Here is a 107,198-nt window from a genome sequence, read left to right on the forward strand (position 1 = left end):
CCCCAACAACGTCCGATGATCCATCGGCTCGAACGGCAGACGCTGCCCTTCGGCCCGCAGAGCATTCTCCACGACCTCCACCGGCGTGCCCGCCCGTGCCACCAAGGTCAGCGCGCCCGGCTCGTACAGCGTGATGCCCGTCAGCCCGGCAGTCGTCAGCGGCTCGCCCGCGCCCGGCACGTGCCGCGTCCCCCCGCCCCGCAGCGACAGGGGCGCGTTCGCGCCGCGCACGATCTCGGCCAGCTCGGCTTCCGTGGTCGGGGTCAGCATGGCCAAACCTCCCCACAGGATGAGCAGTCAAAAGTTGCTAGGCGGTGCCGGTCAACCGTAGCAGCAGTGTTGCAACGGCCGCTCCCGTGCCCAAGAGCGCCGCGGAGATTACGAGCCAATGCGAACGGATCAATTGGTTCGTGCGCAGAATGTTCAACGTGTCGAGTTCGACCTCGCGGACGAGCTTCTCGTATTCCGACGCGTCCCGGTTCTTGTCGGCCATGAACAGTCCCGTCCTTCCACGCTCCTAAGATAGGCTGCCGGATACCCGATGTCACGGCAGACTGAAGAACAGCGTTACCGCCACCGATAGAAGGGGTCAGCATCGACCGGTCCGATCATCTGACCAATCGCCCCGCCGCGTCGCGCGTCCCGCGGTGCATCCAGCGTATGCACGGGGGGTGTACGGGGGGTGTACGGGGGGTGCATCCCCCCTGAGCCACCGAAAAGGTTTACGTGGTCCGATCGCCCGACCGATCACGCCCGCACGCTCCGCCGCGCTTCGGTCACGTCCAGGGGGAACACCTTCGCCGGGTTCAGCAGCCAGCGGGGGTCGAACACGTCCTTCACCCGCATCTGCGCCTCCAGGTCGACGGGATCGAACTGGTGGTGCATCAGGTCCCGCTTCTCGATCCCGACCCCGTGCTCGCCCGTCAGGCAGCCGCCCACTTCGACGCACAGGCGCAGGATGTCGGCCCCCATGGCCTCGCACTTCTCCAGGTCGCCGGGCTTGTTGGCGTCGAACAGGATCAGGGGGTGCATGTTGCCGTCGCCCGCGTGGAACACGTTGCCCACGTCAAGCCCGTATTCCTTCGACAACTCGCGTATCCCCTTCAGCACGCGGGGCAATTCGCTGACGGGGATCGTGCCGTCCAGGCACATGTAGTCGTTGATCTGCCCCATCGCGCCGAAGGCCGACTTGCGCCCCAGCCAGATGGCCGCCGATTCCTCCGCCGAGTTGGACCGCCGCACCTCCACCGGATCGTGTCGCCTGGCGATGGCCTCGATAGCGGTCAGCTGCTCGTCGATCTCCGCCTCGGATCCCTCGACCTCCACGATCAGCAGCGCCTCCACGTCGGGGTATCCGGCATGGGCGAAGTCCTCCGTCGCGCGGATCACGGGGCGGTCCATGAACTCGATCGCCACGGGCAGGATGCCCGCCTTGATGATGTCCGACACGCACTGCCCCGCCGTCTCGTTGTCGTCATAGGCGATCAGCACGGGCCGCGCCCCTTCGGGCTTGGGCAGGATGCGCAGCGTCGCCTCCGTGACGATGCCCAGCTGCCCCTCGGATCCGCACACGAGGCCCAGCAGATCCAGACCGGGCGCGTCCATGTGCGCGCCGCCGATCTCGACCACCGTGCCGTCCATCCGCACCAGGGTCACGCCCAACAGGTTGTTGGTCGTCACCCCGTATTTCAGGCAATGCGCCCCGCCCGAGTTCATGGCGATGTTGCCCGCGATGGCGCAGGCCAGCTGCGACGACGGGTCGGGGGCGTAGAACCAACCGTCGCCCTCGACCTCGCCGGTGACGGACAGGTTCGTCCGGCCCGTCTGCACCCGGATGATCCGGTCGACATGGGACACTTCCAGCGTCTCGGTCATGCGCGCCACGCCCAGGATCACCGCATCGCCCGTGGGCAGCGACCCGCCCGCCAGCGACGTCCCCGCACCCCGCGGGATCAGAGGGATCTCCAGGTCGTGGCAGATGCGCGCGACCGCCGAGACCTCCCGCGTGGACCGCGGCAGCACCGCGACCAGCGGCGGACAGCGATACGCCGTCAGCGCGTCGCATTCGTACGCCTTCAGCTCGGCGGGGGCGTCGATCACCGCGTCGGCGGGCAACGCTTCCCTCAACCGCCGCACCAGCGTATCCTTGCGGGCCAGACGGAACGGGTCGGCCTTCGGCATCTCCATGGCGGACGTCTCCCCTCGGTGGAATTGGTCAGATAAGTATACCAATTTCCCCGCCCGGCAAAGCCTTCCCCGAGGACAATTCGCCCCATGCTCCCCGACCTCCTCTCCAACTTCACCCCCCTCGATGCCTTAGCCATTGTATTCCTTACGTTTTCATGGTTCGGCGCGGGCTGGATCATCGAACACCCCCCCATGTCCAGGCCGTCCGTGTCGCATCTGATGATCCGCTATCGCCACGATTGGATGGCCCAGATGCAGCGGCGGGAGGTGCGGATCTTCGACGCCTCCATCCTGGCCTCGCTGCGCCAGGGGACGACCTTCATGGCGTCGGGCGCGATGCTCGCGGTGGGGGGCGTCCTGGCCTTGGCCGGCAACGCGGAACCCCTGATCGCCATCGTCCGCGGCATCGGCGCCCTGCCCCATCCGACGCTGTTCTGGCAGGCCAAGCTCGCCGTGGTCGCGGCCTTCCTCGTCCATGCGCTGTTCAAGTTCATATGGTCGATGCGGCTGTTCGGCTATTGCGCGGTGATGATGTCCGCAGTCCCGAACGACCCGGCCCATCCCGACGGCCCCCGCCGCGCCGAGCAGGCGGCGGAGATCAATCAGCGGGCCGCGACCAACTACAACAAGGGCCTGCGCTCGATCTACTTCGCCTTCGCGGCGCTGGCCTGGATCGCTGGCGCCGCGGCGCTTCTGGGCGCCACCGCGATCGTGCTGTGGACCGTGCTGTCGCGCGAGTTCGCGTCGGGCTCCCGCGACGTCCTGTCCCGGGATTGACGCCGTCCGCCCGGGGGGCCAGCACCGCGTGCATGGAATGGGTCAAGATCGTCCACCTGCTCTGCGTCTTCGGCTGGATGACGTCCGTCTTCGCCGTGCCCCGCGCCCTGATCTACTGGCGACGGGACTGGAACGCGACGGGCGTGGCCGCGTCGCCCCTGGGGGATCTGACGTTCCGCCTGTACCGCTTCTCGGCCGGGCTGGCGGTCATCGGGGTGGTCCTGGGCCTGTGGCTCGCGCACGATTGGGGCTGGCCCGCCTGGACGCATCTGAAGACGGCCCTCGTCGCCCTCCTGGCCGGTCACTACGCATGGACGGGCCGCCTGGTGGCGCAGGCCAGGCGCGGCACGTTCGAGCGGTCCGACCGCTGGCTCCGCGTGTTCAACGAGGCCAGCGTCGTGGTCTTCCTGGCGATCCTGTGGGCGGTCGTGGTCAAGCCGTTTTGACCGGCACGTGATTGGACAGGGACCGCCCGGTCGTGCGAGCACCATGGAATGCGTGCTGTGCTCACCTTCATCGTGCTCTCGACACCGCTGACCGCTCTCGCGGATGCCCCGGTCGTGGAAGGCGTCGACCTGCGGCGCGATGGCGAAACGTGGACGATCTCGGTCACGGTCAGTCACCCCGACACGGGCTGGGACCATTACGCCGACGGATGGGTCGTGCTGGCCCCCGACGGGTCGGAACTCGGGTACCGGACGCTGCATCATCCCCATGTGGAGGAGCAGCCGTTCACGCGGTCCCTGTCCGGCGTGACGATACCCGACGACGTGACGCAGGTGGTCGTCCACGCCGACGACAGCGTGCACGGACGGGGACCGGGCGTGACGGTGGACCTGCCGCGCTGAAGGGGGCTCAGACCCCGCGCTCGCCCCGCATCCGCGCCATGCCCTGCTGCACCAGCCCCGCCAGCAGCAGGTACAGGCTCGCCGCGCCGAACAGCAGCGCCAGGGGACGGGGCAGGCCGAACTCGCCCCAGGCGGCGGCGATGGCCAGGGCCAGCCAGATTCCGGTGACGGCGAGGGTCACGGGCCGCCACTGCACCGTGCGGACCGGATGCACGAAGCGCAGCGGCAAGAACATCGCCACCGAAAGCACGATGCTGACGGCCAGCGTGATCCAGGGGTTCGGCTCGACCACGAAGACCACCAGCGCGACCATGTTCCAGCAGCCGGGAAACCCCTCGAAGCTGGCATCGCCGGTCTTCATCTGGGTGTCGCAGAAGTACAGCGCGCTGGCGAAGGGCACCACGATCAGGATCCCCCACCCCGCCCAGCCCGGCACCAGCCCGGACACGTAGAGCGCGTAGATCGGGATGAACACGTAGGTCAGGTAGTCGATAATCAGGTCCAGCAGCACCCCGTCGAACCGGGCGGCATGGACCTCGACGTCGTAGCGCCGCGCCAGCGGACCGTCGACCCCGTCCACGACCAGCGCGACCAGCAGCCAGACGAACATCCAGGACCAGTTGGATTCCACCGCCGCCAGCAGGGCCAGCATGGCGAAGATGACCCCCGTCGCCGTGAACAGGTGGACCGACAGGGCACGGGTGCGGGCATAGACCGACGGCGGCATGCCACCCCCTCTGCCCGTTGGGTCGGCGGCTGTCGAGGGGGCAGGACGGCGCAAGGGACGGGCCCCGCGCCGCCCGGGCGCGTCAGTCGGCGGAGGCCCGGACCTCCGGCACGGGATACCCCATGCTGTCGCTCGCGTCGTAGCTCGCGTGGCAGTCGTGGCAGAAGTTCTGATTGACCTTCATCGCGCCCCCCGTCGGCTGCACGCCGGAATAGAACCAGTTGTCCGTATCCGGCGCGTCGTCGACCTTCGTCATGATCAGCAGGGGCGCGCGGCGGGCGGCCCCGTCCTTCACGCCGATCATCTCCTTGGCCAGGACCGATCCCACGGGCATCTCGAACGCGCCCTCCTCGAAGCGCAGGTACTGCTCCGCGGCGATCCCGTTCACGAAGGTGTTCAGGAACCGCTCCCCGTGGACGCCCGCCACGGCGGGGCGGGTGCTGGCCTGGGTCCAGTCGCGGTAGGCCATCGCGACGGCCTCGCCCTTCGACTGGTACCCTTCGAGCATGAAGTCGGACATGCAGTCGTAGAGCGCGTCGACCTGAGCGTCGGTCATGTCGTAGCGGTCGTCGGGCAGCGTGCAGGTGGCCTGCGACGCGGCGGGGCCGGCGAGGCACAGCCCGACCGCGACCGCCGCGGCGAAGGGGGTGGCGTTGTGGGTCATGGATCCTCCCTGGTCGATCCGTTCGGTTCCCGACCTCTAAGCACCCCGACCGATCACGCGCACGCCACGACTGCGTGAGTGGTTTCGTTGACTTGCGCACGATTCTGCGCCACCCGGCGGGTCTGCTTCCACCCCAAGGACGGAGTGACGGAGATGATCCCCGCGATCCTGCCCACCTACAACCGCGCGCCCCTGGCCTTCGTGTCCGGCGAAGGGGCCTGGCTGGTGGAACGCGACGGGCGACGCTTCCTCGACATGGGCGCCGGCATCGCCGTGAACGTGCTGGGCCACGCCCATCCTGCGCTGACCGCCGCGCTGACGGCCCAGGCGGGGCAGCTGTGGCACACGTCCAACCTGTACGAGATTCCGCAGCAGCAGGCGCTGGCCGAGCGGCTCGTCGCCGCGACCTTCGCGGACACCTGCTTCTTCACGAACAGCGGCACGGAGGCGTGCGAGCTGGCCGTCAAGATGGCCCGCAAGTATTGGACCGCGAAGGGCCAGCCGGACCGCCACGTGGTCCTGGCCTTCACGGGGTCGTTCCACGGGCGGTCGTCGGCGGGCATCGCCGCGGCCGGATCGAAGAAGATGGTCGACGGCTTCGGCCCGCTCCTGCCCGGCTTCCGGCACCTGCCCTTCGGCGACCACGACGCGTTGCGCGCCGCGATGGCCGAACCGGACGTGGCCGCCGTGATCCTGGAGCCGATACAGGGCGAAGGCGGGATCGTGCTCGTGCCGGACCAGTGCCTGAAGGGGCTGCGCGACCTGTGCGACGAGACGGGCGCCCTGATGATCCTGGACGAGGTGCAGTGCGGCATGGGCCGGACGGGTCGGCTGTTCGCGCACGAATGGGCCGGCGTCGCCCCCGACATCATGATGGTCGCCAAGGGCATCGGCGGCGGCTTCCCGCTGGGCGCGTTGCTGGCGACCGAGGACGCGGCGGGGGCGATGACCGCCGGCACGCATGGGTCCACCTATGGCGGCAACCCCCTGGCCTGCGCCGTCGGCAACGCGGTGATGGAGATCGTGGCCGACGATGCCTTCCTGGCCGACGTCCGGCGCAAGGCCGGCCTCCTGCGGCAGGGTCTGGAAGGGCTGGTGGCGTCCCACCCCGACGTGTTCGAACGCGTCCGGGGCAGCGGCCTGATGCTGGGCCTGCGCTGCCGGGTCCCGGTGCCGGACGTGGTCGCCGCCGCCCACGGTCAGGAGATGTGCATCGTCCCCGCCGCCGACGACACGGTCCGCCTGCTGCCGCCCCTCAACCTGACGGATGACGACATCCGCGAGGCGCTGGCCCGCCTGGACCGCGCGGCCGCCGCCCTGGCGGAACAGGCGGGCGCGGCATGAGCGACTTCCTTGACATCGCCAGCACCGATGCGGACGCGCTGCGGGACATGCTGGCACGGGCCAGCGCCATGAAGGCCGCGCGCGGCGATCGCCCGAAGGGCACGCCCGACGACGAGCAGCCGCTCGCCGGCCGCGTCGTGGCCCTGATCTTCGAGAAGCCCTCGACCCGGACCCGCATCAGCTTCGACGTGGGCGTCCGCCAGATGGGCGGCACGACGATGGTCCTGTCGGGCGCCGACATGCAGCTGGGCCACGGCGAGACGATCGCCGACACCGCCCGCGTGCTGTCGCGCTACGTCGATCTGATCATGATCCGCACCTTCGGCGCCGACATCGTGCAGGAGATGGCGCAGGCGGCCTCCGTGCCCGTGATCAACGGCCTGACGGACAGCTCGCATCCCTGCCAGATCATGGCCGACGTCATGACCTACGAGGAACATCGCGGCCCCATCGCGGGCAAGCGCGTGGCCTGGATGGGCGACGGCAACAACGTCGCGCAGTCGTTCCTGCAGGCGGCCGAACGGTTCGGGTTCGACTTCACCTTCAGCGGACCGGAACAACTGGATCCCGACCCGTCCCTGATGGGAGCGCTTCGGGCATCGGGCCGCGACATGCGGGTGGAGCGCGATCCGGCCAGGGCCGTGGCGGACGCGGACCTGGTCGTGACGGACACCTGGGTCAGCATGGGCGACGCGGAAAGCTCGCGCCAGCGACGCCACAACCTCCTGCGCCCGTACCAGGTGAACGCCGCGCTGATGGCCAATGCCCCCGAGGACGCCATCGTCATGCACTGCCTGCCCGCCCACCGGGGCGAGGAGATATCCGACGACGTCATGGACGGCCCCCGGTCCGTGATCTTCGACGAGGCGGAGAACCGGCTCCACGCGCAGAAGGCCATCATGCGGTGGTGCCTGGGTGTGTGACGCGGCCCTGCCCGCCGGGTCGAACCGGCGGGCGGCCCTGTTCATGGCCGTGTCCACCGCGTTCGTCGCGGCCACCATGCCCCTCGCCAAGGCGCTGGGCACGGACGTGCTGGGCCCGCCGCTGCCGGTGTTCATGGTCACCCTCGGGCGGTTCCTGTTCGCCTGGATCACGATCGCGACGGTCCTGGCCGCCATCCGCCCCCGCCTGGTGCGGCCCGACCTGCCGACCCACGTCATGCGCACCGCCTGCGGGTTCACGGGCGTCACGTTCATGTTCGCCGCCGCCGCCGCCATCCCGCTGGCGGACGCCACCGCGATCAGCTTCGTCAATCCCGTTCTGGCGATGATCCTCGCCATTCCCCTGCTGGGCGAGCGGGTCGGCCCATGGCGCTGGCTGGCAGCGGCGGTCGCGCTGACCGGCGCATTGGTGCTGACCCGTCCCGGCGGCGGGGTGCTGGCGACCGGCGCGCTGTTCGCGCTGGGGGCCGCCGTCGCCTATGCGTTCGAGGTCATCTTCATCAAGCGCCTTTCGGGGGCGGAGCCGCCCGTGCAGCTGCTGTTCGTCAACAACTCGATCGGCCTGTGCCTCGCGCTCGTCGCGGCGGGTCTGGTCTGGCAATCGCCCACGCCCGGGCAATGGACCGCGCTGGCGGCCCTGGGCGTCCTGATGGCCTGCGCGCAGTTCTGCTTCGTGAACGCCATGGCCCGGGCGGAGGCCAGCTTCGTGACGCCCTTCGTGTACCTGACGCTGGTCTTCGCGGGCCTCTACGACGCGGCCCTGTTCGGGGTGGTCCCCGACGCCGTCAGCCTGGGCGGTGCCGGCCTCGTGCTGGCCGGCGCGCTGCTGCTGGCCTGGCGGGAAGGTCGGGCCAAGGCGGTGCTGCGGAGCTGATCCGGCGCGGGGGCGTCAGGACTTCAGCCGGTACCCCGTCCGGAACATCCACCAGGCGAGCGCGCCGATCGCCAGCGTCGATCCCAGCACCACCGCGAAGCCCAGCCAGGGCGAGCTGTCGCTGACGCCCAGCACGGCATGGCGCAGCCCGTCGATCAGGTAGAAGACCGGGTTGACGTGACTGAGGAACCGCATCGCGGGCGGCAGCGTGTCGAGCGAATAGAACGTGCCCGACAGGAACGACAGCGGCACCACGATGAAGTTGGTGATGGCCGCGATCTGGTCGAACTTGTTGGCGAACACCCCCGCCACGATGCCCAGCGCGCCGAGGAACGCGCCGCCCATCACGACCCAGACGAAGGCCATCAGCGGGTTCTGCACGCCTAGGCCGATGAAGGGGAACATCACCAGCATGATGGCCGCCGCCACCACGATCCCCCGCACGATGCCCCCCGCCAGATAGCCCACGACCAACTCGCCCCCGGACAGCGGCGGCATCAGCGTGTCGACGATGTTGCCCTGCACCTTCGAGATGACGATGGACGACGATACGTTGGCGAAGCTGTTCTGGATCACGGTCATCATCAGGATGCCCGGCGCCAGGAAGTGCATGAAGCTGACCCCCATCACGTCGCCCCGCCGCGTTCCCACGGCCAGCGTGAAGATCAAGAGGAACAGGGCCGCCGTCACCAGGGGCGCCAGCAGCGTCTGGGTCCACACCGCCAGGAAGCGCTTGATCTCGCGCTCGGCCAGGGTCCACATCCCCAGCCAGTTGACCGCGCCGAAGCGTCGGACGCCCGGATCGGGACGATGGGGCTGTTGCGTCGCGGCGTCGGTCGGCATGGGGTCGGGGTCCTTCCTGCGGGTGGGGCGGTTGTATCGTCCGCCCGCACGCATACAATAGGGCGCCTGACGGATGAGGGGCGCGGCTCGCGCGCCCGCCCGGATCGGATTGCCTGCACGGAGGTGGGGATGGCCTGGACCGACGACCGCGTCGAGACGCTCAAGCGCATGTGGGGCGAAGGGGCCAGCGCGTCCCAGATCGCCAAGGAGTTGGGCGACGTCACCCGCAACGCCGTGATCGGCAAGGTCCACCGCCTGGGCCTGTCCAACCGCCCCACCCCGGAGGACGCCGCCGCCGCGCCGAAGGCCGCCGCCCCGGAGCCCGAGGCCGCGCCGGAGGTCCAGCAGGCGCCGATCGTCGACAAGGCGCCGCCGGTCATCGAGCCCATCCCGGAGGTGGCCACCCCGGCGGAGGCTGTCGCCCCCGCGCCGGACGAGGACGACGACGACGACGAGCCGCGGACCATGGCCGCCGTGCCCCACGGCGCGACCGTCACGCCCATCCGCAAGCCCCTGATGGCGGGCCAGCCCCTGCCGCCCCAGCCCAGCGCGAACGAGATCAGCCCCGAAGCGCTGGCCAAGGTCAACGCCGTCGAGAAGACCGCGAAAAAGCTTAGGTTGATGGAGTTGACCGAACGGACCTGCAAGTGGCCCATCGGCGATCCCGCGACGCCGAAGTTCTGGTTCTGCGGCCTGCCCGTCCAACAGGGCAAGCCCTATTGCGAGGCGCATGTCAGCGTGGCCTTCCAACCCATGTCGTCGCGGCGCGACCGCCGGCGCTAGGCGCATTAACGAAGGATAGACGATCGGCGTGGCATTGGCGGGTCCTGACAGGGAGACCGCCATGATCCACGATTCCCCCATGACCGCGCGCATGCGGCACATCGCGAACGTCGCGAAGCTGAAGTCGCTGAGCCTGCTGGACACCGAGGCGGAGGATTGCTTCGACGAGGTGGTGGCGGTCGCGTGCAGCTTGTTCGACGTGCCCACCGCGCTCGTCTCGCTGCTCGACATGGATCGACAATGGTTCAAGGCCCGGCAGGGTCTGGACGCGGCGGAAACGCCGCTCGACATCTCGTTCTGCCAGTTCGCGGTCAGGACCAGGGACGTGATGGTCGTGCTGGATGCCACGAAGGACGAGCGGTTCGTCGACAATCCGCTGGTGACGGGGGATCCCCATATCCGGTTCTATGCGGGCGCCCCCCTGACGGTGGGGGGCGGGTTCCGCATCGGCACGCTGTGCCTGATCGACCGGACCGCGCGCAGCGCGTTCCCGCTGGCGGACCGCAACCTCCTGCGCGGGTTGGGTATCATCGTCAGCGAACTGATCGAGGGCCGCGCCGCCCGGATGCAGCTGGACGCGGACTGAACGCCGCCCCTTCCCCTAGCCGGACCCGACGGCGTCGCCGCGGGGGGTCAGGCGAAGGAAGGTGAACAGGCCCAGGGGCGGCAGGGACCGGCGCTCCACCTCCCCGACATGGGGCGACCCGACCACGGTGCCGATGTCGAAATCCGCATGCCACCCCAGGCGATCCGCGAAGGGGGCCAGCAACCGCTCCACCCCGCCGATCACGCCGCCCGTGCCGGCGAAGTGGTTGACGACGACGATCTCGCCGTCGGGACGGCAGACGCGGGCCATCTCGGCCATGACGCGCTCCGGCTCCGGCACGACGGAGATCAGGTACATCGCCACGACCGTGTCGAAGCCGCCATCCGGGAAGTCGAGCGTGCGCGCGTCCATCCGATGCAGCCCGTCCACCGTCGCATCGAGGGTGGGGCCGACCTTCGCCCTCGCCAGGCGAAGCATGTCGTCGCTGAAGTCGATCCCGGTCACGTGGATGCCGGATGTATAATGGCGCAGGGCCAGCCCGGTCCCGACGCCCACCTCCAGCACGCGACCGCCCCTCTCGTTCGCGCGCGCCGTGGCGGCCAGACGACCGGGACGGGTCAGCGCGCCGAAGGTCCGGTCGTAGATGGGTGCCCACTGGCGATAGGTGCGCGAGATGGCGTCGGGATCCATGCGGCGCTCAGACCCCCCGACGCCGGCGCAGCACGTCGCGCGCGGCGCCCCAGGCCAGCAGACCCAGATAGACCACCGTCGCGCCGACGCAGAACAGCCACAGCCGGGTCAGCATCAGCCCGACCACCAGGGCCGCCGCCACGAGGACATAGACGGCGTTCGACCGGCTGATGCGCATGGACTTCAACGACATCGTCCGGAACGGGGCGATCATCAGGACGCCCACGAACACCGTCCACGCCGCGACCGCGATCGGCGCGTCGTGCAGGTCCAGGATGCCGGACAGGAACAGGAAGACCGGGAACAGGGCCAGCATCGCGCCCGCCGGCGCGGGGACGCCGACGAAGTGGGACTTCGTGTCCGCCGACGGGTCCTTGTCCATGACGTTGAACCGCGCCAGCCGCAGGCAGCAGCAGATGGCCAGCGCCAGCGCCGCCAGCCAGCCCAGGCCCGCCAGCCCGTCCAGGCCGAACCGATAGATCAGCAGCGCGGGTGCCACGCCGAAGCACACGAAGTCGGACAGCGAGTCCAGCTCGGCCCCGAAGGGGGACGCCGCGTTGAGCTTGCGCGCGACGAAGCCGTCCATCCCGTCGATCAGCGCCGCCAGCACCAGCAGGCCCGCCGCCAGGGTCAAGGACGCATCCAGGGAGAACCGGATGGAGGTCAGACCGGCCGAAAGGCCCAGGATCGTGACCATGTTGGGGATCAGCGAGATCAGCGGCAGGCGCGCGTCGCGGTCCGTCATGGTCCGTTCATTCCCGACGCGTCGGAACGGCGGTCGCGTCGCCCAGCACGGCCAACACCGTCTCGCCCGCGATGCAGCGCTGGCCGATATCCACCTTCGGCGCCGTTCCGTCGGGCAGATAGGTGTCGAGCCGCGATCCGAAGCGGATGATGCCGAACCGGTCGCCCCGCTCCAGCGCGGCGCCCTCCCGCGTCTCGCACAGGATGCGTCGGGCGACCAATCCGGCGATCTGCACGACGCCCAGCCGCGTGCCGTCCGCCGTGGTCAGGACGATGCCGTTGCGCTCGTTCTCGTCGGACGCCTTGTCCAGCTCGGCCGAAAGGAACTTGCCCGGTCGGTACGCGACCTTGGTCACCTCGCCCGGCACCGGTGCCCGGTTCACGTGGCAGTCGAAGACCGACATGAACACGCTGACCCGCATTCTGGGCTCGTCGCCCAGGCCCAGCTCCGCCGGGGGGACGGCGGGCTCGATCAGGCTGACCTCCCCGTCGGCGGGGCTGACGACCAAGCCGTCCGCCATGGGCACCGTACGGACGGGATCGCGGAAGAAGTAGTAGCACCAGACCGTCAGGATCAGCCCGCCCCAGAACAGCGGCGGCCAAAGGAAGCCCAGGATCACGGACACCGCGAAGAAGGCGCCGACGAACTTCGGGCCTTCCTTGTGCAGCGGCTTGATTACGGTGGATTTCAGATCGACGGCCATTGGGGGGCATCTATGGCAGTGCGTCGGCGCGGTCCAGCGGGTGACTGCCTCGCCCTCGCGCATGTCCCGTGCCCCGGACCCGATCCGGGGCCGCCCCCATCCCACGGAACCGTTCCGCACCCCGGTGCAGGACCGGCGCGCGTGGGCATGGAACGCAGCGCATGGTCAACACCGGCGCAACGTTCGCTGCCCCGTCTGCCCGTCCATACATACGGGGGGGCGAAGGCATGGTCCCGCCGTTCCGCCGGAGGCGGACCGAGATCGATGTCGGCGCCCCTGTGGGGCGACGGGACGGGACGATCCGGGGGATCGTCCCGAATGCCGCAGCGCGGGCCGCGCGAGCGGCCCGCCGGACGCACCCCCCGCACGGAACACCACCGCACGGCAAGACCGACGCAACGCGCGGTGCCCCATCTGCCCGCTCGTCTGTACGGGGGGTGCACGGGGGGTGTACGGGGGGTGCATGTGACAAATCTGCCGAAACGGGATGGCGACGATTCGAACGACCGACGCAACATCGTTGAAATCGCTGGATGAATTACCGCTACGGAAAATGCGACGGATTTCGCGGGCCCCGCCACCCCATGCTCCGCCCTAGAACCCCCCGGCGGCCAGATCGAACCGGCACCCGATGACACGAGAATGATCCCCAAGGTCCCGACACGCTCCGCCCCTTCCGCCTGAGGAGGCGACCCTCTATGTCCCGCGCATGTCCGCAAACCCGCCCGCCTTGCGCCCCGACCTGGCCCCGCGCCCCGTCCTGCCGTTCGACGCCCGTCCGGGCCAGCCGCGCATCGGAATGGTCAGCCTCGGCTGCCCGAAGGCACTGGTCGACAGCGAGCGGATCCTGACCCGACTGCGCGCCGAAGGGTATGCGATCAGCCCCGACTACGCGGGTGCGGACGCGGTGATCGTGAACACCTGCGGGTTCCTCGACAGCGCCAAGGCCGAAAGCCTGGACGCCATCGGCGAGGCCCTGCGGGAGAACGGACGCGTCATCGTCACCGGCTGCCTGGGGGCGGAGGCCGACTACGTCACCGGGGCGCATCCGACCGTGCTGGCGGTGACGGGACCGCATCAGTACGAGCAGGTGCTGGACGCGGTGCACGCCGCCGTGCCGCCCGCCCCGGACCCGTTCGTGGACCTTCTGCCGGCGTCGGGGATCAGCCTGACGCCCCGGCATTACAGCTACCTGAAGATCTCGGAGGGCTGCAATCACGCCTGCCGGTTCTGCATCATCCCCGACATGCGCGGCCGGCTCGTCAGCCGCCCGCACGCCGCGGTGCTTCGGGAAGCGGAGCGCCTGGTGGACGCGGGCGTGCGCGAGCTCCTGGTCATCAGCCAGGACACGTCGGCCTATGGCGTCGACCGCAAGGACCCGCGCGCGATCGTGCCCCTGGCCCGCGACCTGGGATCGCTGGGGGCCTGGGTGCGCCTGCACTACGTCTATCCCTATCCGTTCGTGCGCGACCTGGTCCCCTTGATGGCGGACGGGCTGGTGCTGCCGTATCTGGACGTCCCGTTCCAGCACGCCCACCCGGACACGCTGCGCCGCATGGCCCGGCCCGCGGCGGCCGAACGCACGCTGGACCGGATCGCCGAATGGCGTGCGATCCGTCCAGACATCACCATCCGATCCACCTTCATCGTCGGCTATCCGGGCGAAACGGAGGCCGAGTTCCAGACCCTGCTCGACTGGCTGGACGAGGCGCGGTTGGACCGCGTCGGCGCCTTCCAGTACGAGGACGTCGCCGGCGCGCGCGCCAACGCCCTGCCCGACCACGTCCCCCCGGAGGTGAAACAGGATCGGTTCGAGCGCTTCATGGCGAAGGCCCAGGCCATCAGCGCGGCGAAGCTCGCCGCGAAGGTCGGCACCCGCCTGCCCGTGATCGTGGATGCGGTCGATTCCGACGGCGCGACCTGCCGCACGCAGGCCGACGCGCCCGAGATCGACGGAAACCTGTTCGTAGACGATGGGTTCGAGGGCCTCTCGCCCGGCGACGTCGTGGACGTGACGGTGGACGAGGCATCGGAATACGACTTGTGGGGACGGTTGGACCTAAAGACGTGACTTGTGATCGCTTAGGCCTTATGTGCCCGACCATGACAGAGCAGAAGCCAATCTCTCAGCGGCCGTCCGCGGCCGTCCGCACCCCCGCCGAGTATTCGGGGACGGTGGATCATCGTGCTGCGACGATGGACGAGGTCATGGTCTATCTCCGCGAAACGCAGGCTGAAGTGCAGCCGGTACTGGATTACCTGCGAGACAAGTGATGAAAACGCTTTCCGTGGAGGCGGTGATCGCTCTCCACGATGCCGGCCTCAATCCCGGTGAGTTGCAGGGATTTGCCGGAGATAAGTCGCTGGCATCGGTTCTGGGGCGCGTGGACAATCTTATCGCGTATGGAATGATCGTGGATGGCTACGATTTGGCGGCGGCCTATGCCGCCGCCATTGCACAAGGACACTGCTTCAACGACGGCAACAAGCGGACCGCCTTCCGGGCGATGCATGCGATCCTGCGAATGAACGACGCGGTCACGCCGTCGGGCATCGCCTCCATAGGAGATCGCATCATCCTCATTGCACAGCGCAAGATCGACGAAACGGAGTTCGCCGCCTGGCTGCGGGAGCGGGCGGAACCAAACGGGACCGCCGGTGATTCCCCTTCCGACACGTCGAAGGAGGCAGGAATGGACCGTTCCCCGGAAGACCCGCATCTCGAAGAGGACCGTGCCCGCCTGGCCGAAGCCCAGCGCGCGGAGGCCGCGGCCCCGCATCGCGGCAGCACGCAAGGCACCGTCACGCGCGACCCCGCCCTCGTGGAGGGGTCCGAGACGCCGAAGGTGCGCGACGACCGCGGCACGATCCACGACCGCAACTCCGTGACCTCCGGCACGGAGGTCGAACCCGATCGCGGGGTCCATCCGCCGAAGGGCGAGTGACGCCGTCGCATCGTCGACCGAAGGCCCCCGCCTCGCGCGGGGGTCCGCGTCTTCCGCATTCGGCGTGCGGCGGGATACGGACGGAACTGCCGAAGGCCGTCTAGGCTATTTCAGACCCTACCGTTCCAGGATTTCGCCCAGATGGCGCGCGACCCAGCCCCGGGGGATCAGATGGCTAGCCGCGTGCACGTCCATCGTGACCAGCCCCGCCGCGCAGTCCCATTCGTGGCGGGTATGCGTGAGCCAGGACACGGCCTGCCAGTCGAACCGCCGCGCCTCCGACGGACCGCACCCCATCCGCTCCCGCCATAGGGCGACGGCATGGGTCTCGTCGTCTTCGGGACCACGGGGAAAGGCCAGGACGGCGTCGGTCGTGCCATGCACGTGGCTGACCCGCCCGGGCGGTGGACCGTCGCAATCGGTGTCGGGCGGAAAGGCCCCTGCGATCAACAGCAGGGCGTCGATGTCCGCCCCGCCGTCGCAGGCGAACCGCGCCGCCATCAGCGCCCCCCAACTATAGCCCGACACGATCAGCGTCCCGTCGGTCGGATAGGACGAGGCGACGTCGGCCAGCACGGACGCGGCGAAGACGGTGTCCGGACTGCCCGGGCGCCGAAACGACCACGTCCGGTTCAGCCCGTCGGGCGCGACGAACAGCGCCCCCGCCTCGCGGGCGGCCCCGCCCGTGCGGGAGGATCGAATCGGAACCTCCCCTTGCCGGGCCCAGCCATGGAAGTGCAGGTGGATCGGCAACGGGGTCACGCCGTTCCATCCATCAGGCGGCTGCACGTGATAGCTGCGACCGTCCAGGGCGCATGCGTCCAGACCGGTGCAGGCAGCTGCGGGACACGCGAACAGGATCAGTGCCGTGGTCAGGGATCGGATCACGACCCCTGACCTGCCCCCATCGCCCCGCCCGTGCAAGTCACGGATGCGTCACAGCTGCGCGGCGGTCTGGCGCACGATCTGGATCCGCTGGGCGTTGGGCGGGTGCGTTCCCAGGAAGCGGTCGCCGGGGTCCGGGATCCGGCTAAAGAACGCCGCCCCCCGCACGGGATCGTAGCCGGCCGCATCCGTGATGATCGTACCCAGCGCATCGGCCTCCAGTTCGTGATCCTTCGAGAACCGCCGGCCGCCGACCGAAGCGCCCACGCGCGACAGGTCGTTCACCACGCCCGCGTCGGCGCCGGCCACCGCACCGATGATGCCGCCGAGGATCGCGCCCGTCGCCGCGGATTGCTGCTGGCGGGCGATGTGGTTCTCGATGTGATGCGCGCTCTCGTGACCGATCACGAAGGCGATCTCGTCGGCGTTGCGCGCATCGGCGATCAGGGCGCGCGTAAAGGTCAGCACCGGCCGGCCGCCACGGGTCAGCGACTGGAACGCATTCGCGGGGGCGTTCGGGTTGGGATCGACCCGGATCAGGAAGTCGCAGTTCGAACGCGGCGCGCGTTGGCGGCAGATGGCCTCCGCCGCGGGCTCGACCCGGCTGACGGCAGCATTGAAGTTGGTCACCGCGGTCGCGCTGCTGACCCGGTCGATCACGGGGGCTCGCGGCGCGGAGGGCGCGGGGGCGGGGGCCGGCGAGGCGACGCACCCTGCGAGGGCGAGCGAGGTCAGGGCGGCCGCGATGATTGCGCGCATGTCGGAAGCTCCGTGCGATCCTAATTGGAGGGCAGGATAGTGCGGAGGGCCCCGATGTCAGCAACCAAAGTACCGGTCGCGCAGGCCGTCCTCTACAACGACACCTGCCCCGTCTGCCGCCGGGAGATCGATCATTACCGCGGGGTGGCCGAACGCCATGGCACGTCCATGCGGTTCGAGCCCCTGGACCGGGCGGAAGCATGGGGGCTGTCGCGGGACGACGCGGCGAAGCGGCTGCACGTGCGCACCGAGGACGGGATCCTGTCGGGCTACGACGCGTTCCTTGCGATCTGGCGCGGTTTGCCGGGATGGGGCCGGTTGGCGGGGCTCGGCGGGCTGCCGGGCTTGCGGACGGCCCTGTCCTGGGCCTACGACCGGGTGGCGGCGCCGATCCTCTACGGGCGCCACCGGCGCCGGATGCGGAGGGCGGCATGTTCACCATCGAGCACGAGTTCGACGCCACGATCATAACCTTGGTCGACGAAGGCGATCGCGGCGCCCCCTTGCTGGAGGACGTTCGCGTCAGCGCGTTCGAGGAATGCGTCACAGTCGCCCAGCCCGACCCCCGGACCGGCGAGATCGTCACCGTCACCCTTTCGAACGTGCAGCTGCGCGACCTTGCCGCGGCGCTGAACCTTCCGGAAGGGTCCTATCGGCGGACGTGAGGCGGAAGGCTTCAGGCCGCCAACCCCTTGGCCCCCATGTTCAGGTACTTCCGGCGCCGCTGCGCGCGGATGTCGTCGGCCGACAGGCCGTCCAGTCCCTCGACCATCTCGACCAGCGCCTTTCGGACGCCGTCGATCGCCGCCGCCGGGTCACGATGCGCGCCGCCGAGGGGTTCGGGGACGATGCGGTCGACGACGCCGAGGGCCTTGAGGTCCTGCGCCGTCAGCCGCAGCGCCTCGGCCGCCTCGCGCATCTTCTCGGCGTCCTTCCACAGGATCGACGCGCAGCCTTCGGGGCTGATGACCGAATAGATCGAATGCTCCAGCATGGCGACGCGGTCCGCCGTTGCGAAGGCGACAGCCCCGCCGGACCCCCCCTCGCCCGTCACGACGCTGACGATGGGCGCACCGAGCCGCAGGCACGCCTGCGTCGATCGGGCGATGGCTTCCGCCTGGCCCCGCTCCTCGGCGCCCTTGCCGGGATAGGCGCCGGGCGTGTCGACCAACGTCACGACAGTGAGCCCGAAGCGATCGGCCATCTGCATCAGCCGCACAGCCTTGCGGTAGCCCTCGGGCCGGGCCATGCCGAAGTTGCGTTCGATCCGGGTACGCGTGTCGCGCCCCTTCTCGTGTCCGATCACGACCACGGCGCGGTCGTTCAGACGGGCCAGCCCGCCGATCACCGCCTGATCGTCCGCGAAGTTGCGGTCGCCCGCGAGCGGCGTCCAGTCGGTAAACAGGGCGGTGACGTAATCCATGCAATGCGGTCGCTGCGCGTGGCGGGCGACCTGCGCCTTCTGCCACGGGGTCAGCGCGGCATAGAGCTTGCGCAACTGCTCGCGCGCCTTGGCATCTAGGGCCGCGGCTTCGTCCTCCACGTCGAGGTCGGGATCCGCGCGCGCCATGGCGCGCAGCTCCTCGGCCTTGCCCTCGATCTCGGACAGGGGCTTCTCGAAGTCGAGATACGTGGTCATCCGGGTCCCCGCTGGTTCGTCGCGGGACATATGGCCGTGGACGGAGGGCGGCGCAACGGTCGCGCCGCCGGGGTCCGGGTCAGGCCTGCAACTGGTCGGCCTGGTCGAACAGGGTGTCGCGCAGCCCACGCCGCTTGCGCAGGGCGGCGGCGTCGATGCCGCCGAACCGGGCATTGCGGTCGAGCGAGTTCGTGGCCTTCGTCATCATCTCGGACAGGGGCCTGCTCTGACGCTCCCAGGTCCGTCCCATGTCGAGCGAGATACGAAGCTCCCCCCCGTCGTCCAGGCGCACCGGTCGCGTGCCCAGGTCGTGCGACAGCCGCGCGGTCAGCCGCTTCAGGTCGTCGTCTGTCAGGTCGGGCGACAGCACCGCGATGGCGCCCCCGGGGGTCAGGCCCAGGATGTCGCGACGGGGCAGCCGGTCCTCCAGGCGGGCGCGCAGGACGCCGCGCACGGTATCGAGGGCGGCCTCCCCGTGAACGCGCGTGATCCACTTCGCATGCCGGATCTGCAGCAGGATCAGGCCGGTGCCTCGCGACTCCTCCGTATCGGAGGCCAGGTTGGCGGCCGCGCGCGAAAGGGCGTCCCAGTACAGCAGGCCCGATACGGGATGCGTGCTGGCCGAGGCGCGCAACTGGCGTTCGGTCCAGAGCGCCACGTCCTCGCGGTGCATCAGCGTCGCGAACACGGGCACGAGCACGAGATAGAGGACCGTGAGGATCGGGGTCACGTTCCACAGGAACCACACGGCGATGTCCGGGGGCAGCAGGATCGCCGTCGCGGCGCTGGTCGTGGTCAGGACGCCCAGGATGACGAAGGCTCGGGGCGTCGCGGCAGCCCGTTCGCTGACGAACCGCGCCCAGAGCAGGCCCAGCGCCGCTGTCTGCAGGACGACGGCAATCCCCGCCGACGCCCCGACCCCGCCGAGGGAGTAGCGCATCGCGATCGCGGGAACGACGCAAAGGATCGCGCCGCGCCATCCCAGGAAGGCGCTCGCCAGGATCACGGGCACGATGCGCAGGTCGATGACGATGCCCGTGGGCATGGCGAAGGTCAGGTTCATCTGAAGCACGGACACGAGGCCGAAGAACAGGCCCAGCACGATCTGGACCTGCCAGTCCGCCATGTTGGACCGACGCAGCCATCCATAGCTCGTCGGTAGCAGCGTCAGGATCGCGAGGGCGGATACGAGGTCCATCGCGTTTTGCATGTCGAACGGCATGGCAGCCCCCCAATTTCCAATCGGCGGGACCATGTCCGTGTACGCATGAACGTTGCGTTAATGCGCAGGCGCCTTCTCACCAAGTTGCAACGATCATTTCGGATCGCTGGACGATCCTCGCTGCCTGCCGGGCGGATGCGACGTCGGGCACGTAACCATTCCAGGTCGTCGCACCGGCCCCGTAGCCTTCGACGCCATCTTCGCTCGAAGCGCCACGTTCGATCCGGGGGCAAACAGCCGGCATCGCCTCGATCGGGCGGGGCGCGGAAGGACATCGGCGATCCCCTCGGGTGACGTAGCCGCTCGTTCGATCACTTGGGTCGCTCGTTTCTTGCCAAGCATGGAGCGTCCTGACTTCAGCGTCCTATCGCTTCAGCATCGCGCGCGTCCGGTCGTCCCGCAGCCCGCCATTCGCGCGATCCAGGACGGCCCCGCACCACCCCTCGCCCGCCGCCTCGAACAGGGTCATGGAGGACACGAACTTCAGATCGTCGGGCGTGCCGAGAATTGCGGTCAGTCCCCGATCCGCATGCGTCGCGACGAGATCGGCCCCTTCGCGCAGGCGCGGACCCAGAACGGAATGGGCGGCATAGAGGCGTGCTTCCTTCAGGTCGGCGATCGCGTATCGCGCCGCCATCGCGGAGCGCCCCAACCCGGCAAGCTGGGGAAACACGAACCACATCCAGTGGGTCCGCTTACGCCCCGCCCGCAGTTCCGCGACCACGTCGGACCAGACGGGCGCCTGCGCTTCGACGAAGCGGTCCAGACCGGCACTCATCGCAGGAGCGACGGCAGCCATGTCGACAACGCCGGCACGTAGCTGACGGCCATCAGGACCGCGATGTTGGTCGCCAGGAACGGCAGGATGGCCCGCACCACGGGCGCCAGGGGAAGCCGTGCGATGCCCGCGCACACGAACAGGCAGACCCCCACCGGCGGCGTCGTCAAGCCGATCATCAGGTTCAGGACCGCGAACGTGGCGAAATGGATCGGGTCCACCCCCACGGCGGTCGCCAATTGCAGCAGCGGCACGAACAGGATGATCAGCGCGGCGATCGTCTCCATGAACATGCCGACGAACAGCAGCAGCAGGTTGATCAGCAGGATCACGACGACCCGGCTGTCGGTCAGCGACAGCACGCCCGCGGCGATGGCCTGCGGGATGCGTTCGGACACCAGGATCCAGCCGAACACGTTGGCGAAGCCCACCAGCGCCAGGATCCCCGCCGACGAGACGGCGCTGTCGATCACGATGCTTGGGACCGCGCGCCAAGGCAACTCGCGGTACACGACCCCACCCACGAGCAGGGCATACACGCTGGCCACGATGGCCGTCTCAGTGGGCGTGGCGATGCCGGACAACAGGCCGTAGACGATCAGCCCCGTCATCGCCAGGGCCCAAGACGCCGATCCGAAGGACCGGGCCACCTCGCCCCAGCCCTGCCAGTCCTGGCGCGGAAAGCGCCGCCGCCGCGAGATGACATAGCACGTCACCATCATCGCCAGCCCCATCAGGATGCCCGGGATCGCGCCCGCCACGAACATCTGCCCGACCGAGATGCCCGCGAGCGACCCCACGATGATCATCGGCACCGACGGTGGGATGATCGGCCCCACCGTGGACGAGGCCGCCGTCACGGCGGCCGCGAAGCCCGCGGGATAGCCCGCCTTCTTCATCCCGGGGATCATCACGCCACCGATGGACGCGGCGTCCGCCACGGCGGTCCCGGTGATGCCGCCGAACAGCATGGACGCGGATATGTTGGTCAGCCCCAGCCCGCCGCGGATCCAGCCAACCAGCGCGTTGGCGAAGCGGATGATCCGCTGCGTGATGCCGCCCCGGTTCATCAGGTTCCCCGCGAGGATGAAGCCCGGGATCGACAGCAGCACGAACACGTCCATCCCCGCATACATCTTCTGCGGGATCACGACGGGGTTCAGCCCGGCCACGAGGATATAGGCCAGGGACGCCAATCCCAGCGTCGCCGCCACGGGCACGCCGATCACCAGGCCGCCGACGAACAGCGTCAGCAGGATGGCGACGTCGGTCATGCCGGACCGGTCCCGTCCGTCGCCGCGTCCAGGTCGGCCGGGGCCGCTTCCGGCCGGCCGTCTGCCCCGCCCGTCAGCATCGCCAGCACCCGCAGCGCCGCGAACAGGCCCAGAAGCGCGAGCATCAGGAAGATCGAGAAGTGGACGACGCTCATGGTCAGGCCCAGCGCGGGGGAGGTCTGGAAGCCCCCCACGGCGACGAACCGCCATGCCATCGGCAGCAGGTAGAGGCACAGCCCAGCGATCGCCGCCGCCGAAAGCAGCCGCAGGACGCGGGCGACGGGTTCGGGCAGCATCTCGGTGAACACGTCCACGTTGACCAGATCGCCCGTGCGCAGGGCCAGCCCCGCCCCGATCGCCGCCATATAGAGGAGGGCAAAGCGCGTCGCCTCCTCCGTCCAGACGGGCGAGCGCCCCAGCGTCCGGCCCGCCACCTGCGTCAGCACGGCGGCGATCAGGATCAGGAACGCCAATCCCGCGAGGGCACGGAACAGCGCGACGACCCAGCGGGTCAGGGTATCGACATGGCGCATCGGCATCCGTCCCGCTTGGACGGACGGCCCTGGGGCGAACCCGGGGCCGTCCGCGACGATCACTCGGTTTGGGCGGCGAACAGATCCTCGACGATCGGGCGCACCTCGTCGGCCACGTTGGACAGAACCGCGTCGCGGGCCGCCACCGCGAAGGCCGCGCCGTCGACGTCCACGAAGGTCATGCCCTGCCCTTCCAGATAGGCGCGATCCTCCGCCAGCGATTCCTGGAACAGACCGCGCTCGTATTCCTGCGCGATGGTCGCCGCCTCCTGCAGGGCGGCGCGGTCGTCCTCCGACAGCGACTGCCAGGTCTGCTCCGAGATCGCGAGGTAGATCCAGGACCGCACGTGCTCCGTCTGGTTCACGTGGCTCTGCACCTCGTCGAAGGACGCGGATCGGATCAGCGCGAGCGGGTTCTCCTGCGCGTCGATGGTGCCGTTCTGCAGCGAGGTGAACACCTCCGAAAAGGCCATCGGGGTCGGCTGGGCGCCCAGCGCGGACCACGTGTCGACGAACAGGGGCACGTTGGGCACGCGCATCCGCAGCCCGTCCAGCTCGTCCGGGCTGGCGATGGGCCGGTTGGACGTCAGGTTGCGCGGGCCCCGCGCGAAGTACGCCAGGGGCCGGACCTGCGCGCGTTCCACGATCTGCTCCTCGATCCGCTCGCCGATGTCGCCCGACGCGACCTCGTCCATCTGTTCCAGCGAACCGTACGCGTAGGGCACAGCCAGCAGCGCGGCCATCGGCGCCCAGTTCTGCAGGGATTCGCCGGTGATGGTCATGTCAACGGTGCCTAGCTGCATCCCGTTGATCAGGTCGATCTCCTTGCCCAGCGACTCGTTGGGGAAGACCTCCACGGCGATGCGGCCGTCGGTCAGGCGGGCCACCTCCTCGGCGAAGCGCACGGATGCCTGGTGCCAGGAATTGTCCTCGTTCGCCAGGTGACCCAGTTGCAGCGTCCGCTCCTGCGCGAACACGGGCATGGCCAGCGCGGCGGCGACCGCGGCGGCGGCGATGATCTTCGAAAACGTCATGATGGTCCTCCCGTTGCGCGACCCCTCTCGCACGACGATGACGTTAGGCAGACCCCGGGCGACGCGCAACGCCCCCGGGGGGAACCGCGGCCTGCGTTCCACGCTACTCCGCAATTGCGGCCAGCACCGCCTGCATCGGGTCGGCCGCCCAGTCCGCGTCGCCGATCAGCTCCGCCACCACCGTCCCGGCCCGGTCCAAAATCAGCGTGTGCGGCAGCCCCTTCACCCCGAGGGCGGCCGCCATCTCGCCCTGCGGGTCGCGGTGCAACGGCAGCGTGTCCACCCCCGTGTCCTCCCAGAACCGTTCCATCGCCTGGGGATGGTGTCGCCCGAAGGCCATCGTCACGACCTGCAGGTCCGCTCCGCCCATCTCGTCCTGCAACGTCTGGAGCGATGGCATCTCCTTGCGGCACGGTGCGCACCACGTGGCCCAGAAGTTCAGGACCACCACGGCACCGGCATAGTCCGACAGGTCCGCCGTCCCACCCTCGAACAGGGCGAACGCGGTGACCGGAGGTGGCGTCGGGTCGTCCCGGAACGTCAGCTTCGGCACCGCTTCCGCCGCGAGCGCGCGGGCCGCCGTCAGGTCCGCCGCCGCGGGGGTGGCGAGGCCCGGAACGGACAGGTAGAGGGCCAGCAACAGCGGGAGCATGCGCATGTCGAAGTCGTCCAACCAGATGTGGGGCGGCCGGTTCGCGGACGGACCGGACGCGTTGATGGAGGCGATCAACGCATCGATCGGGTTCGACCGCAGACTCGCCCGCCAGGATATAGAAGCCAGCCGGGCCCATGCCCAGATGCTGGGCGCCACCGGCATCGTCGACGGGGCCGATGCCGACGCGATCCGCGAGGGTCTGCTAACCGTCCTGGCGGAGATCGAGGGGGGCGGCTTCGCGTTCTCCACCGCGCTCGAGGACATCCACATGAACGTCGAGGCCCGGCTGACCGAGCTCATCGGGCCGGTCGCGGGCCGGCTGCACACGGCGCGGTCGCGCAACGACCAGGTGGCCACCGACTTCCGCCTGTGGGTCCGGGACGCGATCGACGACACGCTGGAGGCATTGGACGCGCTCCACGCGGCCCTGATCGATCAGGCCGATCGGCACCACGACTGGATCATGCCGGGCTTCACGCACCTGCAGACCGCGCAGCCCGTGACCTGGGGCCACCACATGCTGGCCTATGCCGAGATGGTGCATCGCGATCGCGGGCGGTTCCGCGACGCCCGCGCGCGCATGAACGAAAGCCCCCTGGGCGCCGCGGCCCTGGCCGGCACGTCGTTCCCGATCGACCGGGACATGACGGCCCGGGCGCTGGGCTTCGACCGTCCCTGCGCCAACTCGCTCGACGCCGTCAGCGACCGGGACTTCGCCCTCGAGTTCCTCGGGGCCGCCAGCATTGCGGCGATGCACCTGTCGCGCCTGGCGGAGGAGCTGGTGATCTGGTCGTCCGCGCAGTTCCGCTTCGTCGTGCTGTCGGATCGATGGACCACCGGGTCCAGCATCATGCCGCAGAAGAAGAACCCCGATGCGGCCGAGTTGCTGCGCGCCAAGCTGGGCCGCATCCTGGGCGCCAACGTGGCGCTTCTGACGGTAATGAAGGGGCTTCCCTTGACCTATTCGAAGGACATGCAGGAGGACAAGGAACAGGTGTTCGACGCGGCCGACCATTTGCTGCTCGCCCTGCGCGCCATGGCGGGAATGGTCGCCGACATGACGCCACGGCGCGACGCGCTCGAAGCCGCGGCCGCATCCGGCTTCTCGACCGCGACCGACCTCGCCGATTGGCTCGTCCGCGAACTGGGTCTGCCCTTCCGCGAGGCGCACCACGTTACCGGGGCGCTCGTCGCCCGCGCGGAGAAGGCGGGAGTCGACCTGCCCGACCTGACCCTGGCCGAGATGCAGCACGAGCATCCTGGCATCACGCAGGCCGTCTTCGGCGTGCTGGGGGTGCGCAATTCCGTCGCATCGCGCGACGTTTCGGGCGGCACCGCCCCGGGCCGGGTGCGCGAGCAGATCGAACGCTGGCGCGGGGGGGATCGCGCATGACCGTCCGTCCGTTCGCCGCCCTCGCCGTCACCTTCGCCCTTCTATTGCAGGGCTGCGGCGTCGACGGCCCCCCCGTCCCCCCATCCCAGGTCGAGCGGGAGCGCGACCGCGCGGGCGCGGACATCGCCATCACCGGCACGGCCTCGATCGGCATCGTGGGGGGAAGCTGACGGGGATCCCGTGTCCCGACCAGACCTTTGACGGTGCCTCCGATGCGCTAGCTGACCGTTCGACGGCCAAGCGCACGGGGACATCGTCCATGAAAGCCCTTCTCCTCGGGTCCATCGGAACCCTCGCCGACACGTCGGAGCTGCAGCGTTGGGCGTTCAACGCCGCCTTCCACGCCCACGGTCTGGACTGGGATTGGGACCGCGAAACCTATGCCGGGATGCTGACTACGTCCGGCGGTGCGGACAGGATCGCCCGGCATGCCGCGACGCTGGGCCACGACGTCGACGTGGCGGCCGTGCATGCGACGAAGTCCGATCTGTTCCAGTCCGCGCTTGCGGAGGGCAAGGCACGGATGCGTCCCGGTCTGGACCACATCCTGACGCGTGCGCGGCAGGACGGCATGGCGCTGGGACTGGTGACCACGACGGAGCCCGGCAACGTGGAGCATCTGCTACGGGGCCTCGACCTCGATGCGGACCTCTTCGACGTCGTCACGACGCGCGAGGACGTGGCGGCCCCGAAACCCGCGCCCGACTGCTACCGGCGCGCATTGGGCGCGCTGGGCCTGCGTCCCGACGAGGCGCTCGCGATCGAGGACAACGTCCCTGGCGTCCGCGCGGCGCAGTCTGCGGGCGTGCTGTGCCTGATCTGGCCCAACGAGAACACGGGCGGGCACGACTTCCCCCGCGCGGCCCGCGTCAGCGACGACATCACCCGCATGATATGGGCGGGCACCCTGGCGGCATGACATCGGGGCGCTGGCTTCGTCCCTACGTCGCGCTGCTCTGCGGTGCTCCTCGTTCTGGGGGACCGTTTCGGTGTCGCGCGCCGAACGGGGTGCGACGCAGTGGGCCTTCTCCCGATGAAATGAGGATCCTGTTACGGGTATCGGTCCGAAGGCGCGTTTCGGGAGGCACCGTGCGGTAGGGGCACCCCCCGCGCGCCCCCCGGTCGGACCGATCCGCGAATCGATTGGGTCGGACAAACCCCTGTCCGAAACCGACGATCGGCCGTCGGGTCTTCGGGACGCCGACGGCTTCGGGTGCAGCGACGGCACGGTCTGCCCCGCCCCTGCGCCGCCCGTGTTGCACGCGCGCCGGGCATCCGGCAGGACTGGCACGACGACAGGGGGCCGCCGCCCCCGTGGGAGACGTGCGACATGGACAAGGTTCCGATGACCCCCGGCGGCATGGCCGCCCTCCAGCGCGAGCTGAAGCAGCTCAAATCGGAGGAACGCCCCGCCATCATTCGCGCCATCGCGGAGGCGCGCGAGCACGGCGACCTGTCCGAGAACGCGGAATACCATTCCGCACGCGAGAAGCAGGGCTTCATCGAAGGGCGCATCAAGGAGCTGGAAGGCCTGATCTCGCTGGCGGAGGTGATCGACCCCGCGAAGATGACGGGCGACGAGATCAAGTTCGGGGCGACCGTGACCCTGGTGGACGAGGACACGGAGGAGGAGAAGGTCTATCAAATCGTGGGCGAGCCGGAGGCCGACATCGAGAACGGCAAGCTCAACCTCCGCTCGCCGCTCGCGCGTGCCCTCATCGGCAAGGAGGAGGGCGACTCGGTCGAGGTCCGAACCCCGGGCGGCACGCGATCCTATGAAGTGACGGGCGTAGCCTACCGGTGAGCGAAGGGGGTCCGTCCGACCCGGACGGCGGTCCGACCGGGTGGATCACGCGGGTCGAGGTCGTGGCCCTGATCCTGTCGCTGGCCTGGCTGGCCTTCGTCAACTTCGTGTTCCTCGCCATGGACACGGGCGAGATGCCGTTCGACACGCCTGACGGGTTCGTCGCCACGATCATCGGGATCTTCCTGCCCATCGGACTGATCTGGATCGGTGCGGCGACGATCCGCATGGTCCGCACCCTGCGGCAGGAAGGGCGCCGCCTGCAGGATTCGGTCGACGGCCTGCGCGGCACCTATGTCGATGCCCTGAAGGCCGTCCGCAACCCCGCGTCCGGGACCGGCGATCGCGACGCCACGACGAAGGTCCTGCTGGAGGAGGTGCAGCGCCGCCAGACCCTTCTGGACGTCCGGTTGGCAGGCCTGTCCCGCGCGCGCCTGCCCCGGCCGGCCGCGCCGGAACCCGCCCCCAAGCCCGTGCAGCCCGACCCCGTGCCGCCAGGCGGGATCGCGGTGGACGACTTCGTCCGCGCGGTCGACTTCCCGGAGAACGACCGCGACGACGAGGGCTTCCGCATCCTGCGCCGCGCGCTGGACCACCGCCCGACCGCGCAGGCGCTGGTGGCCGCGCAGGAGGTGTTCGCCATGCTGGCCGAGGACGGCCTCTACGTGGACGACCTGCGGGTGGACCCGGCGCGCGCCGCGGAATGGCGGGCCTTCCTCGCGGGCCGGCTGCGCGACGCATCCGCCCCCGGCGCGATGCGCGACGGCGCCGTGCAGGCCATGACGCTGGTGCGGATGCGCGAGGATCCGTCCTTCCGCGACGCGGCGCGGGCGTTCCTGCAGGCGTTCCGGGCCGCCGCCCGGGACGTCGAGCCGCGGGCCACCGACCCGCAGCTGGACGACTTGGCACGCACGCGCAGTGCACGGGCCTATCTGCTCTTGGCCCGCGCGCTGGCGGAGGTCGAAGGCTAGGCCGCGCGGCTGAGCGCGTGATGGGCCACCATCGCGCCCAGGTCGCCCGACGCCATCGCGGGCGTCACGAGGGCATGGGCGTTGTGCGAATGGCTGAAGATCGAGCCATCGGCGAAGTTGTGCCGCAGCCCCATCTCGTAGATCACCCGCACCTCCGGCATGCGGAACTCGATGTAGTCGGCGATGGCCAGCGGGCTGGCGTTCCGCATGTCCAGACCGATCACCACCACCCGCGGCGCCAGGTCGCGCAGGATCGAGATCGCCTCGTTCGGATCGTTCGTTTCCAGGAGCCGGAAGTCGCGCTGGGAAGCCTGCGCATCCTCCAGCCGCCGCGCCATCGTCTCGGTTATGCCCACCGCCAGGACCCAGGGAATGTCTGCCATCTGCTCGCCTCTCTTTTCTTGTTTTGCCTTTCCGGCTTTGCGTATTTGTATGGGGGCGGAATCTTAAGCGCCGGTTAATCGGACGCGTCGAATTCGACGGGAATTATGACGACCGCGTGAGCGATCCACGGGTCGTCGATTGCCCCCCACGCCGCCCTGTGGTCTGTGGCCGCGATCCGCCCGGGGGGAGTGCTATGACGATCACCACCATCACCGTCTGCGAGACCTGCAAGCGCGACGATTGGCAGGCGGGCACGGCCCTCACCGACGGAGAGCGGCTGGCCGCCCTGGTGGAGGCGGCGGCGGAGGATCGCCCCCTCGTGCGGGTCCGCCGGCACGCCTGCCTGATGGGCTGCAAGGGGGCGTGCAACGTCGCTGTCCAGGGGAAGGGCAAGATGGCCTATACGCTCGGCCGGTTCGACGCCGACCCGGACGCGGCGGCGGGCATCGTCGCCTATGCCGCCCTGCATGCGGAACAGGACACGGGCGTCGTGCCGTTCCGCGAATGGCCGCAGGCGATCAAGGGACACTTCGTCACCCGGCATCCGCCCCTTCCCGCCGACGACTGACCCCCGCCCGTGCTGCTCGCCGTCGCCCTGGCGCTGGACGCCCTGCTGGGCGAGCCGGACTGGCTGTGGCGCCGCCTGCCCCATCCGGTCGTCCTGATGGGCCGCGCGGTCTCGGCGCTCGACGCCCGCTGGAACCGTGGGCGCGCACGCCGCGCGAAGGGCGTGGCCGCGATCGTGCTGCTCGTCGCCGGCGCGGGCATGGCTGCCTGGGCCGCGCAGGTCGCGTTGGGTCCGGTCGGGACCGTCGTCGCGGCGGCGGTCCTGCTCGCGCAGCGCAGCTTGGTGCAGCACGTCGCCGCCGTCGCCGCGACCCTGCGCGCCGGCGGCGTGGCGGCGGGCCGGAACGCGGTCGCGATGATCGTGGGCCGCGACACGGCCGCCATGGACGAGCCCGACATCGCCCGGGCCGCCATCGAATCGGCGGCGGAGAACCTGTCCGACGGCGTGGTGGCCCCCGCCTTCTGGTTCGCCGTCGGGGGCCTGCCGGGCATCGCGATCTACAAGACGGTCAACACGGCGGATTCCACGATCGGCTATCTGACGCCGCGCCATGCCGCGTTCGGATGGGCGGCCGCACGGCTGGACGACGCGATGAACTGGATCCCCGCGCGCCTGACCGCGGTGCTGATCCTGGCCGCCCACGGGCATCGCGGCATGGGCGCCGTCGCGGCGGACGCCGCGCGCCACCGGTCCCCCAACGCGGGCTGGCCGGAAGCGGCGCTGGCGCGCGTGCTGGACGTGGCGCTGGCGGGGCCGCGCAGCTACGACGGGGTCGTGCGCGACTATGCGTTCGCGCATCCGGCCGGCCGACGATCGCCCGGCCCGGCGGACGTGGACCGTGCCATCGCGGCCCTGTGGCGCGTCTGGTGGGCGGTGCTGGCCCTGTCGCTGGCCCTCGGGGCGCTCAGCCTTCGGTGACCTTCACCGATTGCTCGACCAGGGTCCCGGCCCCCATCATCGTCAGGAACGAGGTGTCTGCCGCGTCCCGTCCGACGCCCACGATCGCCACCTCGTCCGGGCCGGCCATGCCGGTCGCGTCGACGATGTGCCAGGCCCCGTCCAGATAGACCTCCGCCACGGCGTGGAAGTCGGGCGGATCGACATGGGGGGCATAGACGCTGACCGTCCGCGCGGGGATGCCCCCGGCCCGACACATCGCGATGACCACGTGGGCATAGTCGCGGCACACGCCCTGCCGGCTGACGAAGGTGTCCGTCGCGGTGGTGCGCGCGTCGCTGGCCCCGGGGACGTAGTCCATCTCCGCGTGCACCCAGTCGCGGATGGCCTGCACCAGGGGGCCGCCGCCCTTGTCGCCGAACCGGCTGGTCACGAAGGGGACGAAGTCGTCCGAATGGCAATAGCGCGACGCCATCAGGAAGGGCGTGGCCTCCGCGTTCAGGGTCCGGGCGCGGCGGGCCCGCAGGGCGGACAGATCCACCTTCGGGCGCGTCACCTCGACCACCGCATCGTAGCTGACCTCCAACCGGCCCTCGGCGGCGAACCAGGCGCGCGTGCCCAGCGCGACGTCGCCGGCGATGCGATCGAAGCCCTCCACCGGGGTGGTCCGGAGGGATTCCTCCATGATCGTCTGGCCCGCGACATGCGCGGCCTCGATCTGCATCAGACAGTCGACCGTGCCGGACAGGTCGTAGGCGAGGCGGGCTTCGATGGTCATGCGGGTCATGTCGAATCAAGGCCGGACGGGGCGCGCTTGTTCCACCGCTCAGGCCACCATCTCCTCCGCGGCGCGCAGGTCGACGCTGACCAGCTGGCTGACCCCGGCCTCCACCATGGTCACGCCGAACAGCCGGTCCATGCGCGACATGGTGACGGCGTGGTGCGTGATGATGAGGAACCGCGTCGCGGTGCGGTTCGTCATCTCGTCCAGCAGGTCGCAGAACCGGGCGACGTTGGCATCGTCCAGCGGCGCGTCCACCTCGTCGAGCACGCAGATCGGCGCGGGGTTCGCCAGGAACACCGCGAAGATCATGGCGAGCGCGGTCAGGGTCTGCTCGCCGCCCGACAGCAGAGACAGCGTCGCCAGCCGCTTGCCGGGGGGCTGGCACAGGATCTCCAACCCCGCATCGAGGGGGTCGTCGGATTCCACCATCTCGAGCCGCGCCTCGCCGCCGCCGAAGAGGTGCCCGAACAGGGCGGCGAAGTTGGCGTTCACCGTTCGGAACGCGTCGCGCAACCGCTGCCGCCCTTCCTGGTTCAGCTTGGCGATCCCTTCGCGCAGCGCCCCGATCGCCGCGTCGAGGTCGGCGCGCTCCGCTGCCAGCGCATCGCGTTCGGCGCGCACGGCGGCGGCGTCCTCCTCCGCACGAAGGTTGACCGATCCCAGCGCGTCCCGCTTGCGGCGCAGCGCGGCGACCGTGGCGGTCAGCGTTTCGACGTCCGGCGTGTCGGCATCGCGTAGCTCCAAGCGTGCCCCGACGACGTCCGCCGTCGTGCCGGACGCCTCGGCCAGCGCCGCCCACGCGGCGGCTGCGGCGGCGCGGGCGGTGGCCACCCGCTCCTCCGCCCGGGCGGCGACCTCCCGCGCGGCGGCGGCGGCCCGCTCGGCGTCCCGTTCCGCGGTCGCGGCATCGCGGGCAACGCCTTCCGCGCGGGACAGGGCATCGCGGGCGGCGGCGTCCCGTGCGGCGGCCGTGGCCCCTTGCCGATCCAGACCGTCGGCCTCCCCTGCCAGTTCGACGGGCCGGGCCCGCGCGCGGGACAGGTCGGCCGTCAGCGCCGCGACCCGGCCTTCCAGGGCATCGCCGCGACCGTCCGCGTCGACCGCCCGCCGTCGCCAATCGTCCAGGTCGCGGGACAGGTCGGCGGCCCGCCTGGATGCGTCCGCGGCCCCGCGGTCCAATCCGTCCGCTTGGGCCCGGGCGGCGCGGGCGGCAGCGCGAGCGGCGTCGGCGGCGTCCTTCGCCGCGGCGAGCCGGTTCCGCGCGTCGTCGAGGGGCGGCAGGGCGTCCCGTGCCTCCACCGCCTCCGCCGCGTCCCGTCGCAGGCGGACCAGGTCGTCGCGAGCGGTCGCGGCCCGGTCGCGCGCGGCATCGAAGGCTGCGGCGTCGCGGTCCCGCTGCCCGTCCAGCCGGGCCAGGTCGCGCCCGGCCCGCAGGGCCGCCGCGTCGGCCGCGTTGCGGTCGGATCGGGCCGCATCCTCCGCCGCCCGGGCGTCGCGCAACGCGGTCGCGGCGACGTCATGCCCGGCCTTCGCCGCGTCCGCCGCCGCGTCGGCCTCCGCCAGTTCCCGTTCCGCCGCGGCCAGGCGGTTCACACGTTCCAGCCGCAGGGCGTTCGGCGCGGCCTCCGCCGTGGCGGGCCGATGCAGGCCGTCCCAGCGCCACACGGCCCCCTCCCGCGACACGAGCACCTGCCCGGGTCCGAGGGCCGCGTGCCGGTCCGTCCCGTCCGCGTCGTCCACGATTCCCGTCGCGGCCACGCGCCGGGCCAGGGCGTCCGGGACGTCGACGTGGTCCGACAGGGGCACGGCGCCCGCGACGTCCGTGCCGTCCAGGGGCGGCAGGGCGTGCCATCCCGCCCCGTCCGGCCCGGCCGGTCCCCCCTGCAGGGCATCGTCCAGCGCGGCGGCCAAGGCGGCCTCGTATCCGGGTCGCGCTGATACCGCGTCGATCAGACGGTCGCCCGCGGCAGGGTCCCGACCGAGCGCGTCGCGCAGGGACGCGACCTCCGCCCCGAGCGTGGCGCGCGCCGCAGCCGTCCGCGCGCGCTCGGCCTCCGTGCCCCGCGCCCGGTCCTGCGCCGCGATGCGCGCGGCGTCGGCGGCCTCGAGCGCGGCCTCGGCATCCCTCAGGGCGGCGGCGGCGTCATCGCGCGCCCGTTCGGCCGCGGCGACCTCCGCGCCCCGTGCCGCCACGGCCCGGTCGGCCCCCGCTTCGGCGTCCCGCGCCGCGCGGTCCGCGGCCTCGGCACGTGACAGGTCCCGCGCGACCTGCGCCGCGCGGTCGTCCGCCGCCCGGTGGCGGGCGGTCAGATCGGCGGTCGCCTCGGCCACGGTCGCCACCGCCCGCTCCGCCTCCGCCGCGTCGTGCTGCGCCCCGTCCGCGGCACGGTCGGCGTCTGGGCGCGCAGCCTCCGCCGCCGCCGCCTCCCGGCGGGCGCGGTCCAGGCCCTCCTCCAACCGGGCGACGGTGGCGGCGGCGTCGGCCACGCGCGCGGCTTCCGCCGCCGCGTCCTGGCGGGCCTGCCCCAAACGGTCCGCCAGGTCCGCGACCGCCCGTTCGGCCGCCTCGACGCGCCCCGCCAGCGCATCGCGCGCCGCCGCGATCCGCTGGACCAGGGCCGCGCCCACGGCGGCCTCCTCCCGCAGGGGGGGCAAGGCGTCGTCGCCGGCTTGCCGTGCCGCGCCGGCGGTGGCGACGTTTCGCGCCGTGCGGGCCACGATCGCCCGCGCGTCCCGCAGGGCCGCATCCGCCCCGGCCGCGTCCGCGTCCGCGTCCCGCGCGCGGCGCCACGCCAGCGTCGCCTCCGCGTCGCGCAGGGATTGGGACAGCTCCCTGTAGCGTCGCGCCTGCCCCGCCTGGCGGGTCAGCGACGACAACTGGGTTTCGAGCCGGTCGGCCACCTGCGCCAGCCGGTCCAGGTTGCTTTCTGCGGCGTCCAACCGCAGGTCGGCCTCGTGGCGGCGCTGGTACAGGCCGCCGATGCCCGCCGCCTCCTCCAGGATGCGCCGGCGGGCGTGCGGCTTGGCCGCGATCAGCTCCGCGATCTGGCCCTGGCGCACCAGGGCGGGCGAATGCGCCCCCGTTCCGGCATCGGCGAACAGGACCTGCACGTCGCGGGCCCGGACCTCGCGCCCGTTCAGCCGATAGGTCGAGCCCGCGTCCCGCGCGATGCGCCGCACCACGTCGATGCGGTCGGCGTCGTTGAAGCCCGCGGGCGCGGTGCGGTCGGCGTTGTCGAGCGACAGGGTCACTTCGGCGAAGGGGCGGGCGGGTCGGCTGGCCGCGCCGGCGAAGATCACGTCCTCCATCCCCGCGCCGCGCATGGCCGTCGGGCGAGTCTCCCCCATCACCCAGCGCATCGCCTCCAGCAGGTTGGACTTGCCACAGCCGTTGGGCCCCACCACGCCGGTCAGGCCGTCGACGACCGGCAGGTCGGTCGGGTCCACGAAGGACTTGAAGCCGTTCAAGCGGAGCTTGTCGAATCGCATGTGTCGGTCCGGTCCCGGCCAGGCGCGGCGGACTGCACGACGATCGCCCCGAAAGGTCAAGTTGCCCCCACGGCGCGGTCGCGCCACGGGGCGGGGATGTCGCATCGGCGCTTGACCCCCACGGCGTCCCGCGCGCATCGTCGGCCCCGCAAAGGTGGTCGCGCGGGTCCCTTCGGATCGGCACGACTGAAACGGGAATGCGGTGAGGATGACCCAATCCGGGGTCCGAACCCGCAGCCGCCCCCGCGACTGTAAGCGGAGAGCGGGGCGCATCCACGCCACTGGGCCATCCGGCCCGGGAAGGCCGCGCCCCCGCATCGACCCGCCAGCCAGGAGACCGGCCTTCGCGTATATCAACCGCCCGTCGGGTGTGACGGGCCACAGGATCGGACTCTGACGATGCACATCGAACCCGGAATCGTGGACGGCGCCAAGATGGCGCTGGCCGTGGCCACCGCCGCCGGCGCGGGCGCCTATACCCTCAAACTCGCCTGGACGGACGCGAAGGCCCGCGGCGTGGCGCCGCTGGCCGTGCGCAGCGCGCTCGCCGCCCTCGGCACCTTCGTCTTCTTCGAGGTGCTGCCGCACTTCGCCGTCGGCGTGTCGGAGGTGCACTTCATCCTGGCCACGACGCTGTTCCTGATCCTGGGGGCGGCCCCCGCCGCCATCGGGCTGGCGCTGGGCCTCCTGGTGCAGGGGGCGTTCTTCGCGCCGTCGGACCTGCCGATGTTCTTCGTCAACGTCACGACGCTGCTCGTGCCTCTGTTCGCGACCCTGGCGCTGGCCCGTCGGGTGATCCCGCGGGACGTGGCCTATGTGGACCTGGAATACGGACAGGTCCTGAAGCTGTCGCTGGCCTATCAGGGCGGCGTGGTGGCCTGGGTCGCGTTCTGGGTCCTCTATGGCCAGGGGGTCGGGGCGGAGACGATGGCGTCGGTGGCGACCTTCGGCGCGGCCTACATGCTGGTGGTGCTGATCGAGCCCGTGGTGGATCTGGGCGCGCTGGCGCTGGCCAAGCGGTTCCGGTCCGCCCGGGGCAGCGGCGCCCTCTCGACGCGCCTCTATTCGCCGGCCTGACCGGCCCCCTTCGGTTCCACGGCCCGTCCGCACCCCGCGGGCGGGCCGTTCCCCGTTCGCCACCCCGTTCCCATTCCGATCCCCTTCCGCGCCGAGGAGCGTTCCCATGCCCGCGAAGATCCCCGCCACCATCGTCACCGGCTTCCTGGGCGCCGGAAAAACGACCCTGATCCAGCACCTGATGACCCACGCCGACCGGCGCATCGCCCTGATCGTCAACGAGTTCGGCGACCTGGGCGTCGATGGCGACATCCTGCGCGGCTGCGGGATCGAGGGGTGCTCCGACGACGACATGATCGAGCTGTCGAACGGCTGCATCTGCTGCACGGTGGCCGACGACTTCGTGCCCGCGATGCAGAAGCTGCTGGACCGCGCCGACCCGCCCGAGCACATCGTGATCGAGACGTCGGGCCTGGCGCTGCCCCAGCCCCTGGTCCGCGCCTTCGCCTGGCCGGACCTCGCGACCCGCGTCACGGTGGACGGCGTCGTCACCGTCCTGGACGGGCCGGCCGTCGCGGAGGGGACCTTTGCCGCCGACGTGGCCGCCGTGGACCGGCAACGCGCGGCCGACGACGGACTGGACCACGAGACGCCGCTGTCCGAACTCTACGCCGATCAGGTCGCCTGCGCGGACATGATCGTCCTGAACAAGACCGACCTGATGGAGGACGTGCCCGCGATGCTGGACCGACTGCGCGTGGAGGTCCGCGCCGGCGTCCAGATCGTGCCCGCCGTGAAGGGCGCCCTGCCCGCCGACGTGCTGCTAGGCCGATCCATGGCGGCCGAGGACGACATGACCGCCCGGCACGAAGTGCATCATCACCATCACCACGACGACGACCATCACGACGACCACCATCATCACGACCACGGCCACGACGACCACGGGCACGACGCCTTCGAAAGCTTCGTGGTCCACGGCGCGCCGGTCGCGGACCCGGCGCGCTTCGCCGACGAGCTGGCGTCGCTGATCCGGCATCACGGCATCCTGCGCCTGAAGGGGTTCGCCGCCGTCGAAGGCCGCCCCATGCGGCTGACGGTGCAGGCGGTGGGCCCGCGCGTGGCGCATCATTACGACCGGCCCTGGGGCGCCGACGCACCCGCCACCCGGCTGGTCGTGATCGGTCCGCGCGGCCTGGACCGCTCCGCGATCGAGCGCAGCCTGTCCGGCGCCCTGGCCCCCGCCTGATGCTGATCGTGGGCCCGGCCGACCCCGGCGCGCCGGGACCCCGGGCCCTGCTGGAACGGTCCCACGCCCTGATGCGGGCGCTGTTCGAGCCGGACCAGAACCATGTCCTCGACGTCGCCGCCCTGCGGGGCGACGACATCCGCTTCCTGGCGGCGCGGAAAGGCGACACGGTCCTGGGCGTCGGCGCCTTGGCATCGCGGGACGGATACGCGGAGGTGAAGTCGATGTTCACCGACCCGGCCGCGCGGGGACGCGGCGTGGCCGACGCGATCCTGCGCGCGCTGATCGACCTGGGCGTGGCGGACGGGCACCCCGTCATCCGGTTGGAAACGGGGCACGGCCTGGATGCCGCGCACCGGCTGTACGAACGCCACGGCTTCGTCCGCTGCGGGCCCTTCGGCGCGTATCCGGACGACCCCGCCAGCCTGTTCTACGAACGCGCGGCGGACCCCTAGGCCCAGCTGCCGGTCCCGGCCTCGGCCACCGCGATCCGGGCGGCCAGCCGGGCGTTGTCCAGCACGAGCGCGACGTTCGCGTCCAGCGCCGCCCCGTCCGTGACCGCGTTCAACCGACCCAGCAGGAACGGCGTCACGTCCTTGCCCCGCACCCCCTGCGCGTCGGCCTCCGCCAGGGCCGCCGCGATCTCGGCGTCCATGTGTTCGGCGGAAAGGGCGTGGGATGCGGGAATGGGGTTCGCCACCAGCATCCCGGTCCCCAGGCCCAGCGCACGGTGGGCCGCGCGCATGGCGGCGATCGCGGCCGGGTCGTCGGCGCGTTCCGGCGTGGGGCAGCCCGAATCGCGGGTGTAGAAGGCGGGGAACGCGTCCGCGCCGAAGGTCACGACCGGCACGCGCAGGGTTTCCAGGACCTCCAGCGTGCGGGGGATGTCCAGGATCGACTTCACGCCCGCGCAGACGACCAGCACGTCGGTCGCGGCCAGTTCCGTCAGGTCGGCGCTGACGTCCATGCCGTCCCCCCGGTGCACCCCGCCGATGCCGCCCGTGGCGAAGGTGCCGATCCCCGCCAGGGCCGCGATCCGCATGGTCGCGCTGACCGTGGTGCCCGCGTGACGGCGATGCACGACGGCCGCGCCCAGGTCCCGGCTGGCCGCCTTCACGACCGTTTCGTCCTGCCCCAGCAGCGCGATGTCGGCCTCCGTCAGACCCGCGCGCAAACGGCCGTCCAGCACGGCGATCGTAGCGGGCACGGCCCCTTCGTCGCGGACCGCGTCCTCGACGGCGCGCGCGACCTCCGCGTTGCGGGGCCACGGCATGCCGTGGCTGATGATGGTGGACTCTAGGGCCACCACGGGGCGCCCCGCGGACAGGGCGGCGGCGACGTCGTCGGACAGGATCGGTGTCATGGCAGGGGTCCTGCACCGACCGCGCGCGGAGGGCAAGTTGCCCCTTGCGTCCCCGTCCACGGATGACACACCCGGCCCCATGCACCTGCTCGCCGCCACCCCCGGTTCCATCGACGACGGCGAGGCCGTGGATCCCGGCCAGACCCCGGCCGCCCTGGTCGTCGTCTCCGCCGCCGACACCGAACTGGCCGCCCTGTCGCAGGCGCGCGCGGCCATGGACGCGCCCCCGGACATGCGGCTGTGCAGCCTTCTGCACCTGCGCCATCCGTTCAGCGTGGACCTGCACCTGGATGCCTGCGCTACGAAGGCCCGCTTGGTGGTCGCCCGGGTGCTGGGGGGGCGGGGCTACTGGACCTATGGGTTGGAGCAGTACGCCGCGCGCCTGCACGAGGCCGGGGTGCCCTTCGCCGCCCTGCCCGGCGACGACAAGCCGGACCCGGAGCTGCGGGCGCTGTCCACGGTAGCGGATGCTGACTACGACGCGCTCTGGGCCTGCCTGGTCGAAGGGGGGCCGGCGAACGCGGTGACGTTCCTGCGCCATGCATCCGCGATGCTGCTGGACGCGCCCCGGCCCGCCCCCGCCCGGCCCCTGCTGCGCGCGGGGCTGTACTGGCCCGGGTCGGACGAGCCCGCCTTGGCCGACCTGCGCGCCGCGTGGCCCGACGGCGCGCCCGTGGTGCCGATCGTGTTCTACCGCGCCCTGCTCCAGGGGGCGGGGCTGAACCCCGTGAACCGCCTGGTGCGGGCCTGCCTGCGGGCGGGACTGGCGCCGATGCCGGTCTTCGTGGCGTCCCTGAAGGACCCCGTCTCGGCCGCGACGCTGGAACGGTTGTTCGGCCAGGCCCCGCCCGCGGCGATCCTGAACCTGACCAGCTTCGCCGCCGGGTCCGCGAACCCCCTGGCGGCGGACTGGGCCAACGGCGCGCCCGTGTTCCAGGGCGTGCTGTCGTCGGGAACCGAAGCGGCGTGGCGGGACGGGACGACGGGGCTGTCGCCGCGCGACATCGCCATGAACGTGTCGCTGCCCGAACTGGACGGGCGCGTCCTGACCCGCGCGCTGGGCTTCAAGGGGGAGGCGTTCTTCGACGAGGCCACGCAATGCCCCATCGCCACCTGGAAGGCCGACGGCGAGCGGATCGGGTTCGTGGCGGACCTCCTGGCGCGGTGGTGCCGCCTGCGCGCCAAGGCCCCCGGCGACCGCAAGGTGGCGCTGGTGCTGGCGAACTATCCCAACCGGGACGGTCGGCTGGCGAACGGGGTGGGGCTGGACACGCCGGCCGCGACGGTGGGGATCCTGGGGGCCCTGGCGGCGGCGGGCTACGGGGTGGAGGGCGCGCCGGACGACGCGCGGGCGCTGATGGACCGGATGATGGCGGGGCCGACCAACTGGCTGACCGACCGGGCGCAGCGGTCGGGCGGCGAACGCCTGGCCCTGGCTGCCTATGCCGCGTTCCACGACGCCCTGCCCCTGTCCGCCCGCGACGCGCTGGCGGACCGCTGGGGCACGCCGGAGGCCGACCCCTTCGCCGGGCCGGACGGCTTCGCGCTGTCGGTCCACCGGTTCGGCAACGTCGCGGTCGTGCTGCAACCGGCGCGGGGCTACAACGTGGACCCGACTGACACGTATCATGCGCCCGACCTCGTGCCCCCGCACAACTACCTGGCGACCTATGCCTGGCTGCGGGACTGGGGGGTCGATGCCGTCGTCCACGTGGGCAAGCACGGCAACCTGGAATGGCTGCCCGGCCGCGCCCTGGCGCTGGGCCCGGACGATTGGCCCGAGATGGCGCTCGGCCCCCTGCCCCACGTCTATCCGTTCATCGTCAACGATCCGGGCGAGGGCACGCAGGCCAAGCGGCGCGCGCAGGCGGTGATCGTGGACCACCTGACCCCGCCCCTGACGCGGGCCGAATCCTATGGCCCCTTGGCCGCGTTGGAGGTGCTGGTCGACGAGTACTACGAGGCCGCGAACGTCGATCCCCGGCGGGTGGGCCACCTGAAGTCGGAGATCCTGTCGCTGGCCGCGACCACCGGCCTCGACGTCGACGCGGGCATGCGGGACGGCGACGACCTGGCCGCGCTCGACGCCTATCTGTGCGAGCTGAAGGAGGCGCAGATCCGCGACGGCCTCCACGTCTTCGGCACCTCGCCCTCGGGATGGCTGCGCGACGACCTGCTGGCCGCGCTGCTGCGCCTGCCGCGCGGGGATGCCGGAAGCCTGCCCCGAGCCATCGCCGCCGACCTGGATCTCGGGTTCGATCCGCTCGACTGCGACATGGCCGCCCCGTGGACCGGACCACGGCCGGACGAACTGGTCGCGTCCCGCCCCCCCAGCCGGGACCCCGACGAGCCGAGCGCCACGCATCCGGACCAAACCCAAGGCACCGCCTGGCGCAGCCACGGCGACACCGTGGAGCGCATCGAATGGCTGGCCTCCGCGATCCTGTGCGGGCAGGCCCCCCCGCCCGGCCCCGCGACGACCGCACTGATGCCCGAAGCGGATGCCCTGCGCGCCACCTTGGACGCCTGCGGCGAGGCCGAGATGGACGCCCTGCTGACCGCGCTCGACGGACGCGCGGTGCCGCCCGGCCCGTCGGGCGCCCCCACGCGGGGCCGCCCCGACGTGCTGCCGACGGGGCGGAACTTCTATTCCGTGGACAGCCGGTCGGTGCCGACGCGGACCGCCTGGACGCTGGGGTGGAAGTCCGCGAGCCTCCTGATCGAACGGCACCTGCAGGACCACGGCGACTGGCCCCGATCCATGCTGCTGACCGCCTGGGGCACGGCGAACATGCGCACGGGCGGCGACGACGTGGCCCAAGCCCTGGCGCTGATGGGCGTGCGCCCGCGCTGGGACGAAGGGTCGGGCCGCGTCGTGGGGTTCGAGGTGATCCCCCACACCGCCCTGGGCCGCCCCCGCGTGGACGTCACCCTGCGCGTGTCGGGCTTCTTCCGCGACGCCTTCCCCGCACAGATGGATCTCGTGGACCGGGCGGCCCGGGCCGTGCAGGCGCTGGACGAGCCCGCGGACGCCAACCCGGCGGCGGCGCGGGCGCGGGCTGGCGAATCGACGGCGCGGGTCTATGGATCGAAGCCCGGCGCCTATGGCGCGGGACTGCAGGCGATGATCGACGAACGGCTGTGGACCGAGACGGCGGATCTGGGCGCGGCCTACGTGGAATGGGGCGGGTATGCGTACGAGGGGGGCGAGGGGCGCGCGGACCACGCCGGGCTGCGTCAGCGGCTGCGCCAGACCGACGCCATCGTGCAGAACCAGGACAACCGGGAGCACGACCTCCTGGACAGCGACGACTATTATCAGTTCGAGGGCGGGGCCGCGGCGGCGGTGGAAGCGGTGCAGGGCCGCCGCGTACCCGTCTGGCACAACGACCATTCCCGCCCCGAACGCCCCGTGATCCGCACCCTGGAGGAGGAGATCGGCCGCGTCGTCCGGTCCCGCGTGGTGAACCCCAAATGGATCGCGGGCGTGATGCGCCACGGCTACAAGGGGGCGTTCGAGATGGCCGCCACCGTGGACTACCTGTTCGCCTTCGCGGCCACGACGGGGGCGGTGCGGGACCACCATTTCGATGCCGTCCATGCGGCCCTGCTGGAGGACGAAGCGGTCCGTGACTTCATCGCCGAGCACAACGCCCCGGCCCTGCGGGACATACGGGACCGGCTCGCCGAAGCGGTCGACCGGGGCCTGTGGACGCCCCGGTCGAACAGCGCGCGGATGGGTCTGCGTGGGGACGGGGCATCCGGATGAGGGTGGAACGGCTGGGCGTCGGCGATCCCCGATTGCGGGAAGCCGCGGACCTGATCGTCACGGTCTATGACGGGCTCCACCGGGACGATGGCCTGGACAGCCCGTCCCGCCTGCTGGACGAGGATGGGCTGCGCCGCAGGCTTCGCGACGCGACGGGGCACGTCGTCATCCGCGACGGGGCCGTCGTCGGCTTCGCCCTGACCCGTCCGTCCCGCGACGTGCCCGGCGCATCGTATCTGGGCACCGTCGCCGTCGCACCGGCCGCCCGCGGGATCGGCCTGGCCTCGGCCCTCGTCGATGCCGCGATCGCGCATGCGCGGGCCGAAGGGTACGCGGCCATCGCGCTCGACACGTTCGACGGCCCCGGCGGGGCGGAGGGCTATTTCGGCCGCTTCGGCTTCCGGCGACGCTGGTCCCGCGACGGCACGGTCTGCATGGTCAAGGAACTGATCGCGGACGGCTGAACGTTCATCGGCGCCCCACGCATCCCGGGCCTACGGAACGGCGATCAGGCGAGCATGCCCGGGGCCTCGTGATCCCGGAACACCTCCGACCTCCGGACCGGAAGTGCCCGCCGTCGATCAACAGTCGAGCGCCATCTCGACCAACGCCACGTCGCCGTCGAGGGACCCCTCGCGGACGCGGCAGCCGGTCAGGCGTTCGGTGACCTCGATCGCGCCCGTAGCGACGGACGTGAAGGACGGCAACCAGACGACGTTCGTGCGGGTCGCCTGGGCGGTGTCGGCGTTCCAATGGACGGTATAGCGGTGGCCGTTCGCCTCGCCCCGGCCGGACGTCGTCAGGCGGTCGACGGGATGCGGCAGGCAGGCGGACAGGAGCAGGATCAAGGGAAGGTGGCGCATGGGCGGACCCTGCGTCGCCACCCCTTAACGAAGCGTTGCGCCGCCCGTGACCGGCCCCTAGACCGTCGCCATGACCGATGCACCCGTCCCCCCCGACGGCGACGCCCGCCGAGACTCCGATGATGCGGCCCGCCACAATGCCAAGATGGCGAAGAAGAAGGCCGCCCGCGACAAGATCATGGCGACCAAGACCGGCGAGAAGGGTCTGGTGATCGTCCATACCGGCAAGGGCAAGGGCAAGTCGTCGGCCGCCTTCGGCATGATCTTCCGCTGCATCGCGCACGGGATGCCCTGCGCCGTGGTGCAGTTCATCAAGGGCGGCATGTCCACCGGCGAACGCGACCTGATCCTGTCGCGGTTCGCCGACGAATGCGCGTTCCACACCATGGGCGAGGGCTTCACCTGGGAAACGCAGGACCGCTCCCGCGACACCGAGATGGCGCAGGCCGCCTGGGCCAAGGCGAAGGACCTGATCCGCGACCCGTCGAACCGCATGGTCCTCCTGGACGAGATCAACATCGCCCTGCGCTACGACTATCTCGACGTGGCCGAGGTCGTGGCGTTTCTGCGCGACGAGAAGCCCGCGATGACGCACGTGGTCCTCACGGGGCGCAACGCCAAGGACGACCTGATCGCGCTGGCCGACCTGGTGACCGAGATGGAGCTGGTGAAGCACCCGTTCCGGTCGGGCATCAAGGCGCAGCAGGGCGTGGAGTTTTGAGCGGACGCGCCATCGCGGCCGCGATCTTCGACATGGACGGCACGCTGCTGGACAGCGAGGTGATTTATGGCGCAGCGTTCCAGGACGCCCGCGCCGCCCTGGGCCTGCCGCCGGACGAGGCCGCGTTCCACGCCGTCGTGGGGCTGCCGACCCCCGCGATGCGACCCACGCTGACGGCCGCGCTGGGCCCCCGGACCGACGCCTTCCTGGCCGCCTGGGACGCGGCGCTGGCGCCCGCTTTCGATCGGCCCGTGCCGGTGAAGCCCGGCGCCGTCGACGTGCTGGCCGCCCTCGCCGCGCGGGGCGTCCCCCTCGCCGTCGCCACCTCCACGCGCACGGGCCCCGCCCGCGACCGGCTGGCGAAGGCCGGGCTCGATCATCGGTTCGCGCATGTCGTGGGCGGCGACGCGGTCGAACGCGGCAAGCCCGCGCCCGACATCTATCTGCGGGCGGCGGCGTTGCTGGGCGCGGACCCCGCCGCCTGCGCGGCGTTCGAGGATTCGGAGGTCGGGACCCGCGCCGCCCTGGCCGCCGGCTGCCGCGTCGTACAGGTCCCCGACGTCGTGCCGCCCACGAAGGACTTCGCCGCGTCGGGCCAGGTCGTCGCCGCCACGCTGCTGGACGGGGCCCGCGCCCTGGGCTTGATCGGCGGGCCCGCGTGACCTGATCGGGGACGGCGTTCGGGACGGGCACCTCGCGTTAGGGTGGCGACCCCGTTTCCCGATACGGGACCCGTCCTCGTGATCCGCGTCGGCGGACCCGAGGTGGCGAAACATGATCGGGACGGACCGCCCACCGTGATCGTGGCCGCCGCCCGGTCGGTCGCCATCGATGGGCCCGCCACGCCCCTCCTCTAATGACGCGACGGAGGTTGCGGTGAACCCGGACGCGGGCCGCCCCCGCACGGAACGCCGCCGTTCTGCAACCCCGACGCAACGCGCGGTGCCGATATGTCCCGCCGTATGTACGGGGGGTGTACGGGGGGTGTACGGGGGGTGCATGCGACAGGATGCCCGCCCCAGGCTGCCGACAATTCGACCCATCGACGCAACGGCTTTGATCTCGTTGCGCTTTTTCCCGGTCCGAACGATTCGACGCATTTTCCCACCCGGCGGACCTCCGTTCCGGCCTAGGCAGGGCCGCGAGGGTCGGGAACCCGAAGCTGCGGGGTCTGGCGCCTCCGGGGCCGTTCGATCACACGTGCCGGAACGCATCCGCACGGCGAAGGCACCCCATGACCGACAGCACCATCCCCGAGGACGAGATCGGCCCCACCACCTGGACCGCCCTGACCACCCTGGCCGGCCGCGACGCCGCGGAGAGCCTCGGCGCCTTGCTGGAGGGGATGGACCCAGCCCCGACGGGCATCGGGGTCTTCGAGTTGGAGGACGGGTCCGGCCTGTGGGAGGTCGGCGGCTACTTCACGGACGCGCCCGACGGGGTGGCGCTGGACCTGGCGGCGGCGGCCTTCGGGGCGCGGCCCTTCACGGTGTCCGCGATCCCCCCGACCGATTGGGTGGCGCAGGTCCGGCGCGAGCTGACCCCCGTCGTGGCGGGCCGGTTCTTCGTCCATGGCGGCCACGACGCGGACAAGGTGCCCGCCGATAGCGAACCCCTGCTGATCGAGGCGGCGATGGCCTTCGGCACGGGCCATCACGGCACGACGCAGGGCTGCCTGCTCGCGCTGGAGGATCTGATCGCCGCGGGGGTGACACCCGGGGCCGTGGCCGACGTGGGCGCGGGCACGGCCGTCCTGGCGATGGCGGCAGCGCGGGTGTTCCCGCAGGCGCGGATCGTGGCCTCCGACATCGATGCGGTCGCCGTCGAGGTCGCGGCGGCGAACCTGACAGTGAACGGTCTGGCAGAACGGGTGGCCTGCGTGGAGGCCGCGGGCTTCGACGACGACGCGCTGCGCGGGCCGTTCGACCTGATCTTCGCCAACATCCTGAAGGCGCCGCTGATCGCCATGGCCCCCGACCTGGCGGGGGCACTGGCCCCGGGGGGGCATGCGATCCTATCCGGCCTGCTGGTCCGGCAGGCCGACGCGGTGGTCGCGGCCTATGCCGAAGCCGGCCTGACGCCAAGCGATCGGCGCGTCCTGGGGGAATGGGCAACGTTGACGCTGCGCCGTTGAGGCGCGGCGGCGTCCCGGGTCAACGCGTGCGGGCGACCCGGTCGATGTCGGCGCGCGACAGGCCGATGTCGTGCAGCTCCCCGTCCGTCAGGCGGCTCAGGGCGCGCCGGGTGGCACGGTAGTCGAACCAGGCCAGCAGGCGGGCCAGAAGCGTGGAGATCGGCGCGCGGGGCGCGGTTCCGGGGGCGGCGGGGCGGATGTCGTCGTAGGTGGCCATGATGCGTCTTTCGGGTGCGGGCGTCGTCGAGGGATCGGGGGCGGTGCGACCGGGCGGAGGGAGGCGCCGCCCGGTCCACCCCCAGCTAGGCCGCGTTCGCGGATCGCACAATTGCTGGGCGGTCAACCCCGCCATGCGCCCGTTGCATGGGCGGCACGGAAACCCTTTCGTGGAACGGTCGAATTGTGCCCCGATCCGGCCCGTGATAGCGAACGGGCCGTGAACATCGCGCGGGGCGTGGGATGCGGATTTTGGGCGTGGATCCCGGGCTTCGGGCCTGCGGCTGGGGGGTGATCGAGGGGGAAGGCTCGCGATTGCGCTTCGTCGCCTGCGGCACGCTCCGCCCGTCGGGATCGGCCCTGCCCGACCGCCTGCTGTCGCTGCACGATGCCCTGCGCGTTGTTCTGGACGCCCATGCCCCCGACGTCGCGGGCGTGGAGCAGACCTTCGTGAACCGCGACGGGGCCGGCACGCTGAAGCTGGGACAGGCGCGCGGGGCCATCGTCCTGACGCTGGCGCAGGCGGGGCTGCCCGTGGGGGAATATGCCCCAAACGCGGTCAAGAAGACGGTGGTCGGGGTGGGCCACGCCGACAAGCGCCAGGTGGAGCACATGGTCCGCCTGCAGCTGCCGGGCTGCGACCCCGACGGACCGGACGCCGCGGACGCGCTGGCGATCGCGCTGTGCCACGCGACGCATCTGCAATCGAACGGACGGCTGGCCGCCGCCCTGGCCGCGCGATGATCGGACGGTTGACCGGCATCCTGGCGCACAAGGGGCCGGACCACGTTCTGCTGGACGTCCACGGGGTGGGCTACGTCGTCCACGTGTCCGACCGGACGCTGGCGGCGCTGCCCGGCGTGACCGCGCCCGCGACCCTCTGGACCGAGATGCTGGTGCGCGAGGATCTGATGCAGCTGTTCGGCTTCCTGGGCCTGCGGGAACGCGAATGGCACCGCCTGCTGGTATCGGTGCAGGGGATCGGGGCGAAGGCGTCCATGGCCATCCTGGGGACGCTGGGCCCCGACGGTCTGGCCCGCGCCATCGCCATCGGGGACGCGTCGTCCGTTCGCGCGGCCCCCGGCGTGGGCCCCAAGATCGCGCAGCGTGTGGTGAACGAACTGCAGGGCAAAGCCCCCGCGCTGATGATGGGGGCCGACGGGGACGGCGGCGATCCGTTGATCGAAGCCACAGCCCCCGCCGCCGCGCCCGCGCCCACCCCCGCCGCACGGGCGGCCCGGACCCACCAGGGCGACGCCATCTCGGCCCTGGCGAACCTCGGCTACGCCCCCGTCGACGCCGCCCGCGCCGTGGCCCAGGCCGCCGACGACGGCGCGGCGGAAACCGATGCTCTGATCCGCGGTGCCCTGAAGAAGCTGGCGCCGAAGGGATGACCGACCGCGACCCCATGCTCAACCCCACGACCCCGGACGTGGACGACACGGTCAACGACAAGTCCCTGCGCCCGCAGACCCTGGACGAGTTCATCGGGCAGGCGGAGGCGCGGGCGAACCTGCGGGTGTTCATCGAATCGGCCCGGCGGCGGGGCGAGGCGATGGACCACGTGCTGTTCCACGGCCCCCCCGGCCTGGGCAAGACGACGCTGGCGCAGATCATGGCGCGCGAGCTGGGCGTGGGCTTCCGCATGACGTCCGGCCCCGTGCTGGCCAAGGCGGGCGACCTGGCCGCGATCCTGACCAACCTGGAGCCCCGCGACGTCCTCTTCATCGACGAGATCCACCGCCTCAACCCCGCCGTGGAGGAGGTGCTGTATCCCGCGTTGGAGGACTACGCGCTCGATCTGGTCATCGGCGAAGGGCCGGCGGCGCGGACCGTGCGGATCGAGTTGCAGCCGTTTACGCTGGTCGGCGCGACCACGCGGCTGGGCCTGCTGACGACGCCGCTGCGCGATCGCTTCGGGATCCCCACCCGGCTGGAATTCTACACCGTGGCGGAGCTGCACGACATCGTCACGCGCGGCGCCCGCCTGATGGGCGCGCCCGCCACGCAGGACGGCGCGCAGGAGATCGCGGCGCGCGCGCGCGGCACGCCGCGCATCGCGGGGCGGCTCTTGCGGCGGGTCGTGGACTTCGCGGTGGTGGAGGGCGACGGGCGCGTCACGCGCGAGATCGCGGACCGCGCGCTGACGCGGCTGGGGGTGGACACGCTGGGGCTGGACGGCGCGGACCGGCGGTACCTGACGCTGATCGCGGACAAGTACGGCGGCGGCCCCGTGGGGATCGAGACGCTGGCCGCCGCGCTGTCGGAATCGCGCGACGGCATCGAGGAGGTCATCGAGCCATACCTGTTGCAACAGGGCCTGGTGGCGCGGACCCCGCGCGGGCGGATGCTTGCGCGGGACGGCTGGGCCCATCTGGGGATGGATGCCCCGGTGGGGCCGGATCAGGGCGGATTGTTCGACTGACGGGGCGCGGGATGCCGTCGTTCGGGACCGTCATCCTCGGGCCCGGCCCGGGGCCCTCGTCCGGCGGGCGCGACGTCCGCGAAAGGTCCTCGGGTCGGGCCCGAGGACGACGTCGCGCCTAATCCCGCTCCCGCCTCACGGCCTCCACGAACCGGCCCCGCGCCGCGGGAAGCGGGCGGTCCCCCAGGGACGGCGCCAGCCGGTGTTCGAGGAAATGGCCGGTCAGGTCGAGGGCGGCGATCACGTCCGCCAGGGTGGTCGGACCGCCCACCAGCATCCGCGGCAGGGGCAGCAGGCGATCGGCCCAATCGCCCGCCCCGCGCCGCGACACCGCCCGTCCCGTGCGGGGCGAGACGTAGGACAGGTCCGGTGCCTCCGCCCCCGTGACGGCGCAGGCCGACAGGTCGAGGCGCAGGCCCGACACCTCCAACAGCGCCAGTTCCCAGAACGCATAGTCGTGGAGCCACCCTTCCCCCGCGACGATGGCGTCGCACAGGGATTCGGTCCGTTCGTGGAAGGCGGCGACCGGCTCGCGTTCGGGCAGCACGAAGGACGCCACGGCGCAGACCGACGACAGGGCGTCGAGACGCAGGGGATCGGACAGGACGGACCCGGCCCGCAGGCGCAGGGGCTCGACGGCGAGGCTGCCCATGTGGACGTCGAGACGCGCGCGCCACGTCACGGCCACCGCGTTGCCCGGTTGCAGGATGGGGGTCCGGGTCCGGGACCGGCCGCCGTGGACGATGCCCAGGTGACGCCCGTGGTCGCGGGTCAGCACCTCCGCGATGGCGGCGGTCTCGCCGTGGGGGCGGACGGCGAGGATGGTCCCCTCGTCCCGCCATTCCATCAGGCCAGCCCCTCGTCGTGCAGCATGTGGCGGCCGCGACGGTCCTCCACCTCCAGGATCCACAGGTCGGGGTCGAAGGCGGATTGGCGGGCGCAGGCGGCGTCGCACTCGCCCTCCGGGCCTTCCGCCAGCACGACCCAGGCCCGGTCGCCCGTGGTCAGGTCGAAGCTGCGCTGGAAGACCTGCGCCCGCCCGTCCAGGGTGGCCAGCTTGACCAGCACCGCGCCCGACCCGTCGTCGCCATGGCGCACGACCATGCAGGGAATGCCGGAAGCCTCCAGCCGTCGGCGATAGGCCGCGACCCAGAACGACGCCGTCAGACGGGGCGCCGTCATCGCCCGTCCCGGAAGTCCAGGCCCATCGCGTCGAAGCGTTCCGCTTCCTCCAGCCAGTTGGGCCGGACGCGGACCTGCAGGAACAGGTGGACGCGGTGGCCCAGGAACGCCTCCATCTCCAGGCGGGCGGCGCGGCCGACGGCCTTCGTCGTCTCGCCCTTGTGGCCCAGCACGATGCCCTTGTGCCCGTCGCGCGCGACATAGATCACCTGGTCGACGCGGACGGACCCGTCGTCGCGCTCCTCCCACGCTTCGGTCTCGACGGTCAGCTGATAGGGCAGTTCCTGGTGCAGGCGCAGGGTCAGCTTCTCGCGCGTGATCTCGGCGGCCATCATGCGCACGGGCAGGTCCGCGATCTGGTCCTCCGGGTAGAGAAGCGGCCCTTCGGGCATGGCGTCCGCGAGCGCGGTCTTCAGGTCGGCCACGCCGTGCCCCTTCTCGGCGGAGATCATGAAGGTTCGGGCGAAGGGATGGGCCGCGTTCAACCGGGCGGTCAGGTCCAGCAGGCCTTCGGCCTTCAGGCGGTCGATCTTGTTGATCGCCAGCCAGACGGGGGCCTTAGGCGGCGCATCGGCCAGGTGGTCCAGGATGGCCTGCACGCCATCGGTCAGGCCGCGATGCGCTTCCACCAGCAGGACGACAACGTCGGCATCGGCGGCGCCCGACCAGGCGGCGGCGACCATGGCGCGGTCCAGGCGACGGCGGGGGCGGAACAGGCCGGGCGTATCGACCAGAACGATCTGGCGGTCGGGCCCATCCATCGCCACGCCGCGGATGCGCGCGCGCGTGGTCTGGACCTTGTGGGTCACGATGCTGACCTTCGCGCCGACCAGGGCGTTCGTCAGGGTGGACTTGCCCGCGTTGGGCTCGCCGATCAGCGCGGCGAAGCCGGCGCGGGTGGTGATGTCGTTCGTCATCCGCGCGATGTATGCGTTCACGCGCGCGTGGGCCAGTGGGACCGCGGGCCGATGCCTTCGCGGCCGATCGTGCGGGGCGCCATGGATGGGGCGGCCGGACGACGCGGCGCCCGTCCCGTCACGCCCCCAGGGCGTCCAACATCGCCCTCGCCGCCGCCTGCTCCGCAGCGCGCTTGGACGTGGCCTCGCCCGTGGCGAAGCGTCCGTCGTCCAGCGTGGCGGTGATGCGGAAGACGGGGGCGTGGTCGGGACCGACCCGGTCCGCCACGTCGTAGGATGGGGGCGGCATCCCGCGCGCCTGCGCCCATTCCTGCAAGGTGGTCTTGGCGTCGCGGCTGTCGGCCTTCACGTCGCGGACCCGGTCGCCCCACAGGCGGGTCACGACCGCACGCGCCGCGTCCAGCCCGGCGTCCAGGTAGATGGCCGCGATCACCGCCTCCATCCCGTCGCCCAGCAGGGTCTGCTTGCGGCGTCCGCCGGTCATCTGCTCGGACTTGCCCAGGCGCAGGACGTCGCCCAGGCCGATGGCGGTCGCGATCTCGGCGCAGGTCTCCTTGCGCACGAGCGCGTTGAAGCGCGGCGCCAGCTGCCCCTCCGCCGCGTCCGCGTCGCGGGCCATCACGGCTTCGGCCATCACGAGGCCGAGCACGCGGTCGCCCAGGAACTCCAACCGTTCGTTGGACGGCCGACTGCCGGACGCGATCGACGCATGCGTGGTCGCCCGCACCAGGAGCGAGCCGTCCGCGAAGACGTGGCCCAACCGGTCCTGGAAGGCGACCAGGTCGCGCGACAGGCGCGCCGCGTCCCCGTCGGACGGCCGCGGGATCAGACGATCTCCTCGAAGAAGCGGTCCAGGCGCCACGTCCAGAAGAAGAACATCGACCGGCCCGCGGACGAGAAGATCACGCGGTCGGCCCGGCCGATCAGGGCCTCCGCCGGCACGAAGCCGACGCCGCCGATCGATCGGGGCACCCTGCTGTCCGACGAGTTGTCGCGGTTGTCGCCCATGAAGAAGTAGTTGTCCGCCGGCACCGTATACACGGGCGTGTCGTCCGTCGGGCCGGTGCCGATGTTCAGGATGTGATGGCCTTCGCCGTTCGGCAGCGTTTCGAACGCACGCGCCTTCACGCAGTCGCCGCCCGGGGGGACGGGGTCGTTCGCGCAGCGCGGGGTCAGGCGGTGCGGCCCCTGGGCGGCCTTCACCTCCACGAACGGGTCGAGGGGGTCGATCTGGACGGGCGCCCCGTTCAGGTGGAGCACGCCACCGCGCATCTGCACCGTGTCGCCCGGCAGGCCGATCAGGCGCTTGATGAAGTCCTGGTTGGTGACGGGGTGACGGAACACGATGACGTCGCCACGCTCCGGCGCGCGTTCGAGCCAGCGATCCTCGATGAAGCCGCACATCGAGAACGGGCAGGAATGCTGCGAGTACCCATAGGCCATCTTGTTCACGAACAGGAAGTCGCCGATCAGCAACGTGTCCTTCATCGAACCCGACGGGATCCAGAACGGCTGGAAGAACAGCGTGCGGAAGACGCCCGCGATCACCAGCGCCCAGAAGATCGTCTTGACGGTCTCCCAGACGCCTTCCTTCTTCTCGGCCTTGGCTGCCATGCGCTTCCCTCTCCGCGGACGGCCCGCGATGCCAAGCGGGGGGTCGGGTGTCAATGCGGCGGCGGCGGGCGCCTCAGCCGTAGGGGCGGGCCTCGATCACGACCATCGCGTGCGCCCAGGGGTGGTCGTCGGTCAGGGTGACGTGGATCATCGCCTCGTGGCCTTCGGGCGTCATGCGGGCCAGCCGCTCGGCCGCCCAGCCGGTCACGTGCATGACGGGCTGCCCGGTGCGCAGGTTCGTGACGTGCATGTCCTTCCAGGCGATGCCCATGCGCAGCCCCGTGCCCAGCGCCTTGGAGCACGCCTCCTTCGCGGCCCACCGCTTGGCATAGGTGCCCGGCGTGTCGAGGCGCCCTTCGGCCTTGCGCTGCTCGGTCGCGGTGAAGACCCGGTTGCGGAACCGGTCGCCGAACCGGTCCAGCACGCCCGCGATCCGTTCGATGTTGGCCAGGTCGGTGCCGATGCCCAGGATCATGCGCGAGCGGCATCCATCAGTCGGCGCATCTCGGCCAGGGCGTCGGGGAGGCCGCGGAAGACGGCCTCCCCGATCAGAAAATGCCCGATGTTCAGCTCCACGACGCCCGGCAGGGACGCGATGGGGCCCACGCTGTCATAGGTGATGCCGTGGCCGGCATGGACCTCCAGCCCCGCATCGACGGCGAGGCGGGCGCCTTCGGTCAGGCGGGCCAGCTCGGCCGCCGCCACGTCGTCGCGGCCCTCGGCGACCGCATCGCAATAGGCGCCGGCGTGCAGCTCCACGACCGCGGCGCCGATGCGGGCGGAAGCCGCGATCTGGCGTTCGTCGGGGGCGATGAACAGCGACACGCGCGCCCCCGCGTCGCGCAGGGGGGCGACGAAGGCGCCCAGGCGGTTGTCGTCGGCCGCGACCTCCAGGCCCCCTTCGGTGGTGCGTTCCTCGCGCCGTTCGGGGACGATGCAGACCGCGTGCGGGCGGTGGCGCAGGGCGATGGCCTGCATCTCGTCGGTGGCGGCCATCTCGAAGTTCAGGGGGATCGCGATGGCGTCCATCAGCCGTACGATGTCGGCGTCCACGATATGGCGGCGGTCCTCGCGCAGATGCGCGGTGATGCCGTCGGCCCCGGCCTCCTGCGCCGTCAGGGCCGCGCGGACGGGATCGGGCACGGCGCCGCCGCGCGCGTTGCGCAGGGTGGCCACGTGGTCGATGTTGACGCCCAGGCGCAGGCGGTTGGGATCGGACATGGCCTCGCTCCGCGATCGTTCGGACGGGGCATAGGACATCGGGGCCCGGGCCGAAAGACGGCGCCGCCCGTCAGTCGGCCGTGCGTCCCCGCTTGGCGGCCTTCTTCGCGGCGGCGGACTCGGCGGCCTTGCGGCGGATGTCGTCCAGCTTCTTCTTCAGGTTCCCCCGGCGGCGGCGCTGATAGGCGGCCACGAGCGGCACCGCGACCGTGTAGCAGGCCAGGCCCGCCATGATCCCCGGCACGAGCCCCCCGATCAGCCAGGGCCAGAACACGTCGTGGAAGAACACGCGCGTGGCCGTCCAGTCGACCGGGTGGCCCTGCACGGCGTACCAGGCGTTCCAGAAGAAATCCTCGCCCGCGCCGGCGAACTTGGCGAAGATGCCGTCGTCGACCTCGCCCTGGAACTCGGTCCCCAGCATCCAATGGCCCAGGTTCAGCGACACGATCCCGATGGGCACGTAGGTCAGCGGGTTGCCGAAGAACGTCCCCAGAAGGGCGGCCATGACGTTGCCGCGCATCACGAAGGCCAGGATCACCGCAAGGACGAAATGCAGGCCGTAGAACGGGGTGAACGTCGTCACCACGCCCGCGAAGACGCCGCGGGCGATCTTCTCCGGCGTGTCGGGCAAGCGCCGCAGCCGGTGCTTGACGTAGATGGCCGCACGCCGCCAGCCCGTCCGCGGCCACAGGGCGTGGCCGACGCTGCGCCAGATCGGCAAGGGGTCGCGGCGCTTGAACACGGACCGTAGGGCTCCCTTTCCGCGGCGACGGCGCGGCCCGTCAGGCCGGCACCGGCACCGGTGTCGCCGCGACCCGGTGCCGTTCGACCTCCGCGACGTCGCTGTCGGTCTCGACGGCGATCAGCACGGCACGGAGGTGCTCACGATCGCGCACCTCGATGTCCATAAGAAGGCGGAAGAAGTCCGGTTTCCGATCGACGAAGCGCAGATCGGAGATATTGGCGTTCTGCTCGCCGATCAACGTGCAGATGCGGCCCAGGACGCCGGCGTCGTTCGATATCGTCATCTCGACCGTCACCGCGCTGGCCGCGGCATGGCGGCCCGGCGACCATTGCAGGTCCACCCAGCGCGACGGCTGGTCCTCGAACTCGACCATGCGGGGGCAATCGATGGCATGGACCGACACGCCGTGGCCGGCATGGGTGATGCCCACGATCCGCTCGCCCGGGACGGGCTGGCAGCACGGCGCCCGGTCATAGCGCGCGCGCGGGTCCAGGCCCACGATGGCGGCGGCGGGATCGACGTCCGCGACGGGACGGTCGCGCACCAGCTCGGGCCACAGGATCTGCGTCACGGACCGCGCCGTCACCTCGGACGCGCCGATCGCCGCCAGGAGGTCGTCGCCGTCGTCGTAGCCCATCATCCGCGCCGCCGTCGTCAGGGCCTTGTCCGTGGCCCGCTTGCCCAGATGCGTGAAGGCGGTGCGCGCCAGCTCGCGGCCCAGGCGGACGTGGCCGGTCCGGCGCTCGGCCTTCATGGCGCGGCGGATGGCCGACTTGGCGCGGCCCGTGGTGGCGATGTCGATCCAGGTCGCCTGGGGGGTCTGGGCCTCGGCGGTGACGACCTCGACGGACTGGCCGTTCTTCAGGCGCGTCCACAGGGGCACGCGCATCCCGTCCACCTTGGCCGCGACCGTGCGGTGCCCCAGTCGCGTGTGGATCGCATAGGCGAAGTCGATCGGCGTGGCCCCCTTGGGCAGCTTCACGACGTCGCCCTTCGGCGTGAAGCAGAACACCTGATCGGAATACATCTCCAGCTTGACGGCTTCCAGGAACTCGGCGTGGTCGGACGCCTCCTCGAAGCGCTCGGTCATCTGGCGCAGCCATTCGGCGGGATCCACGGCGAAGCGGTTCCCCGACCGGACCCCGTCGCGGTAAGACCAGTGCGCCGCGACCCCGCCCTCGGCGACCTCGTGCATCTCGCGCGTGCGGATCTGCACCTCTACCCGCTTGCCGTCGCGGCCCGACACGGTGGTGTGGATGCTGCGGTAGCCGTTCGACTTCGGCTGGCTGACGTAGTCCTTGAACCGGCCCGGCACCAGCCGCCAGCGTTGGTGGACGGCCCCCAGCGCGGCATAGCAGTCGCCTTCCGTGTCGGTCAGGATCCGGAAGCCGTAGATGTCCGACAGCCGCGAGAAGCCGACCTTCTTCTCCTCCATCTTGCGCCAGATGCTGAACGGGCGCTTGGCCCGACCGAACACCGCGGCGTCCAGGCCCACGCGCGCCAGCTCGGCCTCGATATCCGCGGTGATGCGCTCGATCACGTCGCCGGATTCGCGGCGCAGCACCGCATAGCGCTTGAGGATCGAGTTGCGCGCCTCCGGGTTGAGGACCGCGAAGGACAGATCCTCCAGTTCCTCGCGCATCCACTGCATGCCCATGCGCCCCGCCAGGGGGGCATAGATGTCCATCGTCTCGCGCGACTTCTGGATCTGCTTGTCCGGCGTCATGTGACGGATAGTGCGCATGTTGTGCAGCCGGTCCGTCAGCTTGACCAGGATCACGCGCAGGTCCTTGGACATCGCCATGAACAGCTTGCGGAAGTTCTCCGCCTGCTTCGTCTCTGACGAGGCGAGCTGGATCTTGGTCAGCTTGGTGACGCCGTCCACCAGCTCGGCGACCTCGCGTCCGAACAGGCGCTCCAGCTCGAAGAAGGACGCGCGCGTGTCCTCGATCACGTCGTGCAGCAGCGCCGTGACGATGGTCGCGTCGTCCAGCCGCTGTTCCGTCAGCAGGCTCGCGACCTCCGCGGGATGGGTGAAGTACGGCTCGCCCGAACGGCGGGTCTGACCCTCGTGCATCCGGGCGCCATAGGCGAAGGCGCGCTCGATCAGGGCCGCGTCGGTGCGGGGGTTGTAGGCCCGCACCCGCGCGATCAGGTCGTCGGCCGTCGTCATGACGCCGCGCGGGGCCGCATCACCGCTCGCCCTGGGCTTCCATCAGCGCGCGCAGGAGCTTCTCCTCGGACATGTCGTCCTGCGCGGGGGCGTCCTTCTCGACGCCCATCAGCAGGGCCATGCTGTCCTCTTCCGGCTCGTCCACCTCGATCTGGGTCTGGTTCGACTCGATCAGGCGCTCGCGCAGGTCGTCGGCCTGCTGCGTCTCCTCGGCGATCTCGCGCAGGGCGACGACGGGGTTCTTGTCGTTGTCGCGGTCCACGGTGGGGGCGGCGCCGGTCGCGATCTCGCGCGCGCGATGCGCGGCCAGAAGCACCAGCTCGAACCGGTTGGGAACCTTGTCGACGCAATCTTCGACGGTCACGCGGGCCATGGCACACCTCGGGGCGGAAAGGGGAAGCGCCCCCTTACGCGCGCAGGCGCCGGTTGACAAGGGCGGCCCCGAACACCGGGCGCAGGCCGGTCCGCCCGGCCAGGGGCACCCCCTCCGCCATGGATGCCACCGTTCGGCCGGTCAGGGGATGACGCCAGCGGGGGGCCAGTTCCGCCAGGGGAAACAGGACGAAGGCCCGGTCCTGCATCCGGGGATGCGGCAGGATCAGCGCGTCCGGCGCGACCCGGGTCTGCGACGTCGCGTCGAGGTTCATCCACCGACGCAGCGTGTCCCGGTCGGGGCGGACCGACGCGCCGACGGCGACCAGGTCCAGATCCAGCACGCGCGGCCCCCAGCGGGTGCGGCGGATGCGGCCGGCGCGGTCCTCCAGCATGTGCAGGCGGTCCAGCACCGCGCGGGGCGGCATCCGCGCGGGCAGCGTGACTGCGGCGTTCACGAAGTCGGGACCCGATCCCGGCGGCCAGGCGGGCGAACGCCACAGGCGGGACGCCGCCACCCCCCGCCCCAGGATTGCGCGGAGCCGCGCCACCGCCGCTACGATCCTGCGCGCGTTGGTCGCGGGGCCTTGCGGACCATTGGCCCCGATTGCGATATGACACGGGACGCTGTGTGTCCTTCGCGAGTATTGCATTTTGACAATTCCACTATAGCGTTAGTGTTTCAAGGAGAAGGACGGGGTCTCACTCACCCCTGACCATGCCCGATCCGGCCCGAAGGGATTAATCCATGTTTTACCGTGACGAGCGTCTCGCGCTCTTCATTGACGGATCGAACCTCTATGCCACCGCGAAAGCGCTGTCGTTCGATATCGACTACAAGCTCCTGCGCCAGGAATTCATGCGGCGCGGCAAGCTCCTGCGGGCGTTCTACTATACCGCCTTGCTGGAGTCGGAGGACTATTCCCCGATCCGGCCCCTCGTGGACTGGTTGCAGTACAACGGATTCACGCTGGTGACGAAGCCCGCGAAGGAGTTCATCGACAGCCAGGGCCGGCGCAAGGTCAAGGGCAACATGGACATCGAGTTGTCCGTCGATGCCATGGAGGCCGCGGAGCATGTCGATCACATCGTGCTGTTCTCGGGCGACGGCGACTTCAAGCCCCTGGTCCAGGGCCTGCAGCGCCGCGGGGTGCGGGTCTCGGTCTGCTCGACCATCCGCAGCCAGCCGCCGATGATCGCGGACGACCTGCGCCGACAGGCCGACAACTTCATCGAGTTGGAGGAGTTGCGCGAGGTGATCGGCCGCCCCCCGCGCGAGGTGCCCCGCGACCAGGACGAGGTGCGCCCCCAGGCGGCGAACGGGGGCTGACGGACCGCTCGCGGCCGGGCCGGGAACGGCCCCGGGCGGCCCCACGGGCGCGACCGGGTTCGGGCCTGGTGACATACGGCTTATATGTTCGCGCGACACCGTGCATACGGTCCGCATGTCGATGTCATCCGAGGGTCCTGCCATGCGAACGACGCAGTACTACCCCGTCATCCAGACCGCCGACGTGCCCGGAACGGCCACGTTCTATCGCCGCCACTTCGGGTTCGCGCCCCTCTTCGAAGCGGACTGGTACGTCCACCTGCAATCCACCTCGGACCCGTCGGTCAACCTCGCGATCCTGCGGCACGATCACGACACCATACCGGCCGAAGGGCGCGGCCCCAGCCGCGGCGTGATCCTCAACTTCGAGGTCGCGGACGTCGATGCGCAGGATGCCCGCCTGCGCGGCGAGGGGTTGGCGCCCGTCCAGACGCTGCGGAGCGAGCCCCATGGCCAGCGGCACGTTATCTTCCGCGATCCGAACGGGGTCCTGATCGACGTCGTGACGGTCATCCCGCCCGCGGCGGAGCATGCGGGGCATTACGCGGACGGTGCGGCGCCGACCTGACGGGTCGCGAGGGCGGGCCCTCATCCTCATCGCGGGGACCACGACCGCCGCGTCAGGAGGCCGGGCGCCCCGTCTTGAACGGCTTCATCCCTTCGCGCGCCAGCTCGTCGGCGCGTTCGTTGCCCGGATGGCCGGCATGGCCCTTGATCCACTCCCAGGCGACGGCGTGGCGTGCGGCCGCGTCGTCCAGGCGGCGCCACAGATCCTCGTTCTTCACCGGCTTGCGGGTCGATGTCTTCCAGCCGTTGCGCTTCCACCCCGCCAGCCAGGACGTGATGCCCCCCTTCACATAGGCGCTGTCGGTGACGACGCGCAGCTCTGTCGGACGCTCCAGCACCTCCAGCACGGCGATGGCGGCCCGAAGCTCCATGCGGTTGTTGGTGGTGTCGGCCTCCCCGCCCTTCAGCTCGCGCTCCTTGACCAGGGCGTCGCCGTCCCAGGCCTCCAACCGGACGCCCCAGCCGCCGGGGCCCGGGTTTCCGCTGCACGCCCCGTCGGTATAGGCGACGATGTCGGTCATCCGATCACCGCGATCGGCAGCAGCGCCAGGACCACGCCCGCGGTCAGGATCACGCGCAGCGTCATCCACCAGGGGGGCGCCAAACCGTTGCGCCAGAACACCCAGTCCAGGCCCAGCAGCCCCACGAACCCCGCGATCAGCGCGATGGCCGACGACCCCGCGCCCGCGCCCACGGTGAAGAACGCCCACAGGGCGGGCAGGACGGATAGGGCGTATCCGGTCGCCGCCACGGTGCCCTCCGCCTTCGTGGCGAACCCCCACAGGACGCCCGACATGAACGCCAGGATGATCGTTCCATAGGACAGGCCAACATACGGGCCGACGAAGCGCGGCCCCACCAAGTCCACCGTCAGAAAGGCCGCCTGCGGCACGAACAGGGTCACGACCCCCCACGCGAAGGGCAACAGGCCCGCCAGGCCCAGGATCAGCGCGGCGCGGGGGATGGGGGCGTCGGTCCACATGGCGGCGTGATGCAACACGGGACGGCCGGGGGAAAGGGGCGTGGCGGACAGGGCGACGCGCGGCCCCCGCCCCAGGCCCAGCGCCACGCGCGACCGCCACCGCGCGATCGACCGCGCCCGGTCCGCCATCCCGCCGCCGGCCCCGCGACCGCCATGCCGGCAACTGGACGCGTCAGGCCCGCTCGACCGCCAGCCGCGCCGCCAGGGCCGCGAAGACGCCCGCGAAGCAGCGGTTCATCCACCGCATCAGGCGTGCGGAGGACAGGACCCGCGCCCGGAACTGCGCCGCGAACAGGCCGTACACGCAGAACACCGCGAAGGTCATCGCCATGAACACCCCGCCCAGCGCCGCCATCTCGACCGTGGCCGTGGCCGGGTCGCCCGACAGGAACGGCGGCAGCAGCGCCAGGAAGAAGATCGACAGCTTGGGGTTCAGGACGTTGATCAGCGCCCCGCGCAGGGCGATGCGGCCCAGCCCCGCGGCATCCGCGTCCGACGCCCGGATGGTCAGGGCCCCGCTCTCGCGCAGGGCACCCCACGCCATCCACAGCAGATAGGCCACGCCCGCCCATTTCAGGACGTTGAACAGCAGCGCCGACGCATGCAGCACCGCCGCCAGCCCCAGGGCCGCGGCCAGCAGCGCCGGCACGATCCCGAACGTGCAGCCCAGCGCGGCGGCCAGCGCCGCGCGCGGCCCCCGCCCCAGGCCCAGCGCCACGGTATAGACGACGCCCGTGCCCGGCGCGATCACGACGACGAAGGCCGTCAGGAGGAACTGGAGCGATATCATCCCCCCACCCTGCCTCGCGATGCCCCCTCGGTCCAGCCCGCTTCACACCCGCGCGGCGAACGGCTAGGTGCCGTTCCAGACACAATGCGAGGATGGCATGAGCAAGAGCCACGAGTCCGACGTCGCCTTCATCGAGGCGTTGGCGGCGCTGCTGGACCGGAACGACCTGACCGAGATCGAGGTCAAGCGCGACTACGGCAAGGACGACAGCCTGAACGTCCGCGTCTCCAAGCAGATCGTCGCGGCCCCGTCCGCCGCACCCGCCCCCGCACCCGCCGCGCCCGCGGCACCCCCCGCCGCCGCACCCGCATCGCCCGCGGCCGCGCCCGCGGCCGACCCCGCCCAGGACCCCGGCGCCGTCACCTCGCCCATGGTCGGCACCGCCTACCTGTCCGCCGAACCCGGCGCCGCCCCCTTCGTGGAGGTCGGCGCGACCGTCGCCGAAGGGCAGACCCTTCTGATCGTGGAAGCTATGAAGACCATGAACCAGATCCCCGCCCCCCGCGCGGGCCGCGTCGCGCGCATCCTGGTCGAGGACGGCGCCCCGGTCGAGTTCGGCGCCCCCCTGGTCATCCTGGACTGACGCCCGTGTTCCGCAAGATCCTGATCGCCAACCGGGGCGAGATCGCGCTGCGCGTGGTGCGCGCCGCGCGCGAGATGGGCGTCGCCACCGTGGCCGTCCATTCCACCGCCGATGCCGACGCCATGCATGTCCGCATGGCCGACGAGAGCATCTGCATCGGCCCCGCGCCGGGCGCGCAATCCTACCTGTCGGTGCCCGCCATCATCTCCGCGTGCGAGATCACGGGCGCGGAGGCGATCCATCCCGGCTACGGCTTCCTGTCGGAGAACGCGGCCTTCGTGCAGATCGTGGAGGATCACGGCCTGACCTTCATCGGCCCGTCGTCCGAGCACATCCGCACCATGGGCGACAAGATCACCGCCAAAGAAACGATGAAGACGCTGGGCGTGCCCGTCGTGCCCGGCTCCGACGGGGGCGTGCCCGACCTGGACGCCGCCCGGCGGCTGGGCGACGAGATGGGATATCCCGTGATCGTCAAGGCGACCGCGGGCGGCGGGGGGCGCGGCATGAAGCTGGCCCGCACCGCCGCCGAGATGGAGACGGCGTTCCGCACCGCCCGGTCGGAGGCCAACGCCGCCTTCGGCAACGACGAGGTCTACATCGAGAAGTACCTGGGCCGCCCCCGCCACATCGAGGTGCAGGTCTTCGGCGACGGCCGCGGCCGCGCGGTCCATCTGGGCGAGCGCGACTGCTCGCTCCAGCGCCGCCACCAGAAGGTGCTGGAGGAAGCCCCCGGCCCCGCCATCACGCCGGAGATGCGCGCCCGGATCGGCAAGACCTGCGCGGAGGCGGCGGCGTCCATCGGCTATGCCGGCGCGGGCACCGTCGAATTCCTGTTCGAGGACGGCGAGTTCTACTTCATCGAGATGAACACCCGCCTGCAGGTCGAGCATCCGGTGACGGAGGCCGTGTTCGGCGTGGACCTGGTGCGCGAGCAGATCCGCGTGGCCGCGGGCCTGCCCATGTCCTTCGGGCAGGACGACCTGCACCCGCAGGGCCACGCCATCGAGGTCCGCCTGAACGCCGAGAAGCTGCCCTCCTTCTCCCCCTCGCCCGGCACGATCACGCAGTACCACGCGCCCGGCGGCCTCGGCGTGCGCATGGACAGCGCGCTCTACGACGGCTACCGCATCCCGCCCTACTACGATTCGCTGATCGGCAAGCTGATCGTCCACGGCCGCGACCGGCCGGAGGCCCTGGCCCGCCTGCGCCGCTGCCTGGGCGAGATCATCATCGACGGCGTCGACACCACGATCCCCCTGTTCCGCGCCCTGGTGGACGAGCCCGCGGTCCAGACCGGGGATTACGACATCCACTGGCTGGAGACGTGGCTCCAGACCCATCTGAGGGGCTGACCCCCGGCGCGATCTTCTGCCGAGCGTCGGGACGGCCCTTGGACGACCGCGGGAGTGCGAATGGGGACCGCCGTCGCGAATCACGCAGTTCGTGGATCGCGACATCCACACGGCGGCGACACATACGGGGTCCGCCTCCGTGAACGCATCACCAGGATACTGAGGTCAGGATGACGATCGAGATCGACCCCCGCTGGTCCCTGCACGGCCGCCCGGCGGACATGCCCCTGACCCCCGGCGGGGCGCTGCGCATCGGCGGTGGCTCGCATGGCCTGCCCCTGCCCGATGACTACCTCACATTTCTGGGGCGACATGACGGGGGCATCTTGCGCCGGGGCCGGTCCTGGTTCGTCGCGACCTTCCCGAACGGGCAGCGGCGGATGCAGATCGACTCGCTTTCGGACCTCGCCACCGTTGCGGGGCGCGGGGCGGCGGTCGCGTCACGGGATGGCTTGGACGGCGCGATGCCGCCCAATCTGGTCCCCATCGGCTTCGACGAGGCGAACGAGGCCGACATCCTGATCCGCGTCGATCCCGGCGGCGCCGACCACGGCCACGTCTATGTGTGGATCGGACCCGACGATCCGTGGACGCAGGACGGCGGTGTCACGGGGCTGGGACATGTCGCCCCGGGCTTCACCGCGTTCCTGAACGGATTGCGGGAGGACGACTTGTCGATCCAGACGGATGACGGGACCATGATCCTCGATCCGCACTGGACCCTGAACGCGCCCGCCGCGTCGGTGGACCGGCTGAAGCGATTGCCGCCGGACTACGCCGCCTTCCTGGCGCGACACGACGGCGGCACGTTGACCGGCGGACCCAACTGGACCCTCGCGGAGTTTCCCGGTGGGTACCGAAGCGTCTGGGTCGACGTGCTGCACGGGATCGACCGCGTGATGGAAGCACGGTCCCGCCCGATGGGTCCGACCGGTGTGTCCTTATTCGATATGGGGTTCGACCTGATCGGGTCGGACAGGGACGGAACGATGGACGTGTACCTGCGGACCGACCCGACCGTCAGCCCGGAGGCCTTCGCGCAGATGCGTGTTCCCGAGCCGCCCATCGCGCATCGGGGCATCGTCGCGCAGGGCATCGGGCTGATCGCGCCGTCCTTCTCCGCCTTTCTGAACGGACTGCGGGACAACCCGGACCGGTGATCCCGCCCGCGGCCCTGGACTATGGCACCGTCGAATGGCGGCTGGGCGGTTGGATGCCGGACGCGGTGGAGGTGGGGCTGACGCGCGATGCCCTCACCACGCTCGCCCGCGCCGCGACGGGCGACCGCCGCGCGCTCGACGATGCGCCCGCGGACTTGTGGGCCGAGTCGGACGAGGCGATCGAGGCGATGGGCGGCACCGCGTTCGTGCGAACCTCGTTCTGCAGCTACGAGCCTGCCCGTGGCGTCGCGGCGCCGGTCCGGGGCGGCGCGGGGGTTCGCGCGCTGCTCGCCACCCCGAACGCGCGGGTTCAGGCAATGCTGGGGGCGGCGGCCGACGCCGGCCGGGACGCGTCCCTCCATGGACTGGCCCGGCGCGACGTGCCGCGCTGGACCGAGTTCCGCGCCATCGGGAGGGGAGGACGGCTGTCGGGGCTGACCCCGCACCATTGCACCGCTGCCTTCCGAAAGATCCCGGCTCAGCCCGACCGGATCGCCCGCGACCTCCATGACCTGCTCGTCGAACTCACACCGCGTCTGCCGCTGCCCGATTGCGTCCTGGACCTCCAGGTGGGCGCGACGCCCGGCGATGCTCCCCTCCTGATCGAGGCGAATCCGATCGGCCCCGCCACCGATCCGGGCCTGTTCACGTGGACGGACGCCGACGATCTCGACGGGACCTTCCGCTTTGTCGGCACGCCCGTGGACGTTCGACGGGCCGGCCCATGCCGCCGGATGCGGCAGACGCGGGGCAGACACAGGGCAGACGCGGGGCAGACATGCGCTCTGCGCCCTTTCCGTCCGGCGGGGGGCGCATTATCCTGTCCCCATGCCGCGCGACACGCAGACGATCACGGCCGATCTCCTTCTGATGGCCTATGCGTCGGGGGTGTTCCCCATGGCGGAATCGCGCGACGACCCGGAAGTGTTCTGGGTCGATCCCAAGCGGCGTGGCATCCTGCCGCTCGACGGGTTCCATCTGTCGCGCAGCCTGGCCCGGGCGTTGCGGTCGGGCCGCTTCGCCGTCACCCGGGACCGTGCCTTCGGTTCCGTCGTCGACGGGTGCGCCGACCGTGACGAGACGTGGATCAACCCCGTCATCGCCGACCTCTACGCCCAACTGCACGAGGCCGGAACCGCCCATTCCTACGAGGTCTGGCAGGGTCCGACGCTGGTCGGCGGGGTCTATGGCGTCACCCTCGGGCGGGCGTTCTTCGGGGAATCGATGTTCAGCCGCGCCCGCGATGCGTCGAAGGTCGCGCTGGCCCATGCGGTGGCCGATCTGCGCGTGCGGGGCTTCGCGCTGTTCGACACGCAGTTCCTGACGCCGCACCTCGCGTCCCTCGGCGGGGTGGAGGTGACGCGCGGCACCTATCGGCGGATGCTGCGCGCCGCGCTCGATGGTCCCGACTTGGCGCTCGATGGCCCCCTGCCGGGTTTGACCCAGGTCCTCGCTCTACGATATCCCTTGGCCGCCGCGACCTGAGGGAACCCCTCCGCCGGGCGTCGAGCCGTCTACATTGGAGGAAACATTTTTTCTGCGCCGCGGCATACGCCGTCCACGCGCCGTCAGACATCCCGGCAGGACAGGATCCAGACGTCGTAGCGCGGGTGCTCCAGCGCGCTCATAGCGGGCGAGGACGCGATCATCCAACCGGCGAACAGCTCCTCGACCGCGCGGGCGTCGACGATGCGCAGCAGCCCGAAGGCGTCGCCCGACACGTTGGACGCGGGCACCCGGCATTCGTGCAGCGTCACCTGCAACGGGCCGTATGCCATGGTCTGGCCCACCGCCATCTCGACGTCGATGACCTCGCCGGACACGCGGTCCAGCGTCCGCAGCAGCGCGCCCCCCCGATCCGCCGTGCGCGCGGTCTGCGCCGCCGCCGCGACCGCACCGGCCATCAGCAGCAGGGTGGCCAGACGGATCATTCCGGGGTCCACGCCTCGTAGTCGGATTGCGGGGTCACGTCCGCGCGACGCAGCGACCCGGGCCGGAAATACGCGCCTTCGGTTCCCGTCTGGTTGGGCTGATGCTCCCGCTCCCAGGACTTGCGGGGGAAAGGATCCTCGGTTGGGGGCTTGGGAAAGGTGTGATGCAGCCAACCGTACCATTCGGGCCCGACCCGGCTGGCATCGTTCTGCCCGGTATAAAGGACCCACCGCCGGCTGTCGTCCGCGTTGTGGTAGTACTGGTTCCCCAGGTGGTCCTCACCGACCTTGATGCCGTACCGGCGCGTCCAGATCGCCGTGCCGATGCTATAACCGTTCCACCACGTCACCAGGCGTTTCAGGAAGTTCAGCATCGCGCGCTCCATCCAGGGAAGTCCGCCCTCTCCTACACCCTGTGCACGGGGGAACAAGACACCACGCCCCGACGCACCGTTCCGACGCTTACAATCTAAACCGAACGGTTTAGATCAAGATCCAGTCCTGTCATTCGACGTTACCTGGAAGGCTCCTCGATGCTCCGTACCATCCTCGCCGCGCTGGCCCTGTCCGCCGCCGCCCTGCCCGCCGCCGCCCAGTCCATGTCCGCCAAGGACCCCGGCCGTGCCTTCATGGAAGCGATCGCGATGGGGACCGACACGGATCGCGACCGACGCCTCGCCCCGGCCGAGATGCGCGTGTTGGCGACCGCGGCGTTCGACCTCGCCGATGCCGACAGCAACGGGGTCGTGACCCGGACCGAGTTGGAGGCCGCCGATTTCGGGATGAACGCGCTTGCGGCACATCGGGGCCGGGGCCAGGCGATGGAGACGGCGACCGCGCTGATGTTCGCCTTCGCCGACCGCGACCACGACGGTTCAATCGACGGGGTGGAGCATGCCGCCGCGGCCCGCCTCGCCGCCGACCTCGCGGACACGGATGGCGACGGCGCGATGTCCTATGCGGAGTTCTACGACGGGTACATGTTCAACATGGCCTATCGCGCGGCGCTTCACTACTGACGCGCGACGGTGCAGGATGGGCCCGCCATGAGAGGGGGGCCACCATGACCGACCATCGCTTCGACACCTTGCAGGTCCATGCCGGATCGCGACCGGATCCCGCCACAGGCGCCCGACAGACGCCGATCTACCAATCCACCGGCTACGTGTTCCGCGACGCCGACCACGCCGCCGCCCTGTTCAACCTGCAGGAGGTCGGGTTCATCTACTCCCGCCTCACGAACCCGACCGTCGCCGTGCTGCAGGATCGCATCGCCGCGTTGGAAGGGGGCGCGGGCGCGGTCTGCTGTTCCAGCGGCCATGCCGCCCAGATCATGGCACTGTTCCCGCTGATGGGGCCGGGTCGCAACATCGTCGTGTCCACGCGCCTCTATGGCGGGACGGTCACGCAGTTCAGCCAGACGATCCGGCGGTTCGGGTGGTCGGCCAAGTTCGTGGACTTCGACGACCTGGACGCCGTGCGCGATGCCATCGACGACGACACCCGCGCTGTGTTCGGGGAGGCCATCGCCAACCCGGGCGGCTGGATCATGGACGTGCGCGCCATCGCCGACGTTGCGGACGCGGCCGGCGTGCCTTTGATCATCGACAACACCACGGCCACCCCCTACCTCGTCCGCCCGATCGAGCACGGGGCTACGCTGGTCGTCCATTCCACCACGAAGTACCTGACGGGCAACGGCACCGTCACGGGTGGGTGCGTCGTAGATTCGGGCGGGTTCGACTGGGCCGCGAACGACAAGTTCCCCAGCCTGTCCCAGCCCGAGCCCGCCTATCACGGCACGGTCTTCGCCGAGACGTTCGGCCCGATGGCGTTCACCTTCCACGGCATCGCCATCGGCCTGCGCGACTTAGGCATGACGATGAACCCGCAGGCGGCGCACTACACCCTCCTGGGGATCGAGACGCTGTCGCTGCGGATGGACCGCCATGTCCGGAACGCGGAAACGATCGCTGCCTGGCTGGAAGGGCACCCGGCCGTGAAGGCCGTGACCTATGCGGGCCTGCCATCGTCCCCCTACAAGGTGCTGGCCGACAAGGTCTGCCCCAAGGGCGCGGGCGCGCTGTTCACCTTCGCGCTGAAGGACGGCTACGACGCCTGCGTGCGGTTTATCGACAACGTGAAGCTGTTCAGCCACGTCGCCAACCTGGGCGACACGCGCAGCCTGTGCATCCATTCCGCCAGCACGACGCATCGCCAGTTGCAGGCCGAGCAGCAGATCGCGGCGGGCGCCGCCCCCGACGTCGTGCGCCTGTCCATCGGGATCGAGGATGCCGACGATCTGATCGCCGACTTGGATCAGGCGCTGGCGAAGGCGGCGGGGGCGATGGCGGCGGAGTGACGGGCGGCGGCGGGGGCTCAGTCCCGCGCCGCGTCCATCGTTTCCCGCAGGTGGCGGAGGTGGGGCAACAATGCCTCCATCGTTCCCGATGGAAGATCCCCTAGGATCCGTGCGAGATCGGGCGCCACCGACGCGATGCCGTCGTCGCGGAACGCCCGTCCGGCCGCCGTCAGCCAGACCCGCTTCGAGCGTCCGTCGTCCGGGTTGGGCCGGAACTCGACCCAACCGCGGCGTTCGAGGGCGGCGACCGTATGGCTCATGGTCGTCTTGGGGACCTGGAAGGCGCGCGCCATGTCCAACGGGGTGCGCCCGTCGCCGACGCGGACGAGGTGATTGAGGACGGACCACTGGGGCAGGATGACGCCGGGGGGCAGCCGCGCCTCGAACGTGGCCCGCCCGAGTTGGGCGATGATGCCGATCTCGTTGAGGACCGCGAAGGCGGTGGACACGTCGTCGTCTGACATGGCCCCCCTTAGACCATGCGCGACTCCAACGGCCAGCGCGGCGTGCGGGCCGTGCGCGCCCCGTGGCCGAGCAGGCCCAGCATCTGAACGGTGCCCCCGTCCGGTGCCGCGGCGGCGTGGACGGCGTCGTGCATCGGCCGCACCTCCGCGTATTCCTGTAGGGCCTGGCTGACGGGTCGGAGGGCGAGGCCCGCGCCGGTCGCGGCGAGGTTCTGACGCAGCCACAGGCGCCCAGCCTCGATCTGGTCGAGGCGGGTGTTCGTCGCGGTCACGATGGTCGTCGTGGCGGGAGCGGACAGGATCGCGTCGGACGTCGCTTCGATGCTGCCGCGCGCGGCGGGGTGGTTGGGGTCGGATGCGGCTTCGCGGGTCAGGACGCCCAACCGCGCCAGCGCTTCCAGCATCGGCCCGCCGACGTCGATCCCGTCGGGGTCGGCCACGATCTCCGCCTTGCCGATCCGCAAAAGGTCGATGCTTTCCTGCCAGGCCGCCGGCGTGGCGGCTTCCGCCAAATGGGCGGCATTGGCCTGTTCCAGCAGGACCGCATGGACGGGCCCGCCAAGATGCACGCGGCAATGGGGTGTGAGCGAAGCCGCCGCCTGCGGGGTCACCGGATCGGAACGGAACGGTTCCTTATGGGATCGTCTGTCGAGCACATGCGCGAATAGCGGATCGGGCACGGCGGCATCGTCGATCAGGCGCAGGTGCGCGATCGGATCGCCTGGCCCTTCGCCGTCGGGGAACAGCCTGGCCTCGGTGGCGAACCCTTCCTGCGCGGCGGCCATGCGGGCGAGTTCGAGGAAGCAGCCCATGCCGATCGTCAACTGCCGCCCGAACGGGTCGGTGACGGGCAGGTCGCGATCGGGGTCGCGCCAGACCGTCATGCCGTCGTCGCCATCCATCCGGACGGTCCAAGGCTGACGGTTGTGCGGATTGGGTGCGAGAAGGGCCCAAGACAGCGCTCGCGCGCGGGGATCGGCATATCCGCCCGCCATGTCCCACGGGGCCAAGGCGGCGTGGGGGGTGCGGGTCACGGCGAAGGCGGCGGCCCCCCCGCCTGCGGCGGCGATGGTGCCGCCGCCGAGGAGGGCGACGAAGGATCGGCGGGACAGGGTCATCGGATGCTCCACTAGTGCAATATTGCACTGTATGGTGCAATGTTGGACTATATGCAACCGGTCGCATTTGCCCGGACGGACGGGGGTGATACGAATCGACCCGGAATGAATCGGAGTCGTCATGCCGCCCGTCATCACCGAGATCGAAGACCTGCACCGCATCTACCGCCGCCGCGTGCCGAAGATGTTCTACGATTATTGTCAGTCCGGGTCGTGGACCGAGCAGACGTTCCGGGAGAACGAGACCGATTTCGACCTGCTGCGCCTGCGCCAGCGGGTGGCCGTCGACATGGAGGGCCGCAGCCTCGCCACCACGATGATCGGGCGGGACGTGGCCATGCCCGTCGCCCTCGCACCAGTCGGCTTGACTGGAATGCAGCATGCGGATGGCGAGATCCTGGCCGCCAAGGCGGCGGAGAAGGCTGGCGTGCCCTTCACCCTGTCCACGATGTCGATCTGCTCCATCGAGGACGTGGCGGGGGCCACGGGCGCGCCGTTCTGGTTCCAGCTCTACGTGATGAAGGACGACGAGTTCATCGACAACCTGATCCGCCGAGCGAAGGAGGCAGGCTGCGACGCGATGGTCCTTACGCTCGATCTGCAGATCCTCGGCCAGCGGCACAAGGACATCAAGAACGGCCTGTCCGCCCCGCCCAAGCCCACGCTGCGCAACCTGGCGAACCTGTCGACGAAATGGGGCTGGGGCCTGGACATGCTGGGGACCCATCGCCGCCAGTTCGGCAACATCGTGGGCCACGCGAAGGGCGTCACCGACACGTCCTCGCTATCGTCCTGGACGGCGGAGCAGTTCGATCCCCGGCTGGACTGGGGCAAGATCAAGCGCATCGCCGACAAGTGGGGCGGCAAGCTGATCCTGAAGGGGATCCTGGATGCGGAGGACGCACGAATGGCTCTGGACGTGGGCGCCGACGCGATCGTCGTGTCCAACCACGGCGGACGTCAGCTCGACGGGGCGCTGTCGTCCATCCGCATGCTGCCCGACATCGTGGACGAGGTCGGCGACCGGACGGAGATCCACATGGATGGCGGCATCCGGTCCGGCCAGGACGTCCTGAAGGCCATCGCCCTGGGCGCGCGGGGGACGTATATCGGGCGGGCCTTCATCTATGGCTTGGGGGCCATGGGCCAGAAGGGGGTGGAGGAGGCTTTGAGCGTCATCCGCAAGGAGCTTGACACCACGATGGCGCTGTGCGGCGAGAAGGACATCCATGCGGTGGGACGGCACAACCTCCTGGTGCCCAGGGACTTCCGCGGCCAGTGGGAGGAGGGGAACACCTGAACCCCTCAGCGGCTCTTCGCCGCGACGGTCAGGGGCCAGAGCCCCGCGATCAGTACGGCGACCAGCGCGAAGGCGACCCGCAGGCCGAACGCGTCGGCCCCCAGTCCCATCAGCGCGGGCGCGAAGAAGAACCCGGTAAAGCCGATCACGGCGACGCGGGCGATGACGGCGGTGCGCACCCGCGGGTCGCTCAACCGTCCGGCCAGGGCCAGTCCCATCGGTCCGATCACGCTGATCCCCAGGCCCAGAAGGCCGAATCCCAGATACGCGACCGCGGGGCTGGGCGCCGCGGCGGCGATCAGCACGCCGGTCGCGGCCAGGGCGGCGGCGATGCGGATCACCGCGACCTCCGACATGCGCGCCGCCACAGCCTGTCCGGAGAAGCGCCCCACCGCCATGGTGAATCCCAGCATGGCAGGGCCGAATGCTCCTTCGGCGGCACCGCCGCCCAACGTGCGCTCGATGTGGAGCGCCGACCAGGACTCGACGGTCGCCTCCGACATGAAGGCGATCAGCACGATGCCGCCGCACAGACCCACGACGGCCAGGGGCAGCCGGGCGGCCTTCGCCCCCGCCTCGTCCACCGGGTCGACCCGCATGAACTGGAATGGCGCCGTGACCAGGATCAAACACCCCGTCACCGCGAAGATCCCCTCGAGCGGCAGACCGGCCTCCCGCAGGAACCCCGTCAGCAGGGCGGACACCCCATAGGCGACGGAGAACATCGCGTGGTTCACGTTCATCAGGCTCTGCCCGCTGCGGGCCTCGATCTCGGCCACGCGACTGTTCATCACGACGTCGGTCAGACCGCTGCACGCCCCGGCGATCGTCAGGGCGAGGAAGAAGACGATCGGGATCGCGGCCCAGCCCAGCCCTTGCATCGCCACCGCCAACAGGATCGTGCCCGCAGGCATGGCCCATCGCCCCAACCCCCGGTCCCACCGCGCTGCGGCCCACAGCGTCGTGGACAACCCGATGGCCGTCCCCAGCAGAAGCAGGCCGAAGGTCGCGTCCTCCACCCCCAGGCGCGCCTTTATGTCGGGCACGGCGGCGGCGAAGGACCCCCAGGCGAGGCCCACGGCGACGAAGGCGGTGAAGGGCGCGCGCGACAGCGCCAGGGCGGACAGGATCGACATGGACCCGCGCGTGTCATGCCCGCGTTCCGCATGCAACGCGACATCACCGGATAGGCGCCGTCGCGCCCCCGGGACCGGGACGGGTTTCCCCCTTGCCATCGCCCGTCAGGGTGTCTAGGCGGCGCCCTTCGACACGGTGGCGCGGCACCCTTGGAGGCGCGCCAGGACACCTGAAGGAGAATGACATGGCTGGTGAGATTCCGGATCTCGTCGCCCACGCACGCACGGGGACGGGCAAGGGGGCCGCTCGGGCGTCGCGGCGCAGGGGCATGGTCCCCGGCGTCGTCTATGGCGGTGGGGCCGACCCCGCGGCGATCGAGATCCCGTTCAACGAGTTGCTGAAGAAGCTGAAGGCCGGGCGCTTCCTGGCGACGCTTTGGAACCTGAAGGTCGAGGGGCAGGAGGACGTCCGCGTCATCGCCCGCGACGTGCAGCGCGACACGGTCAAGGACCTGCCGACGCATGTCGACCTGATGCGCCTGCGGCGCACGTCGAAGGTGAACCTGTACATCCCCGTGGAGTTCACGGGCGAGGAACAGGCCCCCGGCATCAAGAAGGGCGGCGTCCTGACGACGGTCCGCCCGGAGGTCGAGCTTCGCGTGACCGCGGGCGACATCCCCGAGAAGCTGGTCGCCGACGTGTCGCACATGGAGATCGGGGACACCCTGACCATCAGCGACATCACGCTGCCCGAGGGCACGAAGCCCACGATCGACCGCGACTTCGTGATCGCCAACATCCAGCCTCCGTCGGGTCTGGCGTCGCAGACCGACGACGAGGACGAGGCCCCGGAAACGGAGGTCATCAACCAGACCGATGAGACGGTGACGAGCGAGGACGACTGACGGGAACGTCGGGACGATGGATGGGGGCGCGCGGGGCGACCGGCGCGCCCTTTGCCTTGTCCGGGTCCGGGCCCTAGGGTCGGAAAGAATACCTCTTCACGGGAGGGCGCGATGGCGCTGTCGCTCTGGGTGGGGCTGGGCAATCCCGGCCCACGATATGCGGGCAACCGCCACAACGTCGGTTTCATGGCGTTGGACCGGATCGCCGCGGATCACGGGATCGGGCCGTACCGCGACAAGTTCCACGGCCAGACCGCCGAAGGGCGGTTCGGATCGGACCGCGTCGTCCTCCTGAAGCCCGGCACGTTCATGAACGAGTCCGGCCGGTCGGTCGCCGCGGCGATGCAGTTCTACAAGCTGGTGCCAGGCGACGTCACGGTCTGGCACGACGAGCTGGACTTGGCCCCCGGCAAAGTGCGCCTGAAGGCGGGCGGCGGCCATGCAGGGCACAACGGGTTGCGCTCCATCCATGCCCATGTCGGCGCTGACTACGCCCGCGTGCGGTTGGGGATTGGGCATCCGGGGCACAAGGACCGGGTGACGGGCCATGTCCTGTCGGACTTCGCGAAGGCCGAAGGAGACATGCTGGACGATCTGCTGCGCGGCCTGTCGGATGGGGCGCCGAAGCTGGCGATGGGCGACGGGTCGGGATTTCTGAACGCCGTCGCCCTGCGCACCGCGCCGCCTCGGTCGTTCGGCGGCCCGAAGGTCGCGGATGCCCCGGCCGCGCCGTCCGAACCTGCGGCCCAGCCCGAACCGGCCCTGTCCCCGCTGCAGCGCCTGGCGGCTCGGTTCAAGTGAACGTCTGGGTCAAGCGCGCGGGCTTGGCCCTGCTGACCATGGGCTTAGGCGCGGGTGCCACGGCCGTCCTGATGCGGGAGGAGCTGACCCGCCTTTGGGCCGTCAACACGCTGTTCGACGAGGACCGCATCGTCGACAACTTCAGTCACATGGACCGCGCGTTCCTTACGGCCTCTCTGCCCGGCGGCCCCGTGGCGCCCTTGCCTGTCGGACCGGACGTCCCCCTGCCCCCGGGCGCGGAGGCCTGGATCGCGGACCGCGCCGTCACGGGCCTGATCGTCCTGTCGGACGGCGCGGTGACCCACGAGAGCCATCACCTGGGCACGGGTCCGAACGATCGCCGCATCAGCTGGTCGGTCGCGAAGTCCTTCCTGTCCCTGCTGACCGGCATCCTGATCGAGGAGGGCGCGGTCGCGCTGGACGATCCGATCACGCGGCACGTCCCCGCCCTGGCGGGCAGCGCGTACGACGGCGCCACCTTGGAGGACGTCCTTCGGATGGAGAGCGGGATCGCCTTCGACGAGGATTACCTCGACCCCGACAGCGACATCAACCGAATGGGCCGCGCCCTGGCCCTCGGTGGCGCGCTCGACGACTTCACCGCCGACCTGACCGGGCGGGACGCGGAACCTGGGGTGCGGATGCAGTACGTGTCGATGGACACCCATGTGGTCGGCATGGTCCTGCGCGGCGCGACCGGACAGGCGATCCCCGACCTGATGGCCGAGAAGCTGACAGGTCCGATGGGTTTGTCCGATGCGTACTATCTGACGGACGGGGACGGCACCGCCTTCGTCCTGGGTGGACTGAACCTGCGGCTGCGCGACTATGCCCGCATGGGCCTGCTGCTGGCGAACGACGGACATGTGGGGGACCGGCAGATCGTGCCCGCCGCGTGGATCGACGCGGCCACCACGCCATCGGCACGGACGCCGCCGGGGGCCTGGGGCTATGGCTATCAGTTCTGGATCCCTCCAGGCGCCCGGCCGGGCGAGGTCGTCGCGCGCGGGATCTATGGCCAGTTCGTCTATGTCGATCGGGTGCGGAACGTCGTGGTGGTCGTGACGTCTGCCGACCGGGGTTTCCGCGAGCCGGGCGTCATGGACGCGACGGTGGACATGCTCCGCGCGATCGCGGACGCGCAGGACGTGTCTGGCTGATCCGACGATACCCTCGACAAGTCATTGAAACGCCACAGGTCGTTGGATCCAGACCACGGGCCGGAGGCCGCCATGTCCACCCCACCGGGCCAAGCGCCCGCACGCAACGTCCTGGGCGGAACGCTCGGATCCTGCTCCACCGATCCGATGACCGGATTCTTCCGGGACGGATGCTGCAACACGGGTCCCATGGACACCGGCAGCCACACCGTCTGCGCCGTCGTCACGGCGGAGTTCCTGGCGCACAGCAAGTACCTGGGCAACGACCTGTCCACCCCGCGGCCGGAGTTCCGATTCCCCGGTCTGAAGCCGGGGGACCGCTGGTGCCTGTGCGCCGCGCGGTTCCTTCAGGCCCACGAGGAAGGCATCGCGCCGCAGGTCGATCTTTCAGCCACGCACGAGCGCGCGCTCGACGTCGTTCCCCTGGCCGTGCTGCAGGTCCACGCCGCCACGGTGGACTGACGAGGCTTGCCCGGCCATGCTGCGGCGACGCAACCGACCGGAAGGACGCCCCATGCCCCGAACGATCCGCACCGCCGCCGCCGTGACCGCCGCAATCCTGGCCGCGCCCGCCGCATGGGCCGCCTGCGCCACGGACGACGAGGTCGCGGCCTTCGTGGAGGCCTTCACCGCCAGGACTCCCGCCACGGCCCTGGGTGCCGACGGATCGATGGAGGACGCGCGCTGCACGCAGGCGAAGCTGGCCACGGCGATGGAGTCGGAACTGGGGCCCGTGATCGGGTACAAGGCCGGCCTCACCTCGCCCCCCGCGCAGGAGCGGTTCGGCGTAACCGAACCCGTGCGCGGAGTCCTGTATCGCGATATGATGCTGGAGGACGGGGCGGCGGTGCCTGCAGCGTTCGGCATCGTGCCGTTCTTCGAAGCCGACCTCGTGATGGTCGTGGGCTCCGCCGCAATCAACGAGGCGTCCACGCCGGAGGCTGTGATGGCATCGGTGTCCGCGATCCATCCCTTTATCGAGTTGCCCGACCTGATGCTGGCGCAGGGCCAGCCCCTGACCGGTGAGACGATCACCTCGATGGGCGTGGGTCCCAGGATGGGCGTCCTGGGCGCGGCGATCCCGGTCGAGGAGCCGGCCGTCATGGCCGCGGCGCTCGGGTCGATGACCGTGCGCATGACCGACGCCGCGGGAGAGGTCCTGACGGAAGCGCCGGGCGCCGCCGTGCTGGGCCATCCGGCGCAGGCGGTGATGTGGCTGGTGGGCGACGGCGTGACCCTGCGACCGGGCGATCTGATCAGCGTGGGCTCCTTCGGGCCCCTCATGCCGCCCGCGAAGGCCGGTGGAGAGGCGATGGTGACCTATCTGGGCCTGCCCGGCGACCCGACCGTGCGCGTGCGCTTCACGGACTAGGCACGGCGACTGCCGGGTTCGGGGCGTCCAGCAACTCGTCCAGGAACAGGCTGAGCAGCTGGGCGCGGCCCGATGTCCCGGACTTGCGATAGATGGATGCCGTCTGGGCCTTCACCGTGCCCTCGGACGTGCCGCGCAGGGCCGCGATCTCGGCCCCCGACAACCCCTTCAGCGCGAGGGTCGCGACGTCCCGTTCGGCGGGCGTCAGCGCCCAATCGTCGAACCGTTCGCGCATGACCTGCGCGAAGGCGCCCCTGGCGGCGCGGACGGCCGTCTCGGCCCGCTGCGCCCGAGCGCGCACGGCCAGCAGCAAGCGGACGGACACGGCGCTGCCCGTCAGCAGGGCCAGTGCGGACACGACCTCCAGCACCTCGTAGAGCGTCCAGTCGATCACGGGCAGGTCGAGCCCCAGGATCGAACTTCCCAGTTCAAGCAACAGGAAGGTGGCACCGATCCCCTGCAGGCACAGCAGGACGAGCAGAACGCGCGCGCCGATCACGGGCGCCCCCGGTGGAGATGCCTGCGCCACAAGGCGCGCTTGCGCGGGCGCCCCCCGCCGCGAAGGGGGCGTTCGACGTCCCGTAGGATGGTGCCGCGACTTTCCGACAGGACGACCTCGCGTCGCCAGCCGTCGCGCCGACCCGTGATCCGGATGCGGCCCAGAAACGTGCGGCGGACGCGGATGTCGGCGTATCCCTCGTCCCGCAGCGCCGCGACGACATCGTCCGCGAACGACCCCGCATCGTCCTGCGCCGCCGCGGGCGCGGGCGCCACGGCGGCGAGGGCGGACGCGCCGAGCCAGGTCAGGACTGTTCGCCGCGTCGGCCCCACGTCAGCGCGTCGGGCGACCGCGTTCGGCGCGCCGCTCCTTGACGCGCGCCCGGCGTTCCGCGCGTTCGGCTTCCGTGGGCAACGGGACGCGGATGGCGCCGTCGGGCCCGTTCGCCGTCAGATAGTCGCGGGTGCCCCCCGTTTCGCGGGCGATGTCGCTGAAACCCCGGGCTTCCCACCGTTCGACCACGCGGTCGAAGACCTGGGCGCGACGGTCCTGCGACTGTGCCGCGGCGGGGAGGGCGATGGCGGCCAGAACGGCGGCGGTCGCGATGGTTCGGATGGTCATGGTCGGTTCCTTTGCGGATGCGCCGGGACGGCCCCGGCGAACCACGACGTGGCCCGCCCGCCCCGACGCCGCCATCGGCCGCAGGGCCCCCGCCCGGCCCCGTATCCCGCGGGTTTACGCCCCCGCCATGTCCCAGCCCAACGCACGGGCGACGGTGAAGATGTCCTTGTCGCCCCGCCCGCACATGTTCATGCAGATCAGATGATCCGCCGGCAGGTCCGGGGCGATCTTGGTGACATGGGCCAGGGCATGCGACGGCTCCAACGCCGGGATGATGCCCTCCGTCTCGCAGCACAGCTGGAACGCGTCCAACGCTTCGCGGTCGGTGATGCTGACATAGGTCGCTCGGCCGATATCGTGGAGCCAAGCGTGTTCCGGCCCGATGCCCGGATAGTCCAGACCAGCCGAGATGCTGAACCCTTCCAGGATCTGGCCGTCGTCGTCCTGCAGCAGGTACGTCCTGTTGCCGTGCAGCACCCCAGGCCGGCCGCCGGACAGGGAGGCGCAATGCTCCATCCGGTCGTCCACGCCCTTGCCCCCGGCCTCCACCCCGACGATGGCGACCTCGGCGTCGTCCAGGAAGGGATAGAACAGCCCCATCGCGTTGGACCCGCCGCCGATGGCCGCGATCAACGTGTCCGGCAGGCGGCCCTCCGCCTCCATCATCTGCCGCTTCGCTTCCTGACCGATGATGGCCTGGAAGTCGCGGACCATCGCCGGATAGGGGTGCGGCCCCGCCACCGTGCCGATGCAGTAGAACGTGTCCGACACGTTCGTGACCCAGTCGCGCAGCGCGTCGTTCATCGCGTCTTTCAACGTGCCGCGCCCGGAGGTGACGGACACGACCTCCGCGCCCAGCAGCTTCATGCGGAACACGTTGGGAGCCTGCCGCTCGACGTCGTGCGCGCCCATGTAGACGACGCATTTCAGCCCGAACTTGGCGCAGACGGTCGCGGTGGCGACGCCGTGCTGACCGGCCCCCGTCTCGGCGATGATGCGGGTCTTGCCCATGCGGCGCGCAAGGATGATCTGGCCCAGGACGTTGTTGATCTTGTGCGCGCCGGTATGGTTCAGCTCGTCCCGCTTGAGGTAGACCTTGGCCCCGCCGAGCCGTTCGGTCAGGCGTTCCGCGAAGTAGAGCGGGCTGGGGCGGCCGACGTAGTGGGCCCACAGGTCGTGCATCTCGGCCCAGAAGGCGTCGTCGGTCTTCGCGTGCTCGTATTGCCGTTCCAGTTCCAGGATCAGCGGCATCAGGGTCTCGGACACGAAGCGACCGCCGAACTGACCGAAGCGGCCCTGTTCGTCCGGTCCCGTCGTGAAGCTGTTCAGCAGATCGTCCGGCATGTCGTCCCCCTGTCCCTGCGGCCGGCGGGAATGTCCCACGCGCGGCCAGCCGGACGCAAGGGGGCGTGCGGGATCAGGCGGCGGAGGCAGCGGTCATGAAGGCGGCGATCAGACCCGCGTCCTTGACGCCGGGGGCCGATTCGACGCCAGACGACAGGTCGACCTGACGGGCCCCGCTGCGGGCCACGGCCCGGGCCACGTTCCCGGCATGAAGGCCGCCGGCCAGCATCCACGGCTTCGTCCAGGTCCGGCCCGCGATCAGCGACCAGTCGAAGCCCACGCCGTTGCCGCCCGGCAGGGTGGCGTCCTTCGGCGGCTTGGCGTCGATCAGCACCTGGTCCGCCACCGCCTCGTAGGCCGCGATGCGGGACACGTCGCCCCTGTCCCGGATGCCGATGGCCTTCATCACGGGCAGGCCGGTGCGGGCCCGGACGGCGGCGACGCGGTCCGGCGCCTCCGCCCCGTGCAGCTGCACCATGTCCACCGGCACGACCGCCAGCAGGGCGTCGAGCGCCGCGTCGTCCGGGTCCACCAGGAGGGCCACCTTCGCCAGCCCCATCGGGGCATGCGCCGCGAGGTCGCGAGCGCGGTCCGGCGACACGGACCGGGGGGATTTCGGATAGAAGTTCAGGCCGACGTAATGGGCCCCCGACCGGGCCGCCGCATCGACGTCCGCACGGGTGCGCACACCGCATATCTTGACCCGGACCCCACCGCCCGGGCGGGTCACGCGCAGCATGTCAGCGGGGGGATTCGACCAGGGCGAGGATCTCGTCGCGCTCCGACGTCGTGGCGCGGGACTTCGCCAGTTCCCGCTCCAGGCGCTCCTTCTCGGCCCGCTGGCGCGCGGCTTCGGAGCGGTGCTTGTGCTCGCGCAGCCATTCCCAGGTGAACCCGATCAGCAGGCCCACCGCGATCGCGGCGAGGATGACGACGAACTTCGGCAGCGTCACCGAGCCGAGCCCGACATAGGCCGCGAGGAAGTTCGGCAGCAGTTGCAGGGTCACGGGCCCCATGTTCGCCAGGGCCACGATCAACAGGCAGATGGCGAGGAGGGCGAGGAAGAGGAGGCGAAGGAACGTCATGGCGCAGACGTAGCTTCGCCGCCCGACCCTGTCCAGCGATGGATGGGCGGACGTGGGTTCATGGCCTGGATCCGAAGCCCCGTGTCCTGGATCAACCCTTGTCGTTCATCCGGTCGCGCAGGAGCTTGCCCGCCTTGAAGAATGGGACGTGCTTCTCGTCGACCTGGACGGATTCGCCCGTCCGGGGATTGCGGCCGACCCGGGCCTCCCGCTGCTTGACGGTGAAGGCACCGAACCCACGCAACTCGACCCGATCCCCGCTGGCGAGGGCCTCGGTGATCTCCTCGAAGATCGCGTTCACGATCTTCTCCACATCCCGTTGATAAAGATGGGGATTTTCCTCGGCTACCTTCTGTATCAACTCGGAACGGATCATAACGGCCTCATGCTAGGTCGGTCATTCGCGGGTCGGGTCTTTCTGCCCACTCCCAAGTTAATACATCCCCCCGTTGCATTGTAAGACGTTCCCTCCCGCAATGACGGGAATAATCCGAACTATCTTCCCGGCGGTTTCTCCTCCGACATTCGCGATCATATGTTAGTATGTCATATCACATACGCGTCGCGAGATCTCGGCGTGCGGCGGTACGCGACGCGAAGGGCCCGCGGCGTTCGCCGCGGGCCCTCCCGGTCTCCGATCAGGCCGAAGGCCCGTCGTCCTCAGTCGTTGCCCTTCAGAGCCGCGCCGAGGATGTCGCCCAGGCTGGCACCCGAGTCGCTGGAACCGAACTGTTCGACCGCCTCCTTCTCCTCGGCGATCTCGCGGGCCTTGATCGACAGGCCCAGGCGGTGGTTGCGCGCGTCGACGTTGGTGACGCGGACGTCCACCTTGTCGCCGGGCTGGAACCGCTCGGGGCGCTGGTCCTGGCGGTCGCGGGCCAGGTCGGAGCGTCGGATGAACGACTTCATCCCCTCGTACTCGACCTCGATGCCGCCATCCTCGATCTTCGTGACCGCGACGGTGACGATCGCGCCGCGACGCACGCCGCCCAGCGTTTCCGCATAGGGGTCGCCTTCGACGTTCTTGATCGACAGGCTGATCCGTTCCTTGTCGGTATCCACCTCGGTCACGACCGCGCGGACGATGTCGCCCTTGCGGTAGTCGCCGATCACGTCCTCGCCCCGCCCTTCCCAGGTCAGGTCGGACAGGTGGACCATACCGTCGATGTCGCCCTCAAGACCCACGAACAGGCCGAACTCGGTGATGTTCTTGACCTCGCCCTCGACGTTGGTGCCCGGCGGGTGCGTTTCGGCGAACACCTCCCACGGGTTGCGCTGGGTCTGCTTAAGGCCCAGGGACACGCGCCGCTTCTGGGTGTCGATCTCCAGCACCATGACCTCGACCTCCTGGGAGGTGGAGACGATCTTGCCGGGATGGACGTTCTTCTTCGTCCAGGACATCTCGGACACGTGGACGAGGCCCTCGACGCCGGCCTCCAGCTCCACGAACGCACCGTAATCGGTGATGTTCGTGACGCGGCCCTGATGGACCGAACCCAGCGGGTACTTGGCGATCACGGTGTCCCACGGATCGTCCTGGAGCTGCTTCATGCCCAGGGAGATGCGGTGGGTCTCCTTGTTGATCTTGATGACCTGCACCTTGACCGTCTCGCCGATCGACAGGATCTCGCGCGGGTCGTTGACCCGGCGCCAAGCCATGTCGGTGACGTGCAGCAGGCCGTCCACGCCGCCCAGGTCTACGAACGCACCGTATTCGGTGATGTTCTTGACCACGCCGTCGACCGCCTGACCTTCCTGCAGGTTGGCGATGACCTCCGCACGCTGCTCGGCGCGGGATTCCTCCAGGATGGCGCGGCGCGACACGACGATGTTGCCGCGGCGGCGGTCCATCTTGAGGATCTGGAACGGCTGCTTCAAGCCCATCAGAGGGCCCGCGTCGCGCACGGGGCGCACGTCCACCTGGGAGCCGGGCAGGAACGCCACAGCGCCGCCAAGATCGACGGTGAAGCCGCCCTTGACGCGGCCGAAGATGGCGCCTTCGACGCGCTCCTCCTTGCCATAGGCCGCTTCCAGGCGGTCCCAGGCGGCTTCGCGGCGGGCGAGCTCGTGGGAGATGACGGCTTCGCCGCGCGCATTCTCGACGGACCGAAGGAACACCTCCACCTCGTCGCCGACCTCGACCTCGGGGGCCTCGCCGGGCTGCGCGAATTCCTTCAGATCGACGCGGCCTTCCATCTTGTAGCCGACATCGATGATGGCCTGGCCCGCCTCGACGGCGATGACCTTGCCCTTCACGACCGAACCTTCGGTCGGGGTGTGCACGTCGAGGTCTTCGTTCAGGAGGGCCTCGAATTCCTCCATGGTCGCGTTCTGAGCCATGTGGCTGACGGTATCCTTTGTTTCATTTGACTGGCCGCGCGGTTGGGTCCGCCGGTCTTGCGTTGGTCGGGAACGGGTCGGGTCCGGCGTCGGGGACGCGAAGGGGACGACCTGTCGGGTGACGCGCGGGGAGATAAGCGAAAGCAGCCGCGCGCGCAAGGGATCCGGCCTGGGCGGCGGCGCGACCGGCTAGAGCTCGCGTTCGCCGCGTCGTTGCAGCCGTTCCAGCAGCTTGCGCTGTTCCGCGGCGCTGTCGCCGCGGCCGAACTGCACGATGCCGCTGCTGTAGAGCGTGCCGTAGGACAGGGCCGCGTTGACCGTCTGCCCGATACCCGAGATCAGCTGGTCGTCCCGCAACGGCGACAGCGGGTGGATGAAGATCGCCCAGACCCGCCCTTCGGCCACCGCGTAGCGGGCGTCGAGCGCGCTGTCGAAGTTGGCCTGCATCATGCGCAGCAGATCCGCGTCGGTCAGCCCCTCCGCCGACCGGATGGGCACCATCGCGCGCATCCGGTCGGCGCGGGGGTCGGTGACGATCAGGACGGGCACGTCCTCCACCGTCAGGCGGAAGGCGGGGCCCGCGCGCTCGGCATCCGCGTCCAGGCGGGTGACGATGCCCTCCATGCGGTCGAGGTCCATGGCCTGCGCGGCGGCGGTAGCGGGCAGGCCCAGGGCGGCCAGCAGGAAGAGGGCGCGGATCATCGGACACTCCCGGTGCGGTCGCGGGCAGCCTATGGCGTCCGTCCCCGTTCCCCAAGGCACGTTCCGGTGAGCGGTCCGTCAGGCGCGTTCGGCGAGGATCACGTCGACATGGGCGATGGCCGCGCGAACGGCGTCGTCGATGGCCATGTCCGACGTGTCGATCACGGTGGCGTCGGCCGCGGCGACGAGCGGCGCTTCCGCCCGCCCCATGTCGCGCGCGTCGCGGGCCAGCACGTCCTCCAGCACCCCTTGGCGCGTCAGGTTCGGGTCGCGGGCCGACAGCTCGGCGAAGCGGCGGTCGGCGCGGACCTCCGGCGAGGCGGTGACGTAGAGCTTCGCCTCCGCCTCGGGGGCGATCACGGTGCAGATGTCGCGTCCGTCCAGCACGGCCCCGCCGTCGCAGCGGGCGATGCGGCGCTGCACGTCGGCCAGGGCGGCGCGCACGGCGGGGTCCACGGCCACGCGGCTGGCGGCGGCGGCGATGTCCGCGGTGCGCAGGTGGTCGCCCAGATCGTCGGGCGTCAGGTCGCGCGCCGCCTGCACGGGGTCCGCGCCCGCCAGGACCTTGGCGCCGACGGCCCGGTACAGCAGGCCGGTGTCGAGATGGGTGAACCCGTAATGCGCCGCCAGCGCCCTGGCGACGGTGCCCTTCCCGGCCGCCGCGGGGCCGTCGATGGCGATCGTGAAGATCATGGCACGGGGACCTGCGTGGTCATGTCGTCGTCCGATCGCGGATAGCGCGGCAGGTCGCCGTCGATGTCGTACCACGCGCCCTTGTCGGCGCAGAAGATGTGGCCAGCCAGCCGCAGCCCGGCCGCGTCGTCCAGCGCGCCGGCCATGACCGACAGGTTCGCCCCGGGTCCGTCGCAGAACAGGTTGGACCCGCAGAGGCCGCAGAATCCGCGGCGGGCCGATTCGGACGACCGGAACCACGTGACGTCCCCCGTGACCGCGACCGCGTCGCGCGGCGCCGACGTCGCGGCGACGTAGTTGCCGGTGGCCTTGCGGCACTGGCCGCAATGGCAGGCGACCACGGGACGCATCGGTCCCGCGACTGTGAACCGCACGGCTCCGCAGAGGCAGCTTCCCTTTCGGTCGGTCATGCGGGTTCCCCCATCGGCTTGCGCCGAAGAACCACAGAGCACACGGTCGTGCAATGCGGCGCGTCATGATTATCGGCCAGCCCGGCGCGGGCAAGTCCACCCTGGCGCGGGAGGTGGCGGACGTGCTGCATCTGCCGGTGTTCCACGTGGACCACATCCACTGGCTGCCGGGCTGGGTCGAGCGCGACCGGGACGAGAAGGTCGCGCTGGCCCGCGAGGTCCACGCCATGGATCGATGGGTGTTCGAGGGCGGGCTGGCATCGATCTGGAACGAGCGGCTGGAGCGGGCGGAGGCGTTGATCTGGCTCGACTTTCCGGTGTCGACCCGGCTGTGGCGGATCGCCCGGCGATACCGTGCGAAGGGTCCGCGGCCCGACCTTCCGCCCGATTGCCCGGAGCGTTGGGATCCGGCGTTCCTGCGGTACGTCTGGCGGACTCGGCGGAGCGGGTGGGCGCGGTGCGAGGCGGCCCACGCGGCGGCGCGGGGGGCGGGGAAGAAGGCGTTCCGACTGCGGGGGCCGAAGGCCGTGCGCGGGCTCCTGCACGGGCTGCGCTATGCCGCCGAGACCGGTCGATTGGGGGGCTGACGGCTGTCTGCTCCGCGTCTGCGGAGTGTCTGCTCCGCGTCGGACAGATCGGGGCACCCGCCTTCCGGCGAACGTCCCGTCACCCGGCCTGGAACGTCGCGCCGAGGCCTTCCATCAGGTCGCGGAAGACGGGGAAGGACGTGGCGATGGCGCCGACGTCGTCGATCGTGACGCCGCGCCGGGCGGCCATGCCGCAGATCAGGAACGACATGGCGATGCGGTGGTCCAGATGCGTGGCCACGGTCGCGCCGCCTGGCACGGCGCCCGGGCCCAAGCCGTCCACCTCCCACCAATCGTCGCCGTCGCGGACGGTGACGCCGCAGGCCCGCAGGCCGGTGGCCATGGCGTCGATGCGGTCGCTTTCCTTCACCCGCAGCTCGGACACGCCGCGCATGGACGTCGTGCCGGTGGCGTTGGCCGCGACGACGGACAGGATGGGGTACTCGTCGATCATGGAGGCGGCGCGGTCGGGGGGAACCTCCACCCCCTTCATGTCGGGCGAGAAGCGGGCGCGCAGGTCGGCGGCGGGCTCGCCCCCCTCCTCGCGCTCGTCCTCGTAGCGCAGGTCGGCGCCCATCTCGCGCAACGTCTCGAACAGGCCGGCGCGGGTGGGGTTCAGCCCGATGTTGGGGACCAGCACGTCCGAGCCCGGCACGATCAGCGCCGCGCAGACGGGGAACGCCGCGGAGGACGGGTCGCGGGGCACGGCGAGGGTCTGGGGGCGGAGTTCGGGCTGGCCCACGAGGGTGATCCGCCGCCCTTCCTCCGTCTTCCGCGTCTCCACCGCCGCGCCGAAGCCCGCCAGCATCCGTTCGGAATGATCGCGCGTGGCCTCCCGCTCGATCACGACGGTCTCGCCGGGGGCGTTCAGGCCGGCGAGGAGCACCGCGGACTTGATCTGCGCGGAGGCGACGGGCGTGGCATAGCTGACGGGCACGGGATCGGCCGCCCCCACGACGGTCATGGGCAGGCGCCCGCCCGACCGCCCGTGGGCCCGCGCGCCGAAGAGCGTCAGGGGATCGGTGACGCGCGCCATGGGGCGGGACCGCAGGGACGCGTCGCCGGTATAAGTGACGGCGAAGTCGTGCGTGGCCGCCGCCCCCATTATCAGGCGCACCCCGGTGCCCGAGTTACCGCAATCGATGACGTCCTGGGGTTCGAGGAAGCCGCCGGCGCCCATCCCGTGGATCGACCACGTGTCGCCCCTCTTCTCGACCGTCGCCCCGAAGGCGCGCATCGCGGCCGCCGTGTCCAGGACATCCTGCCCTTCCAGGAGGCCCGTCACCCGCGTCTCGCCCACGGCCATCGCGCCGAGGATCAGGGCACGGTGGCTGATGGACTTGTCGCCCGGCACGTGCGCCTCGCCCGAAAGGGGGCCGGAGGGGGTCGCGGTCAGGGGGGCGGCGGGGCCGTGAGCGGACATGAATGGACCTTCCGGCAATCAGCCGGGGCGGTGTAGCGACGCCCGGGGGGGAGGTGAAGGGCCGGATTCGGATCGCCGGGACGCGCGTATCTCAGGCGGCGCGAACGGCGTTCCCGGTCGACCCTCCGCGGTCTTCGAACTGCGCGACGGCCGCGCCGACCTTGGCCGCATCCTCCTGCAGCTGTTCCAGGGCCTTCGAACGCGCCTCGATCCGGGCCGCACTCGCCTTGGTTTCCGCGGCGGTCGTGCGATCGGCCCAGCTACCCAGCTTCTCGATCCCGTTCGCGTGCTCCGCGGCATCGGATGCGATGCGCGCGAGTTCGGCCGCCGTCTCCTCCACGTGGGACGTGATGGTCGACAGGCATGCGCCGGTCCGACCCACCAGCTCGACGCCGGACCGGACGTGTTCCTCCGAGTGGGACAGGATGGCGTCGATCTTCGCCACGGCGTCGCTGGATCGTTGCGCCAGCGACCGCACCTCGGTGGCGACCACGGCGAACCCGCGACCGCTCGGCCCCGCGCGCGCTGCCTCGACGCTGGCGTTGAGGGCGAGCAGGTTGGTTTGGAACGCGATGTCCTCGATCAGGGCGGTCACGGTGCGAACCTCGCCGGCGGCGGCGTCGATCATCTCCATCGCTTCGGTGGCCTGCGACATCACGGCGGAGCCGGCTTCGGCCTCGCTGCGCATCGCGCGGGCGGCGGCCTCGGCGTCACGCACGCTGGCCGCCGTTCCGGTGACGCCGACGCGCACGAGATTGAGCCGGCGGGCGAACTCCACGGTGTCGTTCGTGCGGCGGGTGTCGAGCGCGCCGTGTTCCTGCGACATCGCGACCAGGGCATCGGTTTCCGACCGCATCGCGGCCATGTGCGTCGAGATCGTCCCGATCATACGGGCCAGGCGCGTGATCGCCGCGTTGTAGTCCGACGCGAGACGTTCGAATCCCGCCGGCATCTGCGCGTCGATGCGTGCCTCGATCCGGCCGGAGGCCAGCGCTTCCAGCGCCTCGGCGAGCGCGTCGAGGGCGGCGGTCTGTGCGGCCGCGTTCGCCTCCGCCCTCTCATCCTCGCGAACCTTCGCTTCCCTGGCCGCCCTTTCCGCATCCCGAACGCGCTGGGCTTCGTTGCGGGCCAGGTCGGACGCCCGCTCCGCGTCCGCCAGGGCGCCCCGCGTCCGGACGCTTTCGGCCTCGGCCCTGCGTTTCTGTGCTTCGGCGGCGTCGGTCGCGTTCGATGCCTGTGCCAATGCTTCGGTCAGCGCGACCCTCTGCCTGTCGCCGGCACGGTGGAGGCGGCCGCGGATCCGGGCTATGCGCAGCAGATGCGAGGTCGCGAGCAGGGCGGCCGTGACGTGGACACCCATCCGGGGCCAGTTGTCCGCGAAGGACGCCGACGGATAGACCAGGGTGGGCACAGCGAGCCCGAAGCCGATCTGATACGCGACGAGGAACGCGCAACAGGCGAACAGCGCTGGCACGCTGGCCATGATCGCGCAGCTCGCCAGGACCACGAGAAAGAACACGTGGACGTCCGATTGCCACGGGGTGCCGGACGCGGCCGCGATGAACGCGGCACACTGGACGAGCATCAACTGGCTGACCCAGATCGGACCGTGGCGCGGGGCGATCGCCCGAAGCGTCAGCGCGGCGACGATGCAGACGAGCGACACGGACAGCGGCGCGATGAACGCGAGCCCCTTCAGCCACATAACCGCCGAGAAGGACACGATCGTCACGAAGGACATCACGAGCATCTCACGTTCCAGAACGGGCCGGACCCGTGCCAGGCTGAACTCGTTTTCCGCCATTCGTGCCTCCACGCTGCAGCGATGTCGAAGGATCGCTCCGTCGTGTTCTGGGCCGACTGCGTTGAGAACGAATTAAAGAGTCAGGTTTCCGGTGCGACATCGCGTCGGACGCAGGGGCAACCTTTCGTTCATACCTGCGGGACTAGGCGGGGCCATGTCGTCCGAACACACCCCGTCCGCCCGGACCCGGCACGGTTCCATCACCCGCATCGCCACGGCGATGTCCTGGATCACGCCGGCCCTGGCCCTGGCGGCCGTGGCGGGCCTGTGCCTGGCGGCTTGGTCGGCGCGCGGCCTGCACCACATGCACGAGAGCCATGCGCGTTCCGTCCGGCTGGCCGACGAGCTGCGCCAAAGCAGCGACGACCTGACCCGGTTCGCCCGCACCTACGTCGTGACGGCCGATCCGCGCTACGAGACGTACTTCCACGAGATCCTGGCCATCCGGAACGGAGTGGCGGAACGTCCGACGCATTACGACCGGATTTATTGGGACTTCGTGGCGGCCGACCGCCCCGCGTCGCCCGGCAGCGGACGGGCGGTGCCCCTGGCCGAGTTGATGCGCGAGGCCGGGTTCACGGAGGCGGAGTTCGCGCTGCTGGCGGAAGCGCAGGCCAATTCCGACGACCTCGTGCATCTGGAAGTCCGGGCGATGAACGCCGTGAAGGGCATCTTCATGGAGGAGGACGGCAGCTATACGCTGAACGGCCCCCCGGATCTGGAGCTGGCCCGACAGTTGATGCATTCGCGGAGATATCACGCGATCAAGGGCGACATCATGGCCCCGATCGAGCGGTTCCTCGAAGCCGTGTCGCTTCGGTTCGCCGACGGGATCGCGGCGTGCGAGCGGAACCTCGTCGTCTCCGTGGCGATCGCGCTGATCGCGTCCGTCCTGGCGGCCGCCGCGGCGCTGGGGAACGGCCTCTATGTCCGCCGCCGGGTCGTTCGGCCCCTGGGCGCGTTGCGGGACGCGATGGTGGTCGGGGAAGCGGACGACGCCGCCCGGACCATGCCGGGCCAATCGGCGCGCGACGAGTTCGGCGACATGGCGCGGGTGGCGCAGACCTTCCACGACGCGTCCCGCGACGCGATCGGCCTGGCCCGGGAGGTGGAGGCCGCGTCCCGTGAGCGCGCGCGCCTGGCGGATGCCGAACGGGATGCGGCGGACGAGGCGCAGGCCTCCGCCCGGCGGATCGAGGAACAGTCGCGGGCGGCCCGTGCGGAGGCGGCCCGGATCCAGGCGCTGCAGCGGGAGGTCACGCGGGTCCTGGAGCATGCGGCGGAGGGGGACCTGTCGCACCGCGCGGCGGTCGATCCCGACCACGCCCCGTCGCGCGCGATGGCCGGTGCGCTGAACGTGATGCTGGACCGGCTGGAGGCCCTGTTCACCGCGGCGGAGGAGGAACTGGGGAACATCGCGTCGGGCCGTCTGATGCCGGCGCCCGCGAAGGGGTTGTCGGGTCGGTTCCGCGACGTGCTGCGGGGCGTGGACGATGCGCGGGCGCAGCTCGCGGACATCGTGGCGACGGCGGCGGCGCAGTCCCTGGCGCTGCGGGCCACGTCGTCGGACATCTCCGCCGCCGTGGGGGACCTGGAGGCCCGGACCCATTCGTCCGCCTCCGCGATCGCGGAGGCCACGGCGACGCTGGACGACCTGAAGGCCGCCGTGGCTGGCGTGACCGACGTCGCATCCGCCGCGCGCGACACGGTCGCGGCCAGCCTGCGCGACGGCGAGACCGGTCGCGCGGTGGCGGCGCGGTCGATCGAGACGATGGGACAGCTGGAAACGAGCTCGCGGAAGATCCGGGGCATCGTGGACGTGATCGAGGGCATCGCGTTCCAGACCAACCTGCTGGCGCTGAACGCGGGCGTGGAGGCGGCGCGTGCCGGCGAGGCCGGACGGGGCTTCGCCGTCGTGGCCGGCGAGGTCCGGGCCCTCGCGGGGCGCACGGCGGACGCCGCGCAGGAGATCGCCGACGTCGTCGGCGCGAGCGAGGCCGACGTGGAGGGCGGCGTGGCGCTGGCCGACGAGATGGGCGGCACCGTCGAGACGATGGCCCGCGCCGTGGCCGAGGTCGCCGCGCGCATGGACGACGTCATGCGGACCGCGGGCCGGCAGGCCGACGGCATCGGCGAGATCGGCATCGCGATGACCCAGCTGCGCGACGCCACCGCGAGCAACGCGACGATGGCGACCCGCACGGGCGCGCGCTGCGAGGCGATGGACGCGGCGGTGCGCGACCTGTCCACGACCGTCGAGCGGTTCGACATCGGCGACGCGGCCGCGGCACAGGAGAACGGGCGAAGCGCCGCCTGAGGCGGAGGGCCGCGCCCGCGCCCGCGCGGCCCTGCCGCCCGGGGCGACGCGGGGTCAGGCCGGTTCGGCTTTCGGGATCCGCGCCGTTTGGCGCACCGCGTCCGCCATCACCGCGCCGATGCGCGCGATCTCCGCGTCCGTGGTCACGTAGGGCGGCGCGATGCCGAGGACGTCACCGATCAGGCGGAACAGGACGCCCCGATCCTCCGCCGCCGCGGCGGCGCGGGCGGCGTGGCCGGGGGCCAGCTCGACGCCCATCATCAGGCCCACGCGGCGGACGTCCAGGACGCCCGGCAAGGCGCGGACGGGGGCCATCGCGGCCTCCAACCCGGCGCCCATGCGGGCGACGTGGGATTCCAGGTCCATCTCGCGGTACATCGCCAACGCTTCCAACGCCACGGCGGCGCCGACGGGGTGGCCGCCATAGGTGACGCCGTGCCCGAGCGTGCCGAGACCGTGCGCGTGGTCGGCGATCCCGTCCCGGATGCGCCCGGTCATGGCGACCGCCGACAGGGGGAAGACGGCGCCGGTCAGCTGCTTGGCCAAGGTCATCATGTCGGGCGCGATGCCGTAGGTCTGACACCCGAACCAGCGGCCCGTGCGGCCGAAGCCGGTGATGATCTCGTCGGCGATCAGCAGGATGTCGTGGCGGCGCAAGACGTCCTGCACGCCGTTCCAATATCCTTCGGGGGGCAGCATCACGCCGCCGGAGCCCATCGCGGGCTCCGCGATCATGGCGCAGATCGTGTCGGGGCCTTCGTCCAGGATCGTGGCCTCCAGCTCGGCCACGAGGCGGGCCGCGAACGCCTGTTCGTCCTCGCCCGGGTCGGCGTCGCGCAGGACGTGGGGCCGGCCCACGCGGATCACGGCGTCCGCGGGCAGGTGGAACCCGTCGTGGCAATAGGCCATGGACGTCAGCGCGGCGGAGGTCACGAGCGAGCCGTGATAGCCCCCGTCGCGCGCGATCACGCGGGTCTTGCCTGGCCTGCCCCGCCCCGCCTGCCAATAACGTGCGAGCTTCACCGCGGCCTCCACGGCTTCCGACCCCGACGTGCCGTAGAGGACGTGGTCCAGCCCCGCGGGCAGGAGCGCGGTCAGCTCGCGCGACAGGCGGTCCGTCACCGCGCAGGTGCGGCCCATGAAGGAATGGTAGTACGCCAGTTCGTCCATCTGGCGGGCGGCGGCATCGCGTAGGCGCGACGGGGCGAAGCCCAGCGACGCGCACCACAGGCCCGATACGGCGTCGAGGAACGCGTGGCCGTCGACATCCCATACGGTGGCCCCCTGCCCGCGGACCATGCGGCGCGGCGGCGAGGCCTCGGCCGCGCGGGGGTCGGTGAAGGGCAGCAGGTGGGCGTTCACGCGGGCACCCGGGTCGCGCCGTCCATCGTCAGCAGCGGACCGTAAAGGTCCGGGCGCCGGTCGCGAAACAGGCCCCAGAAGTTCCGCAGCTCGCGGATGGCGCGCAGGTCGAAGGTCGCGGTGGCGAAGCCTTCGGAGGTGGCGTCTCGCTCGGCCAGGACCTCCCCCTTGGGGCCGGCGACGAAGCATTGGCCGAAGAAGGTGACCGCGCCGAGGCTGCCTTCCTCCGTGCCGACGCGGTTCGAGCAGACGAGCGGCACGATGTTGGCCGCCGCGTGCCCGCGCATCACGGTCTGCCAATGGGAATGGCAGTCCGACCCGATGGCGGAAGGGTAGAGCAGCACCTCCGCCCCCTTAAGCGCCATGATGCGCGCGGCCTCGGGGAACCACTGGTCCCAGCACACGCCGGAGCCAACGCGCCCGAAGGCCGTGTCGAACACGACGAAGCCCGTGTCGCCGGGGTTGGAATAGACCTTCTCGTAGCAGCCGGGCAGGCCCAGTGGGATGTGGGACTTGCGGTAGCGGCCGAGGACCGATCCGTCCGCGTCGATCATCACGACGGTGTTGTAATGCGCGTTGTTCGCCCGCTCGAACACGTTGGCGGGGATGACGATGCCCAGCTCCTTCGCGACCGAGCGCATCCGCGACACGGTGGGGCCCTCCGCGTCCTCGGCCAAGTCGAAGATCTCGGGGCCCATCTCCATGAACTGGAACTCGTGGGAGGCGAACTGCTCGCCCGGCAGCACCAGGTTGGCGCCCGCGGCGGCGGCGTCGCGAATCAGCGCCTCCGCCCGGTCCATGTTGTCGGCATAGTCGCGCGTGTGCCGCATCTGCGTGGCGGCGACTGTGATCTCCATGGGTTGGCCCCCTGTCCGATGTCGATGTCCCGACGATCCGCCCGCGGCCGGTGTCCGGCTTCTGCCCGGGTGGGGTGTCGTCGGGTCAGCAGCGCAGATGCGGCGCCGCGGCGCAAGGACCTCGATCGGGGGGGGGCGCCGTCATGGTTCCGTGTCCGAACCATCACGGGCGCGTCGCACGGGGCTGGTCCTGTCGGTCTGCCAGACCGAACGATCAACAGGCAGAGGACCCGTGCCGTGAAGTATACCGTCTTCGACCCAGCCAACCGTTCCCAGCGCGCCGACGCGTCCGAGGACCGTCCGTCCAACCGTTCCACCGCGCCCACGATCGGCGACGTGATCGCGGGGCGCATGAACCGCCGCGACATGTTGAAGGGTGCGCTGGGCTTCACCGCCATCGCCGCGACCGTCAGCCCGATGGCCCTGGCCGCGGGCCGGGCCCACGCGGCCGGGTCAAGCGCCTTCGGGTTCGAGGAGCTGGACGCGACCGTCACGGCGGACCATGCCGTGGCGCCGGGCTACGACGCGGACGTGCTGATCCGCTGGGGCGACCCGGTGCTGGCCGACGCGCCGGCCTTCGATCCGCGCGACCAGACTGCGGAGGCGCAGGCGAAGCAATTCGGCTACAACAACGATTTCGTGGGCACCGTGCCTCATCCGGAGGCACCCGGCGATGACGGTCGGCACCTGATGGTGGTGAATCACGAATACACGAACGAGGAGCTGATGTTCCCCGGTCTGGATCGCCAGGACGGCGATCTGGCCTTCGCCGACACCACCCGCGATATGGTCGACATCGAGATGGCCGCCCATGGCGGCACGGTGATCGAGATCCGGCGAGACGCCGACGGTCGCTGGTCCACCGTGACAGACAGCCCCTACAACCGCCGCATCCACCTCGGCACGCCGATGGAGATCAGCGGCCCCGCGGCGGGCCACCCCAAGATGCGGACCGCCGCCGATCCGACCGGCCGGGCCGTCCTGGGCACGGTCAACAACTGCGCCGGCGGCATCACGCCCTGGGGCACGTGGCTGATGGCCGAGGAGAACTTCAACGGCTATTTTTGGGGCGAGGAGGACGCCTCCGCCGAGGAAGGGCTGACCGACGACGATCCCATCGCCGCCGACTATGCCCGCTACGGCATCCCAGGCAACTGGTACGCCTGGGGCAAGTTCCACGACCGATTCGACACCGCCAAGGAGCCCAACGAGCCCAACCGCTTCGGCTGGATGGTCGAGGTCGATCCGAGCGATCCGACGTCGTCGCCCAAGAAGCGCACCGCCTTGGGCCGCATGAAGCACGAGGGTGCCCATTCGGTCGTGAACCCCGATGGCCGCGTCGTGACCTTCATGGGCGACGACCAACGGTTCGACTACGTCTATCGGTTCGTGACGAACGCGGCTTACGACCCGGCGAACCCGAACCCGGACATCCTGGACGACGGCGTCCTGTCGGTGGCGCGTTACGACGCGGACGGGTCGGTCACGTGGCTGCCCTTGATCCACGGCGAGGGGCCGTTGACCCCCGAGAACGGGTTCGCCGATCAGGGCGACGTGATGATCCAGACGCGCCGGGCCGCCGACTTCCTGGAGGCCACGCCGATGGACCGCCCCGAGGACGTGGAGCCCAACGACGTCCGCGGCACGGTCTACGTCATGCTGACCAACAACACCCGCCGTAAGCCCGGCGACGAGAACGCCGCCAACCCGCGGCCCGAGAACGCGTTCGGCCACATCATCGAGATGACGGCGCCGGACGGCGACTTCGCCGCCGACCGCATGACCTGGGACATCCTGGTGCGCTGCGGCGACCCGTCGGTGGCCGAGGTGGGCGCGACGTTCAACCCCGCCACGTCCGAGAACGGCTGGTTCGGCATGCCCGACAACTGCGCGGTCGATGCGGTCGGGCGCCTTTGGGTGTCCACCGACGGCAACGCCTTCGAGGACACGGGCCGTGCCGACGGGCTGTGGGCCGTGGACACGGAAGGCGAAGCGCGGGGCACGTCGCGGCACTTCTACCGCGTGCCGGTGGGGGCCGAGCTGTGCGGTCCGCACTTCCTGAACGACGGCGAAGCGCTTCTGTTGGCGGTGCAGCACCCGGGCGACGGCGACGGCGGCTGGCCCGAGTTCGGTCGGACGTCGACCTTCGACGACCCCAGCACCCGCTGGCCCGACTTCGCCGAAGGCATGCCCCCGCGTCCGTCGGTCGTCACCGTGACCAAGCAGGGCGGCGGCGTGATCGGCTGATCCGCCCCACCCCGATCTGGTCCGCACATCGCGGGGGGGCTTTCCCCTGGCCCCCCGCACCCCTACCTTCCCCCCATGAGCACGCGCCGCCGCTTCCTGCAGCTGGGCGCGCTGGGGGGCGTTCTGGGCGCGGCCGCCTGCGCGGTCCAGACCACCCGCCGCACCAACCCGTACTACGACGGGCCCGTCAGCGACCATTACGACGGGTCACGGTTCTTCAACCCGGGGGGCGAGACGCCGCGCGGGTTCGGCGACCTCCTGCGTTGGCAATTGGGCGGCGACAAGGCCGAATGGCCCGACGCGGTGCCGGTGTCCCAGGTCGCGCCCGACGCGGACGTGGACGACCTGCGGGTGACGATGGTGGGCCATGCGAGCCTGCTGATCCAGGTGGCCGGTCGCAACGTCCTGACCGACCCGGTCTGGTCCAAGCGGGTGTCGCCCTTCGACTTCGCGGGCCCCGCGCGGGTGACGGCGCCGGGCATCGCCTTCGACGCCCTGCCCCGGATCGACGCGGTGCTGGTCAGCCACAACCATTACGACCACCTGGACGTGGAAACGCTGCGGCGCCTGCACGCGCGCCACGCGATGCCGGTGGTGACGCCCCTGGGCAACGACACGATCATGCGCGACGCCGTGCCGGGCATCGACGCGCGGGCCCACGACTGGGGCGACGCGGCGGAGGTGGCGGGCCTGACCGTGCGGCTGACGCCGTGCCATCATTGGTCCGCGCGGGGCACGCGGGACCGGTCGGCGGCGCTTTGGGCCGCGTTCCTGATCGACACGCCCCGGGGCCGGATCTACCACGTGGGCGACACGGGGTTCCACGGCGGACGGCCGTACCGGGGCCTGCCGGGGGACATCCGCCTGGCGGTGCTGCCGATCGGGGCCTACGCCCCGCGCTGGTTCATGGCGCCGCAGCACCAGGACCCGGCGGAGGCGGTGGAGGGCTTCTCCCTGTGTGGCGCGCGTCATGCCGTGGGGCACCATTGGGGCACGTTCCAGCTGACCGACGAGGCCCGGCCCGAACCGCCCCGCCTGCTGGGCGAGGCCCTGGCGGCGAAGGGCATCGACGCGGCGCGGTTCCGGGCGATGGCGCCCGGCGAGGTCTGGGATCTCCCGTCGTGACACGCGCTGGTCGGCGATGACCGCGCGCGGGCCCTGGCACCACGGCTCGCCGTCGGACCACTTCGACGGGACGCGGTTCTTCAACCCCTCCGGCCCGTCGCATCCCGACGCGCTGACCTCCGCCCGCTGGATCGCCACGCGGCGGCAGGCCGACTGGCCGCCCGCCCCGCCGGTCGCCCCGGCCGTGCCCGACGCCCGGGTGGACGACCTGCGCGTGACCTTCGTGGGCCATGCGACCGTGCTGGTGCAGGTGGCGGGGCGCAACGTGGTGCTGGACCCTCTGTGGTCGGACCGCGCGTCCCCCGTGGCTTGGGTGGGACCGCAGCGGTGGCACGCACCGGGCGTGGCGTGGGACGACCTGCCGCCCGTCGACTTGGCCGTGGTCACCCACAGCCATTACGATCACATGGACGCGCCGACGCTGCGCGGTCTGCGCGACGCGCATCCGTGCCGCTGCGTGGCGCCCTTGGGCAACGACGTGCCCCTGCGGGCCGAGGTTCCGGGTCTGCCGGTGGACGTCCTGGACTGGGGCGGGACGCTGGACCTGGGCGGCGGCTTCGCGATCACCGCCCTGCCCTGCCGCCACTGGTCGCAGCGATACGGCGCGGACCGGGATCTGGCGTTGTGGGCGTCGTTCCTGTTGCGGACGCCGGTGGGCGGCGTGCTGCTGATGGGGGACACGGGGTTCGACGGGGGCCGCCCCTATGCGACCGACGGCCCCGTGCGGCTGGCCGCCATTCCCATCGGCGCATACGCCCCCCGCTGGCACATGGAGCACGAGCATCAGGACCCCGCCCAAGCGGCCGAAGGGTTCCGCCTGTGCGGGGCGCGCCATGCCGTCGCGACCCATTGGGGCTGCTTCCGCATGACCGACGAGGGGAGGCTGGACCCCCCGCGCCTGCTGCGCGACGCGCTGTCGGAGGCGGAGCGGGACAGGTTCCGCGTGCCGGAGCCGGGCGTGGCGTGGGACGTGCCGGCCTAGCCGATCGTCGTTTCCGGACCGGACCCGGAGACCCCGCAGGTACGGAGGCGTTCCGCCATTCGGCCCGGGCGCGCCCTTCCCGTCAGTTGCGCGTGGCCTTCGTTGCCGTGGCGGCCGGAAGGTCCGCGCCGTATCCGTCGCGCAGCCAGCGGGACAGGGGCATCTCCTCCGGCAGGCCGCGCAGCTGGGCGGCATAGGGCAGAAGGCTTTCGGACACCCGCATGATGTAGTTGCGCGTTTCGGCGAAGGGGACGTCCTCGATCCAGTCCACCAGGTCCACGGACGGGTCCGACACGCGCCCCAGCCGCGCCGTCCAGCGATGCGCCCGCGACGGCCCCGCGTTGTAGGCGGCGGGCACGAGGATGGGGGAGCGTCCGAACTCCCCCTCCAGCTCCGCCAGGTAGGCCGTGCCCAGGCGCGCGTTGTAGAGCGGATCGGCGGTCAGGCGCGGGGCGGAATAGGGCAGGCCCAGATCGCCCGCGACCGCGCGCGCGGTGCCGGGCATGACCTGCATCAGGCCGCGCGCGCCGGCATGGGACACGACCACGGGGTCGAACTCGGATTCGCGCCGCGCGATGGACAGCGACAGCTCCGGCGCGACGGGGCTGGGCAGGGTCGCCAGGTCGGTGACGGGATAGTATCCGCGGTGAAGCTCCAACCCCCGGCGGGCGGCGCGCTTGGCGGTCATCAGCGCGATGTGCGGCTCGTCCCAACGCAGGATCTCGTCGATCAGGGTGCCGATCAGGGGGCGGTCCAGGGTTTCGGCCATGTGGGCCGCGAACCGTTCCGCGAGGCTGCGCTCGCCCAGGGCGGCCAGCTTGCGGGCGGCGTCGAGCACGGTGCTGCGGGCCAGGGGCGTGTCGGCCAGGGCCGGGAAGACTTCGTCCCCCGCGAGGTTCGGGTCGGGCGGCAGGCCGGCGCGTTCGGCGGCAAGCTGGCCGTAGAAGCTGGTCTGGTAGCGCCCCCCCGCCGCATAGGCCGCCCGCGCGCCCGCCGCGTCGCCCGCCTCCTGCAGGGCGCGGCCCAGCCAATAGCCCGCCCGCCCCTTCGAGATGGGCGAGGCCACGGCGGCGTCCATCCGGCGGAAGTGTTCGGCCGCCGCACCCGGGTCGTCGCGGAAGCGCAGCGCGATGTAGCCCGCCAGCCATTCGATCTGCCCCGCCAGGCGGTGGCCCGGCGGCAGGTGGTTGTTCGCGGCAACGCGGTACGCGTCCGCGAGGCGGCCGTCCTGCATCAGCCCGCGCGCCAGGCGCAGGCGGTGCGCCGCCCAGGCGGGCGGGTCGCCCAGGGCATCGGCCCCGGCGTCGTTCGCGAACAGCATTTCCAGCGCGGAGTCGCGGCGCCCCTTCCCCAGCCGCCAGCTGAAGCGTTCGTAGGCCAGGCTGTGGTGATCCGCCCAGCCGTCGGGCAGCGCCTCGATCAGGGTGTCGACGCCCGCGCGTTCCTCGCGCAGGGCGATGCGGGCCCGGGCGAGCGCGGCCTCGGGGCCGCCGACCAGGTCCAGCATCCGCTCGGCCGATTCCGTGTGTCCATCCCAGACCATGGCGTCCAGGCGCGCGGGGTGGAACGGGGCGAGCAGGTCGCCGAAGACCGCGAGGAAGCCCGCCTGCGCGGCGGCGGTCATCGGCTTCTCCAGCCAGGCGTCGATCGACGCGGCCTCCGCGGCGCCGATGCGATCCAGGGCCCGCAGGGCGATGGCCAGGCGCAGGGCGCCCTCGGCGGTGCGCGGTGGCTCGCCGCCCAGGAACGCCACGACCCGTTCGGGCGGCAGCGCGGCGGGCATCATGCGTTCGGCCTGGGCCCGCAGGAGCGGCAGGCCGGGCCAGTCCGGGTTGCGTTCGATGAAGGCGGCGGCTTCGGCGAAGGTGCCTTCGCGGGCGCGCAGGAGGTGCCAGTCGAGGACGTCGCGCAGGACGGGGTCGTCCACGCGCGACCGCGCCGCACGGGTCGCGTCGTATTGCTGCGCGCGGAAGCGGTCGAGGCCCAGCTCGAACTCGGTCTCCGCTGCTGCGGGCCAAGACAGGAGAGCCACGGCCGCGGCCAGACCCAGACGTCGCAGAACAGACATCGCCACCACCCTTCGCTTCCCCCGGTCCGCCCTCTAGCGCAATCGCGCGCTCGCCGGAACCCGCCCGCCCGTCGCTTCTTGTTCCTGCGGCCACCCGCCGCTACACGCCGCGCGGACCGTCGCGTCGACGTCGAGGGAGGGACCGTCATGTTCAAGGGTTCGATGGTGGCGCTGGTGACCCCGTTCGCGGGGGATGCGGTCGATGGCACCGCGTTGGACGCGCTGGTGGACTGGCACGTGGAGGCGGGGACGTCCGCCTTGGTCCCCGTGGGCACGACGGGCGAGTCCCCCACCCTGACGCATGCCGAGCACGAGGCCGTGGTCACGGCCGTGGTGCGACGGGCCGACGGGCGGGTGCCCGTGATCGCGGGCGCGGGATCCAACAACACCGCGGAGGCCCTGCACTACGTCCGTCATGCGAAGGACGCGGGCGCGGATGCGGCCCTGGTGGTGGTCCCCTATTACAACAAGCCGACGCAGGACGGCCTCTTGCGGCACTTCGAGGCCGTGGCCGAGGTCGGGCTGCCGATCGTGATCTACAACATCCCGGGCCGGTCCGCCGTGGACATGACGCCCGCCACCATGGGTCGGTTGGCGCAGCATCCGGCGATCGTGGGCGTGAAGGACGCGACCGGCGACCTAGCGCGGGTCAGCGCGCAGCGCATCGCTTGCGGGGCGGACTTCGTGCAGCTGTCGGGCGAGGACGCGACGGCGCACGGGTTCAACGCCCAGGGCGGCGTGGGCTGCATCAGCGTCACCGCCAACGTGGCGCCGAAACTGCTGGCCGAGATGCAGGCGGCGTGCCTGGCGAACGACTATGCCACCGCGCTGACGATTCAGGACCGACTGATGCCGCTGCACGGGGCCATCTTCGCCGAACCGGGGCTGGCGGGCGCCAAGCACGCGCTGTCGCTGCTTGGACGCTGCGGACCGGACGTGCGCCTGCCGCTGGTTCCCGTGACCGACGCCGCGGGCGGGCGGATCGAATCCGCGATGCGGATGGCCGGCCTGTTGCATTGACCACCCCCGCCCCCGCCGTCCCGCGGGGGCTGATACCGCTTCTGTCGGCTGCAAACTTCGCCATCGGCATGGGGGCGTTCCTGGTGATCGGGGCTCTGACGCCCATCGCCGGCGGCCTGTCGCTGAGCCCGGAGGGCGCGGGCTGGATCCTGACGGTCTATGCCCTGTCCTATGCCGTGCTGTCGCCGCTGCTGGTGGCGTCCACCGGGCGGATCGGGCGCCGCACGGTCCTGGTGGCGGGGCTGGGCACGTTCGCCATCGCGGCGGTCGCGTCCGCCCTCGCCCCGTCCCTGGCCGCCCTGTTGGGCGCGCGGGTCCTGGCGGCGGCGGGCGCAGGCCTCACGACCCCCGTCGGCGCGGCCATCGCCGCCGCCCTGGCCCCGCCGGAGGCGCGGGGTCGGACGCTGGCGCTGGTGTTCCTGGGGCTGACCGTGGCGCAGGTGGTCGGCGTGCCGTTCGGGTCCTGGGTCGCCTATACGTTCGGGTGGCGCGCGGCATTCTGGATCGTGGCGGTCCTGGCGGGCGCCTGCGCGCTCGCGGCGTGGCGGATCGTGCCTGCGGGGCTGCGGTTCCAACCGGTCCGCATGGCCGATCTGGGGGCGGTGCTGGCCGATCGCCGACTGGTCTTCGCGATCCTGTTCACCGCGACGTACCTGGCCGCGATCTACGTCCCCTTCACCTACCTCGCGCCCTTGCTGGAGGCGACGGTGGGCCTGGGCCGGGACGGCGTCACCGCGATGCTGGTCGTGGCCGGGCTGGGTGCCGTCGCCGGCAACCTGGCGGGCGGGGCGCTGGCGGACCGGCTGGGGCCGGTGCAGACGCTGATCCTGCTGGCCGCGGCGCAGGTGGCCGCGATGCCGATGCTGTCGTCGCTGCCTCTGCCCCTGGGCTGGGTCGCCCTGCTGATCCTCGGGTGGAACGCCGCCGGATACGCGTTCAACTCGGGCCAGCAGGTGCGGATCGTCGGCTTGGCCGGGCCCCGCGCGCCGGTGGCGCTGTCGCTGCACGCGGCGTCCATCTACCTCGGCGCGGCGATCGGCGCCGCGGCCGGCGGATGGGTCATCGCCGGATATGGCCTGCGGGGGCTGGGCGTGGCGGGCGGGCTGGCCGCCGTGCTGGCCCTGGCGCACATCGTGGCGTCCCACCGGCTGGACGGACGGTCCGTGCGCCCTTAGGTGCGGGGCATGGCCAAGAAGACCGTGGACGAGAAGAACTACAAGGTCGTCGCCGAGAACCGGCGCGCGCGCTACGATTATGCCATCGAGGACGACATCGAGGTCGGCATCATGCTGCAGGGGTCCGAGGTGAAGTCCCTGCGCGAGGGCCAGGCCAACATCGCGGAAAGCTATTGCGAGGTGAAGGACGGCGAGCTGTGGCTGACCAACGGCTACATCGCGCCCTATGCCCCCGCCGTAACCTGGGGCCACGAGGAGAAGCGCCGCCGCAAGCTGCTGGCGTCCCGCAAGGAGATCGCGAAGCTGTGGAACGCCACCGCGCGGGAAGGGTACACGCTGGTGCCGCTGGTGATGTACTTCAACCACCGGGGCATGGTGAAGCTGAAGATCGCCGTGGCCAAGGGCAAGAACCAGGCCGACAAGCGCGAAACGTCCGCCAAGCGCGACTGGCAGCGCCAGAAGGCGCGTCTGCTGCGGGAGCATTCCTGACGCCCCCATCGCGCACGGGTCGTTGCGCGGCCCACCCTTCCCCGGTATCGGCCCCCGCGGAAAGGATGGTGCCGTCATGTCCACCGCCGCGAAGCCCGACGACCCCGCGACCCTGGTCTCGACCGACTGGCTGGCCGCACGGATGACGTCGCCCGACCTGCGGGTGATCGACGCGTCATGGTACATGCCCGACAGCGGCCGCGACCCCCGCGCGGAGTACGAGGTCGCGCATATCCCCGGCGCCCGCTTCCTCACGCTGGAGGAGGTCAGCGACGGACGCTCCGCCCTGCCGCACATGGCGCCGCCGGTGGACAAGTTCATGTCCCGGATGCGTCGCATCGGGGTGGGCGACGGACACACGATCGTCGTACACGACGGGGCCGAGCGCGGGCAGTTCAGCGCCCCGCGGCTGTGGTGGCTGTTGCGGGTGTTCGGGCGGCGGGCCGCCGTGCTGGACGGCGGCCTTTCGAAATGGCGGGCGGAGGGCCGGCCCCTGACGGCGGACCGCACCGCCATCCGCGACCGGCACATGACGGTGACGCCCGACCCGACCCTGATGCGCGACGTGACCGACGTGGCCCGCGCCTCCAAGCTGGGGCACCCGCAGATCGTGGACGCCCGCGGACCGTCGCGGTTTCGTGGCGAGGCGCCCGAACCGCGCCCCGGCCTGCGGGCGGGCCACATCCCCGGATCGCGCAACTTGCACTATGCCACGCTGTTCGACGCGGACGGCACGATGAAGGCGCCCGGGGACCTGCGCATCGCATTCGCGGAGGCCGGGATCGACCCGTCGAAGCCCGTCGTCACCACCTGCGGGTCGGGCGTGACGGCGGCGATCGTGAACCTGGCACTGGCCCGGATGGGCGCGCGGGACCACGCGCTCTACGACGGGTCGTGGGCGGAATGGGGCATGTACCCCGACCTGGACGTGGAGGTGGGCGCATGACCCTGTTGGACGGACTGCCGCAAGCCAAGCCGGACGGCATCCTGGCCCTGATGGCGGCGTTCCGGGACGACCCACGGTCGGACAAGATCGATTTGGGCGTGGGCGTCTATCGCGATGCCCGGGGTCGCACGCCGGTCATGCGCGCGGTGAAGGCGGCGGAGCGCGTCCTGTTGGAAACGCAGGACACCAAGACCTATACCGGGTTGCCGGGCGATCCGGCCTTCGCCCGGGCGCTGGCGGGGCTGGTGATGGGCGCGGACGCGGACCTGGACGGACTGGCCATGGCGGCCGCGCCGGGGGGCACGGGGGCGGTGCACCAGGCGTTGCAGCTCGTGCGGATGGGGAACGCGGGCGCGACGGTCTGGCTGCCGGACCCGACCTGGCCAAACCACCCCGCCATCGCCGGGCACGTGGGGCTGGAGCGGCGGTCGTACCGGTACCTCGACCCGGCCGCGCAGGCGGTGGACCTGGAGGGGATGCTGCGCGATCTGGGCCGGACGAAGGCCGGGGACGTGGTGGTGCTGCACGGGTGCTGCCACAACCCGACGGGCGCGGACCCGCGGCCCGGGGACTGGGCACGCATCGCGGATGCGCTGGCCGCGACGGGCGCCGTCCCCCTGATCGACCTCGCCTATCTGGGGCTGGGCGACGGGCTGGACCGGGACGCCGCGGGCCTGCGGACCGTGCTGGACGCGGTGCCGGAAGGGATGGTGGCGGTGTCGTGCTCCAAGAACTTCGGGCTGTACCGGGAACGGGCGGGCCTGCTGATCGTGCGGGGGGGCGACCGGGCGCGGGTGCAGGGGGCGGTGGAGGCCTTGAACCGACTGACCTATAGCTTTCCCCCCGATCACGGGGCGCGGGTGGTGCAGACCGTGCTGGACGACCCCGCCCTGCGCGCCGAATGGGAAGGCGAGCTGGCGGAGATGCGGGGCGGTATTGCCGTTCTACGTCAGCGACTTAGAGACGATATGCGGGACCTGACTGGGTCCGACCGGTTCGGGTTCGTGGCCGCGCAGAAGGGCATGTTCAGTCGGCTGGACGCCAGCCCCGAACAGGTGGCGGCCCTGCGGGACGAGCATGGGGTGTACGTGGTGGGCGACGGGCGGATGAACCTGGCGGGGCTTGACGCGGGCACCGTTCCGATCCTGGCCCGCGCGCTGGTGGCGGTGGGGTTGTAGGCCCCCGTCCATGGGGTTAGGCGGCGCCTGCCCTTCGGGGCCATGTCGCCTGCCACCATGTCAAAACGGGTCCAAGTCCATGATCTTCCTTCCTTATGTCGCCGCGATGGCGGCGATCGTCGTCCTGTCCAACATCGGCGTGCAGTTCCTGCTGGCCGACGGCTATCTGACCTGGGGGGCGTTCACCTATCCCCTGGCGTTCCTCGTCACCGACGTCGCAAACCGCCGGCAAGGCGCTGATTTCGCGCGCAAAGTCGTCCTGGCCGGCTTCGGCACGGGGTTGGTTTGCTCGTTGATCGGGACGCAGGTCGTGGGAGAGTTCGGGCCGCTCGTCACGCTGCGGATCGCGTTGGCGTCGGGGGTCGCGTTCCTGGCCGCGCAGCTGATCGACGTCGCGGTCTTCGCGAAGCTGCGGGGCGGGGCCTGGTGGCGCGCGCCGCTGACGTCGACGCTGATCGGGTCGAGCGTGGACACGGCGTTGTTCTTCACGATCGCCTTCGCCGGTTTCCTTTCGTTCCCAACGGCTTGGGGCGACGTGGGCTGGGCGCAGGACCCGACGCCGGCGGGGCCCCTGTGGGTCGCGCTGGCGCTGGCGGACTGGGCGGTGAAGCTGGGAATCGCGGCGCTGGCGCTGGTGCCGTTCCGGGTGATGACGCGCCGCACGGGAATCGCGCCGTCGGGGGGTTGACTGGAGCGTCCGCGATGTCAACTTCCCCCCTATCGGCAACATAGCGAAAGGAGGTGATCCAGTGTCTAGAAAGGTATTGGAGAGAGGCGTCGGGACAACCGCGGAGGTCCGTGCGTAAGGCAGCCCTTACCGCAAGGATTTCAGTGAGTTGGGGTACACTCTAACCGGCCCCGCCTCCTGACTTTCGGAAGCCCGTTCCCGGCCGTTGGGAGCGGGCTTCTTCGTTTGCGTCGAATGCCGCGGGTCCGCGCAACGCCGCGCAACGGGTCGCGGGAGTGTTGCCAAAAGGACGCATGCACCCCCCGTGCACCCCCCGTACACCCCCCGTGCATACCGCTAAGCAGACGCGGCATCGTGCGTTTCGACGGTCTTGCCGTGCGGTGGCGTTCCGTGCGGGGGGTGGTCCGGCGGACCGCTGGAGCGGTCCGCGCTGCGGTCCTCGGGCCGGTCCCCCGGACCGGCCCGTCGCTGCGCGACCGGTCCTCCGCCCCCGTACATACGCGACGTCGCCCCCCGGATTCATCCATCGTTCACCACCACCGTGCGGTGAGGGTCCGTTAACCGCTCCGCCCCAGATCGGTCCGCGATGCGATCCGGGGAGGCTTCGATGCGGACGACCGACGTGAAGGGCAAGAAGCGGGACCACCTGAACGACCTGTTCCGGCAGATGAGCCGGCTGGAATGGGACCTGATGCACGACGTGACCGTCAAGATGCGCCTGCCCCGCGAGTGGGAGGAGATCTGGGAAACGCGGTCCCCGGCGAAGACGCGGGTGACGGTGCGCCTGGACGACGACGTCCTGAAGTTCTTCCGCGCGATGGGGGACGGATACGGGCCGCGCATGAACGCCGTCCTGCGGACGTTCATGCTGGCCCGGCTGTCCGGGATGATGGAGGGGGAGGACCTGCCGGAGGCGTACCGGGAGAAGTGGCTGGGCAAGGCGCGGCCGTGACGGGACGCCCGGCCCCACCGCGCTCGGCGGCGATGTCGTTCCACGAGCCGGCGAGGGTGATCGTCCGACGCCGTGGGCGGCCCGGGTAGGGCCGGACGCGTCGGGCTGGCCCCGTCATCGTCGGGCTCGACCCGACGATCCACCGATCGGCGCATGGGGTCGGGTGGATTGCCGGGTCGGGGCCGGCAATGACGGGGCTCGGGCGACGGCGTCCGGCGGGTGGTGAGGGGTGCCGGGTGGGTGACCCGGCCGGAGGGACCGACGTCCGAGGTGGAGGGAGGCCCCGGCGCGAGGCCGGGGATGCGGGGGTGGGGCGGCGCGCGGGCGATCAGGCGACGAGGGGGTCGATGCCCGACAGGTCCGTGTTCGCCCGCGCCCGCGCCATGTCGTGGTTGACTTGGAGGTTCATCCAATAGGCGGGGGTGGTCCCGAAGGCGCGGGCGAGGCGGAGCGCGGTGTCGGGCGTCACGCCGGTCGTACCCTTCACCAACCGTTCGATCCGCGTGCGGGGGACGCCCAGACGGCGGGCGAGCGCGATGGGGGTGAGGGCCAGGGGTTCGAGGTAGAGGGCCGCGAGGACCTCACCGGGATGCATCGGGTCTTGCAGAAGGCTCATGTCGCGTTCCTTCAATGGTAATCGACGATCTCGACCTCGGCGGGACCGCTCGGGGTCCAAACGAAGCAAATGGGCCATTGCTGGTTGATCCGGACAGAAAGCTGCCCGGCACGGTCTCCCCTCGACTCCTCCAGGTGGTTGCCGGGAGGGAAGCGCAGATCCTCGACCGTCGTGGCGGCGTCGAGGGCGGTGAGCATGGCACGCGTCCGCCGCACCAGGTTTGCGGGGAAGCCCTTGCCGTATCGACCCTGCACTGCCAGGGTGGCTCGCTTTCCCCTCGTCGATAGGATCATCACATGGCTGCATCATGGCATGATACGCATGTCCATCGGTACGTCGTTCGCCTGCCGTGATTCCAGGGCCAGCAAACCGATCGTGATCTGGGCTCGACGGAAGGGGCATCCGATGTGTGGCCGTCCCGAAGGCGCGGGCGAGGCGGAGCGCGGTGTCGGGCGTCACCGCGGTCGTGCCGTCCGGCAGTGGTTCGATCCGGGTTCGCGGGACGGTCAGGGGGCGGGTGGTGTCCGCTTGGTTCGCCGCGGCATTGGGCCGGGGTGTGAGATCGTAACGTCGTTCGTAGGGTGGACGTCGCATGCTCGCCGTTCGATGGCGACCGAGGGCGCAGGATGGAGGGCATGGGATGCCCTCCCCGCGCTTGCTTCCTGCCTATGACACGGAGATGGCGGGATGAAACCCCGCCCTACCTACTGGTGGTGCGTGATGAACACGCACCCTACGCCTGCTACGCGGCGGAACTTGATTTCCGCTATAACCATCGTTCTGCCAATGGGGTAGAAGACGCTGAACGCGGCGCGCTCGCTCTGAGTGGCGCGGTTGGCAAGAGACTAACCTATCGACGGCCTGACCCAGAAGTTGTGACAATTTGATGCCAGACCCGGCTCCTTTATCAGTTGGAGATATTATCCGTGCAGACAAGTCCGATGTGAAAACCGGCGCTTGGGAAACGGGTGCAATTCCAAAGGCAAGGTTTCCACTCACGCGGAACAAGTTGTCTCTCGGCCGAGGCTGGAAATGGCGAACGGTCACATTCTTAGCCTTGGGTCACGAATTCATTGTACTGGTGGCAATAAGTGAGGAAAAAGAGTCCTATCGAGCAACGCTTGCGATGAAGTTTGGGAAAACGCTGAAAGTTGTTTGTTTTCACGAACTTCATACGGATCATTGGAACTGGCATTGCCACCTGATACGTGGTAATGTTCATGATACGTTCCCAGGCGTACTCAGGGACAAAAATCTAATGTCGGTATGGCCATCGTTCTCAAAAGATGAATGCTCCGTGCCGTTTGACGTAACCGAAGATAGCGCGCTCACCCTCGCGGCAGCGCGCTATCGATTCGCAAAGGGAGGCGGCTTCCTGTGAACCTACAGAAAGAAATATGCGCCGCCTTTTGCGACGGTCTCATAGTCCACAAGGTTCCAGTTGGCTACGCAATCTCGACCCCTGTAACGTGGTTCTCAGGCGACACGATTAGTTTTTATGCAAGGGTCGAAGGCGAGCGCGCTCGCCTTGAGGACAGCGGGAGCCTTTTGTTTGACCTTGAGGGGCAAGGCGTTGATCTCACGTCGGAGAACCGCATGGAGATACTCTCTGGCCTTCTAAGAGATCATGGGGTTGTGCTTGAGGAAGAGGACGGATTGTTTTGCACCGAATGGGTACCCAAATCCAAGATTGCAGCTTTGGCGCTTCCGTTTCTGACATTTCTGGCGCGCGTCCAGGATCTGC

120 protein-coding genes, 1 pseudogene and 1 riboswitch (2 of these 122 cut by a window edge) are annotated in these 107,198 nt (G+C 70.8%); of the genes and pseudogenes, 60 read left to right on the forward strand and 61 right to left on the reverse strand.

The window, feature by feature from the left end; translation table 11 throughout:
• The 3 genes from P0084_RS03450 to P0084_RS03460 all read right to left on the reverse strand — a co-directional run.
• Positions 1–267: the start of an FAD-binding protein gene (locus tag P0084_RS03450; RefSeq protein ID WP_308915561.1), read on the reverse strand. The gene continues 807 nt to the left of window position 1, outside the view; only the first 267 of its 1,074 coding nucleotides appear in the window; the start codon lies at positions 265–267; its stop codon lies beyond the left edge, outside the window.
• Positions 268–307: 40 nt separating this feature from the next.
• Complete coding sequence (locus P0084_RS03455) at positions 308–493, reverse strand: hypothetical protein (RefSeq protein ID WP_308915410.1); 186 nt, start codon at positions 491–493, stop codon at positions 308–310.
• A 254-nt stretch (positions 494–747) separates the two neighbouring features.
• On the reverse strand, positions 748–2,187 hold the full coding sequence (locus P0084_RS03460) for an FAD-linked oxidase C-terminal domain-containing protein (RefSeq protein WP_308915411.1): 1,440 nt from the start codon (positions 2,185–2,187) through the stop codon (positions 748–750).
• Between the two features lie 87 nt (positions 2,188–2,274).
• On the opposite strand from P0084_RS03460, the gene P0084_RS03465 reads away from it, so the two are divergent.
• From P0084_RS03465 to P0084_RS03475, 3 genes are read left to right on the forward strand one after another with little or no spacing between them, the layout of a single operon-like run.
• Entirely contained in the window at positions 2,275–2,964 is a 690-nt protein-coding gene (locus P0084_RS03465) for a DUF599 domain-containing protein (RefSeq protein WP_308915412.1), read from the forward strand.
• Positions 2,965–2,996: 32 nt separating this feature from the next.
• Positions 2,997–3,410 (forward strand): CopD family protein, encoded by a 414-nt coding sequence (locus P0084_RS03470; RefSeq protein WP_308915413.1) that lies wholly within the window; start codon positions 2,997–2,999, stop codon positions 3,408–3,410.
• 48 nt (positions 3,411–3,458) lie between these two features.
• On the forward strand, positions 3,459–3,812 hold the full coding sequence (locus tag P0084_RS03475) for a hypothetical protein (protein ID WP_308915414.1): 354 nt from the start codon (positions 3,459–3,461) through the stop codon (positions 3,810–3,812).
• Positions 3,813–3,819: 7 nt separating this feature from the next.
• Here P0084_RS03475 and P0084_RS03480 read toward each other — a convergent pair whose 3' ends face one another.
• Both P0084_RS03480 and P0084_RS03485 read right to left on the reverse strand, forming a co-directional pair.
• A complete protein-coding gene (locus P0084_RS03480) occupies positions 3,820–4,539 on the reverse strand; it encodes a CDP-alcohol phosphatidyltransferase family protein (RefSeq protein WP_308915415.1) in 720 nt (239 codons plus the stop codon).
• Between the two features lie 82 nt (positions 4,540–4,621).
• A complete protein-coding gene (locus P0084_RS03485; RefSeq protein WP_308915416.1) occupies positions 4,622–5,203 on the reverse strand; it encodes a cytochrome P460 family protein in 582 nt (193 codons plus the stop codon).
• Between the two features lie 153 nt (positions 5,204–5,356).
• On the opposite strand from P0084_RS03485, the gene P0084_RS03490 reads away from it, so the two are divergent.
• From P0084_RS03490 to P0084_RS03500, 3 genes are read left to right on the forward strand one after another with little or no spacing between them, the layout of a single operon-like run.
• Complete coding sequence (locus tag P0084_RS03490) at positions 5,357–6,547, forward strand: aspartate aminotransferase family protein (RefSeq protein WP_308915562.1); 1,191 nt, start codon at positions 5,357–5,359, stop codon at positions 6,545–6,547.
• A complete protein-coding gene (gene argF / locus P0084_RS03495) occupies positions 6,544–7,470 on the forward strand; it encodes an ornithine carbamoyltransferase (protein ID WP_308915417.1) in 927 nt (308 codons plus the stop codon). Before P0084_RS03490 ends, argF begins: the two co-directional genes overlap by 4 nt.
• Positions 7,463–8,362 (forward strand): DMT family transporter, encoded by a 900-nt coding sequence (locus P0084_RS03500; RefSeq protein WP_308915418.1) that lies wholly within the window; start codon positions 7,463–7,465, stop codon positions 8,360–8,362. Before argF ends, P0084_RS03500 begins: the two co-directional genes overlap by 8 nt.
• Positions 8,363–8,377: 15 nt before the next feature.
• Here P0084_RS03500 and P0084_RS03505 read toward each other — a convergent pair whose 3' ends face one another.
• The gene (locus P0084_RS03505) at positions 8,378–9,205 is read right to left on the reverse strand and encodes an ABC transporter permease (protein WP_308915419.1); all 828 of its coding nucleotides are present in this window, start codon (positions 9,203–9,205) and stop codon (positions 8,378–8,380) included.
• Between the two features lie 129 nt (positions 9,206–9,334).
• Here P0084_RS03505 and P0084_RS03510 point away from each other — a divergent pair, with 129 nt between their 5' ends.
• A complete protein-coding gene (locus tag P0084_RS03510) occupies positions 9,335–9,988 on the forward strand; it encodes a GcrA family cell cycle regulator (protein WP_308915420.1) in 654 nt (217 codons plus the stop codon).
• Between the two features lie 61 nt (positions 9,989–10,049).
• On the forward strand, positions 10,050–10,574 hold the full coding sequence (locus P0084_RS03515; protein WP_308915421.1) for a GAF domain-containing protein: 525 nt from the start codon (positions 10,050–10,052) through the stop codon (positions 10,572–10,574).
• Between the two features lie 15 nt (positions 10,575–10,589).
• Here P0084_RS03515 and P0084_RS03520 read toward each other — a convergent pair whose 3' ends face one another.
• Genes P0084_RS03520 through P0084_RS03530 form a run of 3 tightly spaced genes read right to left on the reverse strand, consistent with a single transcriptional unit; the run spans position 10,590 to position 12,673 of the window.
• Entirely contained in the window at positions 10,590–11,225 is a 636-nt protein-coding gene (locus P0084_RS03520; protein WP_308915422.1) for a class I SAM-dependent methyltransferase, read from the reverse strand.
• 7 nt (positions 11,226–11,232) lie between these two features.
• On the reverse strand, positions 11,233–11,970 hold the full coding sequence (gene pssA, locus P0084_RS03525) for a CDP-diacylglycerol--serine O-phosphatidyltransferase (RefSeq protein WP_308915423.1): 738 nt from the start codon (positions 11,968–11,970) through the stop codon (positions 11,233–11,235).
• Positions 11,971–11,977: 7 nt separating this feature from the next.
• Positions 11,978–12,673 carry a phosphatidylserine decarboxylase gene (locus tag P0084_RS03530; RefSeq protein ID WP_308915424.1) on the reverse strand — a complete coding sequence of 232 codons (696 nt, stop codon included), beginning with the start codon at positions 12,671–12,673 and terminating at the stop codon, positions 11,978–11,980.
• A 709-nt stretch (positions 12,674–13,382) separates the two neighbouring features.
• Between P0084_RS03530 and rimO the strand changes: the two genes are divergently transcribed.
• Genes rimO through P0084_RS03545 form a run of 3 tightly spaced genes read left to right on the forward strand, consistent with a single transcriptional unit; the run spans position 13,383 to position 15,618 of the window.
• Positions 13,383–14,744 carry a 30S ribosomal protein S12 methylthiotransferase RimO gene (rimO, locus tag P0084_RS03535; RefSeq protein WP_308915425.1) on the forward strand — a complete coding sequence of 454 codons (1,362 nt, stop codon included), beginning with the start codon at positions 13,383–13,385 and terminating at the stop codon, positions 14,742–14,744.
• 32 nt (positions 14,745–14,776) lie between these two features.
• Positions 14,777–14,947: a hypothetical protein gene (locus P0084_RS03540; protein WP_308915426.1), complete on the forward strand. Its 171-nt coding sequence runs from the start codon at positions 14,777–14,779 to the stop codon at positions 14,945–14,947.
• On the forward strand, positions 14,947–15,618 hold the full coding sequence (locus P0084_RS03545; RefSeq protein ID WP_308915427.1) for a type II toxin-antitoxin system death-on-curing family toxin: 672 nt from the start codon (positions 14,947–14,949) through the stop codon (positions 15,616–15,618). The genes P0084_RS03540 and P0084_RS03545 overlap by 1 nt, the downstream gene beginning before the upstream one ends.
• Positions 15,619–15,735: 117 nt before the next feature.
• On the opposite strand, the gene P0084_RS03550 is transcribed toward P0084_RS03545, so the two are convergent.
• On the reverse strand, positions 15,736–16,506 hold the full coding sequence (locus tag P0084_RS03550; protein WP_308915428.1) for a CE1 family esterase: 771 nt from the start codon (positions 16,504–16,506) through the stop codon (positions 15,736–15,738).
• Positions 16,507–16,554: 48 nt separating this feature from the next.
• Positions 16,555–17,262 (reverse strand): M48 family metallopeptidase, encoded by a 708-nt coding sequence (locus P0084_RS03555; RefSeq protein ID WP_308915429.1) that lies wholly within the window; start codon positions 17,260–17,262, stop codon positions 16,555–16,557.
• A gap of 54 nt (positions 17,263–17,316) precedes the next feature.
• Between P0084_RS03555 and P0084_RS03560 the strand changes: the two genes are divergently transcribed.
• Positions 17,317–17,733, forward strand: a complete 417-nt coding sequence (locus P0084_RS03560) for a thiol-disulfide oxidoreductase DCC family protein (RefSeq protein WP_308915430.1) — start codon at positions 17,317–17,319, stop codon at positions 17,731–17,733.
• A complete protein-coding gene (locus tag P0084_RS03565) occupies positions 17,694–17,927 on the forward strand; it encodes a hypothetical protein (protein WP_308915431.1) in 234 nt (77 codons plus the stop codon). The genes P0084_RS03560 and P0084_RS03565 overlap by 40 nt, the downstream gene beginning before the upstream one ends.
• A gap of 11 nt (positions 17,928–17,938) precedes the next feature.
• On the opposite strand, the gene P0084_RS03570 is transcribed toward P0084_RS03565, so the two are convergent.
• From P0084_RS03570 to P0084_RS03600, 7 genes are all read right to left on the reverse strand, one after another.
• The gene (locus tag P0084_RS03570; protein WP_308915432.1) at positions 17,939–18,901 is read right to left on the reverse strand and encodes an acetyl-CoA carboxylase carboxyltransferase subunit alpha; all 963 of its coding nucleotides are present in this window, start codon (positions 18,899–18,901) and stop codon (positions 17,939–17,941) included.
• 79 nt (positions 18,902–18,980) lie between these two features.
• Positions 18,981–20,123, reverse strand: a complete 1,143-nt coding sequence (locus P0084_RS03575) for a LytS/YhcK type 5TM receptor domain-containing protein (protein ID WP_308915433.1) — start codon at positions 20,121–20,123, stop codon at positions 18,981–18,983.
• A gap of 364 nt (positions 20,124–20,487) precedes the next feature.
• A complete protein-coding gene (locus P0084_RS03580) occupies positions 20,488–20,922 on the reverse strand; it encodes a DUF1810 domain-containing protein (RefSeq protein WP_308915434.1) in 435 nt (144 codons plus the stop codon).
• Positions 20,898–22,175 (reverse strand): TRAP transporter large permease, encoded by a 1,278-nt coding sequence (locus P0084_RS03585; protein ID WP_308915435.1) that lies wholly within the window; start codon positions 22,173–22,175, stop codon positions 20,898–20,900. Before P0084_RS03585 ends, P0084_RS03580 begins: the two co-directional genes overlap by 25 nt.
• Positions 22,172–22,708: a TRAP transporter small permease gene (locus P0084_RS03590; RefSeq protein ID WP_308915436.1), complete on the reverse strand. Its 537-nt coding sequence runs from the start codon at positions 22,706–22,708 to the stop codon at positions 22,172–22,174. The genes P0084_RS03585 and P0084_RS03590 overlap by 4 nt, the downstream gene beginning before the upstream one ends.
• Before the next feature lie 59 nt (positions 22,709–22,767).
• Positions 22,768–23,742, reverse strand: coding sequence for a TRAP transporter substrate-binding protein (locus P0084_RS03595; protein ID WP_308915437.1), 975 nt, complete (start codon positions 23,740–23,742; stop codon positions 22,768–22,770).
• 103 nt (positions 23,743–23,845) lie between these two features.
• Positions 23,846–24,394, reverse strand: a complete 549-nt coding sequence (locus P0084_RS03600; protein ID WP_308915438.1) for a TlpA family protein disulfide reductase — start codon at positions 24,392–24,394, stop codon at positions 23,846–23,848.
• A gap of 4 nt (positions 24,395–24,398) precedes the next feature.
• Between P0084_RS03600 and argH the strand changes: the two genes are divergently transcribed.
• From argH to P0084_RS03625, 5 genes are all read left to right on the forward strand, one after another.
• On the forward strand, positions 24,399–25,790 hold the full coding sequence (argH, locus tag P0084_RS03605; RefSeq protein WP_308915439.1) for an argininosuccinate lyase: 1,392 nt from the start codon (positions 24,399–24,401) through the stop codon (positions 25,788–25,790).
• Positions 25,787–25,960: a hypothetical protein gene (locus P0084_RS03610; RefSeq protein WP_308915440.1), complete on the forward strand. Its 174-nt coding sequence runs from the start codon at positions 25,787–25,789 to the stop codon at positions 25,958–25,960. Before argH ends, P0084_RS03610 begins: the two co-directional genes overlap by 4 nt.
• Before the next feature lie 89 nt (positions 25,961–26,049).
• The gene (locus tag P0084_RS03615) at positions 26,050–26,709 is read left to right on the forward strand and encodes an HAD family hydrolase (RefSeq protein ID WP_308915441.1); all 660 of its coding nucleotides are present in this window, start codon (positions 26,050–26,052) and stop codon (positions 26,707–26,709) included.
• A gap of 411 nt (positions 26,710–27,120) precedes the next feature.
• Positions 27,121–27,594: a transcription elongation factor GreA gene (gene greA, locus P0084_RS03620; RefSeq protein ID WP_308915442.1), complete on the forward strand. Its 474-nt coding sequence runs from the start codon at positions 27,121–27,123 to the stop codon at positions 27,592–27,594.
• The gene (locus tag P0084_RS03625) at positions 27,591–28,565 is read left to right on the forward strand and encodes a hypothetical protein (protein ID WP_308915443.1); all 975 of its coding nucleotides are present in this window, start codon (positions 27,591–27,593) and stop codon (positions 28,563–28,565) included. The genes greA and P0084_RS03625 overlap by 4 nt, the downstream gene beginning before the upstream one ends.
• Here P0084_RS03625 and P0084_RS03630 read toward each other — a convergent pair.
• Positions 28,562–28,948, reverse strand: a complete 387-nt coding sequence (locus P0084_RS03630) for a hypothetical protein (protein ID WP_308915444.1) — start codon at positions 28,946–28,948, stop codon at positions 28,562–28,564. The two genes, P0084_RS03625 and P0084_RS03630, sit on opposite strands and share 4 nt — an antisense overlap.
• 194 nt (positions 28,949–29,142) lie before the next feature.
• Here P0084_RS03630 and P0084_RS03635 point away from each other — a divergent pair, with 194 nt between their 5' ends.
• Together P0084_RS03635 and cbiB are read left to right on the forward strand one after the other, a co-directional pair.
• Positions 29,143–29,517, forward strand: a complete 375-nt coding sequence (locus P0084_RS03635) for a DUF1636 family protein (protein WP_308915445.1) — start codon at positions 29,143–29,145, stop codon at positions 29,515–29,517.
• A 9-nt stretch (positions 29,518–29,526) separates the two neighbouring features.
• Positions 29,527–30,435, forward strand: a complete 909-nt coding sequence (cbiB, locus tag P0084_RS03640; protein WP_308915446.1) for an adenosylcobinamide-phosphate synthase CbiB — start codon at positions 29,527–29,529, stop codon at positions 30,433–30,435.
• Here cbiB and P0084_RS03645 read toward each other — a convergent pair.
• Both P0084_RS03645 and P0084_RS03650 read right to left on the reverse strand, forming a co-directional pair.
• Entirely contained in the window at positions 30,422–31,192 is a 771-nt protein-coding gene (locus tag P0084_RS03645) for a transglutaminase-like domain-containing protein (protein WP_308915447.1), read from the reverse strand. The genes cbiB and P0084_RS03645 overlap by 14 nt on opposite strands.
• A 48-nt stretch (positions 31,193–31,240) precedes the next feature.
• Complete coding sequence (locus P0084_RS03650) at positions 31,241–34,687, reverse strand: chromosome segregation SMC family protein (protein WP_308915448.1); 3,447 nt, start codon at positions 34,685–34,687, stop codon at positions 31,241–31,243.
• A 147-nt stretch (positions 34,688–34,834) separates the two neighbouring features.
• A riboswitch (cobalamin riboswitch) is annotated at positions 34,835–35,047 on the forward strand.
• Positions 35,048–35,086: 39 nt separating this feature from the next.
• On the opposite strand from P0084_RS03650, the gene P0084_RS03655 reads away from it, so the two are divergent.
• The 3 genes from P0084_RS03655 to P0084_RS03665 all read left to right on the forward strand — a co-directional run bounded on the left by P0084_RS03655 (position 35,087) and on the right by P0084_RS03665 (position 37,408).
• Positions 35,087–35,764 (forward strand): energy-coupling factor ABC transporter permease, encoded by a 678-nt coding sequence (locus tag P0084_RS03655; RefSeq protein WP_308915449.1) that lies wholly within the window; start codon positions 35,087–35,089, stop codon positions 35,762–35,764.
• Positions 35,765–35,870: 106 nt separating this feature from the next.
• Positions 35,871–36,953, forward strand: coding sequence for a cobalamin biosynthesis protein CobW (cobW, locus tag P0084_RS03660; protein WP_308915450.1), 1,083 nt, complete (start codon positions 35,871–35,873; stop codon positions 36,951–36,953).
• Positions 36,953–37,408, forward strand: a complete 456-nt coding sequence (locus P0084_RS03665) for a GNAT family N-acetyltransferase (RefSeq protein ID WP_308915451.1) — start codon at positions 36,953–36,955, stop codon at positions 37,406–37,408. The genes cobW and P0084_RS03665 overlap by 1 nt, the downstream gene beginning before the upstream one ends.
• Here P0084_RS03665 and P0084_RS03670 read toward each other — a convergent pair.
• Positions 37,405–38,316: a pseudouridine-5'-phosphate glycosidase gene (locus P0084_RS03670; RefSeq protein WP_308915452.1), complete on the reverse strand. Its 912-nt coding sequence runs from the start codon at positions 38,314–38,316 to the stop codon at positions 37,405–37,407. The genes P0084_RS03665 and P0084_RS03670 overlap by 4 nt on opposite strands.
• 79 nt (positions 38,317–38,395) lie before the next feature.
• Here P0084_RS03670 and cobN point away from each other — a divergent pair, with 79 nt between their 5' ends.
• Positions 38,396–42,085 carry a cobaltochelatase subunit CobN gene (gene cobN / locus P0084_RS03675; protein ID WP_308915453.1) on the forward strand — a complete coding sequence of 1,230 codons (3,690 nt, stop codon included), beginning with the start codon at positions 38,396–38,398 and terminating at the stop codon, positions 42,083–42,085.
• Complete coding sequence (locus P0084_RS03680; protein WP_308915454.1) at positions 42,082–42,549, forward strand: GNAT family N-acetyltransferase; 468 nt, start codon at positions 42,082–42,084, stop codon at positions 42,547–42,549. Before cobN ends, P0084_RS03680 begins: the two co-directional genes overlap by 4 nt.
• A gap of 117 nt (positions 42,550–42,666) precedes the next feature.
• Here P0084_RS03680 and P0084_RS03685 read toward each other — a convergent pair whose 3' ends face one another.
• Complete coding sequence (locus P0084_RS03685; RefSeq protein WP_308915455.1) at positions 42,667–42,948, reverse strand: hypothetical protein; 282 nt, start codon at positions 42,946–42,948, stop codon at positions 42,667–42,669.
• 70 nt (positions 42,949–43,018) lie between these two features.
• On the opposite strand from P0084_RS03685, the gene cobO reads away from it, so the two are divergent.
• The 3 genes from cobO to P0084_RS03700 all read left to right on the forward strand — a co-directional run bounded on the left by cobO (position 43,019) and on the right by P0084_RS03700 (position 45,803).
• Positions 43,019–43,669 (forward strand): cob(I)yrinic acid a,c-diamide adenosyltransferase, encoded by a 651-nt coding sequence (gene cobO / locus P0084_RS03690; RefSeq protein ID WP_308915456.1) that lies wholly within the window; start codon positions 43,019–43,021, stop codon positions 43,667–43,669.
• Positions 43,666–44,331, forward strand: a complete 666-nt coding sequence (locus tag P0084_RS03695; protein ID WP_308915457.1) for an HAD family hydrolase — start codon at positions 43,666–43,668, stop codon at positions 44,329–44,331. Before cobO ends, P0084_RS03695 begins: the two co-directional genes overlap by 4 nt.
• A gap of 572 nt (positions 44,332–44,903) precedes the next feature.
• Entirely contained in the window at positions 44,904–45,803 is a 900-nt protein-coding gene (locus P0084_RS03700) for a 50S ribosomal protein L11 methyltransferase (RefSeq protein WP_308915458.1), read from the forward strand.
• 19 nt (positions 45,804–45,822) lie between these two features.
• Here P0084_RS03700 and P0084_RS03705 read toward each other — a convergent pair whose 3' ends face one another.
• Positions 45,823–46,020 (reverse strand): DUF1127 domain-containing protein, encoded by a 198-nt coding sequence (locus P0084_RS03705; RefSeq protein ID WP_308915459.1) that lies wholly within the window; start codon positions 46,018–46,020, stop codon positions 45,823–45,825.
• 242 nt (positions 46,021–46,262) lie between these two features.
• Here P0084_RS03705 and ruvC point away from each other — a divergent pair, with 242 nt between their 5' ends.
• The 3 genes from ruvC to ruvB are packed head-to-tail and all read left to right on the forward strand — an operon-like array spanning position 46,263 to position 48,444.
• Complete coding sequence (gene ruvC / locus P0084_RS03710; RefSeq protein WP_308915460.1) at positions 46,263–46,763, forward strand: crossover junction endodeoxyribonuclease RuvC; 501 nt, start codon at positions 46,263–46,265, stop codon at positions 46,761–46,763.
• The gene (gene ruvA, locus P0084_RS03715; RefSeq protein ID WP_308915461.1) at positions 46,760–47,413 is read left to right on the forward strand and encodes a Holliday junction branch migration protein RuvA; all 654 of its coding nucleotides are present in this window, start codon (positions 46,760–46,762) and stop codon (positions 47,411–47,413) included. Before ruvC ends, ruvA begins: the two co-directional genes overlap by 4 nt.
• Positions 47,410–48,444 (forward strand): Holliday junction branch migration DNA helicase RuvB, encoded by a 1,035-nt coding sequence (gene ruvB, locus P0084_RS03720; protein ID WP_308915462.1) that lies wholly within the window; start codon positions 47,410–47,412, stop codon positions 48,442–48,444. The genes ruvA and ruvB overlap by 4 nt, the downstream gene beginning before the upstream one ends.
• 118 nt (positions 48,445–48,562) lie before the next feature.
• Here the strand turns inward: ruvB and recO are convergent, their stop codons facing one another.
• The 11 genes from recO to folK all read right to left on the reverse strand — a co-directional run bounded on the left by recO (position 48,563) and on the right by folK (position 57,321).
• On the reverse strand, positions 48,563–49,291 hold the full coding sequence (recO, locus tag P0084_RS03725) for a DNA repair protein RecO (RefSeq protein WP_308915463.1): 729 nt from the start codon (positions 49,289–49,291) through the stop codon (positions 48,563–48,565).
• A complete protein-coding gene (locus P0084_RS03730; protein WP_308915464.1) occupies positions 49,291–49,626 on the reverse strand; it encodes a DUF1491 family protein in 336 nt (111 codons plus the stop codon). The genes recO and P0084_RS03730 overlap by 1 nt, the downstream gene beginning before the upstream one ends.
• Positions 49,623–50,543, reverse strand: coding sequence for a GTPase Era (era, locus tag P0084_RS03735; protein ID WP_308915465.1), 921 nt, complete (start codon positions 50,541–50,543; stop codon positions 49,623–49,625). The genes P0084_RS03730 and era overlap by 4 nt, the downstream gene beginning before the upstream one ends.
• A gap of 118 nt (positions 50,544–50,661) precedes the next feature.
• Positions 50,662–51,369 carry a ribonuclease III gene (rnc, locus tag P0084_RS03740; protein WP_308915563.1) on the reverse strand — a complete coding sequence of 236 codons (708 nt, stop codon included), beginning with the start codon at positions 51,367–51,369 and terminating at the stop codon, positions 50,662–50,664.
• Positions 51,369–52,157: a signal peptidase I gene (gene lepB, locus P0084_RS03745; RefSeq protein ID WP_308915466.1), complete on the reverse strand. Its 789-nt coding sequence runs from the start codon at positions 52,155–52,157 to the stop codon at positions 51,369–51,371. The genes rnc and lepB overlap by 1 nt, the downstream gene beginning before the upstream one ends.
• 73 nt (positions 52,158–52,230) lie before the next feature.
• A complete protein-coding gene (acpS, locus tag P0084_RS03750) occupies positions 52,231–52,632 on the reverse strand; it encodes a holo-ACP synthase (RefSeq protein ID WP_308915467.1) in 402 nt (133 codons plus the stop codon).
• Positions 52,629–53,378: a pyridoxine 5'-phosphate synthase gene (locus P0084_RS03755; RefSeq protein ID WP_308915468.1), complete on the reverse strand. Its 750-nt coding sequence runs from the start codon at positions 53,376–53,378 to the stop codon at positions 52,629–52,631. The genes acpS and P0084_RS03755 overlap by 4 nt, the downstream gene beginning before the upstream one ends.
• A 70-nt stretch (positions 53,379–53,448) precedes the next feature.
• Positions 53,449–54,120, reverse strand: a complete 672-nt coding sequence (locus tag P0084_RS03760; protein WP_308915469.1) for a DUF2062 domain-containing protein — start codon at positions 54,118–54,120, stop codon at positions 53,449–53,451.
• 40 nt (positions 54,121–54,160) lie between these two features.
• Positions 54,161–56,296 (reverse strand): RelA/SpoT family protein, encoded by a 2,136-nt coding sequence (locus P0084_RS03765; RefSeq protein ID WP_308915470.1) that lies wholly within the window; start codon positions 56,294–56,296, stop codon positions 54,161–54,163.
• A gap of 19 nt (positions 56,297–56,315) precedes the next feature.
• Positions 56,316–56,669, reverse strand: a complete 354-nt coding sequence (rpoZ, locus tag P0084_RS03770) for a DNA-directed RNA polymerase subunit omega (RefSeq protein ID WP_308915471.1) — start codon at positions 56,667–56,669, stop codon at positions 56,316–56,318.
• A 34-nt stretch (positions 56,670–56,703) separates the two neighbouring features.
• Positions 56,704–57,321, reverse strand: a complete 618-nt coding sequence (gene folK, locus P0084_RS03775; RefSeq protein WP_308915472.1) for a 2-amino-4-hydroxy-6-hydroxymethyldihydropteridine diphosphokinase — start codon at positions 57,319–57,321, stop codon at positions 56,704–56,706.
• A 95-nt stretch (positions 57,322–57,416) separates the two neighbouring features.
• Between folK and P0084_RS03780 the strand changes: the two genes are divergently transcribed.
• Together P0084_RS03780 and P0084_RS03785 are read left to right on the forward strand one after the other, a co-directional pair.
• Positions 57,417–57,998, forward strand: a complete 582-nt coding sequence (locus P0084_RS03780) for a LabA-like NYN domain-containing protein (protein WP_308915473.1) — start codon at positions 57,417–57,419, stop codon at positions 57,996–57,998.
• 142 nt (positions 57,999–58,140) lie between these two features.
• A complete protein-coding gene (locus P0084_RS03785) occupies positions 58,141–58,566 on the forward strand; it encodes a VOC family protein (RefSeq protein WP_308915474.1) in 426 nt (141 codons plus the stop codon).
• 52 nt (positions 58,567–58,618) lie between these two features.
• Here the strand turns inward: P0084_RS03785 and rnhA are convergent, their stop codons facing one another.
• The 3 genes from rnhA to P0084_RS03800 form a co-directional block, all read right to left on the reverse strand.
• A complete protein-coding gene (gene rnhA / locus P0084_RS03790) occupies positions 58,619–59,086 on the reverse strand; it encodes a ribonuclease HI (RefSeq protein ID WP_308915475.1) in 468 nt (155 codons plus the stop codon).
• Complete coding sequence (locus tag P0084_RS03795) at positions 59,083–59,547, reverse strand: DUF3429 domain-containing protein (protein ID WP_308915564.1); 465 nt, start codon at positions 59,545–59,547, stop codon at positions 59,083–59,085. The genes rnhA and P0084_RS03795 overlap by 4 nt, the downstream gene beginning before the upstream one ends.
• Positions 59,548–59,719: 172 nt before the next feature.
• A complete protein-coding gene (locus tag P0084_RS03800) occupies positions 59,720–60,337 on the reverse strand; it encodes a LysE family translocator (protein WP_308915476.1) in 618 nt (205 codons plus the stop codon).
• Between the two features lie 97 nt (positions 60,338–60,434).
• On the opposite strand from P0084_RS03800, the gene accB reads away from it, so the two are divergent.
• The 4 genes from accB (at position 60,435) to aat (ending at position 64,920) form a co-directional block, all read left to right on the forward strand.
• Complete coding sequence (accB, locus tag P0084_RS03805; RefSeq protein ID WP_308915477.1) at positions 60,435–60,920, forward strand: acetyl-CoA carboxylase biotin carboxyl carrier protein; 486 nt, start codon at positions 60,435–60,437, stop codon at positions 60,918–60,920.
• A gap of 5 nt (positions 60,921–60,925) precedes the next feature.
• Entirely contained in the window at positions 60,926–62,275 is a 1,350-nt protein-coding gene (accC, locus tag P0084_RS03810) for an acetyl-CoA carboxylase biotin carboxylase subunit (protein ID WP_308915478.1), read from the forward strand.
• A 170-nt stretch (positions 62,276–62,445) separates the two neighbouring features.
• Positions 62,446–63,435, forward strand: a complete 990-nt coding sequence (locus P0084_RS03815) for an SMI1/KNR4 family protein (protein ID WP_308915479.1) — start codon at positions 62,446–62,448, stop codon at positions 63,433–63,435.
• A gap of 828 nt (positions 63,436–64,263) precedes the next feature.
• Positions 64,264–64,920 (forward strand): leucyl/phenylalanyl-tRNA--protein transferase, encoded by a 657-nt coding sequence (aat, locus tag P0084_RS03820; protein WP_308915480.1) that lies wholly within the window; start codon positions 64,264–64,266, stop codon positions 64,918–64,920.
• A gap of 83 nt (positions 64,921–65,003) precedes the next feature.
• Here the strand turns inward: aat and P0084_RS03825 are convergent, their stop codons facing one another.
• Positions 65,004–65,366: a DUF2155 domain-containing protein gene (locus P0084_RS03825; protein ID WP_308915481.1), complete on the reverse strand. Its 363-nt coding sequence runs from the start codon at positions 65,364–65,366 to the stop codon at positions 65,004–65,006.
• Positions 65,363–65,740 (reverse strand): NADH:ubiquinone oxidoreductase subunit NDUFA12, encoded by a 378-nt coding sequence (locus tag P0084_RS03830; protein WP_308915482.1) that lies wholly within the window; start codon positions 65,738–65,740, stop codon positions 65,363–65,365. The genes P0084_RS03825 and P0084_RS03830 overlap by 4 nt, the downstream gene beginning before the upstream one ends.
• Positions 65,741–65,899: 159 nt before the next feature.
• On the opposite strand from P0084_RS03830, the gene P0084_RS03835 reads away from it, so the two are divergent.
• Both P0084_RS03835 and P0084_RS03840 read left to right on the forward strand, forming a co-directional pair.
• Positions 65,900–66,385, forward strand: a complete 486-nt coding sequence (locus P0084_RS03835) for an EF-hand domain-containing protein (protein WP_308915483.1) — start codon at positions 65,900–65,902, stop codon at positions 66,383–66,385.
• 44 nt (positions 66,386–66,429) lie between these two features.
• Positions 66,430–67,728, forward strand: a complete 1,299-nt coding sequence (locus P0084_RS03840) for an O-acetylhomoserine aminocarboxypropyltransferase/cysteine synthase family protein (protein WP_308915484.1) — start codon at positions 66,430–66,432, stop codon at positions 67,726–67,728.
• Between the two features lie 17 nt (positions 67,729–67,745).
• On the opposite strand, the gene P0084_RS03845 is transcribed toward P0084_RS03840, so the two are convergent.
• Both P0084_RS03845 and P0084_RS03850 read right to left on the reverse strand, forming a co-directional pair.
• Entirely contained in the window at positions 67,746–68,192 is a 447-nt protein-coding gene (locus P0084_RS03845; protein WP_308915485.1) for a MarR family winged helix-turn-helix transcriptional regulator, read from the reverse strand.
• Positions 68,193–68,200: 8 nt separating this feature from the next.
• Entirely contained in the window at positions 68,201–69,310 is a 1,110-nt protein-coding gene (locus P0084_RS03850) for an Acg family FMN-binding oxidoreductase (RefSeq protein ID WP_308915486.1), read from the reverse strand.
• A gap of 121 nt (positions 69,311–69,431) precedes the next feature.
• Between P0084_RS03850 and P0084_RS03855 the strand changes: the two genes are divergently transcribed.
• Positions 69,432–70,610: an alpha-hydroxy acid oxidase gene (locus P0084_RS03855; protein WP_308915487.1), complete on the forward strand. Its 1,179-nt coding sequence runs from the start codon at positions 69,432–69,434 to the stop codon at positions 70,608–70,610.
• Positions 70,611–70,615: 5 nt separating this feature from the next.
• On the opposite strand, the gene P0084_RS03860 is transcribed toward P0084_RS03855, so the two are convergent.
• Positions 70,616–71,746: an MFS transporter gene (locus P0084_RS03860; RefSeq protein ID WP_308915488.1), complete on the reverse strand. Its 1,131-nt coding sequence runs from the start codon at positions 71,744–71,746 to the stop codon at positions 70,616–70,618.
• Between the two features lie 185 nt (positions 71,747–71,931).
• Here P0084_RS03860 and P0084_RS03865 point away from each other — a divergent pair, with 185 nt between their 5' ends.
• The 5 genes from P0084_RS03865 to P0084_RS03885 all read left to right on the forward strand — a co-directional run bounded on the left by P0084_RS03865 (position 71,932) and on the right by P0084_RS03885 (position 75,924).
• Positions 71,932–72,591: a 50S ribosomal protein L25/general stress protein Ctc gene (locus tag P0084_RS03865; protein WP_308915489.1), complete on the forward strand. Its 660-nt coding sequence runs from the start codon at positions 71,932–71,934 to the stop codon at positions 72,589–72,591.
• Positions 72,592–72,708: 117 nt separating this feature from the next.
• Positions 72,709–73,392, forward strand: coding sequence for an aminoacyl-tRNA hydrolase (gene pth, locus P0084_RS03870; RefSeq protein WP_308915565.1), 684 nt, complete (start codon positions 72,709–72,711; stop codon positions 73,390–73,392).
• Positions 73,389–74,552 (forward strand): serine hydrolase domain-containing protein, encoded by a 1,164-nt coding sequence (locus P0084_RS03875; protein ID WP_308915490.1) that lies wholly within the window; start codon positions 73,389–73,391, stop codon positions 74,550–74,552. Before pth ends, P0084_RS03875 begins: the two co-directional genes overlap by 4 nt.
• A 72-nt stretch (positions 74,553–74,624) precedes the next feature.
• A complete protein-coding gene (locus tag P0084_RS03880; protein ID WP_308915491.1) occupies positions 74,625–75,014 on the forward strand; it encodes a DUF2237 family protein in 390 nt (129 codons plus the stop codon).
• 52 nt (positions 75,015–75,066) lie between these two features.
• Positions 75,067–75,924, forward strand: a complete 858-nt coding sequence (locus P0084_RS03885; RefSeq protein ID WP_308915492.1) for a 2-keto-4-pentenoate hydratase — start codon at positions 75,067–75,069, stop codon at positions 75,922–75,924.
• On the opposite strand, the gene P0084_RS03890 is transcribed toward P0084_RS03885, so the two are convergent.
• From P0084_RS03890 to P0084_RS03940, 11 genes are all read right to left on the reverse strand, one after another.
• A complete protein-coding gene (locus P0084_RS03890; RefSeq protein ID WP_308915493.1) occupies positions 75,914–76,423 on the reverse strand; it encodes a helix-turn-helix domain-containing protein in 510 nt (169 codons plus the stop codon). The genes P0084_RS03885 and P0084_RS03890 overlap by 11 nt on opposite strands.
• A complete protein-coding gene (locus tag P0084_RS03895; protein ID WP_308915494.1) occupies positions 76,420–76,755 on the reverse strand; it encodes a hypothetical protein in 336 nt (111 codons plus the stop codon). The genes P0084_RS03890 and P0084_RS03895 overlap by 4 nt, the downstream gene beginning before the upstream one ends.
• Position 76,756: 1 nt before the next feature.
• Positions 76,757–77,044 (reverse strand): hypothetical protein, encoded by a 288-nt coding sequence (locus P0084_RS03900; RefSeq protein ID WP_308915495.1) that lies wholly within the window; start codon positions 77,042–77,044, stop codon positions 76,757–76,759.
• A 114-nt stretch (positions 77,045–77,158) separates the two neighbouring features.
• Positions 77,159–78,388, reverse strand: coding sequence for a tryptophan synthase subunit beta (gene trpB / locus P0084_RS03905; protein ID WP_308915496.1), 1,230 nt, complete (start codon positions 78,386–78,388; stop codon positions 77,159–77,161).
• A gap of 73 nt (positions 78,389–78,461) precedes the next feature.
• On the reverse strand, positions 78,462–79,127 hold the full coding sequence (locus P0084_RS03910) for a phosphoribosylanthranilate isomerase (RefSeq protein ID WP_308915497.1): 666 nt from the start codon (positions 79,125–79,127) through the stop codon (positions 78,462–78,464).
• Position 79,128: 1 nt separating this feature from the next.
• A complete protein-coding gene (locus tag P0084_RS03915; protein WP_308915498.1) occupies positions 79,129–79,473 on the reverse strand; it encodes a LapA family protein in 345 nt (114 codons plus the stop codon).
• Positions 79,474–79,564: 91 nt separating this feature from the next.
• Complete coding sequence (ihfB, locus tag P0084_RS03920) at positions 79,565–79,849, reverse strand: integration host factor subunit beta (RefSeq protein ID WP_308915499.1); 285 nt, start codon at positions 79,847–79,849, stop codon at positions 79,565–79,567.
• 284 nt (positions 79,850–80,133) lie between these two features.
• The gene (gene rpsA / locus P0084_RS03925; RefSeq protein WP_308915500.1) at positions 80,134–81,972 is read right to left on the reverse strand and encodes a 30S ribosomal protein S1; all 1,839 of its coding nucleotides are present in this window, start codon (positions 81,970–81,972) and stop codon (positions 80,134–80,136) included.
• Between the two features lie 30 nt (positions 81,973–82,002).
• Complete coding sequence (locus P0084_RS03930) at positions 82,003–82,515, reverse strand: hypothetical protein (protein ID WP_308915501.1); 513 nt, start codon at positions 82,513–82,515, stop codon at positions 82,003–82,005.
• 78 nt (positions 82,516–82,593) lie between these two features.
• The gene (locus P0084_RS03935) at positions 82,594–83,208 is read right to left on the reverse strand and encodes a (d)CMP kinase (RefSeq protein WP_308915502.1); all 615 of its coding nucleotides are present in this window, start codon (positions 83,206–83,208) and stop codon (positions 82,594–82,596) included.
• The gene (locus P0084_RS03940) at positions 83,205–83,618 is read right to left on the reverse strand and encodes a GFA family protein (protein WP_308915503.1); all 414 of its coding nucleotides are present in this window, start codon (positions 83,616–83,618) and stop codon (positions 83,205–83,207) included. The genes P0084_RS03935 and P0084_RS03940 overlap by 4 nt, the downstream gene beginning before the upstream one ends.
• Positions 83,619–83,683: 65 nt before the next feature.
• Here P0084_RS03940 and P0084_RS03945 point away from each other — a divergent pair, with 65 nt between their 5' ends.
• Positions 83,684–84,205, forward strand: coding sequence for a P-loop NTPase family protein (locus tag P0084_RS03945; RefSeq protein ID WP_308915504.1), 522 nt, complete (start codon positions 83,684–83,686; stop codon positions 84,203–84,205).
• Between the two features lie 79 nt (positions 84,206–84,284).
• Here the strand turns inward: P0084_RS03945 and aroA are convergent, their stop codons facing one another.
• Both aroA and P0084_RS03955 read right to left on the reverse strand, forming a co-directional pair.
• Positions 84,285–85,628: a 3-phosphoshikimate 1-carboxyvinyltransferase gene (gene aroA, locus P0084_RS03950; protein ID WP_308915505.1), complete on the reverse strand. Its 1,344-nt coding sequence runs from the start codon at positions 85,626–85,628 to the stop codon at positions 84,285–84,287.
• A 91-nt stretch (positions 85,629–85,719) separates the two neighbouring features.
• Positions 85,720–87,432, reverse strand: coding sequence for a methyl-accepting chemotaxis protein (locus P0084_RS03955; RefSeq protein ID WP_308915506.1), 1,713 nt, complete (start codon positions 87,430–87,432; stop codon positions 85,720–85,722).
• A 154-nt stretch (positions 87,433–87,586) separates the two neighbouring features.
• Here P0084_RS03955 and P0084_RS03960 point away from each other — a divergent pair, with 154 nt between their 5' ends.
• On the forward strand, positions 87,587–89,749 hold the full coding sequence (locus P0084_RS03960) for a methyl-accepting chemotaxis protein (RefSeq protein ID WP_308915507.1): 2,163 nt from the start codon (positions 87,587–87,589) through the stop codon (positions 89,747–89,749).
• 54 nt (positions 89,750–89,803) lie between these two features.
• Here P0084_RS03960 and P0084_RS03965 read toward each other — a convergent pair whose 3' ends face one another.
• Positions 89,804–91,111 carry an aminotransferase family protein gene (locus tag P0084_RS03965; RefSeq protein ID WP_308915508.1) on the reverse strand — a complete coding sequence of 436 codons (1,308 nt, stop codon included), beginning with the start codon at positions 91,109–91,111 and terminating at the stop codon, positions 89,804–89,806.
• Entirely contained in the window at positions 91,108–91,968 is an 861-nt protein-coding gene (locus P0084_RS03970) for a carbon-nitrogen hydrolase (protein WP_308915509.1), read from the reverse strand. Before P0084_RS03970 ends, P0084_RS03965 begins: the two co-directional genes overlap by 4 nt.
• Positions 91,969–92,205: 237 nt before the next feature.
• On the opposite strand from P0084_RS03970, the gene P0084_RS03975 reads away from it, so the two are divergent.
• The 3 genes from P0084_RS03975 to P0084_RS03985 all read left to right on the forward strand — a co-directional run bounded on the left by P0084_RS03975 (position 92,206) and on the right by P0084_RS03985 (position 96,322).
• On the forward strand, positions 92,206–94,215 hold the full coding sequence (locus P0084_RS03975) for a PhoX family protein (protein WP_308915510.1): 2,010 nt from the start codon (positions 92,206–92,208) through the stop codon (positions 94,213–94,215).
• 75 nt (positions 94,216–94,290) lie between these two features.
• Positions 94,291–95,340, forward strand: coding sequence for an MBL fold metallo-hydrolase (locus tag P0084_RS03980; protein WP_308915511.1), 1,050 nt, complete (start codon positions 94,291–94,293; stop codon positions 95,338–95,340).
• Between the two features lie 16 nt (positions 95,341–95,356).
• A complete protein-coding gene (locus P0084_RS03985; protein WP_308915512.1) occupies positions 95,357–96,322 on the forward strand; it encodes an MBL fold metallo-hydrolase in 966 nt (321 codons plus the stop codon).
• Between the two features lie 82 nt (positions 96,323–96,404).
• Here the strand turns inward: P0084_RS03985 and P0084_RS03990 are convergent, their stop codons facing one another.
• The gene (locus tag P0084_RS03990; protein WP_308915513.1) at positions 96,405–98,390 is read right to left on the reverse strand and encodes a lytic transglycosylase domain-containing protein; all 1,986 of its coding nucleotides are present in this window, start codon (positions 98,388–98,390) and stop codon (positions 96,405–96,407) included.
• Between the two features lie 147 nt (positions 98,391–98,537).
• On the opposite strand from P0084_RS03990, the gene dapA reads away from it, so the two are divergent.
• The 7 genes from dapA to P0084_RS04025 all read left to right on the forward strand — a co-directional run bounded on the left by dapA (position 98,538) and on the right by P0084_RS04025 (position 104,838).
• Positions 98,538–99,410, forward strand: a complete 873-nt coding sequence (gene dapA / locus P0084_RS03995) for a 4-hydroxy-tetrahydrodipicolinate synthase (RefSeq protein WP_308915514.1) — start codon at positions 98,538–98,540, stop codon at positions 99,408–99,410.
• Positions 99,407–100,585: an MFS transporter gene (locus tag P0084_RS04000; protein ID WP_308915515.1), complete on the forward strand. Its 1,179-nt coding sequence runs from the start codon at positions 99,407–99,409 to the stop codon at positions 100,583–100,585. The genes dapA and P0084_RS04000 overlap by 4 nt, the downstream gene beginning before the upstream one ends.
• A gap of 9 nt (positions 100,586–100,594) precedes the next feature.
• Entirely contained in the window at positions 100,595–101,074 is a 480-nt protein-coding gene (gene smpB / locus P0084_RS04005; protein WP_308915516.1) for an SsrA-binding protein SmpB, read from the forward strand.
• Positions 101,075–101,150: 76 nt separating this feature from the next.
• Entirely contained in the window at positions 101,151–102,020 is an 870-nt protein-coding gene (sseA, locus tag P0084_RS04010; RefSeq protein ID WP_308915517.1) for a 3-mercaptopyruvate sulfurtransferase, read from the forward strand.
• 2 nt (positions 102,021–102,022) lie between these two features.
• Positions 102,023–103,198, forward strand: coding sequence for an amino acid aminotransferase (locus P0084_RS04015; RefSeq protein ID WP_374213591.1), 1,176 nt, complete (start codon positions 102,023–102,025; stop codon positions 103,196–103,198).
• A 79-nt stretch (positions 103,199–103,277) separates the two neighbouring features.
• Positions 103,278–103,886, forward strand: coding sequence for a queuosine precursor transporter (locus P0084_RS04020; RefSeq protein ID WP_308915519.1), 609 nt, complete (start codon positions 103,278–103,280; stop codon positions 103,884–103,886).
• 607 nt (positions 103,887–104,493) lie between these two features.
• Positions 104,494–104,838, forward strand: coding sequence for a BrnA antitoxin family protein (locus P0084_RS04025; RefSeq protein WP_308915520.1), 345 nt, complete (start codon positions 104,494–104,496; stop codon positions 104,836–104,838).
• A 328-nt stretch (positions 104,839–105,166) separates the two neighbouring features.
• On the opposite strand, the gene P0084_RS04030 is transcribed toward P0084_RS04025, so the two are convergent.
• On the reverse strand, positions 105,167–105,454 hold the full coding sequence (locus P0084_RS04030) for a HigA family addiction module antitoxin (protein WP_308915521.1): 288 nt from the start codon (positions 105,452–105,454) through the stop codon (positions 105,167–105,169).
• Positions 105,455–105,465: 11 nt separating this feature from the next.
• The gene (locus P0084_RS04035) at positions 105,466–105,747 is read right to left on the reverse strand and encodes a type II toxin-antitoxin system RelE/ParE family toxin (protein ID WP_308915522.1); all 282 of its coding nucleotides are present in this window, start codon (positions 105,745–105,747) and stop codon (positions 105,466–105,468) included.
• A 450-nt stretch (positions 105,748–106,197) separates the two neighbouring features.
• On the opposite strand from P0084_RS04035, the pseudogene P0084_RS18575 reads away from it, so the two are divergent.
• The 3 genes and pseudogenes from P0084_RS18575 to P0084_RS04050 all read left to right on the forward strand — a co-directional run.
• A pseudogene (locus P0084_RS18575) lies at positions 106,198–106,341 on the forward strand (IS1595 family transposase); the annotation flags it as partial.
• The gene (locus P0084_RS04045) at positions 106,341–106,835 is read left to right on the forward strand and encodes a hypothetical protein (protein ID WP_308915523.1); all 495 of its coding nucleotides are present in this window, start codon (positions 106,341–106,343) and stop codon (positions 106,833–106,835) included. The pseudogene P0084_RS18575 and the gene P0084_RS04045, both read left to right, overlap by 1 nt.
• Positions 106,832–107,198 carry the 5' end (the start) of a DUF1828 domain-containing protein gene (locus P0084_RS04050; protein ID WP_308915524.1) on the forward strand. It continues 401 nt past the right edge of the window, so the window shows 367 of its 768 coding nt (coding positions 1–367); the start codon lies at positions 106,832–106,834; the stop codon falls past the right edge of the window. Before P0084_RS04045 ends, P0084_RS04050 begins: the two co-directional genes overlap by 4 nt.

This window comes from Jannaschia maritima (assembly GCF_030973515.1).
GTDB lineage: Bacteria > Pseudomonadota > Alphaproteobacteria > Rhodobacterales > Rhodobacteraceae > Jannaschia > Jannaschia maritima.

What these genes read in the sequence shown, in the direction of transcription:
- P0084_RS03980 (WP_308915511.1), top strand. Translation starts at nt 94,291, where the DNA reads ATGAGCACGCGCCGCCGCTTCCTGCAGCTGGGCGCGCTGGGGGGCGTT.
- P0084_RS03910 (WP_308915497.1), bottom strand. Translation starts at nt 79,127, where the DNA reads ATGCTGCGCGTGACCCGCCCGGGCGGTGGGGTCCGGGTCAAGATATGC.
- P0084_RS03940 (WP_308915503.1), bottom strand. Translation starts at nt 83,618, where the DNA reads ATGACCGACCGAAAGGGAAGCTGCCTCTGCGGAGCCGTGCGGTTCACA.
- P0084_RS03515 (WP_308915421.1), top strand. Translation starts at nt 10,050, where the DNA reads ATGATCCACGATTCCCCCATGACCGCGCGCATGCGGCACATCGCGAAC.
- sseA (WP_308915517.1), top strand. Translation starts at nt 101,151, where the DNA reads ATGTCCACCGCCGCGAAGCCCGACGACCCCGCGACCCTGGTCTCGACC.
- P0084_RS03665 (WP_308915451.1), top strand. Translation starts at nt 36,953, where the DNA reads ATGCTGATCGTGGGCCCGGCCGACCCCGGCGCGCCGGGACCCCGGGCC.
- P0084_RS03595 (WP_308915437.1), bottom strand. Translation starts at nt 23,742, where the DNA reads ATGACGTTTTCGAAGATCATCGCCGCCGCCGCGGTCGCCGCCGCGCTG.
- P0084_RS03765 (WP_308915470.1), bottom strand. Translation starts at nt 56,296, where the DNA reads ATGACGACGGCCGACGACCTGATCGCGCGGGTGCGGGCCTACAACCCC.
- P0084_RS03900 (WP_308915495.1), bottom strand. Translation starts at nt 77,044, where the DNA reads ATGACCATCCGAACCATCGCGACCGCCGCCGTTCTGGCCGCCATCGCC.
- P0084_RS03705 (WP_308915459.1), bottom strand. Translation starts at nt 46,020, where the DNA reads ATGGCCACCTACGACGACATCCGCCCCGCCGCCCCCGGAACCGCGCCC.
- acpS (WP_308915467.1), bottom strand. Translation starts at nt 52,632, where the DNA reads ATGATCCTGGGCATCGGCACCGACCTGGCCAACATCGAACGGATCGCG.
- P0084_RS03835 (WP_308915483.1), top strand. Translation starts at nt 65,900, where the DNA reads ATGCTCCGTACCATCCTCGCCGCGCTGGCCCTGTCCGCCGCCGCCCTG.
- accB (WP_308915477.1), top strand. Translation starts at nt 60,435, where the DNA reads ATGAGCAAGAGCCACGAGTCCGACGTCGCCTTCATCGAGGCGTTGGCG.
- P0084_RS03610 (WP_308915440.1), top strand. Translation starts at nt 25,787, where the DNA reads ATGACCGTCCGTCCGTTCGCCGCCCTCGCCGTCACCTTCGCCCTTCTA.
- rimO (WP_308915425.1), top strand. Translation starts at nt 13,383, where the DNA reads ATGTCCGCAAACCCGCCCGCCTTGCGCCCCGACCTGGCCCCGCGCCCC.
- P0084_RS03545 (WP_308915427.1), top strand. Translation starts at nt 14,947, where the DNA reads ATGAAAACGCTTTCCGTGGAGGCGGTGATCGCTCTCCACGATGCCGGC.
- P0084_RS04030 (WP_308915521.1), bottom strand. Translation starts at nt 105,454, where the DNA reads ATGAGCCTTCTGCAAGACCCGATGCATCCCGGTGAGGTCCTCGCGGCC.
- P0084_RS03960 (WP_308915507.1), top strand. Translation starts at nt 87,587, where the DNA reads ATGTCGTCCGAACACACCCCGTCCGCCCGGACCCGGCACGGTTCCATC.
- P0084_RS03825 (WP_308915481.1), bottom strand. Translation starts at nt 65,366, where the DNA reads ATGATCCGTCTGGCCACCCTGCTGCTGATGGCCGGTGCGGTCGCGGCG.
- P0084_RS03845 (WP_308915485.1), bottom strand. Translation starts at nt 68,192, where the DNA reads ATGTCAGACGACGACGTGTCCACCGCCTTCGCGGTCCTCAACGAGATC.
- P0084_RS03480 (WP_308915415.1), bottom strand. Translation starts at nt 4,539, where the DNA reads ATGCCGCCGTCGGTCTATGCCCGCACCCGTGCCCTGTCGGTCCACCTG.
- P0084_RS03970 (WP_308915509.1), bottom strand. Translation starts at nt 91,968, where the DNA reads ATGGAGATCACAGTCGCCGCCACGCAGATGCGGCACACGCGCGACTAT.
- smpB (WP_308915516.1), top strand. Translation starts at nt 100,595, where the DNA reads ATGGCCAAGAAGACCGTGGACGAGAAGAACTACAAGGTCGTCGCCGAG.
- P0084_RS03915 (WP_308915498.1), bottom strand. Translation starts at nt 79,473, where the DNA reads ATGACGTTCCTTCGCCTCCTCTTCCTCGCCCTCCTCGCCATCTGCCTG.
- P0084_RS03850 (WP_308915486.1), bottom strand. Translation starts at nt 69,310, where the DNA reads ATGACCCTGTCCCGCCGATCCTTCGTCGCCCTCCTCGGCGGCGGCACC.
- P0084_RS03460 (WP_308915411.1), bottom strand. Translation starts at nt 2,187, where the DNA reads ATGGAGATGCCGAAGGCCGACCCGTTCCGTCTGGCCCGCAAGGATACG.
- rnhA (WP_308915475.1), bottom strand. Translation starts at nt 59,086, where the DNA reads ATGACCGACATCGTCGCCTATACCGACGGGGCGTGCAGCGGAAACCCG.
- folK (WP_308915472.1), bottom strand. Translation starts at nt 57,321, where the DNA reads ATGCAATACTCGCGAAGGACACACAGCGTCCCGTGTCATATCGCAATC.
- argH (WP_308915439.1), top strand. Translation starts at nt 24,399, where the DNA reads ATGTCGAAGTCGTCCAACCAGATGTGGGGCGGCCGGTTCGCGGACGGA.
- P0084_RS03840 (WP_308915484.1), top strand. Translation starts at nt 66,430, where the DNA reads ATGACCGACCATCGCTTCGACACCTTGCAGGTCCATGCCGGATCGCGA.
- ruvC (WP_308915460.1), top strand. Translation starts at nt 46,263, where the DNA reads ATGCGGATTTTGGGCGTGGATCCCGGGCTTCGGGCCTGCGGCTGGGGG.
- P0084_RS03785 (WP_308915474.1), top strand. Translation starts at nt 58,141, where the DNA reads ATGCGAACGACGCAGTACTACCCCGTCATCCAGACCGCCGACGTGCCC.
- P0084_RS03485 (WP_308915416.1), bottom strand. Translation starts at nt 5,203, where the DNA reads ATGACCCACAACGCCACCCCCTTCGCCGCGGCGGTCGCGGTCGGGCTG.
- P0084_RS03565 (WP_308915431.1), top strand. Translation starts at nt 17,694, where the DNA reads ATGTTCACCATCGAGCACGAGTTCGACGCCACGATCATAACCTTGGTC.
- P0084_RS03855 (WP_308915487.1), top strand. Translation starts at nt 69,432, where the DNA reads ATGCCGCCCGTCATCACCGAGATCGAAGACCTGCACCGCATCTACCGC.
- P0084_RS03680 (WP_308915454.1), top strand. Translation starts at nt 42,082, where the DNA reads ATGAGGGTGGAACGGCTGGGCGTCGGCGATCCCCGATTGCGGGAAGCC.
- ruvB (WP_308915462.1), top strand. Translation starts at nt 47,410, where the DNA reads ATGACCGACCGCGACCCCATGCTCAACCCCACGACCCCGGACGTGGAC.
- recO (WP_308915463.1), bottom strand. Translation starts at nt 49,291, where the DNA reads ATGGAATGGCGGGACGAGGGGACCATCCTCGCCGTCCGCCCCCACGGC.
- P0084_RS03555 (WP_308915429.1), bottom strand. Translation starts at nt 17,262, where the DNA reads ATGCGCGCAATCATCGCGGCCGCCCTGACCTCGCTCGCCCTCGCAGGG.
- P0084_RS03935 (WP_308915502.1), bottom strand. Translation starts at nt 83,208, where the DNA reads ATGATCTTCACGATCGCCATCGACGGCCCCGCGGCGGCCGGGAAGGGC.
- cobN (WP_308915453.1), top strand. Translation starts at nt 38,396, where the DNA reads ATGCACCTGCTCGCCGCCACCCCCGGTTCCATCGACGACGGCGAGGCC.
- P0084_RS04045 (WP_308915523.1), top strand. Translation starts at nt 106,341, where the DNA reads ATGCCAGACCCGGCTCCTTTATCAGTTGGAGATATTATCCGTGCAGAC.
- pssA (WP_308915423.1), bottom strand. Translation starts at nt 11,970, where the DNA reads ATGACGGACCGCGACGCGCGCCTGCCGCTGATCTCGCTGATCCCCAAC.
- P0084_RS03580 (WP_308915434.1), bottom strand. Translation starts at nt 20,922, where the DNA reads ATGGCTGCCGTCGCTCCTGCGATGAGTGCCGGTCTGGACCGCTTCGTC.
- P0084_RS03815 (WP_308915479.1), top strand. Translation starts at nt 62,446, where the DNA reads ATGACGATCGAGATCGACCCCCGCTGGTCCCTGCACGGCCGCCCGGCG.
- P0084_RS03730 (WP_308915464.1), bottom strand. Translation starts at nt 49,626, where the DNA reads ATGACGGCGCCCCGTCTGACGGCGTCGTTCTGGGTCGCGGCCTATCGC.
- P0084_RS03630 (WP_308915444.1), bottom strand. Translation starts at nt 28,948, where the DNA reads ATGGCAGACATTCCCTGGGTCCTGGCGGTGGGCATAACCGAGACGATG.
- argF (WP_308915417.1), top strand. Translation starts at nt 6,544, where the DNA reads ATGAGCGACTTCCTTGACATCGCCAGCACCGATGCGGACGCGCTGCGG.
- aroA (WP_308915505.1), bottom strand. Translation starts at nt 85,628, where the DNA reads ATGTCCGCTCACGGCCCCGCCGCCCCCCTGACCGCGACCCCCTCCGGC.
- P0084_RS04035 (WP_308915522.1), bottom strand. Translation starts at nt 105,747, where the DNA reads ATGATCCTATCGACGAGGGGAAAGCGAGCCACCCTGGCAGTGCAGGGT.
- P0084_RS03590 (WP_308915436.1), bottom strand. Translation starts at nt 22,708, where the DNA reads ATGCGCCATGTCGATACCCTGACCCGCTGGGTCGTCGCGCTGTTCCGT.
- P0084_RS03990 (WP_308915513.1), bottom strand. Translation starts at nt 98,390, where the DNA reads ATGTCTGTTCTGCGACGTCTGGGTCTGGCCGCGGCCGTGGCTCTCCTG.
- P0084_RS03955 (WP_308915506.1), bottom strand. Translation starts at nt 87,432, where the DNA reads ATGGCGGAAAACGAGTTCAGCCTGGCACGGGTCCGGCCCGTTCTGGAA.
- rpoZ (WP_308915471.1), bottom strand. Translation starts at nt 56,669, where the DNA reads ATGGCCCGCGTGACCGTCGAAGATTGCGTCGACAAGGTTCCCAACCGG.
- P0084_RS03615 (WP_308915441.1), top strand. Translation starts at nt 26,050, where the DNA reads ATGAAAGCCCTTCTCCTCGGGTCCATCGGAACCCTCGCCGACACGTCG.
- P0084_RS03800 (WP_308915476.1), bottom strand. Translation starts at nt 60,337, where the DNA reads ATGATATCGCTCCAGTTCCTCCTGACGGCCTTCGTCGTCGTGATCGCG.
- ruvA (WP_308915461.1), top strand. Translation starts at nt 46,760, where the DNA reads ATGATCGGACGGTTGACCGGCATCCTGGCGCACAAGGGGCCGGACCAC.
- P0084_RS03645 (WP_308915447.1), bottom strand. Translation starts at nt 31,192, where the DNA reads ATGACCATCGAAGCCCGCCTCGCCTACGACCTGTCCGGCACGGTCGAC.
- lepB (WP_308915466.1), bottom strand. Translation starts at nt 52,157, where the DNA reads ATGGCAGCCAAGGCCGAGAAGAAGGAAGGCGTCTGGGAGACCGTCAAG.
- cobW (WP_308915450.1), top strand. Translation starts at nt 35,871, where the DNA reads ATGCCCGCGAAGATCCCCGCCACCATCGTCACCGGCTTCCTGGGCGCC.
- P0084_RS04020 (WP_308915519.1), top strand. Translation starts at nt 103,278, where the DNA reads ATGATCTTCCTTCCTTATGTCGCCGCGATGGCGGCGATCGTCGTCCTG.
- P0084_RS03510 (WP_308915420.1), top strand. Translation starts at nt 9,335, where the DNA reads ATGGCCTGGACCGACGACCGCGTCGAGACGCTCAAGCGCATGTGGGGC.
- P0084_RS03455 (WP_308915410.1), bottom strand. Translation starts at nt 493, where the DNA reads ATGGCCGACAAGAACCGGGACGCGTCGGAATACGAGAAGCTCGTCCGC.
- P0084_RS03650 (WP_308915448.1), bottom strand. Translation starts at nt 34,687, where the DNA reads ATGCGATTCGACAAGCTCCGCTTGAACGGCTTCAAGTCCTTCGTGGAC.
- P0084_RS03530 (WP_308915424.1), bottom strand. Translation starts at nt 12,673, where the DNA reads ATGGCCGTCGATCTGAAATCCACCGTAATCAAGCCGCTGCACAAGGAA.
- P0084_RS03560 (WP_308915430.1), top strand. Translation starts at nt 17,317, where the DNA reads ATGTCAGCAACCAAAGTACCGGTCGCGCAGGCCGTCCTCTACAACGAC.
- ihfB (WP_308915499.1), bottom strand. Translation starts at nt 79,849, where the DNA reads ATGATCCGTTCCGAGTTGATACAGAAGGTAGCCGAGGAAAATCCCCAT.
- P0084_RS03780 (WP_308915473.1), top strand. Translation starts at nt 57,417, where the DNA reads ATGTTTTACCGTGACGAGCGTCTCGCGCTCTTCATTGACGGATCGAAC.
- P0084_RS03505 (WP_308915419.1), bottom strand. Translation starts at nt 9,205, where the DNA reads ATGCCGACCGACGCCGCGACGCAACAGCCCCATCGTCCCGATCCGGGC.
- P0084_RS03520 (WP_308915422.1), bottom strand. Translation starts at nt 11,225, where the DNA reads ATGGATCCCGACGCCATCTCGCGCACCTATCGCCAGTGGGCACCCATC.
- dapA (WP_308915514.1), top strand. Translation starts at nt 98,538, where the DNA reads ATGTTCAAGGGTTCGATGGTGGCGCTGGTGACCCCGTTCGCGGGGGAT.
- P0084_RS03985 (WP_308915512.1), top strand. Translation starts at nt 95,357, where the DNA reads ATGACCGCGCGCGGGCCCTGGCACCACGGCTCGCCGTCGGACCACTTC.
- P0084_RS03465 (WP_308915412.1), top strand. Translation starts at nt 2,275, where the DNA reads ATGCTCCCCGACCTCCTCTCCAACTTCACCCCCCTCGATGCCTTAGCC.
- P0084_RS03600 (WP_308915438.1), bottom strand. Translation starts at nt 24,394, where the DNA reads ATGCTCCCGCTGTTGCTGGCCCTCTACCTGTCCGTTCCGGGCCTCGCC.
- P0084_RS03470 (WP_308915413.1), top strand. Translation starts at nt 2,997, where the DNA reads ATGGAATGGGTCAAGATCGTCCACCTGCTCTGCGTCTTCGGCTGGATG.
- P0084_RS03575 (WP_308915433.1), bottom strand. Translation starts at nt 20,123, where the DNA reads ATGCCGTTCGACATGCAAAACGCGATGGACCTCGTATCCGCCCTCGCG.
- aat (WP_308915480.1), top strand. Translation starts at nt 64,264, where the DNA reads ATGCCGCGCGACACGCAGACGATCACGGCCGATCTCCTTCTGATGGCC.
- P0084_RS03795 (WP_308915564.1), bottom strand. Translation starts at nt 59,547, where the DNA reads ATGTGGACCGACGCCCCCATCCCCCGCGCCGCGCTGATCCTGGGCCTG.
- cobO (WP_308915456.1), top strand. Translation starts at nt 43,019, where the DNA reads ATGACCGATGCACCCGTCCCCCCCGACGGCGACGCCCGCCGAGACTCC.
- P0084_RS03635 (WP_308915445.1), top strand. Translation starts at nt 29,143, where the DNA reads ATGACGATCACCACCATCACCGTCTGCGAGACCTGCAAGCGCGACGAT.
- P0084_RS03570 (WP_308915432.1), bottom strand. Translation starts at nt 18,901, where the DNA reads ATGACCACGTATCTCGACTTCGAGAAGCCCCTGTCCGAGATCGAGGGC.
- P0084_RS03490 (WP_308915562.1), top strand. Translation starts at nt 5,357, where the DNA reads ATGATCCCCGCGATCCTGCCCACCTACAACCGCGCGCCCCTGGCCTTC.
- P0084_RS03670 (WP_308915452.1), bottom strand. Translation starts at nt 38,316, where the DNA reads ATGACACCGATCCTGTCCGACGACGTCGCCGCCGCCCTGTCCGCGGGG.
- P0084_RS03885 (WP_308915492.1), top strand. Translation starts at nt 75,067, where the DNA reads ATGCCCCGAACGATCCGCACCGCCGCCGCCGTGACCGCCGCAATCCTG.
- P0084_RS03930 (WP_308915501.1), bottom strand. Translation starts at nt 82,515, where the DNA reads ATGATCCGCGCCCTCTTCCTGCTGGCCGCCCTGGGCCTGCCCGCTACC.
- P0084_RS03685 (WP_308915455.1), bottom strand. Translation starts at nt 42,948, where the DNA reads ATGCGCCACCTTCCCTTGATCCTGCTCCTGTCCGCCTGCCTGCCGCAT.
- P0084_RS03830 (WP_308915482.1), bottom strand. Translation starts at nt 65,740, where the DNA reads ATGCTGAACTTCCTGAAACGCCTGGTGACGTGGTGGAACGGTTATAGC.
- P0084_RS03700 (WP_308915458.1), top strand. Translation starts at nt 44,904, where the DNA reads ATGACCGACAGCACCATCCCCGAGGACGAGATCGGCCCCACCACCTGG.
- P0084_RS03655 (WP_308915449.1), top strand. Translation starts at nt 35,087, where the DNA reads ATGCACATCGAACCCGGAATCGTGGACGGCGCCAAGATGGCGCTGGCC.
- trpB (WP_308915496.1), bottom strand. Translation starts at nt 78,388, where the DNA reads ATGCCGGACGATCTGCTGAACAGCTTCACGACGGGACCGGACGAACAG.
- P0084_RS04025 (WP_308915520.1), top strand. Translation starts at nt 104,494, where the DNA reads ATGCGGACGACCGACGTGAAGGGCAAGAAGCGGGACCACCTGAACGAC.
- P0084_RS03475 (WP_308915414.1), top strand. Translation starts at nt 3,459, where the DNA reads ATGCGTGCTGTGCTCACCTTCATCGTGCTCTCGACACCGCTGACCGCT.
- P0084_RS03945 (WP_308915504.1), top strand. Translation starts at nt 83,684, where the DNA reads ATGATTATCGGCCAGCCCGGCGCGGGCAAGTCCACCCTGGCGCGGGAG.
- era (WP_308915465.1), bottom strand. Translation starts at nt 50,543, where the DNA reads ATGACGAACGACATCACCACCCGCGCCGGCTTCGCCGCGCTGATCGGC.
- greA (WP_308915442.1), top strand. Translation starts at nt 27,121, where the DNA reads ATGGACAAGGTTCCGATGACCCCCGGCGGCATGGCCGCCCTCCAGCGC.
- P0084_RS03860 (WP_308915488.1), bottom strand. Translation starts at nt 71,746, where the DNA reads ATGTCGATCCTGTCCGCCCTGGCGCTGTCGCGCGCGCCCTTCACCGCC.
- P0084_RS03755 (WP_308915468.1), bottom strand. Translation starts at nt 53,378, where the DNA reads ATGTCCGATCCCAACCGCCTGCGCCTGGGCGTCAACATCGACCACGTG.
- P0084_RS03540 (WP_308915426.1), top strand. Translation starts at nt 14,777, where the DNA reads ATGACAGAGCAGAAGCCAATCTCTCAGCGGCCGTCCGCGGCCGTCCGC.
- P0084_RS03865 (WP_308915489.1), top strand. Translation starts at nt 71,932, where the DNA reads ATGGCTGGTGAGATTCCGGATCTCGTCGCCCACGCACGCACGGGGACG.
- P0084_RS03880 (WP_308915491.1), top strand. Translation starts at nt 74,625, where the DNA reads ATGTCCACCCCACCGGGCCAAGCGCCCGCACGCAACGTCCTGGGCGGA.
- P0084_RS03585 (WP_308915435.1), bottom strand. Translation starts at nt 22,175, where the DNA reads ATGACCGACGTCGCCATCCTGCTGACGCTGTTCGTCGGCGGCCTGGTG.